The organism is Paracoccus sp. NIOT.M2S5SZ12 (genome assembly GCF_057748165.1).
This window is the reverse complement of the sequence record NZ_JBYLFR010000012.1, coordinates 1-96,532: the sequence shown is the minus strand read 5'-3', so window position 1 is coordinate 96,532 and position 96,532 is coordinate 1. Positions and strand designations below refer to the sequence as shown.

General features: G+C 69.7%; 85 protein-coding genes and 2 pseudogenes. 42 read left to right on the top strand and 45 right to left on the bottom strand.

Annotated elements, in window-relative coordinates:
* Positions 1-180 (top strand): annotated as a pseudogene (locus AC2SGK_RS12525) (IS3 family transposase); the annotation flags it as partial.
* Between the two features lie 156 nt (positions 181-336).
* On the opposite strand, the gene AC2SGK_RS12520 reads toward AC2SGK_RS12525, so the two are convergent.
* The 7 genes from AC2SGK_RS12520 to AC2SGK_RS12490 all read right to left on the bottom strand — a co-directional run bounded on the left by AC2SGK_RS12520 (position 337) and on the right by AC2SGK_RS12490 (position 11,221).
* The gene (locus tag AC2SGK_RS12520; protein WP_488323864.1) at positions 337-1,299 is read right to left on the bottom strand and encodes a Bug family tripartite tricarboxylate transporter substrate binding protein; all 963 of its coding nucleotides are present in this window, start codon (positions 1,297-1,299) and stop codon (positions 337-339) included.
* A 22-nt stretch (positions 1,300-1,321) separates the two neighbouring features.
* Positions 1,322-2,830: a tripartite tricarboxylate transporter permease gene (locus AC2SGK_RS12515; RefSeq protein ID WP_488323863.1), complete on the bottom strand. Its 1,509-nt coding sequence runs from the start codon at positions 2,828-2,830 to the stop codon at positions 1,322-1,324.
* Positions 2,831-2,842: 12 nt separating this feature from the next.
* Entirely contained in the window at positions 2,843-3,304 is a 462-nt protein-coding gene (locus tag AC2SGK_RS12510; protein ID WP_488323862.1) for a tripartite tricarboxylate transporter TctB family protein, read from the bottom strand.
* A 62-nt stretch (positions 3,305-3,366) separates the two neighbouring features.
* Entirely contained in the window at positions 3,367-4,341 is a 975-nt protein-coding gene (locus AC2SGK_RS12505; RefSeq protein ID WP_488323861.1) for a tripartite tricarboxylate transporter substrate-binding protein, read from the bottom strand.
* Positions 4,342-4,550: 209 nt separating this feature from the next.
* Entirely contained in the window at positions 4,551-5,912 is a 1,362-nt protein-coding gene (locus AC2SGK_RS12500) for a sigma-54-dependent transcriptional regulator (protein WP_488323860.1), read from the bottom strand.
* Positions 5,909-7,726 carry a sensor histidine kinase gene (locus AC2SGK_RS12495; RefSeq protein WP_488323859.1) on the bottom strand — a complete coding sequence of 606 codons (1,818 nt, stop codon included), beginning with the start codon at positions 7,724-7,726 and terminating at the stop codon, positions 5,909-5,911. The genes AC2SGK_RS12500 and AC2SGK_RS12495 overlap by 4 nt, the downstream gene beginning before the upstream one ends.
* 102 nt (positions 7,727-7,828) lie before the next feature.
* Positions 7,829-11,221 carry an indolepyruvate ferredoxin oxidoreductase family protein gene (locus AC2SGK_RS12490; protein ID WP_488323858.1) on the bottom strand — a complete coding sequence of 1,131 codons (3,393 nt, stop codon included), beginning with the start codon at positions 11,219-11,221 and terminating at the stop codon, positions 7,829-7,831.
* 131 nt (positions 11,222-11,352) lie between these two features.
* On the opposite strand from AC2SGK_RS12490, the gene AC2SGK_RS12485 reads away from it, so the two are divergent.
* A complete protein-coding gene (locus AC2SGK_RS12485; RefSeq protein WP_488323857.1) occupies positions 11,353-11,823 on the top strand; it encodes an Lrp/AsnC family transcriptional regulator in 471 nt (156 codons plus the stop codon).
* 21 nt (positions 11,824-11,844) lie between these two features.
* On the opposite strand, the gene AC2SGK_RS12480 is transcribed toward AC2SGK_RS12485, so the two are convergent.
* A complete protein-coding gene (locus tag AC2SGK_RS12480) occupies positions 11,845-12,768 on the bottom strand; it encodes a bile acid:sodium symporter family protein (protein ID WP_488323856.1) in 924 nt (307 codons plus the stop codon).
* Between the two features lie 153 nt (positions 12,769-12,921).
* Here AC2SGK_RS12480 and hmgA point away from each other — a divergent pair, with 153 nt between their 5' ends.
* The 3 genes from hmgA to xylB are packed head-to-tail and all read left to right on the top strand — an operon-like array spanning position 12,922 to position 17,000.
* A complete protein-coding gene (gene hmgA, locus AC2SGK_RS12475) occupies positions 12,922-14,283 on the top strand; it encodes a homogentisate 1,2-dioxygenase (RefSeq protein WP_488323855.1) in 1,362 nt (453 codons plus the stop codon).
* On the top strand, positions 14,283-15,491 hold the full coding sequence (gene fahA / locus AC2SGK_RS12470) for a fumarylacetoacetase (RefSeq protein WP_488323854.1): 1,209 nt from the start codon (positions 14,283-14,285) through the stop codon (positions 15,489-15,491). The genes hmgA and fahA overlap by 1 nt, the downstream gene beginning before the upstream one ends.
* 60 nt (positions 15,492-15,551) lie before the next feature.
* Positions 15,552-17,000 carry a xylulokinase gene (gene xylB / locus AC2SGK_RS12465; protein ID WP_488323853.1) on the top strand — a complete coding sequence of 483 codons (1,449 nt, stop codon included), beginning with the start codon at positions 15,552-15,554 and terminating at the stop codon, positions 16,998-17,000.
* Positions 17,001-17,003: 3 nt separating this feature from the next.
* Here the strand turns inward: xylB and AC2SGK_RS12460 are convergent, their stop codons facing one another.
* A complete protein-coding gene (locus AC2SGK_RS12460; RefSeq protein ID WP_488323852.1) occupies positions 17,004-17,621 on the bottom strand; it encodes a helix-turn-helix transcriptional regulator in 618 nt (205 codons plus the stop codon).
* Positions 17,622-17,767: 146 nt separating this feature from the next.
* Here AC2SGK_RS12460 and AC2SGK_RS12455 point away from each other — a divergent pair, with 146 nt between their 5' ends.
* Positions 17,768-17,965: a hypothetical protein gene (locus AC2SGK_RS12455; protein ID WP_488323851.1), complete on the top strand. Its 198-nt coding sequence runs from the start codon at positions 17,768-17,770 to the stop codon at positions 17,963-17,965.
* A gap of 11 nt (positions 17,966-17,976) precedes the next feature.
* On the top strand, positions 17,977-18,585 hold the full coding sequence (locus AC2SGK_RS12450) for an acyl-homoserine-lactone synthase (protein WP_488323850.1): 609 nt from the start codon (positions 17,977-17,979) through the stop codon (positions 18,583-18,585).
* Here the strand turns inward: AC2SGK_RS12450 and AC2SGK_RS12445 are convergent.
* From AC2SGK_RS12445 to AC2SGK_RS12435, 3 genes are read right to left on the bottom strand one after another with little or no spacing between them, the layout of a single operon-like run.
* Positions 18,582-20,093, bottom strand: coding sequence for a PhnE/PtxC family ABC transporter permease (locus tag AC2SGK_RS12445; RefSeq protein WP_488323849.1), 1,512 nt, complete (start codon positions 20,091-20,093; stop codon positions 18,582-18,584). The genes AC2SGK_RS12450 and AC2SGK_RS12445 overlap by 4 nt on opposite strands.
* The gene (locus AC2SGK_RS12440) at positions 20,086-20,742 is read right to left on the bottom strand and encodes an ATP-binding cassette domain-containing protein (RefSeq protein WP_488323848.1); all 657 of its coding nucleotides are present in this window, start codon (positions 20,740-20,742) and stop codon (positions 20,086-20,088) included. The genes AC2SGK_RS12445 and AC2SGK_RS12440 overlap by 8 nt, the downstream gene beginning before the upstream one ends.
* A 3-nt stretch (positions 20,743-20,745) precedes the next feature.
* Positions 20,746-21,600, bottom strand: coding sequence for a putative selenate ABC transporter substrate-binding protein (locus AC2SGK_RS12435; protein ID WP_488323847.1), 855 nt, complete (start codon positions 21,598-21,600; stop codon positions 20,746-20,748).
* A 258-nt stretch (positions 21,601-21,858) separates the two neighbouring features.
* Between AC2SGK_RS12435 and AC2SGK_RS12430 the strand changes: the two genes are divergently transcribed.
* From AC2SGK_RS12430 to selB, 7 genes are read left to right on the top strand one after another with little or no spacing between them, the layout of a single operon-like run.
* Entirely contained in the window at positions 21,859-22,458 is a 600-nt protein-coding gene (locus tag AC2SGK_RS12430; protein ID WP_488323846.1) for a molybdopterin-dependent oxidoreductase, read from the top strand.
* 12 nt (positions 22,459-22,470) lie between these two features.
* Positions 22,471-24,939 (top strand): formate dehydrogenase-N subunit alpha, encoded by a 2,469-nt coding sequence (fdnG, locus tag AC2SGK_RS12425; protein ID WP_488323845.1) that lies wholly within the window; start codon positions 22,471-22,473, stop codon positions 24,937-24,939.
* The gene (fdxH, locus tag AC2SGK_RS12420) at positions 24,936-25,919 is read left to right on the top strand and encodes a formate dehydrogenase subunit beta (protein ID WP_488323844.1); all 984 of its coding nucleotides are present in this window, start codon (positions 24,936-24,938) and stop codon (positions 25,917-25,919) included. The genes fdnG and fdxH overlap by 4 nt, the downstream gene beginning before the upstream one ends.
* Positions 25,919-26,608: a formate dehydrogenase subunit gamma gene (locus AC2SGK_RS12415; protein WP_488323843.1), complete on the top strand. Its 690-nt coding sequence runs from the start codon at positions 25,919-25,921 to the stop codon at positions 26,606-26,608. The genes fdxH and AC2SGK_RS12415 overlap by 1 nt, the downstream gene beginning before the upstream one ends.
* Before the next feature lie 55 nt (positions 26,609-26,663).
* A complete protein-coding gene (gene fdhE / locus AC2SGK_RS12410; RefSeq protein WP_488323842.1) occupies positions 26,664-27,578 on the top strand; it encodes a formate dehydrogenase accessory protein FdhE in 915 nt (304 codons plus the stop codon).
* Positions 27,578-28,936 carry an L-seryl-tRNA(Sec) selenium transferase gene (gene selA, locus AC2SGK_RS12405; protein WP_488323841.1) on the top strand — a complete coding sequence of 453 codons (1,359 nt, stop codon included), beginning with the start codon at positions 27,578-27,580 and terminating at the stop codon, positions 28,934-28,936. Before fdhE ends, selA begins: the two co-directional genes overlap by 1 nt.
* The gene (selB, locus tag AC2SGK_RS12400) at positions 28,933-30,825 is read left to right on the top strand and encodes a selenocysteine-specific translation elongation factor (RefSeq protein ID WP_488323840.1); all 1,893 of its coding nucleotides are present in this window, start codon (positions 28,933-28,935) and stop codon (positions 30,823-30,825) included. Before selA ends, selB begins: the two co-directional genes overlap by 4 nt.
* Here the strand turns inward: selB and AC2SGK_RS12395 are convergent.
* A complete protein-coding gene (locus tag AC2SGK_RS12395; protein ID WP_488323839.1) occupies positions 30,822-31,286 on the bottom strand; it encodes an Lrp/AsnC family transcriptional regulator in 465 nt (154 codons plus the stop codon). The genes selB and AC2SGK_RS12395 overlap by 4 nt on opposite strands.
* A gap of 106 nt (positions 31,287-31,392) precedes the next feature.
* Between AC2SGK_RS12395 and putA the strand changes: the two genes are divergently transcribed.
* Complete coding sequence (gene putA, locus AC2SGK_RS12390; protein ID WP_488323838.1) at positions 31,393-34,791, top strand: bifunctional proline dehydrogenase/L-glutamate gamma-semialdehyde dehydrogenase PutA; 3,399 nt, start codon at positions 31,393-31,395, stop codon at positions 34,789-34,791.
* 3 nt (positions 34,792-34,794) lie between these two features.
* On the opposite strand, the gene modC is transcribed toward putA, so the two are convergent.
* Genes modC through modA form a run of 3 tightly spaced genes read right to left on the bottom strand, consistent with a single transcriptional unit; the run spans position 34,795 to position 37,345 of the window.
* The gene (gene modC, locus AC2SGK_RS12385) at positions 34,795-35,886 is read right to left on the bottom strand and encodes a molybdenum ABC transporter ATP-binding protein (protein ID WP_488323837.1); all 1,092 of its coding nucleotides are present in this window, start codon (positions 35,884-35,886) and stop codon (positions 34,795-34,797) included.
* Positions 35,883-36,590, bottom strand: a complete 708-nt coding sequence (modB, locus tag AC2SGK_RS12380) for a molybdate ABC transporter permease subunit (protein WP_488323836.1) — start codon at positions 36,588-36,590, stop codon at positions 35,883-35,885. Before modB ends, modC begins: the two co-directional genes overlap by 4 nt.
* On the bottom strand, positions 36,587-37,345 hold the full coding sequence (gene modA, locus AC2SGK_RS12375; protein ID WP_488323835.1) for a molybdate ABC transporter substrate-binding protein: 759 nt from the start codon (positions 37,343-37,345) through the stop codon (positions 36,587-36,589). Before modA ends, modB begins: the two co-directional genes overlap by 4 nt.
* Positions 37,346-37,492: 147 nt before the next feature.
* Between modA and AC2SGK_RS12370 the strand changes: the two genes are divergently transcribed.
* Genes AC2SGK_RS12370 through AC2SGK_RS12355 form a run of 4 tightly spaced genes read left to right on the top strand, consistent with a single transcriptional unit; the run spans position 37,493 to position 40,108 of the window.
* On the top strand, positions 37,493-38,020 hold the full coding sequence (locus AC2SGK_RS12370) for a sigma-70 family RNA polymerase sigma factor (protein WP_488323834.1): 528 nt from the start codon (positions 37,493-37,495) through the stop codon (positions 38,018-38,020).
* Positions 38,007-38,777, top strand: a complete 771-nt coding sequence (locus AC2SGK_RS12365; protein ID WP_488323833.1) for an anti-sigma factor family protein — start codon at positions 38,007-38,009, stop codon at positions 38,775-38,777. Before AC2SGK_RS12370 ends, AC2SGK_RS12365 begins: the two co-directional genes overlap by 14 nt.
* Before the next feature lie 21 nt (positions 38,778-38,798).
* Positions 38,799-39,515 carry a Bax inhibitor-1/YccA family protein gene (locus AC2SGK_RS12360; RefSeq protein ID WP_488323832.1) on the top strand — a complete coding sequence of 239 codons (717 nt, stop codon included), beginning with the start codon at positions 38,799-38,801 and terminating at the stop codon, positions 39,513-39,515.
* 20 nt (positions 39,516-39,535) lie between these two features.
* Positions 39,536-40,108, top strand: coding sequence for a DUF2076 domain-containing protein (locus tag AC2SGK_RS12355; RefSeq protein ID WP_488323831.1), 573 nt, complete (start codon positions 39,536-39,538; stop codon positions 40,106-40,108).
* Positions 40,109-40,382: 274 nt separating this feature from the next.
* Here AC2SGK_RS12355 and AC2SGK_RS12350 read toward each other — a convergent pair.
* From AC2SGK_RS12350 to AC2SGK_RS12335, 4 genes and pseudogenes are all read right to left on the bottom strand, one after another.
* Positions 40,383-40,688 (bottom strand): annotated as a pseudogene (locus tag AC2SGK_RS12350) (Hint domain-containing protein); the annotation flags it as partial.
* 69 nt (positions 40,689-40,757) lie between these two features.
* Positions 40,758-40,907 (bottom strand): hypothetical protein, encoded by a 150-nt coding sequence (locus tag AC2SGK_RS12345; RefSeq protein WP_488323830.1) that lies wholly within the window; start codon positions 40,905-40,907, stop codon positions 40,758-40,760.
* Between the two features lie 565 nt (positions 40,908-41,472).
* Positions 41,473-42,918, bottom strand: a complete 1,446-nt coding sequence (locus AC2SGK_RS12340) for a fused MFS/spermidine synthase (protein WP_488323829.1) — start codon at positions 42,916-42,918, stop codon at positions 41,473-41,475.
* Positions 42,919-43,050: 132 nt separating this feature from the next.
* On the bottom strand, positions 43,051-43,830 hold the full coding sequence (locus tag AC2SGK_RS12335) for a DUF4394 domain-containing protein (RefSeq protein ID WP_488323828.1): 780 nt from the start codon (positions 43,828-43,830) through the stop codon (positions 43,051-43,053).
* A 208-nt stretch (positions 43,831-44,038) separates the two neighbouring features.
* Between AC2SGK_RS12335 and AC2SGK_RS12330 the strand changes: the two genes are divergently transcribed.
* The 5 genes from AC2SGK_RS12330 to AC2SGK_RS12310 all read left to right on the top strand — a co-directional run bounded on the left by AC2SGK_RS12330 (position 44,039) and on the right by AC2SGK_RS12310 (position 48,658).
* Complete coding sequence (locus AC2SGK_RS12330) at positions 44,039-44,602, top strand: sigma-70 family RNA polymerase sigma factor (RefSeq protein ID WP_488323827.1); 564 nt, start codon at positions 44,039-44,041, stop codon at positions 44,600-44,602.
* On the top strand, positions 44,599-45,303 hold the full coding sequence (locus AC2SGK_RS12325) for an anti-sigma factor (RefSeq protein WP_488323826.1): 705 nt from the start codon (positions 44,599-44,601) through the stop codon (positions 45,301-45,303). Before AC2SGK_RS12330 ends, AC2SGK_RS12325 begins: the two co-directional genes overlap by 4 nt.
* 67 nt (positions 45,304-45,370) lie before the next feature.
* The gene (locus tag AC2SGK_RS12320) at positions 45,371-46,825 is read left to right on the top strand and encodes a dihydrolipoyl dehydrogenase (protein ID WP_488323825.1); all 1,455 of its coding nucleotides are present in this window, start codon (positions 45,371-45,373) and stop codon (positions 46,823-46,825) included.
* A gap of 17 nt (positions 46,826-46,842) precedes the next feature.
* Positions 46,843-47,616, top strand: a complete 774-nt coding sequence (locus AC2SGK_RS12315) for a hypothetical protein (protein ID WP_488323824.1) — start codon at positions 46,843-46,845, stop codon at positions 47,614-47,616.
* A gap of 61 nt (positions 47,617-47,677) precedes the next feature.
* On the top strand, positions 47,678-48,658 hold the full coding sequence (locus AC2SGK_RS12310; RefSeq protein ID WP_488323823.1) for an aldose epimerase family protein: 981 nt from the start codon (positions 47,678-47,680) through the stop codon (positions 48,656-48,658).
* Here the strand turns inward: AC2SGK_RS12310 and AC2SGK_RS12305 are convergent.
* From AC2SGK_RS12305 to AC2SGK_RS12285, 5 genes are read right to left on the bottom strand one after another with little or no spacing between them, the layout of a single operon-like run.
* On the bottom strand, positions 48,655-50,850 hold the full coding sequence (locus tag AC2SGK_RS12305; protein ID WP_488323822.1) for a glycoside hydrolase family 2 TIM barrel-domain containing protein: 2,196 nt from the start codon (positions 50,848-50,850) through the stop codon (positions 48,655-48,657). The two genes, AC2SGK_RS12310 and AC2SGK_RS12305, sit on opposite strands and share 4 nt — an antisense overlap.
* A gap of 2 nt (positions 50,851-50,852) precedes the next feature.
* Positions 50,853-52,001: a galactonate dehydratase gene (gene dgoD / locus AC2SGK_RS12300; protein WP_349548145.1), complete on the bottom strand. Its 1,149-nt coding sequence runs from the start codon at positions 51,999-52,001 to the stop codon at positions 50,853-50,855.
* Position 52,002: 1 nt separating this feature from the next.
* Positions 52,003-52,905, bottom strand: coding sequence for a Gfo/Idh/MocA family protein (locus AC2SGK_RS12295; protein ID WP_488323821.1), 903 nt, complete (start codon positions 52,903-52,905; stop codon positions 52,003-52,005).
* A complete protein-coding gene (locus tag AC2SGK_RS12290) occupies positions 52,902-53,957 on the bottom strand; it encodes an ABC transporter ATP-binding protein (protein WP_488323820.1) in 1,056 nt (351 codons plus the stop codon). Before AC2SGK_RS12290 ends, AC2SGK_RS12295 begins: the two co-directional genes overlap by 4 nt.
* Positions 53,958-53,965: 8 nt before the next feature.
* Positions 53,966-54,760, bottom strand: a complete 795-nt coding sequence (locus tag AC2SGK_RS12285) for an IclR family transcriptional regulator (protein WP_488323819.1) — start codon at positions 54,758-54,760, stop codon at positions 53,966-53,968.
* Between the two features lie 100 nt (positions 54,761-54,860).
* Here AC2SGK_RS12285 and AC2SGK_RS12280 point away from each other — a divergent pair, with 100 nt between their 5' ends.
* From AC2SGK_RS12280 to AC2SGK_RS12230, 11 genes are all read left to right on the top strand, one after another.
* Positions 54,861-56,096: an ABC transporter substrate-binding protein gene (locus AC2SGK_RS12280; RefSeq protein ID WP_488323818.1), complete on the top strand. Its 1,236-nt coding sequence runs from the start codon at positions 54,861-54,863 to the stop codon at positions 56,094-56,096.
* A gap of 69 nt (positions 56,097-56,165) precedes the next feature.
* Positions 56,166-57,086 carry a carbohydrate ABC transporter permease gene (locus AC2SGK_RS12275; protein WP_488323817.1) on the top strand — a complete coding sequence of 307 codons (921 nt, stop codon included), beginning with the start codon at positions 56,166-56,168 and terminating at the stop codon, positions 57,084-57,086.
* Between the two features lie 3 nt (positions 57,087-57,089).
* Positions 57,090-57,935, top strand: a complete 846-nt coding sequence (locus AC2SGK_RS12270; protein WP_488323816.1) for a carbohydrate ABC transporter permease — start codon at positions 57,090-57,092, stop codon at positions 57,933-57,935.
* Positions 57,932-59,974: an alpha-galactosidase gene (locus AC2SGK_RS12265; RefSeq protein WP_488323815.1), complete on the top strand. Its 2,043-nt coding sequence runs from the start codon at positions 57,932-57,934 to the stop codon at positions 59,972-59,974. The genes AC2SGK_RS12270 and AC2SGK_RS12265 overlap by 4 nt, the downstream gene beginning before the upstream one ends.
* A complete protein-coding gene (locus tag AC2SGK_RS12260) occupies positions 59,971-60,852 on the top strand; it encodes a 2-dehydro-3-deoxygalactonokinase (RefSeq protein ID WP_488323814.1) in 882 nt (293 codons plus the stop codon). Before AC2SGK_RS12265 ends, AC2SGK_RS12260 begins: the two co-directional genes overlap by 4 nt.
* Before the next feature lie 3 nt (positions 60,853-60,855).
* Positions 60,856-61,458, top strand: coding sequence for a 2-dehydro-3-deoxy-6-phosphogalactonate aldolase (locus AC2SGK_RS12255; protein WP_488323813.1), 603 nt, complete (start codon positions 60,856-60,858; stop codon positions 61,456-61,458).
* Complete coding sequence (locus AC2SGK_RS12250) at positions 61,440-62,300, top strand: SMP-30/gluconolactonase/LRE family protein (protein ID WP_488323812.1); 861 nt, start codon at positions 61,440-61,442, stop codon at positions 62,298-62,300. Before AC2SGK_RS12255 ends, AC2SGK_RS12250 begins: the two co-directional genes overlap by 19 nt.
* A 205-nt stretch (positions 62,301-62,505) precedes the next feature.
* Positions 62,506-63,627: a GDP-mannose 4,6-dehydratase gene (gene gmd, locus AC2SGK_RS12245; RefSeq protein ID WP_488323811.1), complete on the top strand. Its 1,122-nt coding sequence runs from the start codon at positions 62,506-62,508 to the stop codon at positions 63,625-63,627.
* 7 nt (positions 63,628-63,634) lie between these two features.
* A complete protein-coding gene (gene fcl, locus AC2SGK_RS12240) occupies positions 63,635-64,585 on the top strand; it encodes a GDP-L-fucose synthase (RefSeq protein WP_488323810.1) in 951 nt (316 codons plus the stop codon).
* Positions 64,586-64,589: 4 nt separating this feature from the next.
* Positions 64,590-66,842, top strand: a complete 2,253-nt coding sequence (locus AC2SGK_RS12235) for a tetratricopeptide repeat protein (protein ID WP_488323809.1) — start codon at positions 64,590-64,592, stop codon at positions 66,840-66,842.
* Positions 66,839-68,308, top strand: coding sequence for a hypothetical protein (locus tag AC2SGK_RS12230; RefSeq protein WP_488323808.1), 1,470 nt, complete (start codon positions 66,839-66,841; stop codon positions 68,306-68,308). Before AC2SGK_RS12235 ends, AC2SGK_RS12230 begins: the two co-directional genes overlap by 4 nt.
* A 12-nt stretch (positions 68,309-68,320) precedes the next feature.
* On the opposite strand, the gene AC2SGK_RS12225 is transcribed toward AC2SGK_RS12230, so the two are convergent.
* From AC2SGK_RS12225 to AC2SGK_RS12215, 3 genes are all read right to left on the bottom strand, one after another.
* Entirely contained in the window at positions 68,321-69,412 is a 1,092-nt protein-coding gene (locus AC2SGK_RS12225; protein ID WP_488323807.1) for an FAD-binding oxidoreductase, read from the bottom strand.
* Complete coding sequence (locus tag AC2SGK_RS12220) at positions 69,412-70,650, bottom strand: aromatic ring-hydroxylating oxygenase subunit alpha (RefSeq protein ID WP_488323806.1); 1,239 nt, start codon at positions 70,648-70,650, stop codon at positions 69,412-69,414. The genes AC2SGK_RS12225 and AC2SGK_RS12220 overlap by 1 nt, the downstream gene beginning before the upstream one ends.
* A 111-nt stretch (positions 70,651-70,761) precedes the next feature.
* Positions 70,762-71,499, bottom strand: coding sequence for a glycosyltransferase family protein (locus AC2SGK_RS12215; protein ID WP_488323805.1), 738 nt, complete (start codon positions 71,497-71,499; stop codon positions 70,762-70,764).
* Between the two features lie 207 nt (positions 71,500-71,706).
* Between AC2SGK_RS12215 and AC2SGK_RS12210 the strand changes: the two genes are divergently transcribed.
* A complete protein-coding gene (locus AC2SGK_RS12210; protein WP_488323804.1) occupies positions 71,707-73,857 on the top strand; it encodes a malate synthase G in 2,151 nt (716 codons plus the stop codon).
* 73 nt (positions 73,858-73,930) lie between these two features.
* The gene (locus AC2SGK_RS12205; protein WP_488323803.1) at positions 73,931-75,106 is read left to right on the top strand and encodes a nucleotide sugar dehydrogenase; all 1,176 of its coding nucleotides are present in this window, start codon (positions 73,931-73,933) and stop codon (positions 75,104-75,106) included.
* Positions 75,107-75,113: 7 nt separating this feature from the next.
* Here AC2SGK_RS12205 and AC2SGK_RS12200 read toward each other — a convergent pair whose 3' ends face one another.
* Complete coding sequence (locus AC2SGK_RS12200) at positions 75,114-75,800, bottom strand: anti-sigma factor family protein (protein WP_488323802.1); 687 nt, start codon at positions 75,798-75,800, stop codon at positions 75,114-75,116.
* A 26-nt stretch (positions 75,801-75,826) separates the two neighbouring features.
* Positions 75,827-76,342, bottom strand: a complete 516-nt coding sequence (locus tag AC2SGK_RS12195; RefSeq protein ID WP_488323801.1) for a sigma-70 family RNA polymerase sigma factor — start codon at positions 76,340-76,342, stop codon at positions 75,827-75,829.
* A 210-nt stretch (positions 76,343-76,552) separates the two neighbouring features.
* Between AC2SGK_RS12195 and AC2SGK_RS12190 the strand changes: the two genes are divergently transcribed.
* From AC2SGK_RS12190 to AC2SGK_RS12175, 4 genes are all read left to right on the top strand, one after another.
* On the top strand, positions 76,553-77,797 hold the full coding sequence (locus AC2SGK_RS12190) for a S8 family serine peptidase (protein WP_488323800.1): 1,245 nt from the start codon (positions 76,553-76,555) through the stop codon (positions 77,795-77,797).
* A gap of 72 nt (positions 77,798-77,869) precedes the next feature.
* Entirely contained in the window at positions 77,870-78,316 is a 447-nt protein-coding gene (locus AC2SGK_RS12185) for a hypothetical protein (protein ID WP_488323799.1), read from the top strand.
* A 6-nt stretch (positions 78,317-78,322) separates the two neighbouring features.
* Complete coding sequence (locus AC2SGK_RS12180; RefSeq protein ID WP_488323798.1) at positions 78,323-79,573, top strand: PqqD family protein; 1,251 nt, start codon at positions 78,323-78,325, stop codon at positions 79,571-79,573.
* 54 nt (positions 79,574-79,627) lie between these two features.
* Complete coding sequence (locus AC2SGK_RS12175) at positions 79,628-79,894, top strand: hypothetical protein (protein WP_488323797.1); 267 nt, start codon at positions 79,628-79,630, stop codon at positions 79,892-79,894.
* Here the strand turns inward: AC2SGK_RS12175 and AC2SGK_RS12170 are convergent.
* From AC2SGK_RS12170 to glpD, 13 genes are all read right to left on the bottom strand, one after another.
* Positions 79,891-81,246 (bottom strand): ABC1 kinase family protein, encoded by a 1,356-nt coding sequence (locus tag AC2SGK_RS12170; protein ID WP_488323796.1) that lies wholly within the window; start codon positions 81,244-81,246, stop codon positions 79,891-79,893. The two genes, AC2SGK_RS12175 and AC2SGK_RS12170, sit on opposite strands and share 4 nt — an antisense overlap.
* Positions 81,243-82,175, bottom strand: coding sequence for an NAD(P)/FAD-dependent oxidoreductase (locus AC2SGK_RS12165; protein WP_488323795.1), 933 nt, complete (start codon positions 82,173-82,175; stop codon positions 81,243-81,245). The genes AC2SGK_RS12170 and AC2SGK_RS12165 overlap by 4 nt, the downstream gene beginning before the upstream one ends.
* 58 nt (positions 82,176-82,233) lie before the next feature.
* A complete protein-coding gene (locus AC2SGK_RS12160) occupies positions 82,234-83,124 on the bottom strand; it encodes a LysR family transcriptional regulator (protein ID WP_488323794.1) in 891 nt (296 codons plus the stop codon).
* Positions 83,125-83,221: 97 nt separating this feature from the next.
* Positions 83,222-83,470 (bottom strand): hypothetical protein, encoded by a 249-nt coding sequence (locus tag AC2SGK_RS12155; RefSeq protein ID WP_488323793.1) that lies wholly within the window; start codon positions 83,468-83,470, stop codon positions 83,222-83,224.
* A 174-nt stretch (positions 83,471-83,644) separates the two neighbouring features.
* Entirely contained in the window at positions 83,645-84,592 is a 948-nt protein-coding gene (locus AC2SGK_RS12150; RefSeq protein WP_488323792.1) for a nucleoside hydrolase, read from the bottom strand.
* Positions 84,593-84,653: 61 nt separating this feature from the next.
* Entirely contained in the window at positions 84,654-86,132 is a 1,479-nt protein-coding gene (gene glpK / locus AC2SGK_RS12145) for a glycerol kinase GlpK (RefSeq protein ID WP_488323791.1), read from the bottom strand.
* Between the two features lie 68 nt (positions 86,133-86,200).
* On the bottom strand, positions 86,201-87,904 hold the full coding sequence (locus tag AC2SGK_RS12140; RefSeq protein ID WP_488323790.1) for an ABC transporter substrate-binding protein: 1,704 nt from the start codon (positions 87,902-87,904) through the stop codon (positions 86,201-86,203).
* Between the two features lie 69 nt (positions 87,905-87,973).
* Entirely contained in the window at positions 87,974-88,249 is a 276-nt protein-coding gene (locus AC2SGK_RS12135) for a DUF2160 domain-containing protein (protein WP_488323789.1), read from the bottom strand.
* Positions 88,250-88,262: 13 nt separating this feature from the next.
* Positions 88,263-89,072, bottom strand: a complete 810-nt coding sequence (locus AC2SGK_RS12130; RefSeq protein ID WP_488323788.1) for a carbohydrate ABC transporter permease — start codon at positions 89,070-89,072, stop codon at positions 88,263-88,265.
* 3 nt (positions 89,073-89,075) lie between these two features.
* On the bottom strand, positions 89,076-89,942 hold the full coding sequence (locus tag AC2SGK_RS12125; RefSeq protein ID WP_488323787.1) for a carbohydrate ABC transporter permease: 867 nt from the start codon (positions 89,940-89,942) through the stop codon (positions 89,076-89,078).
* 9 nt (positions 89,943-89,951) lie between these two features.
* The gene (locus AC2SGK_RS12120) at positions 89,952-91,022 is read right to left on the bottom strand and encodes an ABC transporter ATP-binding protein (RefSeq protein ID WP_488323786.1); all 1,071 of its coding nucleotides are present in this window, start codon (positions 91,020-91,022) and stop codon (positions 89,952-89,954) included.
* 9 nt (positions 91,023-91,031) lie between these two features.
* Positions 91,032-92,093 carry an ABC transporter ATP-binding protein gene (locus tag AC2SGK_RS12115; RefSeq protein ID WP_488323785.1) on the bottom strand — a complete coding sequence of 354 codons (1,062 nt, stop codon included), beginning with the start codon at positions 92,091-92,093 and terminating at the stop codon, positions 91,032-91,034.
* Positions 92,094-92,123: 30 nt separating this feature from the next.
* A complete protein-coding gene (gene glpD / locus AC2SGK_RS12110; RefSeq protein WP_488323784.1) occupies positions 92,124-93,713 on the bottom strand; it encodes a glycerol-3-phosphate dehydrogenase in 1,590 nt (529 codons plus the stop codon).
* A 281-nt stretch (positions 93,714-93,994) separates the two neighbouring features.
* Between glpD and AC2SGK_RS12105 the strand changes: the two genes are divergently transcribed.
* On the top strand, positions 93,995-94,753 hold the full coding sequence (locus tag AC2SGK_RS12105; RefSeq protein WP_488323783.1) for a DeoR/GlpR family DNA-binding transcription regulator: 759 nt from the start codon (positions 93,995-93,997) through the stop codon (positions 94,751-94,753).
* Between the two features lies 1 nt (position 94,754).
* On the opposite strand, the gene AC2SGK_RS12100 is transcribed toward AC2SGK_RS12105, so the two are convergent.
* The gene (locus AC2SGK_RS12100; protein WP_488323782.1) at positions 94,755-95,360 is read right to left on the bottom strand and encodes an inorganic diphosphatase; all 606 of its coding nucleotides are present in this window, start codon (positions 95,358-95,360) and stop codon (positions 94,755-94,757) included.
* 73 nt (positions 95,361-95,433) lie between these two features.
* Complete coding sequence (locus AC2SGK_RS12095) at positions 95,434-96,423, bottom strand: methyl-accepting chemotaxis protein (RefSeq protein WP_488323781.1); 990 nt, start codon at positions 96,421-96,423, stop codon at positions 95,434-95,436.
* Positions 96,424-96,532: the final 109 nt, after the last annotated feature.

Here is a 96,532-nt window from a genome sequence, read left to right as displayed (position 1 = left end):
TACAACACCGCGCGGCCCCACTCGGCCCTCGGCTACCAGACCCCCGCAGGCTTTGCTCTGCACCTGACCACCGCAATCGCCCGTCCCGCTGCACGCGATCAGGGTTCCGCGCGCCGGGCGATTGCTCAACCCACGCCGAAAGGCGTAAATCAGCTACCGGCTCCGGTCGCGGCTGGATGAAAGTTCAGTGGCAGGTCAAGTTCGCGACAATTCTACTTTGCTTCTACATCCAGGCAAAGAATAACCAGAGTTATGGAACGCCAGCACCAAGGCCCGGGCGTCCGCAGGATCGGGCCCGCCCCTCGAAGGGCGGACCCGCGTCGTTCGGGCGTGGTCTCAGTCCATGCGGACTTGGGCGTCGGTCACGACGGGCGCCCATTTCTCCATCTCGGCCTGGACATGCGCGGCCAGGTCCTCGGGCGTCGAGGCGACGATGGTGGCCGAGAACTCGGTCATGCGGGCCTGGACGTCGGGATCGGCCATCGCAGTGGTCGCGGCCTCGTTCAGCGCCGCGACCACCTCGGGGGGCGTGCCAGCCGGGGCAAAGAGCGCGTTCCAGGTATAGGTCTCGTAGCCGGGCAGCGTCTCGGCGATGGTCGGCACGTCGGGGAAGCTGGCGGCACGTTCCGTCGTCGTCACCCCGAGCGCCTTGAGCGAGCCTGCCGCGATGTGGCTGGAGGCCGAGGGCAGGTTGTCGAAGATGATCGGCACCTGATTGCCCAGCACATCGGTCAGCGCGGGGCCGGACCCCTGGTAGGGGATGTGGGTCAGGTCGATCCCGGCCATCGACTTGAACAGCTCTCCGGACAGGTGCAGCGGCGTGCCGTTGCCCGAGGACGCATAGGCCAGCGGCTCGGACTTGGCCAGATCGATCAGTTCCTGCACGGTGTCGACGCCCAGTTCGGGGTTCACCGCCAGCACGTTCGGCACCAGCACCAGCAGCGACACGGGCGCGAAATCCGCGACCGGGTCATAGGGCTTCTGCGTCAGGATCAAGGGGTTTAGCGCATGTGTGGCGACGGTGCCCATCAGGATGGTGTAGCCGTCCGGTTCGGCCCGCGCGACCTGCCCCGCGCCCAAGCTGCCGCCTGCGCCGCCGACGTTCTGGACGACGACCTGCTGGCCCAGCTGAGCGCTCATCTTCTCGGCGACGATGCGCCCCACCACGTCGGTGGAGCCGCCGGCGGCGAAGGGGATGACCAGGGTCACGGCGCGTTCGGGAAAGTCCTGCGCCGCGGCCGCGCCCGTCATCAGGACGGCCAGCGCCGCCCCTTGCATCAGTCTGGTGATCGGTGTCATTCTTGGATGTCCTTTCATGATGTCAGCCGTCGGCTTCGGTGAAGACCTCGTCGCGGCGCGACCGGATCTGGGGCAGGAAGACCAGCACCAGCACCGCCAGCGCCGCCAAGAGCAGGCCCGCGCTGATCGGGCGGGTCAGGAAGGTGGTCGGATCGCCCCGCGACAGGATCATGGCGCGGCGCAGGTTCTCCTCCAGGAGCGGGCCCAGAACGAAGCCCAGGAGCAGAGGCGCCGGTTCGCAGCGCAGCTTGGACATGACATAGCCCAAGAGCCCGAAGAACGCGACGGCGTAGAGGTCGAAGGTGTTGTTGTCGACCGAATAGACCCCAATCGCGCACATCGCCATGATGATCGGGAACAGCACGTAATAGGGCACCGTCAGCAGCTTGACCCACAGCCCGATGAGCGGGAGGTTCAGCACGACCAGCATCAGGTTGCCGATCCACATGCTGGCGATGATGCCCCAGAACAGCATCGGCTGTTCGCTGACCACGTTCGGGCCGGGCACGATGCCCTGGATGATCATCGCGCCGATCATCAGCGCCATGACCGGGTTCGCCGGGATGCCGAGCGTCAGCAGCGGGATGAAGCTGGTCTGCGCGCCCGCGTTGTTGGCACTTTCGGGGCCCGCGACGCCGGCGATGGCGCCGTGGCCGAACTCCTCGGGGTGCTTGGAGAGCTTCTTCTCCATCGTGTAGCTGGCGAAGCTGGCCAGGATCGCGCCGCCGCCGGGCAGGATGCCCAGAACCGAGCCGATGCCGGTGCCGCGCAGGACCGGGCCCGCCATCTCGCGGAACTCCTGGCGGTTGGGCATCAGGCGCTGGATGTTGCGGGTCATCACCTCGCGGGTGTGCTCGACCTCCAGGTTGCGCAGGATCTCGGCGATGCCGAAGAGGCCCACGGCCAGGGCCACGAAGTTCAGCCCGTCCGCATAGGCGGTGATGCCCAGGGTGAAGCGCGGCGCCCCGGTATAGATGTCTGTGCCGACCATGCCCAGCAGCAGGCCCAGCACCATCATCGCCAGCGCCTTGATGACCGACCCGTGGGCCAGCGCCACGGCCATGATCAGGCCCAGCACCATCAGGCTGAAATACTCGGCCGCGCCGAACTTCAGCGCGATGACCGTCAGCGGCGGCGCGAAGATCGCGACCAGGAAGGTGGCCACCGTGCCCGCGAAGAACGACCCCAGGGCCGCGGTCGCCAGCGCGATGCCCGCCCTGCCCCGCCGCGCCATCTGATAGCCGTCGATCGCCGTCACCGCCGAAGAGCTTTCCCCCGGCATGTTGATCAGGATCGCGGTGGTCGAGCCGCCGTATTGCGCCCCGTAATAGATGCCCGCCAGCATGATGAGCGAGCTGACCGGCTCCAGCTGGAAGGTGATCGGCAGCAGCATGGCGATGGTCGCCGTGGCGCCGATGCCCGGCAGCACCCCGATCAGCGTGCCCAGGAGCACGCCGATCAGGCAGAAGACCAGGTTGGCCGGGGTCGAGGCGACGGAGAAGCCCATCGCCAGGTTCGACAGAAGATCCATGATGGCGTTTCCCTAAAACTGGACCCAGGGTCCGAACAGGCGGAACGGCAGGCCCAGCCCGTAGCTGAAGATCAGCGTGGACAGGATCGTCACGACCACCGACAGGATCAGCGCCGCCGCGGGCCGCATCCGCACCGAGGCCTGCGAGGCGATCAGCGTCGCCAGGAACAGCGCCGGGACGAAGCCCAGGCCCCGCACCGTCAGGCCGAAGACGATGGGTGCGGGCAGGATCAGCAGCATGCCCCGCCAGGCGATGGGTCCGAAGGGCTCTCCGGGACGGCCGAAGGACTTCAGGAAGATCGCCGCGCCCAGAAGGAACAGCAGCCCCGACAGGATCATCGGGAAATAGCCCGGCCCCATGCGGAACAGGGTGCCGATCTCCAGCCCGGCCGTCTGCCAGCCGAAGAAGCCCGCGGCCCCCATCAGCAGCAGGCCCGCGGCCTGATCGGTCTTGTCGTTGGTGTTGGTGGACATGCGCCCCTCCCTACCCGTGGCGTGATGCCCCCCGCGACGCCCGGCCGCGGGGGGCCGCGCGATCAGTCGGCGTAGACGCCCGCGGCCTCGATCACCGGCTGCCAGCGGGCGATCTCGGCCTCCAGCTTGGCCTGCAGCGCCGCCGGGGTGGCGTCCTCGGCCGAGGACGGGGCGGTGCCCAGACCGGCCATCGCCTCGGCGACGCCGGGATCGGCCAGCGCGGCCTGCAGCGCGGTGGACAGGCGCTCGTTCACCTCGGCGGGCGTGCCCTTGGGGGTGTAGATGCCGTGCCAGATGGCCACCTCGAACCCGTCCAGCCCGGATTCGGCGCCGGTGGGCAGGTCGGGGAACAGCTCCAGCCGCTCGGGCGTGGTGACGGCATAGGCCTTGACCGTGCCGCCCTGAATCTGCTGGGTGGTGTTGGTCGTCTGGTCGCACATCACGTCGACCTGACCGCCCAGAAGGTCGGTCATCGCCGGGCCGGTCCCCTGATAGGGCACGGTGATCATCGGCGCCTCGAGCGCCTGCATCAGCAGCATGCCGCACAGGTGACTGGCCGAACCGATGCCCGCATTGGCCAGGGTCAGGTTGTCGGCATTGCCCTTGACGAACTCCAGGAAGGCCGGAAAGTCGGCCGGCTCGAAGTCCTGGCGCGCGACGACGACCATCGGCACCTCGGTGACCAGACCCACATAGTCGAAGGCCTCCAGCGTCTCATAGGCTAGGTTGCGATAGAGCGTCTCGGCGGTCGCCATGCCGATATGGTGCAGCAGCACCGTGTAGCCGTCGGCCTCGGCGCCCGCGACCCGGCCCGCGCCCAGGGTGCCGCCCGCGCCGCCCATGTTCTCGATCACGATCTGCTGGCCCAGATCGGCCGACATGCGCTCGGCCACCAGGCGGGCGACGGTGTCGGTCGGCCCCCCGGCCGAGAAGGGCACGATCATCGTGATCTGGCGCGCGGGATAATCCTGCGCCAGCGCAGGCCCGGCCAGCACGGTCGCCGCCAGAAGCGACGCCGAAATCGTCTTGAAAGCCATGATTCCTCCCGGTTTTGGCTGATGGGCCGCGCGCTCCTCAACGATGCGGCCCCGTGCATGGGATGCTGCGCCATCACCGGGCGGAGCGCCAAACGCTAATCACGCGGCCGCGACGATTTTCGGGCGTCGCGAGCGGGAAATGGGTAGGAAAGGTGACATGCGGGGTCGGGGATGTGTGGAACGCTACCCATTTTCCGGCGCATGGGTCGTCAGCCGTCGGGGCGGGCCGGGTCCTCGTCGTCGGGGTCCAGCATCAGGCGGCGGTCCAGCCCGTGGCGCTGCATCTTGTCGTAGAGCGTCTTGCGCGAGATCCCCAGGGCCTCGTAGACCGGTCGCAGCCGGCCGCCATGCGCGGCGATGGCCCCCGCGATCACGCTGCGCTCGAAATCGGCCATCCGGTCGGCCAGCCGGGCCAGCGGCAGGTCCGCCTCGGCCGCCCCCTCCAGCCCCAGGACGAAGCGTTCGGCCAGGTTGCGCAGCTCGCGCATGTTGCCAGGCCAGTCGCGTGCCGACAGGTCCGACAGCAGCGCCGGGCCGGCCTCGCGCTCGGGGCACTTGTTGCGGGCGGCGGCCTCGCGGATCAGCTGCAGAAACAGCAGCGGGATGTCCTCGCGCCGCGCGGCCAGCGGCGGGACATGCAGCACCGCGACGTTCAGCCGCCAGTACAGATCCTCGCGCAGCAGCCCCCGTGCCACCAGCGTGGCGGGATCGATCTTGCTGATCGCCACGAAGCGCACGTCCAGCGCGATCGGGTCGTGCGAGCCGAGGCGGGTGATGCTTCGCTCCTGCAGCACGCGCAGCAGGCGCGCCTGCACGTCCAGCGGCATGGCGCCGATCTCGTCCAGCAGGACGGTGCCGCCGCGCGCATGCTCGAACTTGCCGAAGCGCGGGCGCAGGGCGCCGGGAAAGGCCCCGGCCTCGTGGCCGAACAGGTCGGATTCGATCAGCGCCTCGGGCAGGGCCGCGCAGTTGATCGCCACGAAGGGCCGCGCCGCGCGGGCCGAGATGTCGTGCAGCGTGCGCGCCACGACCTCCTTGCCCGATCCGGTCGGCCCCACGATCAGCGTGTCGGCATCCGCCGCCCCGATTGCGCGGACGCGGTGGCGCAGGTCCACCATCACCGGGGTGCGGCCGGGCAGGCGCGCCTCGACATCGTCGCGCTTGCCCGCCACCGCGCGCAGGCGGCGGTTGTCCAGCACCAGCGCGCGATGGGCACAGGCGCGGCGGATGACCGTCACCAGGTCCTGGACCACGAAGGGCTTTTCCAGAAAGTCGTAGGCCCCCGCGCGGATCGCGCTGACGGCCAGCTGCACGTCGGCATGGCCGGTGATCAGGATCACCGGCAGGTCCGGGTCCAGGTCGCGCAGATGACCCATCAGGGTCATGCCGTCCATCTGCGGCATGCGGATGTCGCTGACCACGATCCCGTCGAAGCCTGGCCCGGCCAGGGCCAGCGCCTCGGGGCCGGACCCGACGGTGTGCACCGTCACGCCCGCCAGCTCCAGCGCCTGCGCGGTCGAGCTGCGCATCTGGTGGTCGTCATCGACCAGGATCACCTGCGGCGCGCTCATGCGGCGGCCCGTTCGGGATGGGCCACCGGCAGGGTGACGCGGAACAGCGCCCCCGGCCCCGCATCGTGGCACGAGATGCGCCCGCCCAGATCGCGCAGGATGTTGGCGCTGATCGACAGGCCAAGGCCCATGCCCGCCCCCGGCCCCTTGGTGGTGAAGAACGGATCGAAGATGCGCAGGGCCAGCGCGTCGGGCACGCCCGGTCCCCGGTCGCGCACGGTGATGGCGATGGCCCCGTCCACCGCGCGGGCCGACAGGGTGATGCGCCGGTCGGCCTGCCCCTCGACCGCGTCGGCGGCATTGCCCAGAAGGTTCACCAGCACCTGCTGCAGCCGCGTGGGGCCGGCCAGGACCGGGGGCAGGTCGGCGGGGATGTCCTCCTCCAGCACGGCGCCGATGGCGGCCAGCCGGCCCTCCATGATCATTCGCGTCTCGACCAGCAGGGGCGCAAGGTGGACGGGGCCAAGGCGGTCGCCCGGCTTGCGCGCCGCGTTGCGCAGATGCCGCCCGATGGCCGAGATGCGGTCCAGGAGCGTCAGGATCTGGCCCACATTGTCGCGGGCGCGCCCGACCTCGCCGCGGTCGATCAGGATCGCGGCGCTGTCGGCATAGTTGCGCGCCGCGGCCAGCGGCTGGTTGATCTCGTGCGACAGCGCCGCCGACATCTGGCCCAGGGCGGCCAGCTTGCCCACCTGCACCAGGCTGTCCTGGGCGGCGCGCAGCTCGGTCTCGGTGGCGCGGCGTTCGGTGATCTCGGCCTCAAGGCGGTGGTTCATCCGCGCCAGGTCCGCGGTGCGTTCGGTCACGCGGCGCTCCAGCTCGGCGGTGGCGTGGATCTGCATGGCCAGCCGTTCGGCGATGCGGGCGCGGCGCTGGCGCAGGATCAGCGCCCCCGCCCCCGCCACGCATCCCGCAAGGATCAGCAGCATCACAACCATCTGCGCCTGCCCGCGCAGTTCGGCCGTGTCCAGAAGGACATGGACCGTCCAGCCCGCCTCGGGCATGGTGCGCGACACCGCCAGATAGTCGCGCCGCGCCGCGCCGTCCGCGATGCGCATCAGCCGCGCGTCGCCCCGGCTGCGGTCCTCATGGACCAGCGGGCGGATGGCCATGTCGTCGTATCGCTGCGTCGGATCGATCCGCGCCCGCCAGTCGGCGGAGACCGGCACGATCGCCCGGTACCGCCAGTCGGGTTCCGAGGCCATGAACATCACCCCGTCCGGATCGGTGACGAAGATGCGCAGGTCGCTGCCCCGCCACGAGGCCTCGACCGCGTCCAGCGCGATCTTGACCGCGATGACCGCCGCGACCTGCCCCCGGTCGTCGCGGACCGGCGCCGAGAAATAGTATCCGCGCACGCCGGACGTGGTGCCCACGCCGAAGAACCGCCCCGCCTGCCCCGCCGCGGCCTGGGTGAAATAGGGGCGGTAGTGGAAGTTCTGGCCCACGAAACTGTGCGGCTGGTCGTGGTTCGAGGCCGCGACGGTCAGCCCGTCGGCGCGCATCAGATAGATGTCGGACGATCCCAGCAGCGCGTTGCGTGCGGCGAACAGGCGGTTGATCTCGGCCCGGCGGGCCGGATCTTCGGGGCGCATGGCCAGCGCGCGCACGGCGTCCAGATCGGCCAGCAGCAGCGGCACCGACTGATAGCGCGCGAGATAGCCCGCCAGCGCGTTCTCGGTCAGGCGCAGGGCGGTCTCGGCGCGGTCCTGCCCGCGCTGCAGGGCATGGGCCTGAGCCAGGCGGTCTGCCTGCCAGACGACCAGCGCCGCGACCGCGATGATCGCCGCCCAGACCAGATGCCGCCGCCTCATCCCCATCCGCTCCCTGCATCCGCGCGCACAGCGCGGCCCCCGGACCCGCTCTAGCAAATCCGCGGGCAGCCGTCAGCGAAACTTTGCGTCCCGCGGGGGCGCTCAGGTCAGGATCGCCGCCACCTGCGCGCGCACGCGGTCGGCGGCGGCATGGCGCACCGGGCCATAGCCGCGGATCTCCTGCGCGGCCTCCAGCACCGTCACCGCATCCGCGCCCAGGGCCGCATGGTCGCGCGCGACCCGCGCGATCACGCCCTCGAACCAGTCCAGCAGGTCGTGGTCCAGCCGCCGGTCGGCGCTGCGGGCGAAGGGGTCCGCCCAGCTGCCCCGCAGGCCGCGCAGCCGCGCGAGGCCGCGCAGGACCGGTCGCATCCACGGGCCGAAGGCGGTCTTGCGCGGCCGCCCGCGCCCGTCCGTGCCGCGCGGCAGCAGCGGCGGGGCCAGATGGTGGCGGATGGTGTAGCCGCCCTCGAATTCGGCGGCGATGCGGGCGGCAAAGGCCGGATCGGCATGCAGGCGCGCGACCTCGTATTCGTCCTTGTAGGCCATCAGCCGATGGAGAGAGACGGCCGCCGCGCGCCGGATCTCCTCGACCGGGGGCAGCGTGGCCAGCGTGTCGGCATAGCGGCGCGCATAGGCCGCGTCCTGATATCCGGTCAGCCGCGCCATGCGATCCGCGATGATCGCGTCGGCCGTCTGCGGCATGGCCGGGGCGGTCGGCTCTTCCTCCAGCGCGGCCGGATCGGCGGCCAGCACGCGGCCCAGGTCGAAGGCCAAGCCGTTCTTCTCGACCGTAACGCCATTCAGCAGGATCGCCTGCTTCAGCGCCATCTCGCTGACCGGGACCATCCCCTGCTGCCAAGCGGCGCCAAGCGCCATGATGTTGGCATAGACCGCGTCCCCCATCAGCCGCTCGGCCGCGCGGTTGAAATCGACCGCCAGCAGGTTCGCGGCCCCCACCGTGCGCGCGATCAGGTCCTCGCGTTCGGGGATGCGCAGGTCGGCGTCGCGGTTGAGGACCAGATCGCCCGTGGGCATGGGCGCGCGGTTCAGCACGACCCGCGTGCCGGGACGGTAATGCAGGCTGGCCTTGGGCGAGGAACAGACGACCGCGTCGCAGCCGATCACCGCATCGGCATGGCCGCGTTCGATGCGCACCTGATGGATGTCGTCGGGGCGCGCGGCCAGGCGGACATGGCCCAGGACCGTGCCGAACTTCTGCGCGAAGCCGGTGAAGTCCAGCACGCTGGCCCCGCGCCCCTCCAGATGGGCGGCCATGGTGATCAGCGCGCCGACCGTCACGACGCCCGTCCCGCCCACGCCCGCCACCAGCAGGTCGTAGGGACGGTCCAGCGCGGGCAGGACGGGCGGGGTCAGCCGCGCGCGCAGGGCCGCGATGTCCAGATCGGCGGGCTTGGGCTTGCGGCGGCGGCTGCCTTCGATGGTGACGAAGCTGGGGCAGAACCCGTCGAGGCAGCTGAAGTCCTTGTTGCACGAGGACAGGTTGATGCGCCGCTTGCGGCCCAAGGGTGTCTCGACCGGTTCGACCGACAGGCAGTTCGAGGCGACCGAACAATCGCCGCAGCCCTCGCAGACGGCCTCGTTGATGACCGCGAAGCGGGCCGGATCTTCGGCTTTGCCGCGCTTGCGGCGGCGGCGCTTCTCGGTGGCGCAGGTCTGCTCGTAGATCAGCACGGTGACGCCCCGGATCTCGCGCAGTTCGCGCTGGATGGCGTCCAGCCGGTCGCGATGGTCCAGCGTGGTGCCCTGCGGAAAGTCGCGCAGATCGAAGGCAGCGGGATTGTCGCTGACCAGCGCGATGCGCGTCACCCCCTCGGCGCGGCAGCTCTGGGCGATGGCCTGCACGCTGACCGGCCCGTCCACCGGCTGCCCGCCGGTCATCGCCACCGCGTCGTTGTAGAGGATCTTGTAGGTGATGTTGGCGCCCGCCGCGACCGCCTGCCGGATCGCCAGCGATCCCGAATGATACCACGTCCCCTCGCCCAGGTTCTGGAACATGTGCCGCCCGCCGTTCCAGCGCTGCGCGACGGCGATGGGGACCCCCTCGCCGCCCATCTGCGCATAGCCCAGGGTCTGGCGGTCCATCCATCCCGCCATGACGTGACAACCGATCCCGCTGGCCGCCTTGCTGCCCTCGGGCAGCTTGGTGGAGGTGTTGTGCGGGCAGCCCGAGCAGAAATAGGGCGTGCGCGTCGCGCCCGGCACCGACAGGACCGGGGCGGGCGTCGCGGCCAGGGCGCGGGCGCGGTCCTCCAGCCCTTCGTCCGGGAAGAACCGCGCCAGCCGTTCGGCCAGCACCGGGACCAGCATCAGCGGGCTCAGCTCCCCGGTCCAGGGCAGCAGCGGGTCGCCCGCGGTGCGGTGCTTGCCCACCATCCTGCGCGGCTTGGCGCCGGGCCAGTCGTAGAAATACTCCTTGAACTGGCTCTCGATGATGCCGCGCTTCTCCTCGATCACCAGCACCTCGTCCTTGCCGGTGACGAAGGCCAGCGCATCGCGGCGCGCCAGGGGCCAGACCATGCCGACCTTGTAGATGTCGATGCCGAGGCGGCGGCAGGCGGCCTCGTCCAGACCCAGAAGGCGCAGCGCCTCCAGCGTGTCCAGATGGCCCTTGCCGGTGGTGACGATGCCGAAACGCGCCTCCGCGATGTCATAGATGCGGCGGTCGATGGGGTTCGCCTCCGCGAAGGCCTCGACGGCGCGCAGCTTGTGGCCGATGCGCGTCTCGATCTCGGGGCTGGGCAGGTCCGAGAGGCGCACATGGATGCCGCCCGGCGGTCCGGTGAAGTCCGGCTGCGCAAAGACGCGGTCCTCGGGCAGCACGACCGACTGGCCCGATTCGACCGTCTCGGAGATCGCCTTGAACCCGACCCATGTCCCCGAGAACCGCGACAGCGCGATGCCGTATTCGCCGAAGGACAGGTATTCCCCCACCGAGTCTGGGTTCAGGACCGGCATGAACCAGGCCATGAAGGCCACGTCCGACTGATGCGGCATCGATGAGGACACGCAGCCGTGGTCGTCGCCCGCCACGACCAGCACGCCGCCCTTGGGCGAGGAACCATAGGCGTTGCCGTGCTTCAGCGCATCGCCCGAGCGGTCCACCCCCGGCCCCTTGCCGTACCACATCGAGACCACGCCATCGACCTGGCAGGCGGGGTCCAGCACCGCCTGCTGCGCGCCCAGGATGGCGGTGGCGCCCAGATCCTCGTTCACGGCGGGCAGGAACTCGATCCCGGCCTCGGCCAGGCGGGGCTTCTGGCGCCACATCTCCTGATCGACGCCGCCCAGGGGCGAGCCGCGATAGCCCGAGACCAGACCCGCCGTGGTCCAGCCCCGCGCCCGGTCGCGCCGCGCCTGATCCAGCATGATCCGCACCAGCGCCTGCGTCCCGGTCAGAAAGACCCGGCCCTGCTGGCGGGCATAGCGGTCGTCCAGCTGATAGGTGGCGAAACCCTTCGGTTGTTCGGTCATGACGGCTGATCCTCCCCGGCGCGCAGTCGCATCATCATGCGCCCTACGCGGCGAAGATTCTTTCCAGAATGCTGGCGGAACGGCGCCGTCGCGGATAATCTGTCCGCCAAACCGGAGACAAGTGAAACGCCATGCCGGATGACGCTCTTCTGGACGATCCCGTGACCATGCGCATCCTGACGGAGCTGCGCCGCGACAGCCGCATCCCCAACGCGACCCTGGCCGAGCGCGTGGGGCTCTCGACCTCCAGCTGCTGGCGGCGGGTGCGGGCGCTGGAGGAATCGGGGGCGATCCGCCGCTATACCGTGGCGCTGGATGACGCGGTGCTGGGCGACGGGTTCAAGGCCATCGTGCATGTGAACCTGGTGCGTCACGACGCGGCGATGGTGCAGGACTTCATCCGCATGACGCGCATCACGCCGGCGGTGCGGGCGGCCTATGCGACGACGGGGGCGGCGGATTACCACCTGCACGTCACCTGCCGCGACCTTGCGGCCTACAACCGCTTTCTGGACGACCATCTGCTGTCGCTGCCCGCGGTCAAGGGCGCGCAGACCTTCCTGGTCCTGAAGACCATCAAGGAGGAGGACGGCCCCGGCTGAGGGCCGCCCCCCGTCATCGGCTCAGGTCCGGCGGGCCAGCCAGCTGGCGAAGACCGCGCCCGAGATGTTGTGCCAGACGCTGAAGATCGCCGCCGGCACCGCCGTGACCGGCGAGAAATAGGCCGTGGCCAGCGCCGCGGCCAGGCCCGAGTTCTGCATGCCGACCTCGATCGCGACGGCCTTGCGCCCGGCCAGGTTCACCCCGGCCAGCCGCGCCGCCAGATAGCCGATCAGATAGCCCAGCACGTTGTGCAGCGCCACGACCGCAAAGATCATCGCCCCCGACTGGACGATCGCGCCCTTGGAGGCCCCGACCACCGCCGCCACGATCAGCACGATCCCGGTCACGCTGACCAAAGGCAGCATCGGCACCGCCGCGCGCACCAGCGCGGGCAGCAGCCGCTGCGCCGCAAAGCCCAGGGCCAGCGGCAGCAGCACGACCTTGAGGATCGACTGGAACATGGCCCAGGCATCGACGGGCAGGTATTCGCTGGCCAGCATCAGCACCAGGAAGGGCGTCACGACAGGCGCCATCAGGGTGGTCACGCTGGTGCAGGCGACCGACAGGGCGGTGTCGCCCTTGGCCATGAAGGTCATCACGTTGGAGGAGGTTCCGCCGGGACAGCAGCCGACCAGGATGACCCCGGCCGCCACCTCGGGCGACATCGGGATCAGCGTGGTCAGCACCACGGCCAGCAGCGGCATGATGATGAACTGCGCCGCCACGCCCACGCCCACCTGATAGGGACGGCGCAGCACCTCGGCAAAGTCGCGCCCCGAGATGGTCAGGCCCATGCCGAACATGATGATGCCCAGCAGCGTCACGATCCAGGGCGTCAGCTGCCGGAACGTGTCGGGAAACAGAAAGCCCAGGGCCGCGAAGGCCAGGACCCACAGCGCAAAGCTGTTGCCGACGAAGCGGGAAAAACGTGCCAATGTGGTCAAGACTGCCTCCTTTTGCGCAATTCCGCTGCGCCGTGATCTGTCTGCGGGGGCTTAGCGGCGGAGGGCGGCGGCCGCAACCCGCCGCCCCGGCTTGACGCGCGGCGGGGCGCGCGCATAAGATCGTTGCGCGTGCAACGAATGGCGGACCCCGCGATGAGCGACAGCGACACCCCCTCGGGCCTGACCCGCGCCCCCGCGCAGCCCGGCCCCCATCCGGGCTACATGCCCGGCTTCGGCAACGATTTCGAGACCGAGGCCCTGCCCGGCGCCCTGCCCCAGGGCCAGAACAGCCCGCAGAAATGCGCCTATGGCCTCTATGCCGAACAGCTGTCGGGCACGGCCTTCACCGCGCCGCGCGGGCAGAACGAACGGACCTGGTGCTATCGCATCCGGCCTTCGGTCCATCACACGGGCCGGTTCGCGCGCATCGACCTGCCGCAGTGGAAGACCGCGCCGAACGTGCTGCCCGACGTCACCAGCCTGGGCCAGTACCGGTGGGACCCGATCCCGCTGCCCGACCGGCCGCTGACCTGGCTGACCGGCATGCGGACGATGACCACGGCAGGCGACGTCAACATCCAGACGGGCATGGCCGCGCATGTCTATCTGGTCACCGCGTCGATGCAGGACGAATACTTCTTCTCCGCCGACAGCGAGCTGCTGGTCGTGCCGCAGCAGGGGCGGCTGCGCTTCTGCACGGAACTGGGCGTGATCGACCTGGAGCCCAAGGAGATCGCGATCCTGCCCCGCGGCCTGGTCTATCGGGTGGAGCTGCCGGACGGTCCCGCGCGCGGCTTCGTCTGCGAGAACTATGGCCAGAAGTTCGACCTGCCCCATCGCGGCCCCATCGGCGCCAACTGCCTGGCCAATCCGCGCGACTTCAAGTCGCCGGTCGCGGCCTTCGAGGACCGCGAGGTCCGCTCCCGCGTGGTCATCAAGTGGTGCGGCCAGTTCCACGAGAGCTGGATCGACCACAGCCCGCTGGACGTGGTCGCGTGGCACGGCAACTATTGCGCCTACAAGTATGATCTGCGGACCTATTCCCCGGTCGGCGCGATCCTGTTCGACCATCCCGACCCGTCGATCTTCACCGTGCTGACCGCGCCTTCGGGGCAGGAGGGCACGGCCAACATAGACTTCGTGCTGTTCCGCGAGCGCTGGCTGGTGGCCGAGCACAGCTTCCGCCCGCCCTGGTACCACAAGAACGTCATGTCCGAGCTGATGGGCAACATCTACGGCCAGTACGACGCCAAGCCGCAGGGCTTTGCGCCGGGGGGCATCAGCCTGCACAACTGCATGCTGCCCCACGGCCCCGACCGCGACGCCTTCGAGGCCGCCAGCAACGCGGAGCTGAAGCCCCACAAGCTGGACGAGACCATGTCCTTCATGTTCGAGACGCGCTTTCCCCAGCACCTGACCGAATGGGCCGCGCGCGAGGCACCGATGCAGCCCGATTACGTCGATGTCTGGAACCGGTTGGAGAAGAAGTTCGACGGCACGCCCGGGGTCAAGTGATGGCGGCCCCCACCCTGCTGCCCTCCTGGATCGACAGCGCGAACCGGCCCGACGGGTCGTTTCCGCTGAACAACCTGCCCTGCGGCGTGTTCTCGGACGGGGATGCGCCGCGCTGCGGGGTGGCCATCGGCGACCTGATCCTGGACTTGGCCGCCTGCGAGGTGCGGGGCCTGGTCGCCGCGGACGGCACGCTGGCCCGACCCGCCTGGAACGACTTCATCGCCCTGGGGCCTCGGGCCTGGGCGGCGCTTCGGGCGCGGCTGATGGTGCTGCTGGGGCCGGACGGGCCGCGCGACCTGCCGCTGATCCCGATGGCGCGGGCGGCGCTGCACCTGCCGATCCGGGTCAGCGAGTTCACCGATTTCTATGCCTCGCGCCATCATGCGCAGACCGTGGGCGCGCTGTTCCGCGACCCGCAGAACGCCCTGCCGCCGCAATGGACGCATATGCCCATCGGCTATAACGGGCGGGCCTCCTCGGTGGTGGTGTCCGGCACGCCGATCCGCCGCCCCATGGGCCAGCTGCGGGGCGACGCGGGCCCGGTCTGGGCGGCCAGCGCGAAGCTGGACCTGGAGCTGGAGTTGGGCGCCGTGGTGGGCCTGCCCACCGAACAGGGCTGCCGGATCAGCGTCGATCAGGCCGAGGAGATGATCTTTGGCCATGTCCTCCTGAACGACTGGTCGGCCCGCGACATCCAGGCTTGGGAATATCAGCCCCTGGGGCCGTTCCAGGGCAAGGCCATGGCCACGACGATCGGGGCCTGGATCGTGACCCGCGCCGCGCTGGAGCCGTTCCGCTGCGCCGGCGCCCCGCGCGATCACGCGCCCCTGCCCTATCTGGCCGAAACGCGGCCCGGCTTTCACGACATCCAGATGGGCTGGTCGCTGAACGGCCAGGTGATGGCGCGCGTGGACTATGCGGTCATGTACTGGTCGCAGGCCCAGGCCCTGGCGCATCACGCAAGCTCCGGCTGTCCGATGCGGGTGGGCGACCTTCTGGGCTCGGGCACCGTCTCGGGTCCGGGGCGCGACCAGATGGGCGCGCTGCTGGAGATGACGCTGAGCGGCCGCGACCCCGTCCGCGTGAACGGCACGCCTCGCACCTTCCTGGAGGATGGGGACGAGGTCGCGCTGTTCGCCCATGCGCAGGGTCATGGGTTCCGCGTGGGGTTCGGCCCCTGCACCGGGCGCATCCTGCCCGCGGGGTAAGCGCGCTGGACATTTCCGCCCCGGCTGCCGATGGTCGCGCCAAACGGGGGAGGAGCGGCGATGAGCTTTCTGGGGATCGATCTGGGCACGTCCGGCCTTCGAGCGTTGCTGGTGGACGGGGCGGGCCGGCCTGTCGGTTCGGCCGAACGCCATTACGGCGTCTCTCATCCCCATCCCGGCTGGTCCGAACAGGACCCGGCCGACTGGATCGAGGCCTTCCGGGGCGCGGTCGCGGATCTGCGCGCCGCCCATCCCGAATTCGCGGCCCTGCGCGGCATCGGCGTGGCGGGCCACATGCACGGCGCCTGCGTCCTGGACCGCGCGGGGGAGGTGCTGCGCCCCTGCATCCTGTGGAACGACACGCGCAGCCATGTCCAGGCCGCGGCGATGAACGCCGATCCGCGGTTCCGCGCGCGGACCGGCAACATTGTCTTTCCGGGCTTCACCGCGCCCAAACTGGCTTGGATGGCCGCCGAAGAGCCGGAGCTGTTCGCCCGCGCCGCGCGCATCCTGCTGCCCGCCGCCTATCTGAACCTGTGGCTGACCGGAGAGGCGGTCGGCGATCTGTCCGACGCCTCGGGCACGGCCTGGCTGGACACGGGCGCGCGCGACTGGTCGGACGCGCTGCTGGAGGCGACGGGCCTGACCCGCGCGCAGATGCCCCGCCTGGTCGAGGGCGCGGCCGAGGCCGGGCGGCTGCGCGCCGATCTGGCCGCGGAATGGGGCCTCTCCGGGCCGGTCAGCGTGGCGGGCGGGGCGGGCGACAATGCCGCCGCCGCCTGCGGGATCGGGGCGATGGCCGAAGGGGCGGGCTTCGTGTCGCTTGGCACCTCGGGGGTGCTGCTGGCGGCGCGCGACGGCTATGCCCCCGCGCCCCAGACCGCGCTGCACAGCTTCTGCCACGCCGTGCCGGGGCGCTGGTACCAGATGGGCGTGATGCTGGCCGCGACCGACAGCCTGAACTGGCTGTCGCGGATCACCGGGACCGCGCCTGCGGCCCTGACCGCCGATCTGGGACCGTTGCGCCCCCCCGGTTCGGTGCGGTTCCTGCCCTATCTGTCCGGAGAGCGCACGCCCCATAACGACCCCGCCATCCGCGCCAGCCTGACCGGGCTGGCGGCGGCGACGGATCGGGGCGACCTGACCCGCGCCGTGCTGGAGGGGGTGGCCTTCGGGCTGGCCGACAGCCTCTCGGCGCTGCATCGGACCGGCGCGCGGCCCGACACGCTGATGGCGATCGGCGGGGGGGCGCAGTCGCGCTATTGGCTGGAGGCGATCGCCACGGCGCTGGACGTGACGCTGACCCTGCCCGAGGCGGGCGAGTTCGGCGCGGCCCTGGGGGCTGCGCGCCTCGGTATGGTGGCGGCGGGCGCGGACAGCGTGGCCGAGGTCATGACCCCGCCCGCGATCACCGCGCGCATCGAACCGGACCAGGCCCTGCGCCCCGCCTTCGCCGAGGCGCTGGCGGCGTTCCGGGCCAGCTATCCGGCGATCCGGGCGATCCAGTAGCCCCTACAGATAGTTGCGCGCCACCGCGATGGCGACGGCCTGGGTGCGGCTTTTCGCGCCCAGCTTGCCGCAGGCCTTCACGGCGCGCTGCTTGACGGTCGATTCCGCGATGCCCAGCTGGGTCGCGGTCTCGATCTGGCCCAGACCGTCGCGGAAGCAGCGCAGCACGTCCAGCTCGGCCGGGGTCAGGGCGGCGCGGTTCAGCACCAGGTCGGTCCACAGGTTGAACTTGGCCCGGCAGCGCGCGATCTCGTCATCGGTGAATTCGCGGTCCGGGTGGGACAGGGTCAGGAAGGACCGCTTGCCCGCCACCTTGCGCGAGATGGCCACCCCGTAGTTCAGCCGGAACTTGCGCGCCGCCTGCATGACGCCGCGCAGGTCGGGGATGCGCACCTCGGACCAGCGCGCGGCCCCGTCATGGGTCATCGTCCACATCGCGATGGGGTCGCCGAAGAAGTAGTTGCGGTCCTCGTAGATCGCCCGCCAGGCGTCGGGATAGGCGTTGAACAGGTGTTCCGGCCCCCGATAGGTCAGGTTGAACCCCATGATCCAGCCGGTGGGCGCGAGGGCATGCATCTCGGCGATCTCGGCGTCGAAATGGGGGATCAGGTCATGCAGCATGCGGGCCTCCGGCGCTTCGACCCGCAGGATATGTCCTTTCGGACATACTGAAAAGGCAGGTGCGGTCGTTTTCGCACGACAAGATGCCTCGCGACGCGCAATCCGGGCTCACCTTTCACCAAAGGAGCACGGAGATGGTCAAGGAAATGAGGGAGCCCAAGCTCGCGACGGCGGAGTTCAGTCGCGACATGGTCGAGACGATGCTGACCTATTTCGACGCCTATGCCGACGAGGGCGTGCTGAAGGTCGAGGTGACCAGCTGGGGGCTGTGGCTGCCCAACAAGGTGACCGGCGGACGCCAGTTCCTGGGGCTGGCCAAGCTGCCCGACGGCTATCGGCAATAAGGACGGACGACATGACACAGACGATGAGCGACGTGCGGATCAGCACGATCCGCCTGCCCCATGACATGGCGCAGTTCGACCTGGTGACCAGCTTCTTCAAGCTGCGCAAGCAGATCTTCGTGGACCGCATGGCCTGGCCGCTGCACCATGCCGAAGGCATCGAGTTCGAGCAGTACGACACCTTCGACACGGTCTACGTGATCGCGCATCGCGACGGCCAGGCCATCGGCGGGGCGCGGCTGAAGCGGACCGACTGCGCCTTCGGCGGGGGCAAGGTGGTCTATTCCTACATGATCCGCGACGCGCATCTGGGGCTGCTCCCCGGCATGCCCACCAACCTGTGCCATGACGAACCCCCCGTCGATCCGCAGTCCTGGGAGCTGACGCGTTTTGCCGCGCTGCCGGTGCCGGGCCTGGCCGAGGCGATCCTGGAGGCGTCGAACGACCACCTGCACCGGGTGGGCGCGACGGACTGCCTGTTCCTGGGACCGCCCGCCTTCCTGCGCATGGCGCAGCGGCTTGGCTGGACACCACGTCCGATGGGCGATCTGGTCTCCAACGACGACGGCAAGTTTCTGGCCTTCGCCTGCGCGGTGCGCCAGCCGCAGATGGCCGCCTAGCAGTTGCTCGCCTGGCCGGGGACCATCCCCGGCCGCGCGTCCCCGACCCGCAGATCGCCCGCCCCGAGCCGGGCGCGGATGGCGCGCGACAGCGCGTCGATGCCGACCGTGACCAGCCCGGTCGCGACCAGGATGACGACGGCGCGGTCGATGCGCAGCTCTCCGATGGCATCGTCCAGAAAGAACCCCAGGGTGGCGATGCCCAGGACGCCCATGATCGCGGATTCCCGGATGATGATCTCCCACCGGTAGAGGCACAGCGCCACGAACGGACCGAACAGGCGCGGCACGATCTCCCAGCCCCAGAGCGTCAGGCCGCGCGGCGCGTCCGCGCGCAGCGTCAGCCCGGTCGCCTGACGGCCCAGAAGATGCCCGATGATCGCCCCGTTGTGCAGCCCGAGCGCCAGGATCGCGGGCAGCATGGACGGCCCCCAGACCTGCAGGAACAGATAGGCCAGCATGTATTCCGGGAACGACCGCAGGATCACCAGCACCAGATGCCCCAGGCCCGCGCCGATGCGCCCGGTGACGCGCGGCACGGTGGCGGCCTGCGCGACGAAGGCCACCGCCCCCGCCAGCACCAGCGCCAGCTGCGCGACGATCAGCGTCGCGGCAAGGCCCGGCAGGATCGCGGTGCTCGTCAGCTCCCACAGCCAGGGCAGCATGGCGGCCGGGTCACCCTGGCGCAGGGGGGCGGGGACGATGTCCTGGCCGAGGAACCGCCACAGCGCGCCCTGCCCCATCGGCGGCGTGCGCACGGTGGAGAGCATCACCGCCGCGAAGACCAGCCAGCCCAGCAGCAGCCGGGGCCGCATCCACAGCCGGACCGTCGCGATCAGCGTGATGTAGATCGCCATGACCGCCCCCGCCGCGCCGTATTCCCCCTGCCGGAAGAACGTGTCCAGCTGGAAGCCGAGCGTCGGCAGCCCGATGAAGCCCAGCACTGCCGAGGACCGCAGCCCGCATTCCAGCCGGTAGAGCGCATAGGTCGCCATCTGCGGCCAGGCCAGCGGCGCGCGCGCCCAGAGGAACCGCGTCAGCGGATCGACCGACGGGCCCAGCCAGCGGTCGGGGCGGCGGTCGGATTCGTCCAGGATCTCGGACAGGACCTTGGCGAAGATCCCGGCATAGGGCAGCGCGATAGCCAGCACCCCCGACCAGACGCTGATCCCGAAGACCTGCAGCAAGAGCAGCGCCCAGAACAGCTCGTGGACCGAGCGCAGGGCGATGGCCAGGCCCCGCACCGCGCGCAGCCGGTAGAAGGGCGCCAGGATCAGCCCCGCCACGCCCCCCAGGGTCACGCCCGCGCCCGCGAAGGCCACGGTCAGTGCGACGGCGCGGGCGATCTGTTCGATGGCGCCGAAATCGGGCGCAAGGAAGCCGCGGCCCATCCGGGCCAGCGCGGCCCAGGGGTCGTGGCCCGCCACCGTCAGGTCGGCCAGCGGCAGGCACAGGGCGGCCACGGCCAGGAACCCCGCCACCACGCCGAGGCGCGACAGGCTAGCCATAGAGGGCCTCGATCCGCGAGGCGTCCAGCTGGTCCACCGGCAGGTCGAACAGGAACTCGCCCTGCGTCAGGCCGATGACCCGCGTGGCAAAGGCCCGCGCGACAGCCACGTCATGCAGCGCCAGGATCGCGGTCGGGAAGGCCGCGCGCAGCAGCGCCGCCAGCTCCTGCGCCTGACGCGGATCGACGGCCGAGAGCGGCTCGTCCCCCAGGATCAGGTCGCCGCCGCGATGCAGGGCGCGGGCCAGGGCCACGCGCTGCTTCTGCCCGCCGGACAGGGATTCCACGCGGGCATCGGCCTGTGGCGTCAGGCCCACGCGGTCCAGGTCGGCCAGGGCTGCGGCGCGGTCGGGCGCGGCGGGGCGGATCAGCGTGCGCAGGTTGCGCCAGGCGCCGTGATCGTCCAGCCGCCCCATCAGCACGTTGCGCAGCGCCGAGAGCTGCGGGACCAGCGCCGCGTCCTGCGGGACCAGCGCGATTCGCAGCCCCCGCCCCGCCGCCGCCGTGTGGAGCGCGGAGAGCAGCGTCGACTTGCCCGAACCGCTGCGGCCCAGCAGGGCGACCCGCTCTCCGGGCGCGACATGCAGTCGCACGCCCGACAGGACGGGCGCGCCGCCATAGCCCAGATCGACCCCGTCCAGAAGCTGCAAGGACTACTCCAGCAGGTCCAGATCGCGGGCGACCTGTTCGATGGGGGCATAGTCCTCATTCGCCGCGGGGATGAAGGCGTTGCGCGGGAAGGCCGCCAGCAGCTCCGGATCGTCCATGCCGACCAGCGCGGCCTGCACCTTGTTGGCGAAACCCTCGCCCCACCGGGCATCCACGTCGCCACGGATGGTCCAGTTGTAGTCGGGATAGGGCGGCGTCTTCCAGATGATCTTGGCGGTCTCGACCTCGGGCGCGCCATCGGCAACCGCCTGATCGTAGACGGTATAATTCAGCGCGCCGACCTGCCAGGCACCCGACGCGACCAGCCGCAGCGTCTGGCTGTGATCACCCGAGAAGCCCACGCGGTCGAAGAACTCCTCCGGCGCCTCAGCGGTGTTCTCGCGGATCGCATATTCCGGCATCAGGCGCCCCGAGGTCGAGGTCTTGGCGCCGAAGGTGAAGGACATGCCGCGCGCGGCCTCGGGGAAGTCCTCGGACTCGGTCAGGCCGGTGTCGGTATGGGCGATGAAGTAGCTGACGAAGCTGGTATCCTCGTCGCCCTGCGCGATGGCGCGGGCGCCGTCCACCAGCAGGCGGGCCTGCACGCCCGACAGGCCCCCGAACCAGGCCAGCTGGACCTGGTCGTTGCGGAAGGCGGTGACGGCGGCGGGATAGGATTTGACCGGCACGAACTCGACCGGCACGCCCAGTTCCTCCGACAGGTAGTCGGCCACGGCCGAGAAGCGCTCGACCAGCCTGGTCTCGTCCTCGTCGGGGATGGCCGAGAAATACAGCGTTTCCTGGGCCGCGGCGGAGAGCGGCAGGGCGGTGGCCAGCAGGGTGGCGAACAGACGCGACATCATGGGCATGGACTGGGCTCCGGTCAGGGTGAGGGGCTGGGATCGGCGGACCCCGTCGATGGCGGGGTCTCGCGCCGATGTGCCAAGCCCCCGTCTCCGGCGGAACCACACGGCCCGAACGCCCCCGGCGCATCGGCTTGCCCGCCCGTTCTAGACCGGTCGTCCGGTCGCATGCAAGGCGTCACGGGTTGACTTGGCCGGGGCGGCGGCAGACAATTGGCGGGTACCTATCCATCACAGACAGGCAGAGGGGGTCCCATGAATATCGACCTTTCGCGCCGCGGCTTTCTGAGGCTTGCGGGGGCGGGGGTTGCGGCAACGTCGCTTGGAGCCATGGGCTTCGGCGGGGCCGAGGCGGCGGAGGCGGCGCATGTGCGCGCCTTCAAGCTGGCCACGACCACGGAAACACGCAACACCTGCCCCTATTGCTCGGTCGCCTGCGGCATCATCATGTATTCGCGCGGCGACGTGAAGGCCGGCGAGACCGCCGAGCTGCTGCATATCGAGGGCGATGCCGACCATCCGACGAACCGCGGAACGCTGTGCCCCAAGGGCGCGGCGCTGAAGGACTTCGTCCACGCGCCCACGCGCCTGACGCAGCCCCGCGTTCGCCGTCCGGGTTCGGACCGCTTCGAGGAGATCACCTGGGAGGAGGCGCTGGACAAGATCGCCCGCGCCCTCAAGGATGATCGCGACGCGAACTTCATCGCCACCAACGATGACGGCACCCCCGTCAACCGTTGGACGACGGCGGGTTTCCTGGCGGCTTCGGCCACGACCAACGAGACCGCATGGCTGACCTACAAGACGGTCCGGTCCATGGGTGTTGTGGGATTCGACAACCAGGCACGCGTCTGACACGGCCCTACGGTGTCCAGTTTGGGCCCGACATTCGGCCGTGGAGCGATGACCAATCCATGGACTGACATCAAGAACACCGACCTGGCGATCGTCATGGGCGGCAATGCCGCCGAGGCGCATCCCTGCGGCTTCAAGTGGGTGACCGAGGCCAAGGCGCATCGCGGCGCCAAGCTGATCGTGGTCGACCCGCGCTATACCCGCACCGCATCGGTGGCGGACTACTATGCGCCGATCCGTCCGGGCACCGACATCGCCTTCCTGATGGGGGTGATCCGCTGGTGCATCGAGAACGACAAGGTGCAGTGGGACTATGTCCGCAACTACACCAACGCCTCCTTCTTGGTGCGCGAGGACTTCGGCTGGTCCGACGGCCTGTTCACCGGCTATGACGAGGAGAAGCGCGACTTCAATAAGGAGAGCTGGGACTATCAGAAGGGCGAGGACGGCTTTGCGCTGACCGATCCCACGCTGCAGGACCCGCGCTGCGTCTGGAACCTGCTCAAGGCGCATGTCGACGTCTACACGCCGGAATTCGTCGAGAACATCACCGGCACGCCGCGGGACAAGTTCCTGGATATCTGCGCGATGATCGGCGAATGCTCGGCCGTGGACCGGACGATGACGTCCATGTACGCGCTTGGCTGGACCCAGCATTCCAAGGGTGCCCAGAACATCCGCGGCATGGCGATGCTGCAGCTGATCCTGGGCAATATCGGCGTCCGCGGTGGCGGGATGAACGCGCTGCGCGGTCACTCCAACATCCAGGGCCTGACCGATATCGGCCTGATGTCGAACCTGATCCCGGGATACCTGAACATCCCGACGGAGAAGGAGGTCGACTGGCAGACCTATCTGTCCACGCGTCAGTTCACGCCGCTGCAGCCGGGTCAGACCAGCTACTGGCAGAACTATCCCAAGTTCATGGTCAGTTTCCTCAAGGCCATGTGGGGCGATGCCGCGACGGCCGAGAATGACTGGGCCTTCGACTATCTGCCCAAGCTGGACGTGCCGGCCTATGACATCCTGCGCATGTTCGAGCTGATGAACCATGGCAAGGTGAACCTGTACTTCTGCCAAGGCTTCAACCCGATGCTGTCCATTCCGGACCGCGGCAAGGTGACGGCGGGCCTGTCCAAGCTGAAGATGCTGGTCGTGATGGACCCCCTGTCCACCGAGACCTCGCATTTCTGGGAGAACCACGGCGCGCATAACGACGTGGACACCGCCTCGATCCAGACCGAGGTGCTGGAGCTGCCCACGACCTGCTTTGCCGAGGACGAGGGCGCGCTGGTCAATTCGGGCCGCTGGCTGCAATGGCACTGGCCGGGCGCGACACCGCCGGGCGAGGCCAAGCACGACACCTGGATCATGGCGCAGATCTGGACGCGGGTGCGCGACCTGTATCGGGCCGAAGGCGGCGCCTTCCCCGATCCGATCGTGAACCTGGCCTGGGACTATGCCGATCCGGGAGAGCCCACGCCGGAGGAGTTGGCGAAGGAGATGAACGGCCGCGCGCTGGCTCCGGTGACGGACCCGGCCACGGGCGCGCAGATCCTGCAGGCGGGTCAGCAGGTGTCCGGTTTCGGACAGCTGCGCGACGACGGCACCACCATGGCGGGCTGCTGGATCTATGCCGGCAGCTGGACCGAGGACGGCAACATGATGGCGCGGCGGGACAATTCCGATCCCGACGACACCGGCATGTTCCTGAACTGGGCCTTTGCGTGGCCGGCCAACCGGCGGGTGCTGTACAACCGCGCCTCGGCCGACATGGCGGGCCAGCCTTGGGACGCCACGCGCCCGCTGATCCAGTGGGACGGGGCGAAATGGGGCGGCTACGACGTCCCCGACATCGCGCCGACCGCCGATCCGGCGACGGTGCGGCCCTTCATCATGAACCAGGAGGGCGTCTCGCGCCTGTTCACCCGGGGCATGATGCGCGACGGGCCCTTTCCGACGCATATGGAGCCGTTTGAGAGCCCCATGGCCAACGTGTTCAACGCGCGGATGCGCGGGAACCCGGTGGCGCGGGTCTTCGAAAGCGACGTAGCCCAGCTGGGAACCAGCGACGAGTTTCCATTTGTCGCGACCTCCTATCGCCTGACCGAGCATTTCCACTACTGGACCAAGCACAACCGGGTGAACGCCGCGTTGCAACCCGAGTTCTTCGTGGAGATCAGCGTCCAGCTGGCCGAGGAGCGCGGCATCGCCAACGGCAGCCGCGTGCGTGTCTTCGGCAAGCGCGGTCAGGTCTGGGCCAAGGCGGTGGTCACCCGTCGCCTGCAGCCGCTGGTCTGTGACGGCAAGCCCGTCCATGTGGTGGGCATTCCGCTGCACTGGGGCTTCATGGGGGCCGCCAAGAAGGGCTGGGGGCCGAACAGCCTGACGCCGTTCATCGGGGATGCGAACACGGACACGCCCGAATTCAAGGCGTTCCTGGTCAACATCGAACCCGCAACCGAGGAGCCGGTGGCATGAAGGACATCGCGAACAGCCCGACCACGGCGGCGTCCAACCCGCCCGTGCAGCCGACCGAGGCCTATTTCGATGCGCGCGACGTCGTGCGCATCTCGGCCACCCGGAACGTGCCAGCCCCCGACCGCCAGCTGGAGAAGCTGGCCAAGCTGATCGATGTGTCCAAATGCATCGGCTGCAAGGCCTGCCAGTCCGCCTGCGTGGAATGGAACGACACGACCCCGGCGGTGGGAGAGAATGTGGGGGTCTACGAGAACCCCCACGACCTGACCCCCGACATGTTCACCCTGATGCGTTTCGCCGAATGGGAGAACCCGGCCACCAACGAGCTGGAATGGCTGATCCGCAAGGACGGCTGCATGCATTGCGAGGATCCGGGCTGCCTCAAGGCCTGCCCGGCGCCCGGCGCCATCGTGCAGTATTCCAACGGCATCGTGGACTTCATCCACGACAACTGCATCGGCTGCGGCTATTGCATCACCGGCTGTCCCTTCGACATTCCGCGCATCAGCCAGACCGACCACAAGAGCTACAAGTGTACCCTGTGTTCGGATCGCGTGGCCGTCGGTCAGGGTCCCGCCTGCGCCAAGGCCTGCCCCACGCAGGCCATCGTCTTCGGCACCAAAACCGACATGCAGGCCCATGCCGAGACCCGCATCGCCGACCTCAAGTCGCGCGGCTACGAGAATGCGGGCCTCTACGACCCGGCCGGTGTCGGGGGGACCCATGTGATGTACGTCCTGCATCACGCGGACAAGCCCGGCATCTACAACGACCTGCCCGAGGAGCCCCGGATCTCTCCGGTGGTCGAGGGCTGGAAGGGCGTGACCAAGACCGCGGGCCTGGCGGCCATCGGTGTGGCCGCGGTCGGCGCCACGCTGCACGGCCTCTTCGCGCGCGCGAACGAGGTTGAGGAGCATGACGTCAAGGCCGCCGACGCCCTGGTCAAGGGCCGGAACCCCGACGAAGGAGACCACGTCTGATGGCCCCGCGCCCCTATTACTCCGAACGCGGCGACCGGCTGGAGAGCATCCAGCCGGTCGAGGTCAGCCGCTATCGCGGCATCACCCGCCTGAACCACTGGGTGACGGCCTTCAGCCTGATCGCGCTGGCGCTGTCGGGACTGGCGCTGTTCGATCCGTCGCTGTTCTTCCTGACCGGCCTCTTCGGCGGCGGTCAGACGACCCGCTGGATCCACCCGATCATCGGCGTGGTCCTGTTCGTCAGCTTCGCGCTGATGTTCATCCAGCTGTGGCGGCTGAACATGCCCCGCCCCGAGGATGCCACCTGGGTCGCCAATATCGGCGACGTGGTGAAGGGCAACGAGGAGAACCTGCCCGAGCTTGGCAAGTACAATGCCGGGCAGAAGTTCGTCTTCTGGGCGATGTCCGGGCTGATCGTGGTGCTGATCGCCACCGGCGTGATGATCTGGGAGCAGTACTTCCCCGGTCTGGTCAGCATCCCCGTGCGCCGCATCGCGGTGCTGGTCCATGCGCTGTCGGCGGTGGCGATCATCCTGGTCTTCATCATGCATGTCTATGCCGCGATTTGGACGCGCGGCACGCTGCGCGCGATGACCCGGGGCACGGTCACAGGCGGATGGGCCTGGCGCCATCACCGCAAATGGCTGCGAGAGATCGCCAGCCGCGACAACAAGGGCCCGGCAGAGTAATCTGCCGGCCACCATCACCGGCATCCCCTGTGGCCGGTTCGGCCCGGAGAGAGACATGACCACCACCATCCAACCCGACCCCTCGGCCATCGGCGGCGTCCCTTCGGCGCCGCTGGTGATGCTGCCGAAACCCATGCGCCTGTTCGCGACCCGCGCGAAACGCCTGGCCTTCCTGGCGCAGCACAGCGACAACCTGGGACCGTGGCTGGCCTTCCTGGGCCAGCTGGTCGACCTTCAGGCGCGTCTGGCCGAGGAACTCCCCCGCCCTGCCCCCGTTCCGGCCGACCGCATCGCGCTCGCGCGCGAGACCCGCATGCCGCCCATTGACCGCCGGGCGCTGTCGACCGATCCCGACCTGCATGCCGCGCTGGACGCGGTGCTGACCCATGCGGCGGCGCTGGACATGCCCGAACCCGCGCGGCTGGCCCTGTCGGCAGTGACCGCGGCCTCCCTGGCCGACCGTCACTGGCTGCTAGAGAACATCCTGGCCGACACGATCCCCGAGGACAGCGTGGCGCCGCACCTGTTCGCGGCGCTGGCGGTGCAGCTGCACCTGTCGCGTCTGGCCGCGGGCCTGCCCGCCGATCGGCTGGTCAAGATCCGCACCGGCGTCTGCCCGGCCTGCGGCGGCCGCCCGGCCAGCAGCAGCGTCGTCGGCATGGCCGAGCTGGACGGCGTGCGCTATGCCGCCTGCGCCTGCTGCCAGACGCAGTGGAACGAGGTCCGGCTGACCTGCCTGTGCTGCGGCGAGACCGGCAAGATCAGCTATCGCAGCGTCGAGACCGATCAGGCCACCGTCCGCGCCGAGGTCTGCGGCGATTGCGATTCCTGGGTCAAGATCCTCTATCAGAACAAGAACCCCAGCCTGGAGCCCGTCGCCGACGATGTCGGCAGCCTGGGGCTGGACCTGCTGATGAAGGACACCGGCATCCGGCGCGGCGGCTTCAACCCGTTCCTCGCGGGCTACTGATGTCAGGCTTTCGGGCGCTGCCTTCGGTCGACCAGCTGCTGTCGGGCCATCCCGACCTGATCGACCGGCATGGCCGGGCGATGGTCACGCGCCACGCCCGGCTGCGCCTGGACGCGGCCCGCGCGGCCATCCGCGACGGTGCCGACGGCGCGGTCGAGGCCGCGCGCCTGCCGCATCTCCTGGCCGCCGATCTGGCGGCGATGGCCGCGACGCGGCTCCGGCCGATGCTGAATCTGACCGGCACGGTGCTGCACACCAATCTGGGCCGCGCCATCCTGGCCGAGGAGGCCATCGCCGCCGCCAGCGCCGCCATGGCCGCGCCGCTGGCGCTGGAATACGACCTGGAGACCGGCGGCCGGGGCCAGCGCGACGACCATCTGCGCGGCCTTCTGTGCGAGCTGACCGGGGCCGAGGACGCCACCATCGTCAACAACAACGCCGCCGCCGTGCTGATCGCGCTGAACACGTTCGGCCAAGGGCGCGACAGCATCGTCTCGCGCGGCGAGCTGATCGAGATCGGCGGCGCCTTCCGCATGCCCGACATCATGGCCCGCGCGGGAACGCGTCTGGTCGAGGTCGGCACCACCAACCGCACCCATCCCCGCGATTATCAGGAGGCCATCACCGACCGGACGGGCCTGATCCTGAAGGTCCACACCTCGAACTATCGCATCGAGGGCTTCACAACCGCGGTCGAGGGCCCGGCGCTGGCCGCCATCGCCAAGGCGGCGGGCGTGGTGATGCTGAACGATCTGGGCGCCGGATCGCTGGTCGATCTGTCGCATTGGGGCCTGCGCCGCGAACCCACCGTGGCCGAGGCCGTGGCCGAGGGCGCCGATCTGGTCACCTTCTCGGGCGACAAGCTGCTGGGCGGGCCGCAGGCGGGCTTCGTCGTCGGACGGCGCGACCTGATCGCGCGGATCAACAGGAACCCGATGAAGCGCGCCCTGCGCCTGGACAAGATCCGGATCGCCGCGCTGGAGGCGACGCTGCGCCTCTATCGCGACCCCGACCGGCTGCCGGACCGCCTGCCCGTCCTGCGCCTGCTGTCCCGCCCGCACGCCGATATCGCGGCGCAGGCCGCGCGGCTGGCCCCGTTGGTGGGTGCGCGCCTGCCCGAATACGCGGTCACGACCACCGATTGCGCCAGCCAGATCGGCTCGGGCTCGCTGCCGACCGACACGATCCCCTCGGCCGGGCTGCGCATCACCGGGGCGGGGGGAGACGCGCCCGACCGGCTGGCCGCCTGGCTGCGGGGGCGCGACCGCCCGGTGATCGGGCGCATCCATGACGGCGCGCTGATCCTGGACCTGCGCTGCTTGGAGCGCGACGCCGACCTTCTGGAGGCGCTGGCGTGATCGTCGGCACGGCGGGCCATATCGACCACGGCAAGACCGCCCTGGTCCGCGCCCTGACCGGCACCGATGCCGACCGCTTGGCGGAGGAGAAGGCCCGCGGCATCACCATCGACCTGGGCTTTGCCTATGCCGATCTAGGCGGCGGTGCGGTGACGGGCTTTGTCGACGTGCCGGGCCATGAACGGCTGATCCACACCATGCTGGCAGGCGCGGGCGGGATCGACCTGGCGTTGTTGGTGGTGGCTGCCGATGACGGCGTCATGCCGCAGACGCGCGAGCATCTGGCCATCCTGGACCTGCTTGGCCTCACGCGCGGCCTGATCGCCCTTACCAAGGCCGATCTGGCCGAGGCCCCCCGCCGCGCCGCAGTCACCGCCCAGATCCGCGAGGCGCTGGCGGAGAGCGGGCTGGCGGATGCGCCCATCATCCCGGTCTCCTCGCTGACCAGCGAAGGCATCCCCGATCTGCGCGACGCGCTGATCCGGGCCGAGGCGCAGACGACCGCCCGCGGCAGCGACGCGCTGTTCCGCCTGGCGGTCGATCGCAGCTTCACCCTGCAGGGCGCAGGCACGGTGGTGACCGGCACGGTCCTGTCGGGCCGCGTGGCCATCGGCGATCTGGTGACGGTCAGCCCCGCCGGGATCGCGGCGCGGGTGCGGGGCATCCATGCCCAGAACCGCGCGGCGACCGAAGGGCTGGCCGGTCAGCGCTGCGCCCTGAACCTGGCCGGAGAGGCCGTCGCCAAGGACGCGATCCATCGCGGCGACATCGTGCTGGCCCCCGCGCTGCACGCGCCCACCGACCGCATCGACGCGATGCTGAGCGTGCTGCCCTCCGAGCCCAGGCCCATCGGCACCTGGTTTCCCGCCCGCCTGCACAGCCATGCCGCCGAACGCGGCGCGCGCATCGTCCCCTTGGGCAATCCGATCCCGCCGGGTGGGCGCGGGCCGGTGCAGATCGTCCTGGACGCGCCCCTGGCCGCGACGGTGGGCGACCGCTTCATCCTGCGCGACGTGTCGGCCAGCCGGACCATCGGCGGCGGGCATCTGCTGGACCTGCGCCCGCCCGCGCGCAAGCGGCGCACGCCGGAACGGCTGGCCCTGATCGCCGCCGCCCATGCGCCCGACCCGCTGGCCGCGATGCTGGCGGTGGCGCCGGTCGATCTGACGGTCTTTGCCCGCGACCGCGCCATGCCCCCGGAGGCGGCCCAGGCCGCGCTGTCCCTGGCGGGCGGGCAGGCGGTGGGGGCTCTGGCGCTGTCAGGCGATCATCTGCGCGACCTGCGCGACGGCATCGCGGCGGAACTGGCCGCGTTCCACGCCGAGAACCCCGACCTGCCCGGCCTGGGCCGCGAGCGGCTGCGCTTGGTCGTCACGCCGCGCCTGCCCAAGGAGCCGTGGCTGGCGCTCCTGCGGCAGGAGGCCGAGGCGGGGCGCATCGTGCCGGACGGCGCCTTCCTGCGCCTGCCCGGCCACGAGGTCCGCCTGTCGCCCGAGGACGAGGCCATCTGGGAACGCATCCTGCCCGCGCTGACCGGAGAGATGCAGTTCCGCCCGCCCCGCGTGCGCGATTTCGCGACCGAGTTCGGCATCGACGAAAAGGAGATCCGCCGCATCCTGCGCCTGACCCAGAGGCTTGGCCGGACCGACCAGATCGCGCATGACCATTTCTTCGCCCGCCCCGTGACCGCGCGGATGGTGGCGATCCTGCGCGAGGTGGCGGCGGCGACCGAGGATGGCTGGTTCACCGCGCCGCTGTTCCGCGACCGGGTCCAGAACGGCCGCAAGGTCGCCATCGAGATCCTGGATTTCTTCGACCGGCACGGGGTGACGCTGCGCCGGGGCGATCTGCGCCGCCTGAACCCGCACCGGCTGGATCAGTTCGACTAGAGGCGCGGGCCGTTCTGTTCGATCACCGCCTCCATCGCCACATGGCTGGAGGTGGCGTTCACATGCGGCAGGCACGAGATGCGGTCGGCCATGATCTGGCGGTAATGCGCCATGTCGCGGGACCGCACCTTCAGCAGATAGTCGAAACCGCCCGCGATCATGTAGCATTCCTCGACCTCGGGGATGGCGCGGACGGCGGCGTTGAAGGCCTCCAGCGCCTTCTGGCGGGTGTCGGTCATGCGCACCTCGACATAGGTGACATGGGTCAGGCCGAGGCGCACCGGAGACAGGATTGCGCGGTATCCGGTGATCAGCCCGGCCTCCTCCAGCTGGCGGATGCGCAGGGCGACGGGGGTCTTGGACAGGCCGACCTTGCGCGCCAGTTCCGTCACCGACAGGCGTGCATTGGTGGACAGTTCGGCCAGGATGCGGCGGTTGATCGGGTCAAGCAAGTCGGTCACGGAAACGGCCCCGATTTTGGGTGAACGGGCTGCATCATGGATCATCATTGGTCACATCGTCCACAGGCGACGCGATAACATGCGGCCATCATCCCCGGGGGCCGCCATGACCGATCTTAATTCCACCGCCAAGTTCCAGCCCGAGGCCGATCTGCTGGCGCGCCTGTCGCGGGAGGCGGACCTGTCGCCCGACATCCGCGCCCGGATCAGCACCCGCGCCGCGGGTCTGATTCGCCGCATCCGCGCCGAGTCGAAGCCCACGATGATGGAGCTGATGCTGGCCGAATACGGCCTGTCCACGCGCGAAGGCGTCGCCCTGATGTGCCTGGCCGAAGCGATGCTGCGTGTTCCCGACCGCTCCACCATCGACGCGCTGATCGAGGACAAGATCGCGCCGTCGGATTGGGGGCGGCACCTGGGCGAAAGCTCCTCCAGCCTGGTCAATGCCTCGACCTGGGCGCTGATGCTGACGGGGCGTGTGCTGGACGACGATCAGCCGGGCCTGGCGGGCACCCTGCGCGGCGCGATCCGCCGCCTTGGAGAGCCGGTGATCCGCACCGCCGTGACCCGCGCCATGCGCGAGATGGGGCGGCAGTTCGTGCTGGGCCAGACCATCGACGCGGCGCTGGAACGCGCCAAGGGACAGGAGTCCAAGGGATACACCTACAGCTATGACATGCTGGGCGAGGCGGCGATGACCGCCCGCGACGCCGACCGCTATGCGGAGGAATACCGCAAGGCCATCGCCGCCATCGCGGGCGCCTGCACGCAGGGGTCGGTCGCGAAAAACCCCGGCATCTCGATCAAGTTGTCGGCGCTGCACCCCCGATACGAGGTCGCGCAGGAGGCGCGGGTCATGGCCGAGCTGGTCCCCGTCGTCCGCGATCTGGCCCGCCGGGCGCGCGCCGCCAACATGGGCCTGAACATCGACGCCGAGGAGCAGGACCGCTTGGCCCTGTCGCTGAAGGTGATCGAGGCGGTGCTGCCCGACCCCGAACTGGCCGGTTGGGACGGGTTTGGCGTGGTCGTGCAGGCTTATGGCAAGCGGGCGGGGCCGATGATCGACGCGCTGCATGCGCTGGCCGTCCGCCACGACCGCCGCATCATGCTGCGCCTGGTCAAGGGCGCCTATTGGGACAGCGAGATGAAGCGCGCGCAGGTCGAGGGGCATCCGGACTTTCCGCTGTTCACCTCCAAGACCGCCACCGATGTCAGCTATCTGGCGCTGGCCAAGCGGCTTCTGGGCCTGACCGACCGCATCTATCCGCAATTCGCGACCCATAACGCCCATTCCGTCGCCGCCATCCTGGAGCTGGCGGGCGACGCGCCCTTCGAGTTCCAGCGCCTGCACGGCATGGGCGAACGGCTGCACGACATCGTGCTGAAGGATCAGGGAACCGCCTGCCGCATCTATGCCCCGGTGGGCGCGCATCAGGACCTGCTGGCCTATCTGGTCCGCCGCCTGCTGGAGAACGGCGCGAACAGCAGCTTCGTCAACCAGATCGTCGATGGGGCCGTGACCCCCGAGGAGATCGCCCGCGACCCGTTCGACGCGCTGGCCGAGGCCCGCCCGCCTGCGGGTCTGGTCGCGCCGGAGGCGATCTACGGCGCGGGCCGGGTGAACGCGCGGGGCTTCGATCTGTCATCCGCCGACGTGCTGGAGCGCATCTTCGCCGCACGCGATGTCGCAGCCGAGGATGCGGTCCCCATCGTCGCGGGTCCGGTCAACGGCCTGCGCGCGCGCCCCGTGACGAACCCCGCGACGCTGGCGGTGGTGGGCCGGGTCCGCGACGCGGATGCGGCGACCGTCGCGGCGGCCATCGGCGCGGCGCGCCCGTGGTCCGCGACGCCCGACGAACGCGCCGCCGTGCTGCGCCGCGCCGCCGACCTGATGGAGGCCGATTTGGGCCCGATCTTCGGCATCCTGGCACGCGAGGCGGGCAAGACGCTGAACGACGCCGTGGCCGAACTGCGCGAGGCGGTCGATTTCCTGCGCTATTACGCCCAGCAGGGTGAGGCGCGGGCCGACGCGCCGCGCGGCATCATCGCGGCGATCAGCCCGTGGAACTTTCCGCTGGCGATCTTCACCGGCCAGGTCGCGGCGGCGCTGATGACCGGGAACGCGGTCCTGGCCAAGCCCGCCGAACAGACCCCGCTGATCGCCGCGCACGCCGTGCGGCTGATGCACCGCGCGGGCGTGCCCCGAGCGGCGCTGCAGCTGCTGCCGGGGGACGGCGGCACGGTGGGCGCGGCGCTGACGCGGGACGCACGCGTCGGTGGCGTGGTCTTCACCGGCGGCACGGACACGGCGCGGCTGATCGCGGGCACGATGGCCGATCACATGGCGCCCGGCACGCCGCTGATCGCGGAGACAGGCGGGCTGAACGCGATGATCGTTGACAGCACCGCCCTGCCCGAACAGGCGGTGCGCGACATCGTGGCCTCCAGCTTCCGCAGCGCTGGCCAGCGCTGTTCGGCGCTGCGCTGTCTCTATGTGCAGGAGGACGTGGCCGAGCATGTCATCGCCATGATCCGCGGCGCGATGGACGAATTGCGCGTGGGCGACCCCTGGGACCTGTCCACCGATGTGGGCCCGGTGATCGACGCCGAGGCGCAGGCCGCAATCCTGGCCTATCTGGACCAGCAGCGCGACCGCATCCTGCATCAGGTCGCGGCCCCCGCGACCGGGCATTTCGTGCCGCCGACGCTGATCCGCGTCCCGGGCATCGCCGCGCTGGAGCGCGAGATCTTCGGCCCGGTCCTGCATGTCGCGACCTTCCGCGCCCGCGACCTGGACCGCGTGGTGGCCGAGATCAACGCGACCGGATACGGGCTGACCTTCGGGCTGCACAGCCGCATCGACGCGCGGGTGCAGCAGGTGTCGCAGGCGGTCCATGCGGGCAACATCTATGTCAACCGCAACCAGGTCGGCGCCACGGTCGGCAGCCAGCCCTTCGGCGGCGAGGGCCTGTCGGGCACCGGACCCAAGGCGGGCGGGCCTCTGTACCTGCCGCGCCTGGCCGCGCCCTCGCGACCGGAGGAGGCCGGGCAGGACTGGGACCGCGCCGAGGACATCGCCCGCCTGAGCCGCGCGCTGCGCGCGGATCACGGCCCGGCGGCCGAGACGCAGACCCTGATGCCCGGCCCGACCGGAGAGCTGAACCGCCTCTCGACCCTGCCGCGCGGTCCGGTCCTGTGCCTGGGTCCGGGCCCCGAGGCCGCCCGCGCGCAGGCCCGTGCGGTCGATGCGCTTGGCGGTCACGCGGTCACGGCCGAGGGCCGCGTCGATCCCGCGTCCCTGACCGATCTGCCCGATCTGGCGGGGGTGCTGTGGTGGGGCGACGCGCATCAGGGTCGCGCGATGGCGCAGGCGCTGGCGCGCCGCGACGGGCCGCTGATCCCGCTGATCGCGGCGATGCCCGACCTGGCACATCTGCGCCACGAACGCCATCTGTGCGTGGACACGACCGCGGCCGGGGGCAATGCCGCGCTGCTGGCGGGCTGAGGCCTAAAGGCCGGGCTGCGCCCCGCGGCCCAGATCGCCGGGGGCCACCGCCACCGACTTGACGATCGCGTGGCAGGGCTGCCCCGGCGCCAGGCCCAGCTGCGCCAGCGACCGGCGGGTGATGCGAGCGGTCAGCCGGTCGTCGCCCATGGCCAGGACCACCTGGACGGTCGGGCCGTCATCAGGGGTGATGGCGGCGATGCTGCCCGACAGGATGGTCAGGGCCGACAGGCCCTCGGGCCGGGCGCGCGACAGGATCACGTCCCGCGCCGCAACCCGCAGGCGCAGCGCGGCGCCGGGCGGCGCGTCGATGCCCGCGACCAGGACCGCGCCGCCCGCCGTCCGCAACCGCGTCAGCCCGTCGCCCTCATCCGCCTCGACCCGCGCGGCCAGGACCGAGGCCGTGTCGCCCCCCGCCACCGCCGCGTCGCCCAGGACCGCCGCGGGCGGCCCGACGGCCGCGACCCGGCCCGCGCGCAGCGCGACGACCGTGGTGGCCAGGCGCGCCACCTCCGGCACCGCATGGCTGACATAGAGGATCGGCACCGCCGCGTGATCGCGAAGGCGTTCGAAATAGGGCAGAATCTCCGCCTTGCGGGCGGCGTCCAGCGCGGCCAGCGGCTCATCGGCCAGGATCAGGCGCGGCGCGGCCAGAAGGGCGCGGCCGATGGCCACGCGGCTGCGCTCTCCGCCCGACAGGGCGCCGGGGCGGCGCGCCAGCAGCGGCCCGATGTCCAGCATCTCGACCACCCGGTCCAGATCCGGCCCCGCCGCGCCCCGCGGCGCGAACCAGCGCCCGAACAGCAGGTTGCGCCGCACCGACAGATGCGGAAAGAGCCGCCCCTCCTGAAAGACATAGCCCACGCGGCGGCGATGCGGCGGCAGGTGCAGCCCCGACGCGCTGTCGTCCAGCAGCCGCCCGTCCACCGCGATCCGCGCGCGGTCCGCCCGCAGAAGGCCCGCGACGGCGTTCACGACCGTGGTCTTGCCCGAACCCGACGGGCCGAACAGCACCGTGAGGCCCGCCGGCGCATCGAAGGCCACGTTCAGCGCGAAGCCGCCGAAGCGGTGGGACAGGCCGACCTGCAGGCTCATGCGCCCCCCACCCGGAGCGCGGCGCGGCGCGCGATCAGCTCCGACAGCAGCAGCGCCGCCATGGCGAGCACGACCGCGATGACGACCAGCCGCCCCGCCGCGACCTCTCCGCCCGGCACCTGAAGCGCGGCATAGATGGCCGAGGGCATGGTCTGGGTCTCACCGGGGATGTTCGAGACGAAGGTGATGGTCGCGCCGAATTCGCCGATCGCCTTGGCGAAGGCCAGGATCGTGCCCGCGATGATGCCCGGCAGCATCAAGGGCAGGGTCACGGTCAGGAACACCCAGGGCGGGCTTGCCCCCAGGGTCGCGGCGGCGGCCTCCAGCCGCGGATCGACCGCCTCGATCGACAGGCGGATGGCACGGACCATCAGCGGAAAGGCCATGACCGCCGCCGCCAGCGCCGCCCCCGTCCAGCGGAACGACAGCACGATCCCCAGGCTCTCCAGCAGCGGGCCCAGGCTGCCGCGCCGCCCGAAGGCGATCAGCAGCAGATAGCCCGTGACCACCGGCGGCAGGATCAGCGGCAGATGCACGATGCCGTTCAGCAGCTGCCGCCCCGGAAATCGCCAGCGCGCCAGAGCATAGGCGGTCAGGATGCCCAAGGGCAGGCTGGCCAGGGTCGCCACCAGCCCCACGCGCAGCGACAGCCGCACCGCCTGCCATTCCGCCGGTCCCAGCCAGCCCGCGACCGCGTCGATCACGGCGCCGTCGTGAAGCCGTATTCGGTCCAGACCGCCTGCGCGGCGGGCGAGGACAGATAGTTCAGGAAGGCCTGCGCCTCGGGTGCAGCGGCCTCGGTCGTCAGGGCGGCCGGATAGGTGATCGGGTCATGGCTGTCGGCCGGGAAGGTGCCGATCACGGTGACGTCGTCCTGCGCAACCGCGTCGGTGGCATAGACGATGCCCAAGGGCGCCTCGTTCCGGGCGACGAAAGCCAGGGCGGTGCGGACGTTCTCGGACTGCGCGACCAGGGGGGCGACGGCGTCCCACAGGCCCAGATGGGTCAGCGCCGCCTTGCCGTAGATCCCGGCCGGCACGGAATCGACCATGGCCATGGACAGCCGCCCGCCCTCCAGCATCGCGGGCAGGTCCAGCCCGGCGTCGATGGTCACCGGCTCGGCCGCGCCATGCGCGATCAGCACCAGGCTGTTGCCCAAGATGTCGCGCCGCGTGTCGGGCCGGATGTCGCCCGATGCCTGCACCGTGTCCATCCATTCGGCGCTGGCCGAGATGAAGATGTCCGCCGGCGCGCCCTCTTGGATCTGGCGGGCCAGGGCGGAGGACCCGGCATAGGACATGACCGCGCGGTTGCCGGTCTCCTGCGACCACAGTGCGGCCACGCGGTCCAGCGCGTCGGTCAGGCTGGCGGCGGCAAAGACCGTCACCGGCGGGGCGTCCTGCGCCACGGCAGGGAGCGGGGCGCCCAGAAGCAGGGCAAGCGTGGCGGCAAGGCGCATGACGGTCTCCGGTCGTTCTTTCCGCCTGAACATAACGCGCCGCGGGGACGGAAAGGCAAGCGTTATTTTCGGACGGCTACAGCGCGGCGCATTATTTTTTCGGACCGGGGGAAGCGATCGCGGCGCGGCGTCGTCTATGGTTTCAAGATGAGCAAGACACGCGATCCCATCCTGGACCTTCTGGCACCGCTGCGGCGCTATGCCTTCGCGCTGACGCGCGACCGTGCCGAGGCCGACGACCTGGTGCAGGACACGCTGCTGCGCGGCCACGAACAGCGCCGTCAGCTGGCCCCCGGCAAGGCGCCCGGGCCGTGGCTGCGCGCGATCCTGCGCAACCGCTTTCTGGACAGGCGCCGCAGCGACCGGGCGCAGGCCCGGCGCGAGGCGGATTTCGCGCAGCTGACCCCGCAGGCGCAGGAGGGCGCGCAGGACGACGCGCTGCGCCTGGCGCAGCTGCGCGGGGCATTCCTGGACCTGCCCGAGGAGCAGCGCGAGGCCTTGGCACTGATCGCGCTGGACGGGCTGTCCTATGCCGAGGCGGGGCAGCTGCTGGGCGTGCCGCCGGGGACCGTGATGTCGCGCGTCTCGCGCGCCCGCGCCCGGCTGCGCGCCTTCGAGGATGGTGCCGACCGCCCGGCCCTGAGGATCATCGGAGGACGCGATGCCGATTGCTGACCCCCTGCCCGAACCCGCCGATCTGGACGCTTATGTCGACGACCAGCTGACCGAAGGCCAGCGCGCCCAGGTCGAGGCGCATCTGGCCCGCAACCCCGAGGCCGCGGCCCGCGTGATGCGCGACCTGGCGCTGCGGCGCGACCTGCGCCGGGCGCTGGCGGCCCCGCCCGCGCCGCGGCCCCTGCTGGGTGCCGCGCGACGTCTGGCCATCGCGCGGCGCCGCGACGCCCGCCTGCGTCAGGTGCTGCGCATCGTGCCGGCGGCGCTGCTGATCGGGCTGGGCTGGCTGGCCCATGCCGGGCTGGGGCCGCTTTCGGTCGGCGAAAGCGTCGCGGCCGCGCCCGCCCCCCCGGCAGTGGCGGCGGCGCTGTCGGCGCATCAGGTCAGCCTGCTGCGCGCCGACATTGCCTCGCAGCCCGAGACGCGCGGACTGGATGCCGCCGAGATGCGCGCCGCGACCGGAATCGCGCTGCCGGGCTTTCCGGGCGGCTGGACGGTGCGCGACGCCCAGGTCTTCCCCTCGCCCCAGGGGCCGGGGATCGAGGTCCTGTTCGACACCGACGACCTTGGCCTGGTCAGCCATTTCGCGGTGCGCGCGGGCGGGTTCGCCGTCAGCCTGCCGCATCTGCACACCACCCCCGACCATGCTGCCGCCTGGTTCCAGATCGGCGAGACGGCCCATGTCCTCGTCGCCGACCGGGACCGGGCCGAGGCGCTTCTGGCGACCTCGGTCGCGCTGTCGGACACGCTTTACTGACCCCCATCCACGGAGAGAGCCATGCAACCCATCCGCCAGGCCGGCCGCAGCGCCGGTTTCGCCCCCGCCGCCGTCTATGACGACGGGCTTCGCGCGCATATGCTGCGCATCTACAACTACATGGGCCTGGGCCTGCTGGTGACCGGACTGGTCGCCGTACTGGTGGCCTCGGTCCCGGCCATCTACGTCCCGATCTTCTCGACGCCGCTGAAATGGGTGGTGATGCTGGCGCCGCTGGCCTTCGTGATGTTCCTGTCCTTCCGGATCGAGACCGTCTCGGCGGCCACGGCGCAGACGCTGTTCTGGGCCTTCTGCGCGGTGATGGGCCTTTCGCTGGCCTCGATCTTCCTGGTCTTCACGGGGACGTCCATCGCGCGCGCCTTCTTCGGCGCCGCCGCCATGTTCGCGGGCATGAACCTTTACGGCTACACCACCAAGCGCGACCTGTCGAAATTCGGCAGCTTCCTGATCATGGGCCTGATCGGCGTGATCATCGCCAGCATCATCAACATCTTCCTCGGCTCGTCGGCGCTGCAGTTCGCGATCTCGATCATCGGCATCCTGGTCTTCGTCGGCCTGACGGCCTGGGACACGCAGTCGATCAAGCTGGCCTACAGCGAGCATCACGATGCCGAGACGCACCAGAAACTGGCGGTGATGGGCGCGTTGTCGCTCTACCTGAACTTCATCAACCTGTTCCAGCTGCTGCTGAGCCTGACCGGCCAGCGCGAGGAATGACCGAAAGAGGACCCGAACCCATGGACCAGAACGACCGCCACGCCATCGAGGCGCTGTTCGGCAAGCTGGGCCAGGCCGCCCAGGCCCAGCCCCATCGCGACCCCGAGGCCGAGGCGCTGATCGCCGACCTGATCGCCCGCAATCCGGGTGCGGCCTATTACATGGCCCAGACCGTGATCATGCAGGAACAGGCGCTGAACGCCGCCGAACAGCAGATGCAGCAGATGCAGGCGCAGCCCGCACCGGCCGCGGGCGGTCTCTTCGGCCGGCTGTTCGGCGGCAGCCAGCCGCAGCCGCGCCCAATGACGCAGCGTCCCGCGCCCCAGCCCTACGGCAAGCCTGCCTATGGCCAGTCGCCCTACGGCCAACCGCAGGGGTCCGGCCCGTGGAACAGCGGTCGCCCGTCGGGCGGCGGCTTCATGGCGGGCGCGGCACAGACGGCGATGGGCGTTGCGGGCGGCGTTCTGCTGGGGAACGCCATCGGCGACATGTTCGCAGGCCCCGCCGATGCCGCGGGCCTCGAGGAACCGCCGATGGATGACGAGGCCGCCTTCGACGATGCGGGCTTCGACGACGGCGGCTTCGAGGAATAAGCCGCGCGGCCCCGCGACGGGACTCCGCCGCGGGGCCGTCTCTATGCCTCAGGCGTCGACCAGCGCCTTGCCGTTCCGGGCATGCCGGACGGCCAGCTTGCAGCCCATCCGGCACGAGGCCAGGATGTGGGGCGTGGTCAAGGTCGCGCAGCTGCGGGAACAGGGTCAGGATCTCCTCCAGCGCGGCGGCGTCGATGCCGCGCAGCGCCTCGGGGCCGGTATACAGCGCCTCGGTCTGGGCGCCGTTCGACGGGAAGACCTCGTGCCGGTCAAACAGGACGTGGGCGTCGTCGACCCCATTCGCATCCTCGGCGATGTCGATCCCGTCCAGCACGCAGAGCTGCCGGGCGGCCACAAGGCCCTCGTCCATGCAGAACGACCGCCGCGCGACGCGCGACCGGACGAGGGCCCGGTGCTGGGGCGAGACCATCAGGTCCGCCTCGGGCGTGGTGGCGCCAAGCGCCCCCGCCCGGATCCGGATCGGGCGCATCGCCGGCATCCGCGCCAGATCCGCCGCCGACAGGGCCCGCCGCCCAATCCAGCGGATGGGCTGCAACCCGTGCTCGGCGGTCAGGATCAGATCGCCCTCGGGCAGATCCTCGACCGCGACGTCGCCGCGATCCGTCCGGATCAGCGTGCCGCCCGCGGATCATGGCTGAATGCCGCCGCCCGGCCCGATCTGGCCGTTCGGATAGGAGATGATGTTGGTGTTGACCGCCAAGGTGATCAGCGTCACCAGGTCGGGCGTCTCGCCCGGATAGATCAGGTGCGGCGACCCGCCGCTGGAGACCAGGATCACTCCACAGCAGATCGCCCCAGCAGCCCGACGCCCGAGACGGTCCCGGTGCTGAGGTTGCCGATGGCGTCGAGCGGGATCAGGGTCCACGGTATCATGGCGCTGAACGACGCCGTCCTTCGTTTGATCATCCCCCGTCATCGCACCGGTCCCGATCGTTCGTATCGGTCCCCAGTTCACAGGCTGAATGATGATGCTAGAGCCATCAATAGGCATGATGCAATCTTCACACGTCTTCAGACATCGCATTGTCCAAATCGACGGCGAACGGTGGAGAAACTTGTCAGGTCATCGGGCTGCGAAAGGTATTGTTCGAGCAGACAAGCAGTCGGGAACGCGCTTTGTCAGACCTGTGATATCATGCTGCTATGCGTCCTGACTCAGATCGACATCTAACGTTTGGAAACAACGGTGAAAACTGCATAAAACGCCGTGCCTTTTGCAGGGATGTCTGTCGCGCTCTCAGCCACCTTCGGACGTTCGACTGATAACGTCGGGGTCGACCTGGGCAGCAGGACAACACGCCGATCCGAGCGCCGTCCGGCCGCAGGACAAGGGTCCTGACGCCTCAGCGATGACCGATCCAGCCGCGATCGTCGGTGAAGGCCCGCCCCTGCGCGACCCGGTACGGAACGTAGCCCTCGAGCAGGGCGACGCCGCCGGCCAAGGGGGCCGGGGACCCGACCATGAGGATGTTCGTCCGTCCCCGCGTGCTGAGCGGGCCGCGCACCGCCTCGACATGTGGATAGACCGCCCGCAGGATCGCGTGGATGCCGCGGGCCAGGGAGCCGTCGGGCCGGTCGATCAGGTTGACGTAGACAGGCCCCTCCGCGACCGCGCGGACCCGGCGATAGGCCTCCAGCGTGGCCAGATGCGCGGGCACCGTGTCGGACGAGAACGCGTCCATCACCACCGCATCGAAGCGTCGCGTGGTGTCGTTCAGGAAGACCCGCCCGTCGGCATGCACGACGGTCAGCCGGCCGGGCGCGTCGGGAAAGCCCTCGGCCCCGCGCGCGGACAGGACGGACCCGGCCCAGGGCATCTCGGCGCGCACGACGCGGGTGATCAGCGGGTCGATCTCGACCGCGACGGCGCGGGCGTCGGGGCGGGCGGTCAGCAGCTGCGCGGGCAGGCCGTAGCCGCCGCCGCCGATGAACAGGACCGAGGGCGCGGGCCCCAGATCGCGCTGCATCCGCGCCCAGATCCAGTCGGTATAGGGCAGTGCCAGATGGCTTCCGTCCTGCGCGCGCAGCCGTTCGGCCGCCTGCGGGACCCGGTCCGAGAACAGCGTGACCCGGTCGCCATGGGTCAGCACGTCGATGCAGGACATGCCGGATTCGAACCGGCAGAGCGGCCCGCCCGCCACGACCGCCGCCGCCGCCACCGCGCCCCCCGCCATCAGCATGGCCCGCCCCGGCCCGATCGCGGTCGGAGGCGCGCCCGCCCCCCGCATCAGCAGCGCCGAGACCAGCGCCGCCAGCCCGCAGCCCGCGAAGGTCGCGACCGACCCGATCAGCGGCAGCGCGACGAAGCCCGCCAGCACCGCCCCCAGGATCGCCCCGAGCGAGCCCGCCGCCAGCACCATCCCCAGGGACGAGCCCTCGCGCCCCGGCCGCGCCTCGACCGCCAGCGAGGCCAGCAGCGGCGAGGGCAGGCTGATCAGCACCGATGCCGGGAAGAAGGCGACCGTCACCGACAGCAGCATCCCCCCGGTGCCGCGCGCGCCCGCGGCATAGATCAGGCTCAGGACCGCGGGCGACAGCGCCATCAGAACCGCCGTCAGCACCAGCGCCGCGCGGATCATGCGCATCGCCTGGCGGCGCGGACGCTCGGCGATCAGCCCGCCAAGGGCGTTGCCCAGGGAGAACCCCGTCAGGATCACCGCGATGACCGAGGTCCAGGTGACCAGCGACGTGCCGAAGAACGGCGCCAGCACGCGTCCCGCCGCGATCTCGTAGGTCAGCCCCGCGGCCGACAGGATCAGGATCAGGGCGATGGTGGTCCAGAAGCGCATCGTGGCCTCCCGCGGCGGGTCATGGAGAGAGGCCCTGATGGCACGGTTCGGGCCGGGGTGCCATGCGCGAAAGGCCCGCAGGGATCGCTCCCCGCGGGCCTTGGGCCGGACGCGATGTCGCGGCGGTCGCGATCACATCGCGGGCAGGACGGTCAGGTCGCGGATCTGGCCCTCGGCCTCGATCGTGCCGGCGGCGGTGGCGGCGCCGGTCTCCAGATCGACCGAATGGATGGTGTTGTTCGTCACCAGCCAGGCCGAGTTCGTGCCCTCGGCATCGGTCTGGATGTCGAAGGCCATCGCCTCGCCGGGGTTCTCGACGTTCAGCATGCCGATAGTGGCCAGCGTGCCGTCATTGGGCGAGGTCTGCTGCAGCAGCGCGCCCAGGCCCGCGTCGATGTCGTACATCGCGGTGGCTTCCGGCTTGCCATAGCTGTTGATGTAGGCCGCGGCGGCGATCATCGGGCTGGCCTCGCTGTTGTCGTCCTCGGGCGCCCAGTTCAGGCTGCCGTCCACGGTGACCTCGCCGGTGTCGACGTTCACGCGGTGGTTGGTGGTGCCGGTCATCAGGCGCAGGCGGTCGGCCATCGGGTTGAAGTCGACGATGACGGCCATGTCGGCCACCTCCAGCGGCGTGTCCATGGTCGACAGGTCGGTCGCGGCGCCGGTGGCGGTGTCGATGGTCACGATGCGCATGTCGTCGGTGACGCCGACCAGCGTGTTGTTCGACGGGCGCAGGTCGATGCCCAGCAGGCGGTCGACGCCCTCGACATCCATGGTGCCGGTGACTTCCAGCGTCTCGGTGTCGAACATCACCAAGGTGCGGTCGTCGGTCAGGCCGACGCCGGTCGCCGCGGCGGCCGCGGTCAGGGACAGCGCAAGGGCAGTGGTCGAGAGAGCAGCAATGCGAAACATGGCAATGTTCCTTTCGGTTCGGCTTCTGTCACAGGCGGCGTTCCTCGCCGTCCTTGACCCGATGACGCGGGGGACGGGGAATCGGATGCAGGAAATCGTGACCCGGGACGATTTTTTTGTCCCGACCGCCCCGATCGGGGTTCGTTGGGCGGTTGCAACCGGGACGCGCTTCGCGGCAGGATGTGGCACGGCAAAGGGGAGGCTGGCGGTGAGCGACGATGCAAGACAGCGGGGCAGACGGCTGGACGCGGCCCTGGCGGCCTGCGCCGCGGGCAATCCCAACGGCATCGACGCCATCCTGGAGATGGAGGGGTCGCAGCTCTTGGGCGTCGCCCGGCGCATCCTGATCCGTCACGATCTGGCAGAGGAGGCGCTGCAGGACGCGATGGTCCAGATCTGGCGCAAGGCCGCGCAGCAGCGCCAGGCCGACGGATCGGCCCGCGGCTGGATCTATGCGGTGCTGCGCAACCGCTGCCTGACCATCCTGCGCGACGGCCGCCGCCTGGCCAGCCTGTCCCCGGACGAGCTGACCGAGCTGCAGGACGCGCGCCAGGACCTGGCCGCGGATGACGACTGGAAGCTGTTGGCGGGAACGGGGCGGCTTGGCGACTGCCTGGACGCGCTGGACGACCCGGCGCGGCGGGCGATCCTGCTGGCGCATGTGGCGGGCTACAGCCACGGAGAGATCTCGGCCCGGCAGGGCGTGCCGCTCGGGACCGCGAAATCATGGATCAGGCGGGGCCTCGCCTCGCTGCGGGAGTGTCTGTCATGACGGTGTTCCGCGACGACCTGGCAGGCTTTGCCGACGACTATGTCATGGGGCTGATGTCGCCCGCCGAGGCCGACCTGTTCGAGGCGCTGATGCAGGCCGACCCGGCCCTGGCCGCGCAGGTGGCGCGCCTGCGCGACCAGCTGCTGCCGCTGGACCTGTCCGCGCAGGCCCTGCCCCTGTCGCCCGACTTCGCGGCCCGGCTGCGCGCGATCATCGCGACCACCCCGCAGGAGGCGCCGGACCGCGCGCGTCCCGCGAACCTGCCGCAGGCGCCGCGCCGCTGGCTGGCCGGGCTGGCCGCGTCGCTGGTCCTGGGTATGGCCCTGGGTCTGGGCGGGGCGTCGCTGCGGCCCCTGCCCGCGCCGCAGGTGGTGGCGGTGCTGCTGGACGATCAGGGCCAGCCCCGCGCCGTCATCGAGGATTTCGGCGACGACACCGCCGAGATCCGCTTCGTGGCGGATGTGGACGTGCCCGACGGCTTCTCGATCCAGGCCTGGACCCTGCCCTCGGTCGAAATGGGGCCGCGTTCTCTGGGCGTGCTGGACGGGCCGCGCGCGGCGCGGCTTGCGGGGCCTAGCCTGCCGCGCCCCGCCGATGCGCAGCTCTACGAGATCACGCTGGAGCCCGCGGGCGGATCGCCGACCGGGCGTCCGACCGGGCCGATCATCGCCAAGGGCCTTGCCGCCGCGCAGGACATCTGAGGGGCGGCAGGGAACGTCCGGCGGGCTGGCCGGTTGAGAGGGGCAACCCGCAACCGACAGGACGCCCATGCCCTCTCCGACCGACGACCGCCGGCCCGCCGACAGCGGGCCTGATGATGGGCCGCTGACCTGCGACGTGGCGGTGATCGGCGCGGGCACCGCCGGGATCGCGGCGGAACGGGCCGCCCGCAAGGCCGGGGCGCGCACGCTGCTGATCGACCCGGAGTTTCGCGGCACGCTTTGCGCCAGCACCGGCTGCATGCCGTCCAAGCTGCTGATCGCCGCGGCCCATGCGGCCCATGACGTGCGCCGCGCGGACAGTTTCGGGGTTCGCGCCGACCCCCCCGTCATCGACGGCCCGGCGGTCATGGCCCGCGTCCAGCGCGAGCGCGACCGCTTTGCCGCCCTGACGCGCGAGAGCATCGAGACGCTGCCCGAGGGCATCGCGATCCGCGGTCGCGCGCGCTTCGTCGCGCCGACGCGGCTGATGCTGGAGGACGGCCGCCCCATCGAGGCGCGCACCGTGGTCATCGCCACAGGATCGGTCGCCCTGATCCCCGAACCGTTCCGCGACCTTGGCCCGCGCATCGTGACCAACGAAACCCTGTTCGAGCTGCCCGACCTGCCCCGTCGCCTGGCCGTGATCGGCGGCGGCGCGATCGGGCTGGAGATCGCGCAGGCCATGGGTCGCCTTGGCGTGGCGGTGACGCTGTTCGATTCGGGCACGACCCTGGGCAAGGCGCGCTGTGCGAAGGTGCATGACGCGCTGCGCACCGCCGTGGCGCGCGACATCACCCTGTGCCTGGGCGTCGAGGTGACGCCCGAGGCCGCGTCCGACGGCATCCGCCTGCGCTGGACCGGCGATGCCGAGGGCGAGGCGGAGTTCGACCACGTCCTGCTGGCGGTCGGGCGTCCGCCGAACCTGTCGGGGCTGGACCTGGAGCGCGCAGGGATCGCGCTGGACGACCACGGCACGCCCCGCTTCGACCCGGCGACCATGCAATGCGGCGACGCGCCGATCTTCATCACGGGCGATGCGGATGCGGACGTGCCGCTGCTGCACGAGGCCTCGACCGAAGGCGCCATCGCGGGGGCCAATGCGGCGGCTTTTCCGCACGTCCGCCCGGCGGAGCGCAGCCCGGATTTCGCGCTGACCTTCACCGATCCGCCGCTGGCGCAGATCGGCGCGGGACCGGGCGAGGGGATCATCTGCGGCCGCAGCGACTATGGCGATCAGGGCCGCGCCCGCGTCGAGGCGCGCGCCGAGGGAATCGTCAGCCTCTATGCCGACGCGTCGGGGCGGCTGATCGGCGCGGATCTGTGCTGTCCGGGGACAGAGCATCTGGCCCATCTTCTGGCCTGGTCGATCCAGTCCGGGGCCACCGCCAGCGGGCTTCTGTCGATGCCCTTCTATCACCCCACGCTGGAGGAGGGGCTGAAGACCGCGCTGCGCGAGATCTGCCGCGACACCCGCCAACCCCTGCCCGAGGGCCGCGACCGCGGCATGCCGCCGGGCGCCTGAGCCGTGAAGGACAAGAGATGACCGAGACGATTCAAGATCTGGGCCACGGCTTCTGGACCATCCGGGGCGACTTTCGCATCGGCGGCGTGCTGAATGTCGGCACGCAGGCGGCGCTGGTGAGGCTGTCGGACGGAGGCTTCGTGATGCTGGACAGCTATCCGCTGACGGGGGCGCTGCGCGAGCGGGTGATGGCCCTGACCGATCAGGGCCGCGCGGTGCGGGCGGTGCTGAACCTGCACCCGTTCCACACGCTGCATTGCGCCGCGGTCGCGCGCGACTTTCCGCATGCCAAGCTCTATGGCGCGCATCGGCACCGGCTGCGCCATCCGGGTCTGGACTGGCAGGATGATCCGGTGGAATCGCCCGCGGTGCAGGCGCTGTTCCGCGACGATCTGGTCCTGTCGCTGCCGCGCGGCATCGACTATGTCAGCCGCAACGAGCGTGTCCATGCCGGGTCGCTGCTGGCTTGGCACCCGGCCAGCCGCACGCTGCATGTGGATGACACGATCAACGTGATGCCGCTGCCGGGGCTGCTGCGCCGCTTCGTGACACGGCCGCGCATCTTCCTGCATCCGACCCTGCCGCAGGCGCTGGAGGCGCGGGCCGGGGCGGTGCGCGACTTTCGCGACTGGCTGCACGGGCTGGCGGCGATGGCGCGCGACCTGCGCTGGCTCTGCGCCGCCCATTCCGGCATGCGCGAATTTCCACGGGGCGGGTTCTCAGACGAGCTCCTGGCCGCCTTCCGCCGGGTCGAGGACAAGCTGGCCCGGACCGAGGCGCGACGCGGCTGATCTTGCCTTCCGCCCCGCGCCGCTGTCAGATCGCGGCAAAACGGGGATGACGATGATCGACATGGGACAATTGCCCGACGGGCGGCGGGTGCAGGCGGTGGATCTCAGGGCGGGGCGGCTCGGGGCGCGGGTGCTGACCCTGGGTGCCATCGTGCAGGACCTGCGGCTGGATGGGGTGGACCATCCGCTGGTGCTGGGCCACCCGGACCCCGCCGCCTATCTGGACGCCTTTGCACATGTGGGCGCGGTGGTCGGGCGCTATGCGAACCGCATCGCGGGGGCGCGCATCCGCCTGTCGGGGGGCGATCACGCACTGGACGCGAATGAGGGCACCACCTGCCTGCATGGCGGGACGGTCGGCGCGTCGGCGCGGATCTGGCGCGTGACGCGGGCCGCGCCCGAGGCGGTGACGCTGGCGCTGGATTTCGCGGACGGTGAGATGGGCTTTCCCGGCGCCCTGCAGGCCGTGGCGCATCTGTCGCTGTCGGACGTCGACGGCGTGGCGGGGCTGACCGTCGCGCTGCAGGCCACCGCCACGCGCCACACGCCCTGCAACCTGACCCATCACGGCTACTGGACCCTGTCGCAGGACGGGTCCTCCGATCACCAGCTGCAGATCGCGGCCGAGCGCTATCTGCCGGTGGATGACGTGCTGATCCCGCTGGCCGATGCGCCCGCCCCGGTCGCGGGCACGCGCTTTGATTTCCGCGAGGCCCGTGCTTTGGGCCGAGAGGGGCTGGACCATTGCTGGTGCTTGTCGGACACGCATGAACCGCTTCGCGAGGTCGCCAGCCTGACCGCACCCGACCTGCGGCTGCGGGTGCTGACCACCGCGCCGGGGCTGCAGGTCTATGATGGCGGGCATTTCCCCGATGCAGGCCTGCCCAGCCATCCGGGGCAGGTGGCCCGCCCCCAGGGCGCCGTGGCCTTCGAGGCGCAGGAATGGCCCGATGCCCCGAACCGCCCCGATTTTCCGCCCGCGATCCTGCGTCCCGGCTCCGTCTGGCGGACCGAGACGCGCTATCTGCTGGACCGGCCCTAGCCGACCGTGACCACGGCCTGACCGTCGGGGAATTGCGGGTGCCGCGCGGTGATGCGGATGGTGCCCGCCTCGCCCGTCAGGCGCAGCCACAGCCCCGTGGTGCCCCCCTGCAGCATCCGCAGATCGGGGCCGATCAGCCGCGCGGGGCCCTCGACCGTGACCGCGATCCCGGCATCCAGGAAGGGCAGCCGGTTGCCCGCCTGGTCCATCGCGCGCAGCATCACCCGCAGGTCGATATCCGCATCCGCCGGCACAGCCTCGCGGTCGGGCGCGACCTGCAGCGTGGTGGGCAGCGGGTCGGCCACGTAATCGCGCACCGCGACCGGCTTGCCGTCCAGCCAGCCGGTGATGCGGCCCGGATGCCAGCTCATCCCCCAGAGGCCCAGCTCCGCCGCGCCGATATGGCGGTGGTCGATGATGACCGGCGGATGGGGCAGATGCGGAAAGCGCTCGCGGTCGGGGCCGACGCGGCGGGTGACGCCTGCGCATTCGAACTCGACCTCATCGCAATTGGTCAGGATGATCAGGGGCAGGACGCCGCCGATATTGCGCTCTCCGCGCGCCCAGAAGGTCACCGGCTGCATCACGATGCCCTCGGAGGGGGGCTTCTGGCTGGCGTAAGCATAAGCCGCGAATTTCGGCTCGCGCCAGATGTCCATGACGCCGTGATGGCAGATGCGGTCGCCCGCGCCGAAATCCTTATGCGTGTTGTAGTCGAACATGCACCAGCCGATCGACCCCGCGATGCCCGCATCGCCATGGGCGGCGTTCAGCACCTCCAGATGGCGGATCACATGCTCCATCTGGCGCAGTTCGGGGTCCTGCGCCTTGGTCGGGAACATGTGGCCATTATATTCGGTGACCAGATAGGGGACGGGCTTCTTGATCCCCGTCACCTCGGCGGGCGCGCGCAGCGCGGTGCGCGGGCGATTGATCAGCGGCAGCTCGGATTCGTCCAGGATGAAGTCGTTCATCGTATAGACATCCTCCAGCATCTCGCTGTCGGTGATGAAGCGCACGCCGCCGGTCGACCGCGTCGGGTCCAGCTCGCGCGCCAGCGCATTGGTGCGGGTGTAGAAGTCGTGATTGTCCTGGCTTTCGTTGATGCGCACGCCCCAGATCACGATGCTGGGATGGTTCCAGTCGCGGGTGATCATGGCGCGGACGTTGTCCACGCTGCGATCCTGCCAGGCGGCGTCGCCGATATGCTGCCAGCCGGGAATCTCCTCGAAGACCAAGAGCCCGATCTCGTCGCAGCGGTCCAGGAACCATTTGCTCTGCGGGTAATGCGAGGTGCGCACGATGTTGCAGCCCAGATCGTGGCGCACGATCTCGGCATCGCGCTCCTGTGCGTGACGGCCCGCGGCATAGCCCTGGTGCGGCCAGCTCTGATGCCGGTTCAACCCGCGCAGCTTCATGGGCTGGCCGTTCAGCAGGAAGCCCTGCGGCGTCCATTCCGCGGTGCGGAAGCCGAAGCGATGCGTGGTCACGTCGCCGCTGTCGGGCAGGGTCAGCTCGACCGTGTAAAGCTGCGGGTTCTCGGTGGACCACAGCGACAGGCCGGTCAGGCCCGACAGGGTCAGCTCCCCCTCGCCCTCCACGACGGCAATCTCACGGTCGCCGTCCAGCAGGCGGGCGCGGACCGGGCCGGGGGCGGTGACCTCGGGGCGGATCACGACCGTTTTCGCCTCCGCCAGCGCGTCGGGCGTCAGGATGCGCGCATTGGTCAGATGCCGTTCGGGCAGCACCATCAGCCAGACATCGCGATAGATGCCCGCATAGGTCAGATAGTCGATCTGCGCGCCGAAAGGCGGGATGGCGGGGTTCTCCGACCCGTCGATCCGCACCGTCACAAGGTTGTCGCCGGGGCGCAGGTGGTCGGTCAGATCGGCCACAAAGGGGGTATAGCCGTCGGGATGGGCCACGACCTGCACGCCGTTCACCCAGACCACATTGTCGGCCATGGCCCCGTCAAAGCGCAGCTGCACCCGGCGGCCCGCCCATGCCTCGTCCCACGCGATCACGCGCTGATAGGTGAAGGCGCGCTGATAGCAGGTCTCGTCGAAATAGCTCAGCGGCAGGTCGACCGCGTTATGCGGCAGGGTGACCGACGCGCCTGCCAGCGGTGCGGCAGGGTCGGCCGCGCCTTCGGCGAAGATCCAGCCGTGGTTCAGTCTTTCGATGGTCCGCATGATCACCACTCCGCAAAGCTGCCGTCGGCATGGCGCCAGACGGGGTTGCGCCAGCGGTGCCCTTCGGCGGCCATCTGGCGGACCTTGTCCTCGTTCACCTCGATGCCCAGACCCGGTCCCTGCGGGATCGCGACGAAGCCGTCGTCATAGGCAAAGACCGACGGGTCGGTCAGATAGTCCAGCAGGTCGCTGCCCTGGTTGTAATGGATGCCGAGCGACTGTTCCTGGATGAAGGCATTGTAGCAGACCGCGTCCAGCTGCAGGTTCGCGGCCAGCGCGATGGGGCCAAGCGGGCAGTGCAGCGCCAGGGCCACGTCATGCGCCTCGGCCATGGCGGCGATGCGATAGGTCTCGGTGATGCCGCCCGCATGGCTGGGATCGGGCTGGATGATGTCGACGAAACCGCCCTGCAGGATCGCCTTGAAGTCCCACCGCGTGTAGAGGCGTTCGCCCAGAGCGATGGGGGTCGAGCAGTGGTTGGCGATCTCGCGCAGCGCCTCGGCATGTTCGGACAGGACCGGCTCCTCGATGAACATCAGGCGGAAGGGCTCCAGTTCCTTGGCCAGCACCTTGGCCATCGGACGATGCACCCGGCCGTGGAAGTCGATGCCGATGCCGAAATCGGGACCCATCTCCTCGCGGATGGCCTGCACGCGCTCCAGCACCTGATCGACCTTGGCGTGGCTGTCGACGAACTGCATCTCCTCGGTGCCGTTCATCTTGACGGCGGTGAAGCCCCGGTCGCCGCAATCGCGCGCCATCCGCGCGGTGTCGCCCGGACGGTCGCCGCCGATCCAGCTATAGACGCGGATGCGGTCGCGCTGCTGGCCGCCCAGCAGGGCATGGACCGGCACGCCCAGATCCTTGCCCTTGATGTCCCACAGCGCTTGGTCGATGCCGGCGATGGCCGACATGTGGATGCCGCCGCCGCGATAGAAGCCCGCGCGATACATCACCGTCCAGTGGTCCTGGATCAGGCGCGGATCGCGGCCGATCAGATAGTCCGACAGCTCCTCGACGCAGGCGGCGACCGAGGCGGCGCGGCCCTCCAGCACGGGTTCGCCCCAACCGCTGATGCCCTCATCCGTGCTGATCTTGACGAAGCACCAGCGGGGCGGAACGATGAAGGTCTCGATGGCGGTGATTTTCATATCAGTCCTCAAAGGCGGGGGCCGCGTGCTGGCGGCCCGTCAGGAAGGCATCGGCGACCAGGCGCAGCGGCGCGAGGTCCAGGTCGCTGTCGCCCGCCGCGACCAGATCGCGGAAGCGGGCGTAGAGGCGGGCATATTCGCGGTTCTCACCCACGGTCTCCAAGCCCGGCGCGGCGAAGCGCGCGCCGCCCTCGGAGAGCGTCGCGGGGCCGGCATCGGTGTCGAAGGCGATCTGCCAGGTCTCGTCCCCCGTCACGCGCCAGTCGAAATGCGCGGCGATGGGATGGCCCGCGTCCAGGCTCAGATCGGCGGCGATGGGGGTCTGGCGGTTCGCGGGGATGTGCAGGTCGGCGCCCACCAGCCGCACGCCGGGGATCAGCGCGGTCAGGATCGACAGCGCGTTGATGCCCGGGTCGAAGACGCCCAGACCGCCGGGCTGCCAGATCCACTCCTGCCCCGGATGCCATTTGCGCACATCCTCGCACCAGTCGATGCGGACGGCGCGGATGCGCGTCGTGGCCAGCCAGTCGCGGGCCGCGTCCACCGCCGCGGCCTCGCGCGAATGCCAGGTGGCGTGGATGGTGACGCCTTGGCGCGCGGCCTCGGCCTCCAGGACGGCCATCTCGGACAGGGTCGCGCCGGGGGGTTTCTCCAGCATCAGGTGGCGGCCCGCGCGCAGCACCGCCATCGCCTGATCGAACCGCCCCTGCGGCGGGGTGCACAGCGACACCGCATCCACATCGGCCAGCATCTGCGTGACGTCGCGATGGTTGGCGACGCCCTCCAGCGTGGCATTGCGGCTGGCGATGGCGGTCAGGGTCAGGCCGTCGGTCGCGGCAATGGCGGGCAGGTGCTGGGCACGCGCGATGGTGCCCAGGCCCACGATTCCGATGCGCAGGCTCATCTCAGGCGCTGCCCGGTCTCGGCATCGAAGAAGAAGGCGTCGGACGGATCGAAGGTCAGGCCCACGCTGCCGCCGCCCGCCGGGTCGAGGCGCTGGCCGGTCTGCACGATCAGCTTCTCGCCCGAGGGGGCGCGCAAATGCGCGAAGGTGGTGCCGCCCAGGTTCTCGGCCAGCTCGACCTCGAAAGGCCCGTCGCCCGACAGGCGCAGCGCGTCGGGGCGCAGGCCGATCTCGACCGTGCGGCCGTCCGACAGGGCCGGGCGGTCGGCGGGCAGAAGCGTGTCGAAGGCCGGGGTGACCACCTGGCCGGCCTGGACGCGGGCCTTGACGAAGTTCATCGCAGGGCTGCCGATGAAGCCCGCGACGAAGCGGTTGTCGGGATCGTCATAGAGGTCCATGGGCCGGCCCACCTGCTCGATCCGGCCAGCGCGCAGGACGACGATCTTGTCGGCCATGGTCATCGCCTCGACCTGGTCATGGGTGACATAAATCATCGTCGCGCCCAGTTCGCGGTGCAGGCGCGCGATCTCGGCCCGCATCTCGACGCGCAGTTCGGCATCCAGGTTGGACAGCGGCTCGTCGAAGAGGAACACCTTGGGGCCGCGCACGATGGCCCGCCCGATGGCCACGCGCTGACGCTGGCCGCCCGACAGGTTGGCCGGCTTGCGCTCCAGCAGCGGGTCCAGCTTCAGGATGCGCGCCGCCTCGGCCACCTTGGCGGCGATCTCGGCCTTGGGATGGCCGTTCATCTTCAGCCCGAAGCCCATGTTCTGCGCGACCGTCATGTGCGGATAGAGCGCATAGGTCTGGAACACCATTGCCACGCCCCGATCGGCGGGTTCGGCATCGGTGACGTCGTCGCCGTCGATGCGGATCTCTCCGGCGCTGGTCTCCTCCAGCCCCGCGATCATGCGCAGGAGCGTGGACTTGCCGCAGCCCGAGGGGCCGACGAAGACGCAGAACTCGCCCTGATCGACCTGCAGATCGACGCCGTGAATGACCCTGACGGGCCCGAAATCCTTGGTGACGCGGGTCAGCTGGACGCCGGCCATGGGAAACCTCATGACTTGTGTTCGGGGAACCGCCAGTTGTCGGCGGTGGCGGCGATCTGGGCCGCGGCGTCGCGCACCGGCCCGGCCAGCGCCAGAAGCTGCGCGCGCGACACGGTGGCGGTCGTGGTGGTGACCGAGATGGCGCCCAGCACCCGGCCCGCGCCCGACAGGATCGGGGCCGCGATGCAGGCGATGCCCGTCTCGTGCTCCTCGTCGTCCAGCGCGTATCCGCGCTCGCGGATGCGGGCCAGCTCGGCGCGCAGGGCCTCGGGCGTGGTCAGGGTGTTGGGCGTATGGGCATGAAATGACTGGCGCGCGATGGCGGCGGCCAGCCGGTCCTCGGGCAGATGGGCCAGCATGGCCTTGCCCACGCCGGTGCAATAGGCGGGGCCGACCTTGCCCGATTGGGCGAACATCTCGACCGGCAGCCGGGCGTTGCGCTTGTCCACATAGAGGACCGCGCCATTGTCCAGCTGCGCAAGATGGACGGTCTGGCCCAGATCCTCGGCCAGGCGGTTCATCACCTCCTGCGCCAGGGGGGCGAGGCTGGACTGCGCCCAGGCCGAATGGGCCAGCCGCACCAGCCGCATGCCGGGCGCATAGGTCTGCCGGTCCTCGTCATAGGCCAGCATGTCCTGATGCGTCAGCGCCTGAAGGAACCGATAGAGCGTCGCCTTGGGCAGGCCCGCCTCGGGCAGGATCTCGGCAAAGCGGACCGGGCGGCCGAAGGCGGCGACAAGGTCCAGCACGGCCAGCGTGCGGCCCACCGTCCCGTCCGTCGTCTCGCGTCCCTGAGCCGTCACGTCATCCTCCCCCTCGATGTTGACAGGCTATGCGATTCGCACCATAGTTTCAATATTCAAAACCAAGTTTCACTATTTGGAACCAAATGGGAGGGAGACCATGGTCCAACTGAAGCACGGGCTGGTGATGGCGCTGCTGCTGTCCACCGCAGCCCCCGCCTTCGCGCAGAGCCGCGTCCTGGTGTTCAACACCGACGCGTCCGACCCCGCGCCCAAGGCCGCCTTCGACCAGCTAATCGCGGATTTCGAGGCCGAGTATCCGGAGATCGACGTCCAGGTGAACACCTTCGACCACGAAGGCTACAAGACCGCGATCCGCAACTTCATGACCGCCGACGCGCCCGATCTGGCGAACTGGTATGCGGGCAACCGCATGCGCCCCTTCGTGGAGGCGGGGCAGTTCCTGGACGTGTCGGATGTCTGGGCCGAGAACGACCTGACCGAGACCCTGGGCTCGGCGCTGTCGTCGATGACCATCGACGACAAGCAGTGGGGCATTCCCTACACCTACTATCAGTGGGGCATCTACACCAACAAAGACGTCTATGCGCAGGTCGGCGTCGAGCCCGCCGCGACCTGGGACGAGTTCATCGCCAATTGCGAGAAGTTCAAGGCCGCCGGCATCGACTGCCTGACCACCGGGTCCAAGGCGCTGTGGCCGGTCGCGGGGCTGTTCGACTATCTGTCGCTGCGCACCAACGGCTATGACTGGCACATGCAGCTGACCAACGGCGAGATCCCCTGGACCGACGACAGCGTGCGCGCGGTCTTTGCCGAATTCGCCAAGGTGCTGCCCTATGTCTCGGCCAACCACGCCGCGATTGACTGGCAGGACGCGGTGTCGAACCTGGTGCAGGGCAAGGCCGCGAACTATGTCATGGGCAACTTCGCCGTAGCGGCCTTCAAGGATGGCGGCATGACGGACGAGAGCCTGGGCTTCATGCCCTTCCCGACCATCAACCCCGACATCCCGCGCGCCGAGGAGGCGCCGACCGACACCGTCCACATCCCCGCGGCGGCCAAGAACCCCGAGGATGCCAAGCTGTTCCTGGCCTACATGGCGCGTCCCGAGGTGCAGACCAAGATGAACGCCACCCTTGGCCAGCTGCCCATCAACAACGAGAGCACCGTGGGCGACGACCCGTTCCTGCAGGCGGGCTTCGAGCTGCTGTCCACCGCCGAGGGCGGCATCGCGCAGTTCTTCGACCGCGACGCCTCGCCCGAGATGGCCAAGGCCGGCATGGAAGGCTTCCAGGAGTTCATGGTCCGCCCCGAGCGCCTGGACGCCATCCTGGAGCGGCTGGAGCGTCAGCGCCAGCGTCTCTATCCGCAGTGATCCCGGCCGGCGCGGGCGGATTGCTCCGCCCGCGCCCCCTTGCCCGCAACCCGACCAGGAAGGTGGCCCATGACCGCCCTGCCCGACACCCCCCTGCCCGCCCCGGCACCGCGCCGCCGCCGGTCGCGCCGTCAGCTGACGCCCTGGCTGTTCCTGGCGCCGGGCCTGCTGATGTTCTCGGTCTATGTGCTGATCCCGATCGTTCAGTCGGTCTGGGTCTCGTTCCACGATTGGGACGGGCTGGGGCCGATGACCTGGATCGGTCTGGCCAATTACGATGAGCTGTGGTGGGACGAGGCCTTCTATACCAGCCTGAAGAACAACGTGATCTGGCTGGCGCTCTATCTGCTGGCGGTTCCCCTGGGGCTGCTGATCGCGCTGTTCCTCAATCAGACCGTGCGCGGCATCCGCATCTACAAGTCGCTGTTCTTCTTTCCCTTCGTCATCAGCCAGGTGGTCGTGGGGCTGATCTTCTCGTGGTTCTATGCGCCGGGCTTCGGGCTGCTCTATGCGCTGATCGAATGGGTCACGGGCACGGGCGTCGCGATCCTGGCCGACGAACGCTATGTGACCTACGGCATCATCGCGGCGGGGCTGTGGCCGCAGATCGCCTATTGCATGATCCTGTACCTGACCGGCCTGAACGCCGTCGCCCCCGACCAGATCGAGGCCGCGCGCCTGGACGGTGCCAAGGGCTGGCGGATGCTGTGGCATGTCGTGCTGCCGCAGCTGCGCCCCGCGACCTTCATCGCGGTCGTGGTGACCGTCATCGGTGCGCTGCGCAGCTTCGATCTGGTCAGCATCATGACCTCGGGCGGGCCCTTCGGGTCCAGCCGCGTGCTGTCCTACTACATGTACGAACAGGCGCTGTCGGAATACGGCTATCGCATGGGTTACGGCGCGGCCATCGCGGTGGTCCTGTTCGGCATCATGATGATCTTCATCTCGGGCTTCATCTGGAAGATGTGGCGCGACGAGAAAGGGGCCTGAGCCATGTTCCCCCGTCCCATCCAGACGATGTCCCCCGCGGCGCAGCGCACCTACAAGATCGTGCTGCCGATCATGCTGGTCCTGTGGCTGCTGCCGCTCCTGGGGGTCGCGATGACCTCGGTGCGCCCCTCGGGCGACCTGGCCGCGGGCAACTATTTCGGCATCCCGTCGCGCTTCGCGTGGGAGAACTACGCCGACGTGTTCCGCAACTCGCCACTGGCGCAGTATCTGTGGAACAGCTTCCGCATCACCATTCCGGTGATGATCGGCGCGGTGGGCCTGTCATGCCTGACCGGCTTCGCGCTGGCGGTCTACAAGTTCCGCCTGTCGCTGGTGGTGTTCTTCATGTTCGTCGCGGGCAATTTCGTGCCCTTCCAGATCTTGATGGTGCCGGTGCGCGACCTGACGGTGAACATGGGCCTCTACAACACCATCACGGGGCTGGCGCTGTTCCACATCGCCTTCCAGACCGGGTTCTGCACGCTGTTCATGCGCAACTTCATCAAGGCCCTGCCGCGCGAGCTGATCGAGGCGGCGCGCGTCGAGGGCGTGACCGAATGGCAGATCTTCTGGCATATCGTGCTGCCGCTGGTCCGGCCCGCCATCGCGGCCCTGTCGGTGCTGGTCTTCACCTTCATCTGGAACGACTATTTCTGGGCCATGGTGCTGACCACGGGCGCCGAGACGCAACCCGTCACCGCCGGCCTGAACAGCCTGAACGGCCAGTGGATCGCCGCCTGGCATCTGGTCAGCGCGGGCTCGATCCTGGCGGCCCTGCCGCCGGTGCTGATGTTCTTCCTGATGCAGCGCCACTTCATCGCGGGCCTGACCCTGGGTGCGGTGAAATGAGGCTCTGGCGCATCGACACCCCCGCGCAGACCCTGGTCCTGGGCAGCGATGGCGGCATGGCCTGCTGCCATTACTGGGGCGCGCTCCTGCCCGCCGACACCGACCTCGACGCGCTGGTCGCGGCGGGGACGGGCGGCATCACCGGCGGCATGCTGGACGCGCTGCCGCCTTTGTCGCTGATCCCCGAGGCGCTGCGCAGCTTTCCAGGCCAGCCGGGGCTGGTCGCCTTTCAGGACGGCCTGCCGCTGGAGCCGGACTGGCGCCTCGACGCCGTGGATGAGGCGGACGGCCTGACCCTGCGCCACGTCGCGCAGGGGCTGCGCCTGGACATCACCATCCGCGCCAAGGATCACGGGCTGATCGCGCTGTCGGCGCGGCTGACGTCGGACGCGCCCCTGACGCTGCACCATCTGGCGCTGGCCCTGCCGGTGCCTGCGCATCTGTCGGAGCTGACCGAGCTGACCGGCCGCTGGACGCGCGAGTTCCTGCCGGTGACGACCACGCTGGACCATGGCGCGCGGCTGCGCGATGCCCGCACCGGCCGGTCGGGGCATGAACATCCGCCGCATCTGTGGCTGACCACGCCCGGCACCACCAACACGACCGGAGAGGCCGTGGCCCTGCATTACGGCTGGTCCGGCGGCCACCGCATGCTGGTCGAGGCGCTGCCCGAAGGCCGCCGCCAGATCCAGCTGGGGCATTGCTCGGGCTCGGAACGCGCGCCCGGCACGGTGTTCGAGACCGCCGAGATCTGGCTCGCCCGCGGCGATGCGGGCCTGAACAGCGTGGCGATCCCGTTCCAGCGCGCCATCCGCGACGCCCTGCCCCCCGCGCGCCAGCCGCGCCCGGTGCATTACAACGGGTGGGAGGCGATCTATTTCCGCCATGACGCGGCCGAATTGGCCGAGATCGCCGAACGCGCCGCGGCCCTGGGGGCCGAGCGGTTCGTGCTGGACGATGGCTGGTTCGGGCGGCGTGATGACGACACCTCGTCCCTGGGCGATTGGGCCATCGACCCGCGCAAGCACCCGCAGGGGTTCGCGCCGCTGATCGACCGGCTGGCCGCGCTGAACATGCGCTTTGGCCTGTGGTTCGAACCCGAGATGATCAACGAGAACAGCGATCTTTACCGCGCCCATCCCGATTGGGTGCTGGGCCCGGCGGACCAGATCCGGGGCCGCAACCAGCTGCATCTGGACATGGCCCGCGACGATGTGCAGGCCTATCTGTTCGACCGCCTCGGCGGCATCCTGGCCGCATGGGAGATCGACTATGTCAAATGGGACCACAACCGGCTGACGCCCCATCCCGATGCGGCGCAGACCCGCGGCGTCTATGCGCTGCTGGACCGGCTGCGCGCCGCCCATCCGCAGGTGGAGTTCGAGAGCTGCGCCTCGGGCGGGGGGCGGATCGACGCAGGCATCCTGACCCGCTGCGGCCGCGTCTGGCTGTCGGACAGCAATGACGCGCTGGAGCGGCTGCGCATCCAGCATCACGCCGCGATGCTGCTGCCCGCCTGCGTGACGGGCAGCCATGTCGGGCCGCGCGACTGCCACACCTCGCACCGCGTCCTGCCCATGACCCTGCGCGCCTGGACCGCGGCGCAGCGGCACATGGGCTTCGAGATGGACCCGCGCGAGCTGACCGAGGAGGAGGCCCGGACCCTGACCCGCGTCACCGCCTGGTGGAAGGCCAATCGCGGCTGGATGATGGCGGGCGACATCTGGCGGCTGGACCGCCCGGCGGGCAGCGTGGCCGAGATGCAGATCGCCGCCGACGGCCACCGCTTCGTGGCCTTCGCGGCGCAGATCGACAGCTCTCCCACCGTGCAGACCCCGGCCCTGCGCCTGACCGGGCTGGACCCCGCGGCGCAATACCGGCTGGAGATGATCGAAACCCCCGCGGGGCATCACACATCGGCCACCGCCCTGTCGCGCGGGCCGGTGGTCCTGCCGGGTGCGGCGCTGATGGCGCAGGGGGTTGCCCTGCCGCCGGCCTTCCCGCAAACCATCGCCGTGATCGAAGGGACGCGCCTGTGACGATAGACTGGATCGCCGCCGATTGGGGCACCACCAACCTGCGCCTCTGGGCCATGGCGGGCCGCAGCCCCGTGGAGGCCCGCCACAGCGACCAGGGCATGGCCAGCCTGACGCCCGACGGCTTCGCGGGCGCGCTGGCGCAGGCGACGACGGGCTGGCCCGCCGTCCCGGTCATCGCCTGCGGCATGGTCGGCTCGCGCCAGGGCTGGGTCGAGGCGCCCTATGCCCCCGTCCCCTGCCCCGCCACCCCGCGCATGGTCGCGGTGCCGGGCGATCCGGGCGGGCGGCCCGTGCGCATCATCTGCGGCATCCGCCAGGACGCCCCCGCCGACGTGATGCGCGGAGAGGAGACCCAGATCGCGGGCCTTCTGGCGCTGGACCCGGATTTCGACGGCATCGCCTGCCTGCCCGGCACGCATACGAAATGGGTCCGCATCTCGGCCGGAGAGATCTGCAATTTCAAGAGCTTCATGACCGGAGAGATCTTCGGCCTGCTGACCAGGCATTCGGTCCTGCGCCATTCCGTGGGCGCGGGCGAGAGTGACCCGGCGCTGTTCCGCGATGCCGTGTCGGACGCCATGAGCCGCCCGGAGCGCGGCTATGCGGGCCTCTTTCAGCTGCGCGCGGAATCGCTGCTGTCGGGGCTGGACCCCGCCGCCGCCCGCGCGCGCCTGTCCGGCACCCTGATCGGGTGGGAGCTGGCCGGCGCGCGGCCCTGGTGGCTGGGCGCGCAGGTCACGATCATCGGCGCCCCGGCCCTGTCGGCCCTTTATGCCGAGGCGCTGGCCGCACAGGGCGTCCCCGCCGCGCGCATGTCGGTCGAGGATGCCACCTTGGCCGGATTGTCGGCCGCCCATCGCCAGTTTCTGCAAGGATAAGCCATGTCCCGCCCCCTGATCGCCATCCTGCGCGGCCTGACGCCTCAGGACGCCTCCGCCATCGGCCGCGCGTTGGTCGCGGCGGGCATCACCCGGCTGGAGGTGCCGCTGAACTCTCCCGACCCGCTGGAGAGCATCACCCTGCTGGCGCGCGATCTGGAGGGTCAGGCGACGGTCGGCGCGGGCACCGTGCTGAGCGTCGATCAGGTGCGCGCCGTGCGCGCGGCGGGAGGCCAGATGGTCCTGTCGCCCAACTGCAACGCGGAGGTGATCCGCGCCACCGTGGCCCAGGGCATGGCCAGCTATCCCGGCGTCATGACCCCGACCGAGGCCTTCGCGGCGCTGGAGGCCGGGGCCACGGGGCTCAAGCTGTTCCCCGGCGAACTGATCGGCCCCACCGGCCTGCGCGCGATGCGGGCGGTGCTGCCCCAAGGCACGGACTGCTGGGCGGTCGGCGGCGTGTCGGTTGCTAACATGGCCGAATGGCGCGGCGCGGGGGCTGCGGGCTTCGGGATCGGGTCGTCCCTCTACAAGCCCGGCGACAGTGCCGAAACCGTCGCAAACAAGGCCGCAGCCATCGTCGCCGCATGGGAGCAGAGCGCATGATCTTCGACGACACCCCCTGCACCCTGGGCGAGGGCCCTCTGTGGCATCCCGACCGGCAGTCGCTGTTCTGGTTCGACATCGTGAACCGCCGCCTGTTCGAGCGTCCGCTGGACGGAGTGCGCCGCGACTGGTCGTTTGCCGACATGGTCTCGGCCGCGGGCATCGTGGACCGCGACCGGCTGATCCTGGCCTCCAGCCGCAGCCTGTCGCTCTTGGATCTGCGCGACGGCACGGCCGAGATCCTGGTGCCGCTGGAGGCCGACAACCCGGTGACGCGCAGCAATGACGGCCGCGCCGACCCGCAGGGCGGCTTCTGGATCGGCACGATGGGGCTGAACGCGGAACCCGGCGCCGGGTCGATCTGGCGCTACTACAAGGGCGAGCTGCGCCGCCTGTTTCCGGCCATCACCATCACCAACGCGATCTGCTTTTCCCCCGAGGGCGACCTGGCGCATTTCGCCGATACCGACCGCGCGACCATCTGGCAGGTGCGGCTGGACCGCGACGGCTGGCCCCTGGGCGAGCCCCGGGTCTTCATCGACCTGGCGGCCGAGGGGCTGAACCCCGACGGCGCGGTGATCGACGCCGAGGGCGGGCTGTGGTCGGCGCAATGGGGCGCCTCGCGCGTCGCGCGCTATGACCGGCAGGGGCGGTTCGACCGGGCGATCGACCTGCCCGCGCGGCACGTCTCCTGCCCGGCCTTCGGGGGACCCGCGCTGGACCGGCTGTTCGCGACCAGCGCGCGGCAGGGCTTGGACGATCCGCGGCCCGCCGACGGCTGCACCTTCGTGGCGGATGCGGGCCTGCGCGGTCAGGCCGAGCATCGCGTTCTGATCGGCTGACGTCCCCATCCTGCCTGCCCGGCGGGCTTCGGCGCCCATGCGGACGTCACCGCCCTGCATCCGTTGCTGCGGCCCGGCAACAGGCGGCGCCATAGAGAAAATCCGCGATAGTTGCATATGGCAATGCCGCCGGGCCTGCCGTAAACCGAATTGCATGGCGCCCCGGCGCCCTGGATCGAGTTGACGTGTGACAAGAGGTACCGCGATGACCAAGAAGGCGCTGATCACCGGAATCACCGGGCAGGACGGCAGCTATCTGGCCGAATTGCTGATTCAGAAGGGCTATGAGGTCCACGGCATCAAGCGGCGGTCCTCCTCTCTGAACACGCAGCGCATCGACCACATCTATCAGGACCCGCATGCGGACGACGCGCGCATCTTCCTGCATTACGGCGATCTGGGCGACACCTCCTCGGTCATGCGCATCATGGCCGACGTTAAGCCCGATGAGGTCTACAACCTCGGTGCGCAGTCGCATGTCGCGGTCAGTTTCGCCACGCCCGAATACACCGCCAATGTCGACGCCATCGGCACGCTGCGCATCCTGGAGGCGATCCGCTTTCTGGGGCTGGAGGGCAAGACGCGCTTCTATCAGGCCTCGACCTCGGAGCTCTACGGCCAGGTCCAGGAGATCCCGCAGCGCGAGACGACACCCTTCTATCCGCGCTCGCCCTATGCGGTGGCCAAGATGTACGCCTACTGGATCGCGGTGAACTATCGCGAGGCCTACGGGATCTATGCCTGCAACGGCATCCTGTTCAACCACGAATCCCCCCGCCGCGGAGAGACCTTCGTGACGCGCAAGATCACCCGCGGCCTGGCCAACATCGCCCAAGGGCTGGAGGATTGCCTGTATATGGGCAATATCGACGCGCTGCGGGACTGGGGCCATGCCAAGGACTATGTCCGCATGCAGTGGATGATGCTGCAGCAGGAGCGGCCCGAGGATTTCGTGATCGCCACCGGGGTCCAGTATTCCGTGCGCCAGTTCATCGAATGGTCGGCGGCGCATCTGGGCATCACCCTGCGCTTTGACGGCACGGCCGAGCAGGAGGTCGGCATCGTCGAGACGGTGTCGGGCGAGGACGCGCCGGGCGTCAAGCCGGGCGACGTGATCGTGCGCATCGATCCGCGCTACTATCGCCCGACCGAGGTCGAGACGCTGCTGGGCGATCCGACCAAGGCCCGCGAGAAGCTGGGCTGGGTCCCCGAGATCACCACCCAGCAGATGTGCGAGGAGATGGTCGCCGAGGACCTGAAATCGGCCCGCCGCCACGCGCTGCTGCGTACGCATGGCTACGACCTGCCCGTCTATCACGAAAGCTGAGGCCGCCATGACGCGCATCTTCGTGGCGGGACATCGCGGCATGGTCGGCAGCGCGATCCTGCGCCAGCTGCGGGACCGCGCGGAGGTCACGCCCATCACCCGCACCAGCGCCGAGCTGGACCTGACCGAACAGGCCGCCGTGCGCGCCTTCATGGCCGCCGAACGGCCCGACGCAGTGATCCTGGCCGCGGCCAAGGTCGGCGGCATCCATGCCAACAACACCTATCCGGCGGAGTTCATCCACCGGAACCTGATGATCGAATGCAACGTGATCCACGAGGCGTGGGCGCATGGCGTCACGCGGCTGCTGCAGCTGGGCTCCAGCTGCATCTATCCCCGCGAGGCGCCCCAGCCCATCCGCGAGGACGCGCTGCTGACCGGCATCCTGGAGCCCACGAACGAACCCTACGCGATCGCCAAGATCGCGGGAATCAAGCTGTGCGAAAGCTACAACCGGCAGTACGGCACCGACTTCCGGTCGGTCATGCCGTCGAACCTCTATGGCCCCGGCGACAATTTCGACCCCGAGAACAGCCATGTCCTGCCCGCCCTGATCCGCCGCTTCCACGAGGCACGCGAGCGTGACCTGCCCGAGGTCGTCATGTGGGGCACCGGCACGCCGCGCCGCGAGTTCCTGCATGTGGACGACATGGCGCGCGCGTCGCTGTTCGTCTTCGACATGGACCGCGCGACCTACGAGGCCCATACCGAACCGATGCTGTCGCACCTGAACGTCGGCTCGGGCACGGACATCGCCATCGGCGATCTGGCGCGGATGGTGGCCGATGTGGTGGGCTATACGGGCCGCATCACCAACGACCTGACCCGCCCCGACGGGACGATGCGCAAGCTGATGTCCTCGGACCGGCTGATGGCGATGGGCTGGGCGCCGCGGATCGCGCTGCGCGACGGGATCGCCCAGACCTATCGCTGGTTCCTCGACCATCGGGCGGGCTGAGGCGATGGCGGCGGACCGGGGAAAGCTGATCGCCTTTCGCGCCGACCGGATGGGCGGCAGGCTGATCGCGCTGCTGAACACGCTGCGCTTCGCGCGCAGCCACGACCTGCCCTTCGTGGTGCATTGGCGCGACAGCGACGGCCTGGGCGACGGGACCGAGCTGTTCCACCCCGACTTCGTGCGCGACCACTTCATCGACAAGCCGACCTATCAGGCGATGAAGGCCAAGGCGACCGCCATCGGCACCGTCATCCACAGCCCGGACCGCGCACGATTCCTGTCGCATCTGGAGGGGGGAATGCACGTGCTGCTGGACCCGCCCTTCGACGTGCTGCGTCTGCCCTTCGAGGACGAGGCCGAGGTCGCGCGCACCTTCCGCGCGGTGGTCGAGGACCTGCCCCTGAACACGGTCCTGGCGCGCCACCTGGCCGCATTGCGCGAGCGGCTGCGCGACGGGCGGCGCACGGTCGCCTATCACATCCGACGGGGCGACCTGACCAGCGACATGCGCGCCATGAACCGCGCCTGGCCCAACAAGTTCGTCCCCGACGAGTTCTTCGAGACCCATATCCGCGCGAACCTTGAGGGTGACGGCACCCGCACCGTGCTGTTCAGCGACAATGCCAGCGTGCTGGAACGCTATACCGGCATGTTCCCCGACCTGCTGACCTTCGCGCGCATCGCCGACACGTCGGAGCTGACCGAGGTTCAGCGCGACGCGCTGGAGCTGTTTGCGATGTCGCTGTCGGACCTGATCGTGGCGCCGCCCTCCTCGGCCTTCAGCTCGACCGCCAAGACCATCGGCGGGGGCGATTTCCGCGACGTCGAATCCGAGATCACCCCCGAGGCGCGGCACGCGGCGCTGGACCTGCTGGCCGACCGGCTGCGCGACGAGCCGCACCTTTTCGCCAACGAGGGCGAGATCGGGCAGTATCTGGTCTATGCCTGCGAGCATCTGGTCAAGACCGGCCGGCGCGGCCAGTTCGTCGAGACCGCGCGCCGCCATATCGAGGGCGGGCTGAACATCGCCTTCGTCCACGCGATGACCCTGCGCGAGATGTTCTTCGATGGCCAGTATCAGCAGATCTGCGACCTGCGCCCGGCGATCGACCGGGGCTTTGTCGCGTTCCAGCGCAGCTTCGCGCAGGTGGCGCTCTATCATGGGCTGGCGCTGCTGATGCTGGGCCGGCGCGAGGCGGGGCTGGAGCAGATCATCTCGGCCTTCTGGCACGAGCCGGTCGAGGGAGAGATCAACGCGCTGGCGGGGCTGCTGCGCGCGCAGGGCGATTTCGACGAGGGCAATTTCTGGATCACCGATCCCGAGATCGAGCGGCTGTTCCCCAACCGCTTCATCGTCGATCACGTGCGCGACTTCTATGGCGCGGCGGTCGAGGCGGGAGTGCTGAGGTTCGACAAGATGGTGCCGACCAACCGGGTGATGGTCTGGGAATGGCCGGATTTCACCCGCTCGGACCTGCGCAGCCACTACAAGTTCCGCGGCCATTTCCGCACCATCCTGAAGATCCTGGAACGCCGCGACTGGACGCCCGCCTACCGGCCGCATTCCGACAGCTTCACCGGCATGATCGCGCTGCGCGAGGGCGATCTGGACCGCGCCCGGCAGATGCTGGGCGCGGCCGTCGCGGCCAAGCCCGACGTGGCGATCTTCCACAAGCGCCTGGCCGAGCTGCACCACGAGACCGGCGATCATGCCGCCGCCCTGGCCGCGATGGACGCCGCCATCACGCTGGCGCCCGGCGCCTCGATCCTGCGGGCGATGCGCGGCCTGTTCCAGTGGCGCGCCGGGGATCCCGCGGCCGCGGCCGAGACGCTGGTCGCGCTGGTGGACGAGGGGCGGCTGCGCTTTCCGTCGGTCCTGTTCCTCGCGGCGGATGCGGCGCGGGACGCCGGCCGGCCCAAGGACGCCGTCCGCATCCTGGAGCAGGCCCTGCGCCTGGCGCCGCTGAACTGGCGGAAGCAATGCGACCTGGCGCAGATGAAGGCCGATCTCGGCGACCGAGAAGGCGCGCGCCGGGTGCTGGACTGGACGCTGCAATGGGCGGACGACCATCCGCCGCTGGTGATGCTGAACACCGACCTGATGGTCGAGGCGGGCCAGATCGATCAGGCGGTCACCCGGCTGGAAAGGCTGATGGTGCGCCATCCCGACAAGGCGCAATATGCGCGACGCCACAAGAAGCTGATCCGGATGGCGCCCAAGGCGCAGGGTCGCAAAAAGGCAGGGGAACGGACATGAGACGAGGTCACAGCCGCATCGGTCAGGCGCATTTTCTGGTCTATTCGAACGGGGTCGATCCCTTCGCCCGCAACGCCGACGACTATTGCGCGTCGGCTCTACAGGTCGGCTTCGACAGCGCGACCCATGTCACCGAGGCGATGCTGCGCCAGACCCCCTTCTGGGAGGAGAACCGCTTCATCCTGGAGCAGCCGCGCGGTGCCGGATACTGGCTGTGGAAGCCTTGGATCATCCTGCAGAAGCTGCGCGAATGCGGCCCGGACGACATCGTGATCTACAACGATGCCGGGCGGTATGAACCCGGATCGTTCCGGCAGTTCCCCTCCTTCCCGCATGCCGCCGTCGAACTCTGCGCGCTGACGCCCAAGCGGTTCATCCACGGCTTCATCTCGACCTGGCAGATCCAGGGCCATTACACCAAGCGCGACGCCTTCATCCTGATGGATGCCGACACGGACGAGCATCGCTTGGCCTGTCAGGTCTGCGCCGGGCCGCTGCTGTTCATGCCGTCCGAGGCCAGCTTCGCCTTTCTGGAACGCTGGCTGGAGCATTGCCGCGATCCGCGCATCCTGACCGACCAGCCCGATGAGCTGGGCCAGCCCCACCCCGCCTTCATCGACCATCGCCACGACCAGTCGGTGGGCTCCATTCTGGCGCATCAGACGGGCGCGCATTATTTCGACTTTACCGCGGGCGGCGCCCTGGCCGCCTCCGAGGACGTGCGTCAGCGCAACCGGCACGTGCCGCGCCTGCAGACCCATATCGGCTACGTGAACCTGATCGCCGCCCGCGCCATGCCGGACGACTTCCTGGCCCGCGCCGAACCCGACATCACCGACCTGCGCGCCCTGCTGCGCAACCTGGTGCCCGGAGAGCCGGTGCCGGGCCATCCCGAAAAGCTTCCCGACGCCGTGCTGCACGAGCAGCTGGCCGAACTGCTGGCCCTGCCCGAACCGACGCTGACGCGCGATCACCTGATGCTGGCCATCGCCGGAAACCGGGTCACCGCGTCGCGCATGCATGTCCTCAAGAAGCACCCCGAGGAGGCCCCCGCCTTCTGGGAGCACGCCATCGCGTCCTTCCGCGACCGCGCGGCGTCGGCCCATCGCAACGGCACGCCCGCGACGCTGGACGACCTGCCGCGCCTGGCGGTGCAGGCGCTGCGCGATGCCGAGGCCGCGATGCCCGCGCTGCGGGCCAAGCTGATGGCCGGTTATGTCTGGACCCTGCTCAGCGACGATGCACGAGCGATCTTCAAGTCGGCCCACAAGAACGTCAAGTCCACCAAGGGCGCGGCAGCCATGGCGCAGTTCGTGACGCTGCTGGACGCGCTCGGCTTCATGCCGCTGGAGGCGGAGCTGGAGGGCAAGGACAAGCCCCTGTCGGAGGAGGTGTCGCGGCGGCTGATGGACTGGATGCTGGTGGACCGGCCCGCGCCCGTGCCCGCGGCGGACGAGCCGCGCTGAGGCGCGGGTCCCTCAGACCTCGACGGTGACGCGGCCCATCGGGTTGGAACAGCAGGCCAGAATCCAGCCCTCGGCGATGTCCTCGTCGCTGATCCCGCCGTTATGGACCATGTGCACCTCTCCGGCCGTCTTGCGGATGCGGCAGGTGCCGCAGAGGCCGAAGGTGCAGCCCGACGGGATGTTCAGCCCCGCCCGCTTGGCGACGGCCAGCACCGTGTCCGTCTCCGCGCAGGCGGCGGTGACGCCGCTGGCCGCGAAGGTGACCTGGGCGCGGGCCTCGTCGTCGGGGGCCACATCGTCCAGCACCGGGGCCTCGGCCTCGGTGGCGACGGGGGCGCCGAAGCTCTCCTGGTGATAGCGCTCCATGTCGAAGCCGAGCGCGATCAGCATGTCGCGCACCGCCTGCATGAAGGGCTCGGGACCACAGCAGAACACCTCGCGCTCCAGATAGTCCGGGGCCATCAGCCCCAGCATCAGGCTGTTCATGCGCCCCTGATAGCCGGTCCAGGTGCGGAACGGCTCGGGCTCCTCCACGGTGAAGCGCAGCTGCAGGCCGGGCACGCGGGCCGCGAACTGCTCCAGCCGGTCGCGGAAGATGATCTCGGACGGGCGGCGGGCGGCATGGACGAAGACGATGTCGGTGTCCTGCGCCTGGTCCCAGGCCCAGGTGGTCATCGACATCAGCGGTGTGACGCCCGACCCGGCCGAGATGAACAGGTATTTCCGCGCCGGATGCCGGTGGAAGCTGAAGATGCCCGCCGGCCCGAAGGCCTTGATCCGCATGCCGGGCCGCAGGTGGTCCAGCATCCAGCGCGTGCCGATGGACGCGGCCTGCGCCTTGACCGTGACCGAGATCGACAGCGGCCGCGAGGGCGAGGAGCTGATCGTGTAGGTCCGCTGCACGTTGCCGGCCGGACCTCTTGAAGGGTCCACCGGCAGGTCCAGCGTCACGAACTGCCCCGGCTCATAGTCGAACCAGGCCCTGGAGGGCGCGCGGAAGATGAAGGTGGACGTGTCGCGCGTCTCGGGCACGACCATCACGCATTCCAGCGGCTCGTCGTCGGACCAGGGTTCGGCCGTCCAGTTCAGGCGCCTGCGGACCATTATTCCGCCGCCTGCTGCAGCCCGAGGCGCGAGGCCATCAGCCCGCAATACCAGTCGATCAGGTGGATCACCCCGGCCTCCTGGCTGGGCGAATAGGGGCCGGGCTCGTAGGCGGGCGACAGGATGCCGGCCTGGTTCTCCTCGACCACCTGGCGGTCCTCGTCATTGGTGTTCAGCCAGACGCGGGTCAGGGTCTCCAGGTCGTAATCGACCCCCTCGACCGCGTCCTTGTGGACCAGCCAGTTGGTCGTCACCTGCGTCTCGGTGGGGCTGATCGGCAGGATGCGGAAGACGATGGCGTGATCGGCCAGGAAATGGTTCCAGGACGACGGGAAGTGATAGAACATCAGGCTGCCCGCGTCGTTCCAGGGCATGGTCCCCATGCGCCGCGCGACGGCGGCCTTGCCCGACATGGTGAAGCTTTCCTGATGGTCCATCAGCGGCACCCGCGCCATGCGCCACTGCATGTCGGGCGCGTTCACGAAGCGCGCGGGCAGCCCCTCCGCGTCGCAGCGGTCCCAATGGGCCAGGATCTCGGGGCTGGCCGAGTTCGGCCCCTCCATCACCGTCATCAGCGGATCGTCGGAATAGGTCCGGCACAGCGACGGGTGCGAACCGCTACAGTGATAGCATTCGCGGTTGTTCTCCATCACCAGCTTCCAGTTGCCCTTCTCCACGATGGTGGAGGAGAAGGCGACCTTGGCATCCTCCAGTCCCGAGGGCGCGACATAGCGCATCAGGTTGGCGGCCAGTTCGTTGATGGCGGGCGGCACGGCGGCCAGGCAGATGAAGATCATCCCCTTGAGGTCCACGCAATGCACCGGCTTCAGGCTGTATTTCGACGGGTCGAAATCGCGGCCCATGTCGCGCGCGAACAGCAGCTTGCCGGTCAGGTCGTAGGTCCACTGGTGATAGGGGCAGACCAGTTTCGGATTTGTGCCGTTCGATTTCGCGCAGAGCCGCTGGCCGCGATGGCGGCAGACATTGTGGAAGGCCCGGATGCGGCCATCCGCGCCGCGCGTGACGATCACCGGATAGTCGCCGACCTGCATCGTGACATAGCTGCCGGTCTTGGGCAGCTCGCAGCTGGGTCCGGCGAACAGCCATTCGCGGTACCAGATCTGCTCCAGGTCGTCACGGAACGCCTGTTCGGAACAGTAGAGGTCGCGCGGCAGGGCGTGGTTCGGGCAACGCTCTGCGATCAGCTGGGCGGTGGTCTTGGTCTGGCTGTGGGTCATGGCGCGGCTCGGCAATCCGGGGGGTGATGGTGCCAACCTAATCGTCGCGATGCGCGGAGGCGGACGATTTGCGACATTCGACCGGCGGAAACAGACATGGGCGCGTTCCCGTCACAGCAGCCCCCGGTTGCGCAGCTGCGCCAGCAGCAGCCCGGAATGGGGACCGCGTTCCGCCAGCAGCCGGTGCATCTCCTGCGTCATCGCGGCGTCCCGCGCCAGCGCGACGGTGGTGAACAGCGCCGTGGGCTTCAGCTCCTCGGTCATCAGGCTCTGCATCCAGTCCTCCGCCCGCGGCAGCGACCACATCCGCCGCCCCGACTGCGTGTGCAGCCGCGCATGGCGCAGGTCGACGAAGCCCGCCGCATCCGCGATCTCGTCCAGTCGGGGCAGGTGCCGGCCGCGCATGCAGGCGGTGCCGGTGCCCAGCACGTCGACCTTGACCACATGGGGCGCGCGCTTGTGGTACATGAAGGTCTTCCACCCCTCCAGCCCCTCCCGGCCCTTGGCCATCCACGCATTGCCCAGATAGCCCAGGACGTGGTCTGCGCCCGGCAGCAGGTCGAAGGCCGCCATGGTGCGCGCGACATAATCCGGCGGATAGAGGATGTCGTCGTCGATTGTGAAGACGATGTCGTCATCGTCGGGCACGAAGGCGAACTTGCCCGCATCCTTGAGGTTGCGGTCCGGGATGATCGCGGTGATGCGGTCGTCGGCGGCGATGGCCGCGGGCACCGCCTCATGCTGGTTCAGGCACAGGAACAGCCGGTCCACCTGCGGCAGGATTGAGGCCAGCGTCCGCTCCAGGACCGCCGCACGGGGCGGGAAGGTGGCAAGATGGGCGCGGATCATCGCTCTCTCCGGGTCGCGGCGGGTCTGGGGTCAGGATGGCGGCTTGGCGGCGGCGCGGCAAGCAGGTCGAGCACGGCGCGAAGCGCGGGCGGCTTTCTGCGCATAATGGAAAATCCTTCCAAATGACTTGGCAAAAGGCGTCTCACGGCTTATGCAGGATCGGCAGGCGCCCGTCGCCGATTCCGCCCGACATCCGAGGAGAGCCAGATGACCCAGACCGCCACCCCCCGCCACGGGCTTGAGGTCCATGCCGATTTCGCCGCCTTCATCGAGGAGCGGGTGCTGCCGGGCACCGACGTGACGGCCAACGCGTTCTGGTCGGGCTATGCCGCGCTGCTGGACGGGTTTGCCGGCCGCAACCGCGAGCTGCTGGCGATCCGCGCCGATATGCAGGATCGCATCGACGCTTGGCACAAGGCCCGCGGCAACCAGCCCTGGGACGCCGCCGCCTATCGCGCCTTCCTAACCGAGATCGGCTATCTGGTCCCCGAACCCGCCCCCTTCACCGTCGAGAACGGCGCGATCGACCCCGAGATCGCCACCTTGGCCGGGCCGCAGCTGGTCGTGCCGGTCAGCAACGCCCGTTTCGCGCTGAACGCCGCCAATGCGCGGTGGGGCTCGCTCTATGACGCGATGTACGGGTCGGACGTGATGGGGCCGGTGCCTTCGGGCGGCTTCGATCCGGCGCGCCGCGATGCGGTCGTGGCCAAGGCAGCCGCCTTCCTGGACGAGGCTCTGCCGCTGGAGGGGGGCAGCCATGCCGATGTCACCGCCTATGACGCCGATGCGCAGGGGCTGGTCGCGACGGTTGCGGGGCAGCCCCTGCGGCTGGCCGATCCGGCAGCCTTCGTCGGCACCCGCCGCGACGGGGCCGACACCGGATATGTGCTGCGCCATAACGGGCTTCATGTCGAACTGGTGATCAACCGCGACCACCCGATCGGCGCGGCCTCGGCCAGCGGGCTGCGCGATGTCGTGCTGGAGGCGGCGCTCTCCGCGATCCAGGATTGCGAGGACAGCGTCGCCGCCGTCGATGCCGAGGACAAGATCGGCGTCTATGGCAACTGGCTGGGCCTGATGAAGGGCGATCTGACCGAGAGCTTCGAGAAGGGCGGCAAGGTCATGACCCGCCGCCTGGAGGGCGACCGCACCGTCACCCGCCCTGACGGTAGCACCGTGACTCTGCAGGGCCGCGCCCTGCTGTTGGTGCGTAATGTCGGCCATCTGATGACCACCGACGTGATCCGCAAGGACGGCCAGTCCACGCCCGAGGGGCTGATGGATGCGATGGTAACCGTCGCCTGCGCCGTCCACGACCTGAAGAAGACAGAAGGCCCGCGCAACAGCCGCGCAGGTGCCATCTATGTCGTCAAGCCGAAGATGCACGGCCCCGATGAGGCGGCCTTTGCCGATGCGGTCTTTGCCCATGTCGAGCAGGCCCTGGGCTTGGCCCCCAACACCGTCAAGCTGGGCCTGATGGACGAGGAGCGCCGCACCAGCGCCAACCTGGCCGCCTGCATCCATGCGATCCGCAACCGGATCTTCTTCATCAACACTGGCTTCCTGGACCGCACGGGCGACGAGATCCACACCTCGATGCAGGCGGGCGCCTTCGTGGGCCGCGACGGGATGAAGGCCGCCACTTGGCTGAAGGCCTATGAGGATCGCAACGTGCTGATCGGCCTGGCCGCGGGCATGCGGGGCCGCGCCCAGATCGGCAAGGGCATGTGGGCCAAGCCCGACGCCCTGGCCGAGATGCTGGAGGTCAAGATCGGCCACCCGAAATCGGGCGCCAGCACGGCCTGGGTCCCCTCGCCCACCGCGGCGACGCTGCACGCGCTGCATTACCACCAGATCGACGTGGCCGCCCGTCAGGACGAGCTGCAGGACCGGCCGGTCCCCGATCTGGACCTGCTGCTGACGCCCGCGCTGGCCGACGGCCCGATCCCGCAGGATCAGGTCCTGCGCGAGCTGGACAACAGCGCGCAGGGCATCCTCGGCTATGTCGTACGGTGGGTCGATCAGGGCATCGGCTGCTCCAAGGTGCCCGACATCGACGACGTGCAGCTGATGGAAGACCGCGCCACCTGCCGCATCAGCGCGCAGTACCTGGCCAACTGGCTGGAGCACGGGCTGGTCACGGTGGATCAGGTCGAGGACGCGCTGCGCCGCATGGCCGCCAAGGTCGATGCCCAGAACGCGGGCGATCCGGCCTATGTCCCGATGGCCCCCGGCTTCGACGGTCCGGCCTTTCAGGCCGCGCGCGATCTGGTGCTGACCGGGACGACGCAGCCCTCGGGCTATACCGAGCCCGCGCTGCACGCCCGCCGGGCCGAGGCCAAGGCCCGCGCGGCCTGACACGGCGCGTGCGGCGGCGGTTGCCACGGCGCCGCCGCACGCTATGCTGCGCCCCGGTCTTGCGGAGCGGGTGATGGCGGGAAAGACGATTGCGGTGGCCGGGATCGGCTATGTGGGACTGTCCAACGCGGTCCTGCTGGCCGAACGCAATAGCGTCCGGGCGCTGGACGTCGATGCGGACCGTGTGGCGATGCTGAACGACCGCCGCTGCCCCATCGTCGACGCGGACATCGCGCGTCATCTGGTGGAACGCCCGTTGGACCTGACTGCGACCACCGATCCAGCCCAGGCCTTCGCGGATGCGGATTTCGTGATCGTGGCCACGCCCACGAACTATGACCCGGTCACGAACTATTTCGACACGTCCAGCGTCGAGGCGGTGATCCGTCAGGTGATGCAGCACGCCCCGCAGGCGGTGATCGTGGTGAAGTCGACCGTGCCGGTGGGCTTCACCAAGGACGTCTCCGAACGGCTCGGCACGGATCAGGTGATCTTCAGCCCGGAATTCCTGCGCGAAGGGCGCGCGCTGCATGACAACCTGCAGCCGTCGCGCATCGTGGTGGGCGAGGACAGCCCCCGCGGCCGCGCCTTCGCCGACCTGCTGGCCGAGGCCGCTCTGGACGACGACGTGCCCGTCCTGCTGACCGGACCGACCGAGGCAGAGGCGATCAAGCTGTTCGCCAACACCTATCTTGCGCTGCGGGTCGCCTATTTCAACGAACTGGACAGCTATGCGCTGTCCTTCGGACTGGACAGCCGCCAGATCATCGAGGGGGTCGGGCTGGATCCGCGGATCGGCACGCATTACAACAACCCGTCTTTCGGCTACGGCGGCTACTGCCTGCCCAAGGACAGCAAGCAGCTGCTGGCCAATTACAGCAGCGTGCCGCAGAACCTGATCGCCGCCGTGGTCGAGGCGAACCGCACCCGCAAGGACGTGATCGCCGACGCGATCCTGGCGCGCAGGCCGCGCGTCGTGGGCATCCACCGCCTGGTGATGAAGGCCGGGTCCGACAATTTCCGCCAATCCGCCGTGCAGGGCATCATGAAGCGGATCAAGGCCAAGGGCATCGAGGTCGTCGTCTATGAACCCGCCCTGGCCGAGGACCGGTTCTTCGGCTCCGAGGTCATCCGCGACCTGCAGGCGTTCAAGGCGCGGGCCGACCTGATCGTGGCCAACCGTCTGACCCCGGACCTGGCCGACGTCGCCGAGCGCGTGTTCACCCGCGACCTGTTCGGCGCCGACTGAGCCGGGATCAGCGGTCCAGCAGCGCGGCCTCGGCCGCGGGGTCCAGCGCGGCGCCCGCGCCGATCTGGTCCAGCGCTGCGTCGATCAGCCCGGTGCCCAGCTCGGATGCGGGCCGATAGTCGTCCTGCGCCCCCGGCACCGCCAGCGCGACCGACCACCCGTCGGCGTCGCGGCAGGTCAGGCCGCGTTCGTCCGTCGTCTCGATCAGGCGGCACAGGCCCAGATCGGTCTCGAAGCTGGCCAGCGCGCGGGCGGGGGTGCCGTCGGGCAGCAGCGCCTCGCCGCCGGTGGGCACCGCCGACAGGGCGGCCGCGGCGGTGGCCAGACCGCCGCCGGGCACCTGCGGCAGACCGCGTCCGATCAGGAACCCGCCCAGCCCCACGGCCAGCACCACCGATGCCGCCATCGCCCACCGCGCGGGTGACGCGACCGCCCGCGGGCGGAAGGGCAGCACCGTGGCGGCGGGCGTCTCGGCGGCCATGATCGCGGAGATCAGATGGTCGGGCACGGGTTCCGCCGGATAGGCCGCCCGCAGCGCCGCACGGCTGTCGGCGAAGCGCGCGAAACGGTCGGCCAGGGCCGGGTCCTCGGCGATGCGCGTCCAGAGGCTCTCGGCCGTGGTCGGGTCCAGTTCGCCATCGGCCAGCGCCATCAGCATCTCGTCACTCTCGTCTGCGGGGGTGGGTCGGGTCATCGGGTCATGCCTCTGCGGATCATGTGTCAGGCCGAATGGGACGAAAGGGTTGCGGGGTCGTCCTGCAGCATCTGCGATAGCGCAGCGCGGGCGCGGGCCAGGCGGCTCATGACCGTGCCCTGCGGCAGGTCCAGGGCCAGCGCCGCCTCGCGATAGCGCATGCCCTCGACGCAGATCAACATCAGCACCACGCGCTGCTCCTCGGGCAGGCGGGCCATGGCGCGGCGGACATCGGCCAGATGCAGGCGCGTCTCGGTGATCTCGCGGCCATCCTGGCCGATCAGCGGCGCGGCATCCTCGGCGTCCAGGCTGTCGGTCTCGCGCCGGGCGCGGACATGGTCGATGAAGCTGTTGCGCAGGATGCGGAACAGCCAGCTGTCCATCCGCGTGCCGGGATCGAAGCGGTCCAGGTTGCGCAGCGCCTTCTCGACCGTGATCTGCACCAGATCGTCGGCCAGCGCGTGCTGCCCGCACAGGCCGCGGGCAAAGGACCGCAGTCGCGGCAGATACGCGATCATCTGGGCGCGCATGTCCTGGGTCACAACGTCTCTCCCTTGGCGGTCGCGGTTCTGGGGCTGAACGGGGCCGGGGCGCAGTCTATTCCATCCCTGCGGAAAAAAAACCGCGCGCCTTGTCGCCGCAGCCCCCGCGGCGGGCTGGACCGGGGCGGGGGCTGCGGGAATAATCGGCGCCGTCCGCCCGTTTCCGACAGGCCGCGCCCGCCTGGCGCCGATCACCGCAAGGAGCCGCCCATGACCCGCAATGCCCCCACCTCGCGCCGCGCGTTGCTGACCCGGTTGGGGCTGGCCGCGGGGCTGGCCTATGCGGCGCCCGTCCTGAGCGGCGTCGGGGTCGCGCGCGCCTCGGGGGCCAGCGCCGCATCCGTGTCCCGTCCGACGGTGCGCCGGCGCGCGCGACCCGAGATGGTCGTCCTGCTGGCCCCGGGCCAGAGCGCCGAGCCGCTGCGTCAGGCGGGCTACGGGGTCCTCGCGCAGCGTTCGAACGCGACGCTGGCGCGCGAAGCGCTGCGCCTGCGCCTGCCGCCCGGCCGCAACCCCGCCCAGGCCCGGGCCGAGATCGCGCGCCTGCTGCCCGGCGCGCTGGCCGAACCGAACGCCCTCTATCGCCCCGACGCGCTGACCTGCGAGGGGGACGACTGCGCGGCGCAGCGCCTGATCGGCTGGCAGCCCGCCGACCGGACCGCGCGGCCCCGCATCGGCATGATCGACACCGGCGTGAACCCCGACCACCCGGCGCTGCGCGGTCAGGACCTTGAGGTGAACCAGATCGACCTGGACGGGCGCGACGCGGCGGGGCGCATGCACGGCACCGCCGTCGCCGCGCTGCTGATCGGGCGGCCCGAGGGGCGCGCGCCCGGCCTGCTGCCCTCCGCCCGCCTGATCGCCGTCGAGGCGTTCCACAGCCGCGCCGACGGGGCGGCGGCGGACGCCTTCTCGCTTCTGGGGGCGCTGGACATCCTGATCCAGGCGCGGGTGCAGGTCATCAACATGTCCTTCTCGGGGCCGCGCAACCCGGTGCTGCGCCAGATCGTGCAGAGCGCGCGCGATGTCGGCATCGGGCTGGTTGCGTCAGCCGGAAATGGCGGGCCGGGGGCCGCCCCCGCCTTTCCCGCCGCCTGGCCCGAGGTCATCGCCGTCACCGCCGTCGATGCCGAACGCAGGCCCTATCGCCAGGCCGCGCGCGGCGAGCATGTGGCGCTGGCCGCGCCGGGCGTGAACCTGTGGACCGCCGCCTCGGTCGAGGGGGGGCGGCTGCGGTCGGGGACCTCCTATGCGGCGCCCTTTGTGTCGGCGGCCATGGCGCTTGGCATGGCGCGCGACGGGCTCAGCGCCGCCGAGGCCCGCCAGCGGCTGTTCGCCTGCGCCGCCGATCTGGGCGATGCGGGCCGCGATCCGGTCTTCGGTCACGGGCTGGTGGTCTCACCCTCGGCCTGCGCCGGGGGGCAGGACAGGATTTTTTCGGTCGGCACGGAATAAGCGCCCCCCGCCCTCCGTTGCAGGGATGGGCCGGGCGAGACCGGCCCGGCAACATCAGGAAAGGGAACGATCATGTCCGACACATCCGACATCCGCCTGTCGCGCCGGGGCCTGCTGGCCAAGCTGGGCCTTGCGGCGGGCGCCGCCGGGGCGATCTATGTGGCGCCGGCGCTGGCAGGCTTCGGCACCGCCCATGCCAGCGGCGCCAGCGGCCGCGGCGGCGGTCGCGGCGGCAATTCCGGGCGCGGTGGGTCCGGGCGCGGTGGGTCCGGGCGGGGCAATTCCGGGCGCGGTTCGGGTCGGGGTGGGTCCGGCCGTGGCGGCGCGGGCCGCGCAGGCTCGGGCCGGGGTCGGGCTGGATCGGGACGGGGCGCATCGGGTCGCGGACGGGCCAGCCGCGCCTCGCGTCCCGCCGGCAACCGCGCCCGCGCCTCGCGCCCGGCCCGCGGATATCGCCGCAGCAGCCGCGCCTCGCGCCCGACCGCCCGGCGCGACTGGTCGAAACCCTCGCGCGGCTGAGCCGGCATGGCCCGCCCATCCCGCAAACGCCCGCTCCGGTCCGCGCCCCTGCCGCGCGGCCCGGTCCGGCACCTGCACTTTCCCGGCACCGGCCTGTCGATCCGCCTGACCGGCGCGGACGCGGTGCGGGACGCGCTGATAGGCGCGATCAACGGCTGGCAGCCTCAGGTCCTGGCCGCCCCGCGGCCCGGCGACCGGCGCGCCAGCCTGACAGCCGGGCGCGACGGCTTCGTCGCCCGCTCGCCCTTCTATGAGGGCGATCTATCGGGGCTGGACCGGGCGGGGGCGGCCTGCGCGCTGATAGCCGATCTGGCGGACGGGTTTCTCGACGGGCGGCCCGGCTGTCTGGCCCTGCATTGCGGCGCGTTCCGCTTTGCGGGCGACCTGATCATGGTCGCAGGCCCCATGCGCGCGGGCAAGAGCACCCTGATCGCGCGCCTGACGGCCGAACCGGACGTCACCGTCTTCTGCGACGATGTTCTGCCGCTGACCCCGGACGGCCAAGCCATCGCCCTTGGCATCGCGCCCCGCCTGCGCCTGCCGCTGCCGCGCACGGCCAGCGCGGCCTTTCGCGCCCATGTCGCGGCGACGCCGGGGCCGCGCGACGCCAGCTATGCCTACCTAGCCGCGCCCACCATTGCGCCGCACGGCACGCAGGTCAGGCCCGGCACGCTAATCGTGCTGGACCGCCGCGACAAAGGCCCCGCGACGCTGCACCGCATGATGCCCGATCAGGCCGTCCATCACCTTCTGGCGCAGAACATGGGCGATCTGGGCCATGCGCAGCAGGCCTTTGCGCTGGCCCGAAATCTGGCCGCGCGGCTGACCTGCCTGCGGCTGGTCTATGCCGATCTGGAACAGGCCGTGGCGCTGCTACGCCAAGCCTTCGCCCCCGACGCTGGCCCCGAGACCAACGTGCCCCTGGCCCCCGCCCTGCCCGATCCGCTGCACGCGCCGGACCGGACCGACGCGCCCGTGGCGCAGGGACGCCGGCTGGCGCAGCGGGCGGACGTGGTGGTGCGGCGCATGGGGGCGGGGGCGTTCCTGTGGACCCCGCGCGCGACGACCATCTGGCACCTGAACCCCGTCGCCCATGCCGTCTGGACCCTGCTGGAGCTGCCCGGCAGCGCCGCCGATCTGGCCGAGACGCTGGCCGAGGTCTTTCCCGATGTGGGCCGCGACCGGCTGACCCGGGATGTCGCCGCGCTTCTGGGCGATCTTCTGGCCGAGGGCTTCGTCGCCGACGCGCCACGCTGAACCCGTGGCGGGCCGGGCGCGTTGATCGCGATACCCATACCCGCAGGATGCACCATGACCGACGACGCCCTCGCCACGCTGGAAGCCCGCCTTGTCGCGCAACGTCGCCTGCTGGCGCGGCTGGTCGCGGCGCTGGACCCGGAGGCCCGCCAGCCCGTCATCGATTGGCTGAGCGCACGCGAGACGCTGCGCGACGGGCAGGAGGACCCCGGCGCGGTCCCCGCCGAAGGCATGGGACAGGCGCTGGCCGTGTCGGACGAGTTCCGCATGATCCTGCGCCTGACCCGCGACCGGCTGCACGAGATCGACCAGCAGCCCTAGCGCCGCGCCTCCAGCATCGCCTCCAGCGCGTCGGGGCGGATCAGCGAGTCCAGATCGACCCGCGCCCGCAGCCGCGCCAGCAGCAGATAGAGCCCGCCGATCTTGCGGTGCAGGAACAGGATCTCGGGAGGCGGCATCTCGGCACGCGCGCGGGCCTGCGCCGCCTGCATCGCCAGATCGGCCACCTGACGCGGGATGTCGGTCGCCGCCAGATCCAACACGCCGCCCTGACGCAGGGGGCGAAAGGCCAGCTCCATCATCGCCATCAGCAGGTCGCGATGCTCGGCTTCGGTATCGGCGGGGAAATAGCCGATGGCGATGGCCGCATCGGCGATCGCCGCGCGGTCCCCCACTAGCGCCGCCCGCAGCAGCGCCAGATAGCGCGACGCGACCTCGGGCGAGAACCCCCGCGTCGCCCCGAAATCCAGCAGCACGACGCGCCCGCCATCGGGGTGCCCCGGATCGGGCTGCCAGCGGTAATTGGCAAAGTTCGGATCGGTCTGCATCAGGTTGAAGCGGAACAGCTCCTCGATCACCAGCTGCGAGAGATTGCGCGCGGCTGCGTCGCGCACAGGCTGGGGCGCCTCGGCCAGCGTCTCGATGGGGCGGCTGTCGATGAAGTCCATGGCCAGCACGTCGGGCGTGGTGAACTGGTCGTCGGGACGCGGCAGCAGGAACGCATCGCGTCCGGCCAGGTTGGCGCCATAGGCCCGCATTTGCTCGGCCTCGCGCGCGTAATCGGCCTCGGCATGCAGCTGGGCACGGGCCTCGGCCATCAGCGCCGGCAGATCGACGCCCTCGGGCAGCAGGCCGGGAATGCGCATCATCAGCCCGATATTGTCGATGTCGCTGTCGATGCTGGCGCGCACGCCGGGATACTGCACCTTGATCGCCAGATCGCGCCCGTCGCGGGTCCGCGCGCGATGCACCTGCCCGATGGAGGCCGCGGCGATCGGACGGACCTGGAAACGCGCGAAATGGCGCAGCCAGCCCGGCCCCCAGGCCCGATCCAGAACCGCCTGCAGCTGCTTGGGGGGCATCGGGTCGGCATCGGCGCGCAGCCGCGACAGGATCGCGGTCAGCTCGGGGGGCAGGAAATCGCCCGCCTCCATCGAGATCAGCTGGCCCATCTTCATCGCCGCGCCGCGCATCTGCGCCAGCTGCGCCGCCAGCCGCGCGGCGTTGGCGGGGGTCAGGAACAGCTCCTGCGCGGTGGGCCGCCGCCCCGTCGCCAGCTGCCGCGCGCCCCCCGCCAGCGCCCGCGTGCCGATGCCCCCGGCCAGCCCGCCAAGGCGCAGCATCCGCGTCAGGCGGCCCTGCGGCACCGGGCGGGGGGTGCGCTCCTCGGTCACGATGCACGGGCCAGAAGATGCCGGGCCATCGCCCGTCCGCTGGCCCAGCCATCTTCGGCCAAGGGCCCAAGCGCCCAATCCCCGCCGACGATTAGCCCGCGCGCGTCGTCCTGCAGGAAGGCCCGCCCCAAAGGCCGCTCCGCCTGCGCATAAAGCCAGCGATGCGCCGCGGCATGGCGCAGCTGTCCGGGCCGCGCGCCCAGCTCCGCCAGCAGCAGCGGCGCGATCATCGCGGCCAGGTCGTCGAAGGGCAGGTCGATATGCGCCATGCTCCAGTCCGGGTCAGCCTGAACGACCCAGGTCGCCAGGGGCTGCCCCGCGCGGCCGGGTTTCGCGCCGTCCTGCGCGATCCAGGCCAGCGGGCCCTGCCCTCTGCGCGTGACGAAGGGGCGCGGCGCACCCGGGTCCAGCGCCGCCATGACCGTGACGCTGGCGTGAAAGCGGACCCGCGCCAGATCGGCCGACAGCGGATCGTCGCCGCCCAGCAGGTCGCGCGCCTGCGGTGCCGGAATGGCCAGCACGACGCGGGGCGCGCGATGGTCGATCCCCTCGCCCCCCAGATGCCACAATCCGTCGCGGCGGATCAGCCGGTTCACCGCCGCGCCCTGTTGCAGGTCCAGCCCCTGCGCCATGGCGCGGGGAATGGCGGCCATGGCCGGGCATCCAACCCATCCGTCCTGACCGGGCCAAGGGGCCGCCTGGCCGCCATCCGCCAGCCAGGCGGCAAAGTCGGGGTCGCGCGCGGGCAGCAGCTGCGCGCCGTGATCGAACTGCAGCCCGCCCTCCGTGCGCCGGGTCGACATTCGCCCGCCCGGCCCGCGCCCCTTGTCGAAGACCGCGACCCGCAGCCCGGCATCCGCCAGCGCCCGTGCGCAGGTCAGCCCGGTGATGCCCGCGCCGATGATGGCCACGTCGCCCTGCCCGCCCATACCCGATCCTTTCGTCGTTCGAGCCAGCAGGCCATGCCGCCCCGCCGGGTGCAAGGCGTCATTCTGTCCGGCCCAGCTCCAGCCGTCCCATGAAATCCAGGAACGCCGCCAGCGCTGCGGTGACCAGCTTGCGGCTGGAATAGACCACATGGATCGGCACGCCGGGCAGGGCGTGATCGGGCAGGACCTGCACCAGCAGCCCGCGCGCCAGATCGTCGGCCACCTGAAATTCGGGGGCCAGCGCGATGCCCCTGCCCGCCACGGCCAGGGCGCGCAGCAGCTCTCCGTTGTTGCTGGAGAAGGCCGGGGTGATCTTCTGATAGACGACCTCGGTCCCGTGGCGCAGCGGCCAGGTGCCGGGACCGCGCAGGTTGGTGTAGTGCAGGCACAGATGATCGCGCAGGTCAGACGGCTGCGCCGGGCTGCCGTGGCGCGCGACATAGTCGGGCGAGGCGACCAGCAGGATGTTCGCGTCATGCAGGCGGCGGGCATGCAGGCTACTGTCCTCCAGCGTGCCGATTCGGATCACCGCGTCGAAGCCGTCGCGGGTCATGTCCGACCGGCTGTCGTCCAGCACCATGTCCAGCTGGATGTCCGGAAAATCCTCCATGAAGCGCATCAGGTGCGGTTTCAGGACCTTCAGCGTGTACTGGACCGGCGCACCCACCTTCAGCGGACCCGAGGGCCGGCTGGAGGCGGCGCGCACGGCCTCGAAGGCGGCGTCCAGCTGGGTCAGGATATGGGCCACGCGGTCGTGGAAGGCCTGGCCCGCCGCGGTGGGCGTCACCGCGCGGGTGGTGCGGGTCAGCAGGCGGGTGCCCAGATCGGCCTCCAGATCGGCGATCATCTTGGAGCACATGCTCTTGGAGACGCCCACGCGGCGGGCGGCGGCGGCAAAGCTGCCCTCCTCGATGATGGCGACGAAGCTGCGCAGCACCTTGATGTCCATGTCCCGATTCCCGCCTGTCACCGGATATGGAAAAGGGCCGCCACCCCGATGGGGATGGCGGCCCGTCAGCCCCATCAGGGGCCGTCCGGTCGCATGATCAGTAGAAGCCGCGGCTGGAATTATCAATGCTGGCGGTTTCTTCGGTCGTGTTGATGCGGGTGATGGTCACCAGGTCGTCAGCCTTCAGGCCGGCCTGCGACAGCTCGCGCGCGGTCATCACGTCGCCGGCGGGAACCTCGACGGTCTGGGCGGGCGCCGTGGGGGTGGTGAAATCGCTGGAGGACGCGGCCATCGCGCCACCGGCAGTCAGGGACAGGGCGACCAGGGCATAAGCAAAGTTTTTCATCGTCATTTTCCTTGTTATTTCAACACTTTGGAAGCGGTGGCGCGCCGGATGCCCGCCCATTCCGTTCCGATGACTGTCAGATAGGCGTTACAAAAACGAAAGATTAGGCGCGAAAACGCGCGCTCTGTGTTCGACGGGATGGGACAATCGCACAGGATCGTCCCATCCCGCAGATCAGGCCGTGCAGACCTGCGCGATGCGCGCCAAGATCGCGTCGGGCTGCCCGTCCAGCGTGGCCGATTGCCGCGGGCGGCCCTCCCATGCGCCCAGGGGGCCCTGGCGGTCGGCGGGATTCATCAGCGTCAGGCCCAGGGCGATGCCCTCGGACAGGACGCGGACCTCGCCCCGGGTCGTGGCGAACAGCTCCGGATCGGTCAGATAGACGGCGGCGGTGCAGTCATGGACCAGCATCCCGTCATAGCCCGCCGCCTGGTAGAAGCCGACATAGCCCTGCGACAGATCGGCCACCAGTTGCATCCCCGCGCCCCCCCGCGCGCCCAGATCGGCCAGGGTGGCGCTGTCCATGAAGGTGCGCGTAGTCAGGTCCAGCGGCACCGCGACCACCGGCCAGTCCGCGCCGAAGACCACGTCGGCGGCCAGCGGGTCGCCCCAGATGTTCGCCTCGGCCGCGGGGGTGATGTTGCCGGGCACGCGGAAGGCGCCGCCCATGATCACCACGTCGCGCACCAGGCCTGCGATGTCGGGCGCCATCTGCACCGCGCGGGCCAGGTTCGTCATGCGCCCCACGGCCAGCACGCGCACCTCGCCCGGATGGGCGCGGATCGTGTCGATCAGGAACTGCGCGGCGGTGTCGGGGCCGTCGACCGGGGCCTCCGGGGTGGGGTGGTTGCCCAGGCCATTGTCGCCGTGAATGTGGGTAGGCCAGAATTCGGGTGGCATGTCGGGGGTCATCGGCCCCTCGGCCCCGCGATGGACGGGTGCGTCATGCCCCCAGGCCTGCAGAAGGAAGCGCGCATTGCGGGTGGTCATCGCCACCGGCGCATTGCCGAAGACCGTGGTCACGCCCAGCAGGTCGATCTGCGGGTGGCGCACCAGATAGTAAAGGGCCAGCGCGTCGTCCACGCCGGGGTCGGTGTCAAAGATCACCTTGTGCTGGGTCATCGTCCTGTCCTGTCTGTGATCGGCCCGATGTAACGTCGCACCGGGCCGCGTCAACAGCCGGTCACAGCGACATGGTGGCCTTGACCGCCCGGCGCCAGGCGTCATAGCGCGCGGCGCGGTCCTCCTCCTCCATCGCGGGGGCAAAGCTGCGGTCCAGCGCCCAGTCCTTGGCGAAACCCGCCATGTCGGGATAGATCCCCGGCCCCTGCCCCGCCAGCCAGGCGGCACCCAGGGCCGTCGTCTCCAGCACCCTGGGCCGGTCGACGGGGGCGCCCAGGATGTCGGACAGGAACTGCATTGCGTAATCGGAGGCGCTCATCCCGCCATCGACGCGCAGCGCGGTCTCTCCCTTGGGCTCCCAATCGGCCTTCATCGCCTCCAAGAGGTCGCGGGTCTGGAAGCCCACGGATTCCAGCGCAGCGCGGGCCAGCTCGGCGGGACCGGAATTGCGGGTCAGGCCATAGATCGCGCCGCGGCTGTCGGGCGACCAATAGGGCGCGCCCAGACCGGTGAAGGCCGGAACCAGGATCACCTGCTGGCCGGGATCGGCGCGTTCGGCCAGGGGCTGGGTCTCCTTCGCGTCGCGGATGATCTTCAGCCCGTCGCGCAGCCATTGCACCACCGCGCCCGCGATGAAGATGGACCCCTCCAGCGCATAGGTCGGCTTGCCGTCCAGCTGATAGGCGATGGTGGTCAGCAGGCGCTGCGTGGACGCCACCGGCTTGTCCCCGGTGTTCAGCAGCGCGAAGCAGCCGGTGCCATAGGTCGATTTCATCATGCCCGGCTCGAAGCAGGCCTGGCCCACCGTGGCCGCCTGCTGATCGCCCGCGACCCCGGTGATGGGGATGGGGCGTCCGAACAGGTCGGGCCGCGTGGTGCCGAAATCGGCGGCGCAGTCCTTGACCTCGGGCAGCATCGCCATGGGTATGTCGAACAGGCCGCAGATGGTCTGCGACCAGCGGCCCTTGTGGATGTCATAGAGCATCGTGCGCGCGGCATTGGTCGCGTCGGTCGCATGGACCGCGCCGCCGGTCAGGTTCCAGATCAGCCAGCTGTCCACCGTGCCGAATGCCAGATCGCCCGCCTGCGCACGGTCGCGGGCGCCGTCCACATGGTCCAGGATCCATTTCAGTTTCGTCGCCGAGAAGTAGGGATCGACCAGCAGCCCGGTGCGGGCGGTGATCATGTCGGCATGGCCCGCGGCCTCCAGTTCGCGGCAGAAATCGGCGGTGCGGCGGTCCTGCCAGACGATGGCGTTGTGGACGGGCTTGCCCGTCTTGCGGTCCCAGACCACGACGGTCTCGCGCTGGTTGGTGATGCCGATGGCCTCGATGCGGGGGTTGCCGCATTTCTCGATCGCGGCGCGGCAGATGGCCGCCGTGCTGGCCCAGAGATCCGCAGGATCATGTTCGACCCAGCCCGATTGCGGGAAATGCTGCGAGAACTCCTCCTGCGCGCTGCCGCAGGGCTTCATGGCGCCGTCAAAGACGATGGCGCGGGACGAGGTCGTGCCCTGGTCGATGGCAAGGATATGGGTCATGGGCGGTCCTTTCGTCACGAACGGGGGGCGCGGTTCGACCGCGCCCCCCCCAGGTTATCGGGCAGGCATCACTCCTGCCAGCGCTTGATCAGCTCCTCATAGGCGATGGTGACCGGCGCGGGCTTCTCGTTCTCCAGCTTGGCGACGGGGGCGCCGGGCTGGTCGATCCAGTACTGGGGATCCTGCTCCTCGTTCAGGACCGGACCCAGATCACCCTGCACGCCGGACCGCTCCAGGCGCGACAGCACGTCCTCCTGCTGTTCGCACAGCGCGTCCAGCGCCTCCTGCGCGGTCTTGGCACCCGAGGAGGCATCGCCGATGTTCTGCCACCACAGCTGCGCCAGGCGCGGATAGTCGGGGATGTTCGCCCCGGTATCCGACCAGCGGACACGGTCGGGCGAGCGGTAGAACTCGACCAGGCCGCCCAGTTTCGGCGCACGCTCGGTGAAGCTTTCGTGGCGCACGGTGCTGTCGCGCACGAAGGTCAGGCCGACATGGCTCTTCTTGGTGTCGACGGTCTTGGACACGATGAACTGCGCATACAGCCAGGCGGCCTGCGCACGATCCACGGGCGTCGACTGCATCAGCGTCGCGGCACCCACGTCCTGATAGCCGACCTTCATGCCCTCCTCCCAGTAGGCGCCATAGGGCGAGGGGGCCATGCGCCATTTCGGCGTGCCGTCCTCGTTCATGACGGGCAGGCCCTCCTTGACCATGTCGGCGGTGAAGGCGGTGTACCAGAACATCTGCTGGGCGATGTTGCCCTGCGCGGGAACGGGTCCGGCCTCGCTGAAGGTCATGCCGGCCGCGGCCGGGGGCGTGTAGTTCTGCAGCCAGTCGATGTATTTCTCGATCGCATAGACGGCGGCCGGGCTGTTCGTCGCCCCGCCCCGCGCCATGCACGACCCCACCGGCTGGAAGTTGTCGTTCACGCGGATGCCCCATTCGTCGACCGGGAAGCCGTTGGGCTCGCCCTTGTCGCTGGCGCCTGCCATGGACAGCCACGCATCGGTGAAGCGCCAGCCGAGCGACGGATCCTTCTTGCCGTAATCCATGTTGCCATAGACCTGCTGGCCGTCGATCTCGCGCCCGGTGAAGAACTTGGCGATGTCCTCATAGGCGGACCAGTTCACCGGCACGCCCAGGTCGTATCCGTATTCGGCGCGGAACTCGGCCATGATCTCGGGGTCGGTGAACCAGTCGTGGCGGAACCAGTAGAGGTTCGCGAACTGCTGGACGGGCAGCTGGTACAGCTTGTCGTCGGGCGCGGTCGCCTGCGCCAGGCCGATGAAGTCGTCCAGGTCCAGGCCGGGGTTCGTGAACGCGGCCCCCTCTCCGGCCATCCAGTCGGTGATGTTGCGCACCTGCTGATAGCGCCAGTGGGTGCCGTCCAGGTCGGCATCGTTGATGTAGAGGTCGTAGACGTTCTCGCCGGTCTGCATCTGGGTCTGCAGCTTCTCGACCACGTCGCCCTCGCCGATCAGGTCATGGGTGACCTGGATGCCGGTGATGGCGGTGAAGGCCGGCGCCAGGACGCGGCTTTCGTATTCATGGGTGGTGATCGTCTCGGACACCACGTTGATCGACATGCCGGCCAAAGGCTGGGCGGCGTCGATGAACCATTGCATCTCGGCCTCCTGCTCCTCGCGGGTCAGGACGGACTGGTCGCCGATCTCGGCGTCCAGGAAGGCGCGCGCGGCCTCCATGTCGGCAAAGGCGGGGCCGGACAGGGCCAGCATGACCGCCGTGGTCGTCATCAGTCTCAGGTTCATCGGATTCCCTCCCTGGGATTGCGGTCTTGGTTTGAGCCCGGCTCCTCCGGCCGGGCGGGCTGTCGGGCCTTACACCCACCGGAAGACGGCGGCGGCATAGGCCAGGCAGATCAGCATCGCCCAGGGTTGCATGTCCGCGCCCATCGTCCCCAGCCAGGCCAGGTTGATGAAGGCGGACCCCAGAAGCGTGATGAACAGGCGGTCGCCGCGCGTGGTCTCGATTCCCAGGACACCGCGGCGCGGCGTCTCGGGGAAGTGGACCGCCAGCACCGTGAAGGTGACCAGCAGAAGCGCGATGACAAGAAAGAAGATCGCGGTCGGCAGCGTCCAGGCCATCCATGACATGACGTGTCTCCCCTCAGACGCGGCCCAGGGCAAAGCCCTTGGCGATGTAATTGCGCACGAACCAGATGACCAAGGCCCCCGGCACGATGGTCAGGACGCCCGCCGCGGCCAGCACCCCCCAATCGACCCCCGACGCGCCCTGCGTCCGGGTCATGGTCGCGGCGATCGGCTTGGCCGCCACGGATGTCAGGGTGCGCGACAGGAGCAGCTCGACCCAAGAGAACATGAAGCAGAAGAAGGCCGCGACCCCGATCCCCGAGGAGATCAGCGGCATGAAGATCCGCGTGAAGAACCGCCCGAAGCTGTAGCCGTCGATATAGGCGGTCTCGTCGATCTCCTTCGGGACGCCGCGCATGAAGCCCTCCAGGATCCACACGGCCAGCGGCACGTTGAACAGGCAATGCGCCAAGGCCACCGCGATATGCGTGTCGAAGAGGCCCACCGAGGAATAGAGCTGGAAGAACGGCAGCGCAAAGACCGCCGGCGGCGCCATGCGGTTGGTCAGCAGCCAGAAGAACAGGTGCTTGTCGCCCATGAAGCTGTAGCGGCTGAAGGCATAGGCCGCAGGCAGCGCCACCGCGACCGAGATGACCGTGTTCATCACCACGTAGATCAGGCTGTTCACATAGCCCATGTACCAGGCCGGATCGGTCAGGATGGTGGCATAGTTGGCGAAGGTCAGGTTCCGGGGCCACAGGCCGAAGGTGCCGGTGATCTCGGTATTGGTCTTCAGGCTCATGTTGATCAGCCAGTAGATCGGCAGCATCAGGAACAGAAGATAGAGGATCATGACGACGGCGCTGCCGTTGATGCGCTTGCCCATGGCTCAGCCCCTTTTGTCCAGGTTGGTCATGACGGTGTAGAAGACCCAGGAGATCAGCAGGATCACCAAGAAGTACATCAGCGAGAAGGCCGCCGCCGGACCCAGGTCGAACTGCCCGAGCGCCATCTTGACCAGGTCGATCGACAGGAAGGTCGTCGCGTTGCCCGGCCCGCCCCCGGTGACCACGAAGGGTTCGGTATAGATCATGAAGCTGTCCATGAAGCGCAGCAGGATGGCGATCATCAGCACGCCCGCCATCTTGGGCAGCTCGATATACCGGAACACCTTCCAGCGGCTGGCCTGGTCGATCCGCGCCGCCTGGTAATAGGCGTCGGGGATCGACTGCAGCCCCGCATAGGCCAGAAGCGCGACCAGCGAGGTCCAGTGCCAGACATCCATCACGATGACGGTCGCCCAAGCATGGATCGGGTTCTGGGTATAGTTGTAGCTGATGCCCATGGCGTCCAGCGTATAGCCCAGCAGACCGATGTCGACGCGCCCGAAGATCTGCCAGATGGTGCCGACCACGTTCCACGGGATCAGGAGCGGCAGCGACATCAGCACCAGCACCACGCTGGCCCAGACCCCGCGCTTGGGCATGTTCAGCGCGACGAAGATGCCGAGCGGGATCTCGATCGCGATGATGATGGCCGAGAAGATCAGCTGACGCCCAAGCGCGTTCCACATCCGGTCCGAGGAGAGCAGGTCCTCGAACCAGCCCAGCCCGTTCCAGAAGAACTCGTTGTTGCCGAACGTGTCCTGGAACGCGTAGTTGACCACGGTCATCAGCGGGATCACCGCCGAGAACGCGACCAGCACCAGCACCGGCAGAACCAGGAACCAGGCCTTGTGATTGACGGTCTTTTCCATGGTCCCCCCTTACGCCGCCGCCACGCGCCAGTCGTCGGCATAGATGTTCACGCGGCCCGGATCGAAGACCGCGCGGGTCATGTCCGCGCCGATGGCCTGATCCTCTGGCGCGATGATGTTCAGGTCGTGCCCCTCCAGGTCGGCCCGGATGATCCGGTGGCGGCCCACATCCTCGATCCGGCGGATCGTGACGGGCAGGCCCTGATCGGCCGACAGGCGGACGTGCTCGGGGCGGATGCCCAGCTGCACTTTGCCCCTCAGCGCGCCGTATGACCCGGCCAGCGCGGTCGTGCCGCCCGGCACCTGCGCCTCGCGTCCCGCCACGGTGGCGGGCAGCAGGTTCATGCCGGGCGATCCGATGAAATAGCCCACGAAGGTATGTTCGGGCCGGTCGAACAGCTCCTCCGGCGTGCCGATCTGGACCACGCGGCCGTCGTACATGACCACGACCCGGTCGGCGAAGGTCAGCGCCTCGGTCTGATCGTGGGTGACATAGATCATCGTGTGGCCGAAATCATGGTGAAGCTTCTTCAGCTGGGTGCGCAGCTCCCATTTCATGTGGGGGTCGATCACGGTCAGCGGCTCGTCGAACAGCAGCGCGTTCACGTCCTTGCGGACCATGCCGCGGCCCAGGCTGATCTTCTGCTTGGCATCCGCCGTCAGGCCGCGGGCCTTGCGGTCCAGCATGTGCTCCATCCCGATCATGCGGGCGATCTGGTCCACGCGCTCGGCCACATAGGCCTCGGGGCGGCCGCGGTTCCTCAGGGGAAAGGCCAGGTTGTCGCGCACGGTCATGGTGTCGTAGACGACCGGGAACTGGAACACCTGGGCGATGTTGCGCTCGGCCGTCGGCGCGCGGGTCACGTCCACCCCGTCAAACAGGATGCGGCCCTGCGAAGGGATCAACAGCCCCGAGATGATGTTCAACAGCGTCGATTTCCCGCAGCCCGAGGAGCCCAGCAGCGCATAGGCCGCCCCGTCCTGCCAGTCGTGGTTCAGCTCCTTGAGCGCGTAATCCTCCGGCCCCTTGGGCGTGGGGGAGTAGGAATGGGCGAGGTTCTCAAGCGTGATCTTGGCCATGACCCCTCCTCAGGCGGCGCTTGCATAGGCGGCGGGGGTGACCATGCGGCCATCCTCGGCAAAGACATAGACATGGCGCGGGTCCAGCCAGACCGGCAGCACCTGCCCCAGGGGCAGGTCGTGGATGCCATGGATCAGCCCGACCCACCGCTGGCCGCCATGCTCCAGATGGACGAAGGTCTCGGACCCGGTCAGCTCGGTCACGACCAGCTGCGCGTCAAAGCGCATGGCGTCGGGGGCGTGGCGCGACAGGTGCAGGTGGTTGGGCCGGAACCCCGCCAGATAGCGCCCGTCGGGCAGCACGGGCATGCCCGCGACCGACGCGCGCCCGCCCGCCACGTCGAAGGGCAGGAAGTTCATCGGCGGATCGCTGAACACCCGCGCGGTGGTCGCATCCACGGGGCGGCGATAAACCTGCGGCGTCGGCCCGAACTGCGTCACGCGGCCCTCCCACAGGGTCGCGGTGTTGCCGCCCAGCAGCAGCGCCTCCTCGGGTTCGGTGGTGGCATAGACGAAGATCGCGCCCGATTCCGCGAAGATGCGTGGGATCTCGACCCGCAGCTCCTCGCGCAGCTTGTAGTCCAGGTTCGCCAGCGGCTCGTCCAACAGTACCAGACCGGCTTTCTTGACCAGCGCGCGCGCCAGGGCGCAGCGCTGCTGCTGGCCGCCCGACAGGTCCAGCGGCTTGCGCTCCAGCATGGGGGTCAGGCGCATCATCGCGGCGGTCTCGCGCACGCGGCGGTCGATCTCGGCGCGGTCAACGCCCATCAGTCGCAGGGGGGATGCGATGTTCTCATAGACCGTCATCGCCGGATAGTTGACGAACTGCTGATAGACCATCGCGACCTTGCGGTCCTGCACCCGCATGCCGGTGACGTCGCGGCCCTCCCACAGGATGCGCCCCCTGGTCGGACGGTCCAGCCCCGCCATCAGCCGCATCAGCGAGGTCTTGCCCGACAGCGTCGGCCCCAGCAGCACGTTCATCGTGCCGCGCTCCAGAACCAGATCGGTGGGATAGACATGCACCTGCCCCTCGACCACCTTCGTCACGCCCTGCAATTCTAACGTCATGTTCCCTCCCAAGGCCCTCCCGACGGTCTGCTATTCTGCGGCCGCCCGCCGCGCCAGACGGGCCTGCATCCATTCATCCAGGACCTGCACCTGATCGGCGCTCAGCCGCAGGCCCAGCTTGGTCCGCCGCCAGACGACATCCTCCGCGCGGCGGGCATATTCGTGATCCATCAGCCAGACGACCTCGGCTTCGGTCAGGGTCGCCCCGAAATCGACCCCCAGATCGGCGGGCTGGCGCGACCCCGCGACGATCGCCGCGGCCTCGGTCCCGTAGGCACGGACCAGCCGCCGCGCCCAGGGCTCGGTCAGGAAGCCGTGCTCGCGGCGCAGATTGGCGACCAGCGTCGCGACTCCGTCCACCGGGAAGTTCCCGCCCGGCAGCGGCACGCCGCGCGTCCAGGGTCCCGGCAGGTCGGCAAAGACCGTGCCGATCTTCTCCAGCGCGGATTCGGCCAGCCGGCGATAGGTGGTGATCTTGCCGCCAAAGACGTTCAGCACCGGCGCGCCGCCGTTGCGGTCGACCTTCAGCGTATAGTCCCGCGTCGCCGCCGTCGCGCTCTGCGCACCGTCGTCATAGAGCGGCCGAACCCCGGAATAGGACCAGACCACGTCGTCGCCCGTCAGCTGGCGGCGAAAATACTGGTTGGCGAAGCGCAGCAGGTAGTCGCGCTCCTCGGGCGTGCATTCGGGCTTGACCGAGGGGTCCTGATGGTCGGCATCGGTCGTGCCGATCAGGGTGAAGTCGCCCTCATAGGGGATCGCGAAGATGATCCGCCCGTCGGTTCCCTGGAAGAAATAGCATTTGTCGTGGTCGTAGAGACGGCGCGTCACGATGTGGCTGCCGCGCACCAGGCGCACGCCCTCGGTCGAGTTCAGCCGGATCGTGCCCTGGATGAGGTCGCCGACCCAGGGACCGCCCGCATTGACCAGCATCCGGGCGCGGTGCTCTGCGGTCTCTTCGGTCTGCGCGTCGCGCGTGGTCACCACCCAGTGGTCGACATGGCGTTCGGCGGACATGACCCGCGTGCCGACCAAGATGCGCGCGCCCCGCGCTTCGGCGTCGCGCGCGTTCAGCACGACCAGACGCGAATCCTCGACCCAGCAGTCGGAATACTCATAGGCGCGGTGGAACCGCTCCTGCAGGGGCGCCCCTTCGGGCGTACCGTCCAGCGACAGGGTCCGGGTGCCGGGCAGGATCTGCCGCCCCCCCAGGGTGTCGTACATAAACAGCCCCAAGCGGATCAGCCAGGCGGGGCGCCGTCCGCGCATCCACGGCATCACCCGACCCAGCAGCTTGGAGGTCGGCGTGTCGGATTCGAACCGCATGTCGGGGTGATAGGGCAGCACGAAGCGCATCGGCCAGCTGATATGGGGCATGGCGCGCAGCAGCACCTCGCGCTCGATCAGCGCCTCGCGCACCAGGCGGAACTCGAAATACTCCAGATAGCGCAGCCCGCCATGGAACAGCTTGGTCGAGGCGCTGGAGGTGGCCTGCGCCAGATCGCCCATCTCGGCCAAGGTGACGGACAGGCCGCGGCCGGCCGCGTCCCGGGCGATGCCACATCCGTTGATGCCGCCACCGATCACGAACAGATCGACCACGTTCCCCGAAGCTGTCACCCGTCGCCGTCCTTTCGCATCATCCCACGGCATTTCTGGCCCGCTTCGCCGCAAAAAGAAAGCAATTTTTTTTCGTTTTCTTTCACTTCAGGTTATTCAAATCAATTCAGACAGATGCGCCAGTTACGTCATGAATCCTGCCTCATTCCCGACTCGATTCGTGGGGCCCTCGGTCCCCATCGTCATGACGATCCTGCATGATCTGCACAAAACGCGCGAAAGCGAACATCTTGCCTGATCCGTCATGCCGTGCATGATCGCCGCATAACCGGAGACCATTCATGTCGCAGACCTTCCGCCAGCCCGAGATCCTCGAGATCGCCCGCCGCGACGGCAAGGTCACGGTCGAGGGGCTGGCCAGCCATTTCGGCGTCACCCTGCAGACGATCCGCCGCGACCTGACCGATCTGGCCGAAGCGGGCCGGCTGGAGCGCGTGCATGGCGGGGCGATCCTGCCCTCGGGCGTGGCCAATATCGGCTATGAGGAACGCCGCGCCCTGCATCACGACGCCAAGACCGCCATCGCGCGCGCCTGCGCCGCCGAGGTCCCCGAGAAGATCAGCCTGTTCCTGAACATCGGCACCAGCACCGAGGCCGTCGCCCGCGAACTGCTGGGCCATCGCAACATGCTGGTGGTGACGAACAACATGAACGTCGCCAACATCCTGGCCGCCAATGCCGATTGCGAGGTGATCGTCACCGGCGGCAACCTGCGCCGCGCGGACGGGGGGTTGGTCGGCACGCTGGCGGCCGAGACCATCCGGCAGTTCAAGTTCGATTTGGCGGTGATCGGCTGCTCGGCGCTGGACCGCGACGGCGACCTTCTGGACTTCGACATTCAGGAGGTCGGGGTCAGCCAGACCATCCTGCGCCAGTCGCGCCGGACCTTCCTGGTGGCCGACCACTCCAAGCTGTCGCGCAGCGCGCCCGTGCGCATCGGCTCGCTGTCGCAGCTGGACGCGGTCTTCACCGACCGCGCCCTGCCCGGCGATCTGTCGCGCGCCTGCGAGGCGTGGCAGACCCGCGTGGTGGTGGCGTGATCTACTGCGCCGCGGCCTGGTCGCGGTTGCGATAGGCGGCGATGGCATTGGCCACCATGCCCTGCGCCACGTCGGCCCCGTCGAAGCCGTTCAGTTCGACCAGTTTGCGGCCCTCGGGCAGCTGCTTGTAGACGCGGAAGAAGGCCTCGATCCGCTGACGCTCGATCCCGGGCAGGTCGGCGATGTCGCGGATCGCGTCATAGGTCGGGTCGATGTCGCTGGCGGGCACGGCGATGATCTTGCTGTCCTCCTCGCCGCCGTCGATCATGTTCAGGACGCCGATGGCGCGCGTCTTGATGACCGCGCCCGGCACGATCGGCTCGCGCGTCAGGATCAGCCCGTCCAGCGGGTCGCCGTCCCCGGCCAGCGTCGCGGGCAGCGATCCGTAGTTCGCCGGATAGACGACCGGCATCGACTGATAGCGGTCGACGAAGACATAGCCGTGATCGGGATCGATCTCGTATTTGGTGAAGCTGCCGGCCGGGATCTCGATCACGGTCAGGAAATCCGTGCCCTCCTCGGGCTGCGGATAGGTGAAGGGGTGCTGCATCTGGGCATGGGCGGCACCCGCGGTCAGCAGGAAGAGCGCGATGGCCGGCAGGGTCATGGATCAGGCTCCGTTTGGGGTCGGAGCCTGATAGCCGCGCAGTGTGACGCGGCGATGACGTCCGTGCGACGGTTCAGACCGCCATCCTGGCCTGTCCGAAGCCGGACGGTCGCGCGCCCGACGCGGGCGAGGTGCGGAACTGCGCCGCGCGGGCGGCCAGCTGTTCGGTCTGCTCCTCGAGGCCGCGGGCGGCGGCGGTGGTCTCCTCGACCATGGCGGCGTTCTGCTGGGTCACGCGGTCCATCTGGTCCGCACCTTCGGAGAGCGCGCGCAGGCTGTGGGACTGCTCTCGCGTGCCGGTGGCGATCCGGGTGATCGTCTCGCGCATCCGCGACACCTGCTCGACGATCTCGATCAGCGACAGGCCCGAGGCCCGGACCAGCTCCGCCCCCTCGCGCACCGAGGCGTTCGACCGGCCGATCAGCGTCTTGATCTCATGCGCGGCCTCGGCGGTCTTGTGGGCTAGGGCGCGCACCTCATGGGCCACCACGGCAAAGCCGCGACCGGCCTCGCCCGCCCGCGCCGCCTCGATGCCCGCGTTCAGGGCCAGGAGGTTCGTCTGGAATGCGATCTCGTCGATGACGGTGATGATCGTGCCGATGCGCTGCGTGGATTCCTCGATCTCGCCCACGGCGGCGACCGCATTGCGCACGATCTCCCCGCCGCCCTCGGCGCTGTGCTGGGCGGTCTCGGCGCCGCGCTGCGCCTCGCTCGCGCCCTCGGCGGCCTGCCCCACCCCGCGCGACACCTCGCCCAGGGCTGCGAACGTCTCCTCCAGGTTGGCGGCCTGCATCTCGGTGCGCTGCGCCAGATCCTGGGCCGCGACGCTGATCTCGGCCAGGCCTGCGCGCATGACTGCCACGCCCTCGACCACGCCGCAGAAGGCGCCGTCCAGCTGCTCCAGCGCGTCGTTGAACTGACGGCGGATCGGATCGAACTCGGGCGCGACGGTCTCGGTGATGCGCACGGTGAGGTCCCCGGCACTCAGCCGACCGAAGCCCCGGCTGATCGCGCCGACGAAATCCTGCAGCTGCGCCGCGCGCTCCTCCGACTGCTGAACCATCGCGGCCTGGCGTGCGTTCGGCGTTGTTGCAGAACTCTCCCCGTGAAGGATTCACTTGGTGAATCCATGCGGTTAGATGGGCAGCATGAGCAAGCCCAAGCCCGCCCGC

What these genes read in the sequence shown, in the direction of transcription:
- AC2SGK_RS12520 (WP_488323864.1), bottom strand. Translation starts at nt 1,299, where the DNA reads ATGACACCGATCACCAGACTGATGCAAGGGGCGGCGCTGGCCGTCCTG.
- AC2SGK_RS12515 (WP_488323863.1), bottom strand. Translation starts at nt 2,830, where the DNA reads ATGGATCTTCTGTCGAACCTGGCGATGGGCTTCTCCGTCGCCTCGACC.
- AC2SGK_RS12510 (WP_488323862.1), bottom strand. Translation starts at nt 3,304, where the DNA reads ATGTCCACCAACACCAACGACAAGACCGATCAGGCCGCGGGCCTGCTG.
- AC2SGK_RS12505 (WP_488323861.1), bottom strand. Translation starts at nt 4,341, where the DNA reads ATGGCTTTCAAGACGATTTCGGCGTCGCTTCTGGCGGCGACCGTGCTG.
- AC2SGK_RS12500 (WP_488323860.1), bottom strand. Translation starts at nt 5,912, where the DNA reads ATGAGCGCGCCGCAGGTGATCCTGGTCGATGACGACCACCAGATGCGC.
- AC2SGK_RS12495 (WP_488323859.1), bottom strand. Translation starts at nt 7,726, where the DNA reads ATGAGGCGGCGGCATCTGGTCTGGGCGGCGATCATCGCGGTCGCGGCG.
- AC2SGK_RS12490 (WP_488323858.1), bottom strand. Translation starts at nt 11,221, where the DNA reads ATGACCGAACAACCGAAGGGTTTCGCCACCTATCAGCTGGACGACCGC.
- AC2SGK_RS12485 (WP_488323857.1), top strand. Translation starts at nt 11,353, where the DNA reads ATGCCGGATGACGCTCTTCTGGACGATCCCGTGACCATGCGCATCCTG.
- hmgA (WP_488323855.1), top strand. Translation starts at nt 12,922, where the DNA reads ATGAGCGACAGCGACACCCCCTCGGGCCTGACCCGCGCCCCCGCGCAG.
- fahA (WP_488323854.1), top strand. Translation starts at nt 14,283, where the DNA reads ATGGCGGCCCCCACCCTGCTGCCCTCCTGGATCGACAGCGCGAACCGG.
- xylB (WP_488323853.1), top strand. Translation starts at nt 15,552, where the DNA reads ATGAGCTTTCTGGGGATCGATCTGGGCACGTCCGGCCTTCGAGCGTTG.
- AC2SGK_RS12460 (WP_488323852.1), bottom strand. Translation starts at nt 17,621, where the DNA reads ATGCTGCATGACCTGATCCCCCATTTCGACGCCGAGATCGCCGAGATG.
- AC2SGK_RS12455 (WP_488323851.1), top strand. Translation starts at nt 17,768, where the DNA reads ATGAGGGAGCCCAAGCTCGCGACGGCGGAGTTCAGTCGCGACATGGTC.
- AC2SGK_RS12450 (WP_488323850.1), top strand. Translation starts at nt 17,977, where the DNA reads ATGACACAGACGATGAGCGACGTGCGGATCAGCACGATCCGCCTGCCC.
- AC2SGK_RS12445 (WP_488323849.1), bottom strand. Translation starts at nt 20,093, where the DNA reads ATGGCTAGCCTGTCGCGCCTCGGCGTGGTGGCGGGGTTCCTGGCCGTG.
- AC2SGK_RS12435 (WP_488323847.1), bottom strand. Translation starts at nt 21,600, where the DNA reads ATGTCGCGTCTGTTCGCCACCCTGCTGGCCACCGCCCTGCCGCTCTCC.
- AC2SGK_RS12430 (WP_488323846.1), top strand. Translation starts at nt 21,859, where the DNA reads ATGAATATCGACCTTTCGCGCCGCGGCTTTCTGAGGCTTGCGGGGGCG.
- fdxH (WP_488323844.1), top strand. Translation starts at nt 24,936, where the DNA reads ATGAAGGACATCGCGAACAGCCCGACCACGGCGGCGTCCAACCCGCCC.
- AC2SGK_RS12415 (WP_488323843.1), top strand. Translation starts at nt 25,919, where the DNA reads ATGGCCCCGCGCCCCTATTACTCCGAACGCGGCGACCGGCTGGAGAGC.
- fdhE (WP_488323842.1), top strand. Translation starts at nt 26,664, where the DNA reads ATGACCACCACCATCCAACCCGACCCCTCGGCCATCGGCGGCGTCCCT.
- selA (WP_488323841.1), top strand. Translation starts at nt 27,578, where the DNA reads ATGTCAGGCTTTCGGGCGCTGCCTTCGGTCGACCAGCTGCTGTCGGGC.
- putA (WP_488323838.1), top strand. Translation starts at nt 31,393, where the DNA reads ATGACCGATCTTAATTCCACCGCCAAGTTCCAGCCCGAGGCCGATCTG.
- modC (WP_488323837.1), bottom strand. Translation starts at nt 35,886, where the DNA reads ATGAGCCTGCAGGTCGGCCTGTCCCACCGCTTCGGCGGCTTCGCGCTG.
- modA (WP_488323835.1), bottom strand. Translation starts at nt 37,345, where the DNA reads ATGCGCCTTGCCGCCACGCTTGCCCTGCTTCTGGGCGCCCCGCTCCCT.
- AC2SGK_RS12370 (WP_488323834.1), top strand. Translation starts at nt 37,493, where the DNA reads ATGAGCAAGACACGCGATCCCATCCTGGACCTTCTGGCACCGCTGCGG.
- AC2SGK_RS12365 (WP_488323833.1), top strand. Translation starts at nt 38,007, where the DNA reads ATGCCGATTGCTGACCCCCTGCCCGAACCCGCCGATCTGGACGCTTAT.
- AC2SGK_RS12360 (WP_488323832.1), top strand. Translation starts at nt 38,799, where the DNA reads ATGCAACCCATCCGCCAGGCCGGCCGCAGCGCCGGTTTCGCCCCCGCC.
- AC2SGK_RS12355 (WP_488323831.1), top strand. Translation starts at nt 39,536, where the DNA reads ATGGACCAGAACGACCGCCACGCCATCGAGGCGCTGTTCGGCAAGCTG.
- AC2SGK_RS12340 (WP_488323829.1), bottom strand. Translation starts at nt 42,918, where the DNA reads ATGCGCTTCTGGACCACCATCGCCCTGATCCTGATCCTGTCGGCCGCG.
- AC2SGK_RS12335 (WP_488323828.1), bottom strand. Translation starts at nt 43,830, where the DNA reads ATGTTTCGCATTGCTGCTCTCTCGACCACTGCCCTTGCGCTGTCCCTG.
- AC2SGK_RS12325 (WP_488323826.1), top strand. Translation starts at nt 44,599, where the DNA reads ATGACGGTGTTCCGCGACGACCTGGCAGGCTTTGCCGACGACTATGTC.
- AC2SGK_RS12320 (WP_488323825.1), top strand. Translation starts at nt 45,371, where the DNA reads ATGCCCTCTCCGACCGACGACCGCCGGCCCGCCGACAGCGGGCCTGAT.
- AC2SGK_RS12315 (WP_488323824.1), top strand. Translation starts at nt 46,843, where the DNA reads ATGACCGAGACGATTCAAGATCTGGGCCACGGCTTCTGGACCATCCGG.
- AC2SGK_RS12310 (WP_488323823.1), top strand. Translation starts at nt 47,678, where the DNA reads ATGGGACAATTGCCCGACGGGCGGCGGGTGCAGGCGGTGGATCTCAGG.
- AC2SGK_RS12305 (WP_488323822.1), bottom strand. Translation starts at nt 50,850, where the DNA reads ATGCGGACCATCGAAAGACTGAACCACGGCTGGATCTTCGCCGAAGGC.
- dgoD (WP_349548145.1), bottom strand. Translation starts at nt 52,001, where the DNA reads ATGAAAATCACCGCCATCGAGACCTTCATCGTTCCGCCCCGCTGGTGC.
- AC2SGK_RS12295 (WP_488323821.1), bottom strand. Translation starts at nt 52,905, where the DNA reads ATGAGCCTGCGCATCGGAATCGTGGGCCTGGGCACCATCGCGCGTGCC.
- AC2SGK_RS12290 (WP_488323820.1), bottom strand. Translation starts at nt 53,957, where the DNA reads ATGGCCGGCGTCCAGCTGACCCGCGTCACCAAGGATTTCGGGCCCGTC.
- AC2SGK_RS12280 (WP_488323818.1), top strand. Translation starts at nt 54,861, where the DNA reads ATGGTCCAACTGAAGCACGGGCTGGTGATGGCGCTGCTGCTGTCCACC.
- AC2SGK_RS12275 (WP_488323817.1), top strand. Translation starts at nt 56,166, where the DNA reads ATGACCGCCCTGCCCGACACCCCCCTGCCCGCCCCGGCACCGCGCCGC.
- AC2SGK_RS12270 (WP_488323816.1), top strand. Translation starts at nt 57,090, where the DNA reads ATGTTCCCCCGTCCCATCCAGACGATGTCCCCCGCGGCGCAGCGCACC.
- AC2SGK_RS12265 (WP_488323815.1), top strand. Translation starts at nt 57,932, where the DNA reads ATGAGGCTCTGGCGCATCGACACCCCCGCGCAGACCCTGGTCCTGGGC.
- AC2SGK_RS12255 (WP_488323813.1), top strand. Translation starts at nt 60,856, where the DNA reads ATGTCCCGCCCCCTGATCGCCATCCTGCGCGGCCTGACGCCTCAGGAC.
- AC2SGK_RS12250 (WP_488323812.1), top strand. Translation starts at nt 61,440, where the DNA reads ATGGGAGCAGAGCGCATGATCTTCGACGACACCCCCTGCACCCTGGGC.
- gmd (WP_488323811.1), top strand. Translation starts at nt 62,506, where the DNA reads ATGACCAAGAAGGCGCTGATCACCGGAATCACCGGGCAGGACGGCAGC.
- fcl (WP_488323810.1), top strand. Translation starts at nt 63,635, where the DNA reads ATGACGCGCATCTTCGTGGCGGGACATCGCGGCATGGTCGGCAGCGCG.
- AC2SGK_RS12235 (WP_488323809.1), top strand. Translation starts at nt 64,590, where the DNA reads ATGGCGGCGGACCGGGGAAAGCTGATCGCCTTTCGCGCCGACCGGATG.
- AC2SGK_RS12230 (WP_488323808.1), top strand. Translation starts at nt 66,839, where the DNA reads ATGAGACGAGGTCACAGCCGCATCGGTCAGGCGCATTTTCTGGTCTAT.
- AC2SGK_RS12225 (WP_488323807.1), bottom strand. Translation starts at nt 69,412, where the DNA reads ATGGTCCGCAGGCGCCTGAACTGGACGGCCGAACCCTGGTCCGACGAC.
- AC2SGK_RS12220 (WP_488323806.1), bottom strand. Translation starts at nt 70,650, where the DNA reads ATGACCCACAGCCAGACCAAGACCACCGCCCAGCTGATCGCAGAGCGT.
- AC2SGK_RS12215 (WP_488323805.1), bottom strand. Translation starts at nt 71,499, where the DNA reads ATGATCCGCGCCCATCTTGCCACCTTCCCGCCCCGTGCGGCGGTCCTG.
- AC2SGK_RS12210 (WP_488323804.1), top strand. Translation starts at nt 71,707, where the DNA reads ATGACCCAGACCGCCACCCCCCGCCACGGGCTTGAGGTCCATGCCGAT.
- AC2SGK_RS12205 (WP_488323803.1), top strand. Translation starts at nt 73,931, where the DNA reads ATGGCGGGAAAGACGATTGCGGTGGCCGGGATCGGCTATGTGGGACTG.
- AC2SGK_RS12200 (WP_488323802.1), bottom strand. Translation starts at nt 75,800, where the DNA reads ATGACCCGACCCACCCCCGCAGACGAGAGTGACGAGATGCTGATGGCG.
- AC2SGK_RS12190 (WP_488323800.1), top strand. Translation starts at nt 76,553, where the DNA reads ATGACCCGCAATGCCCCCACCTCGCGCCGCGCGTTGCTGACCCGGTTG.
- AC2SGK_RS12185 (WP_488323799.1), top strand. Translation starts at nt 77,870, where the DNA reads ATGTCCGACACATCCGACATCCGCCTGTCGCGCCGGGGCCTGCTGGCC.
- AC2SGK_RS12180 (WP_488323798.1), top strand. Translation starts at nt 78,323, where the DNA reads ATGGCCCGCCCATCCCGCAAACGCCCGCTCCGGTCCGCGCCCCTGCCG.
- AC2SGK_RS12175 (WP_488323797.1), top strand. Translation starts at nt 79,628, where the DNA reads ATGACCGACGACGCCCTCGCCACGCTGGAAGCCCGCCTTGTCGCGCAA.
- AC2SGK_RS12165 (WP_488323795.1), bottom strand. Translation starts at nt 82,175, where the DNA reads ATGGGCGGGCAGGGCGACGTGGCCATCATCGGCGCGGGCATCACCGGG.
- AC2SGK_RS12160 (WP_488323794.1), bottom strand. Translation starts at nt 83,124, where the DNA reads ATGGACATCAAGGTGCTGCGCAGCTTCGTCGCCATCATCGAGGAGGGC.
- AC2SGK_RS12155 (WP_488323793.1), bottom strand. Translation starts at nt 83,470, where the DNA reads ATGAAAAACTTTGCTTATGCCCTGGTCGCCCTGTCCCTGACTGCCGGT.
- AC2SGK_RS12150 (WP_488323792.1), bottom strand. Translation starts at nt 84,592, where the DNA reads ATGACCCAGCACAAGGTGATCTTTGACACCGACCCCGGCGTGGACGAC.
- glpK (WP_488323791.1), bottom strand. Translation starts at nt 86,132, where the DNA reads ATGACCCATATCCTTGCCATCGACCAGGGCACGACCTCGTCCCGCGCC.
- AC2SGK_RS12140 (WP_488323790.1), bottom strand. Translation starts at nt 87,904, where the DNA reads ATGAACCTGAGACTGATGACGACCACGGCGGTCATGCTGGCCCTGTCC.
- AC2SGK_RS12135 (WP_488323789.1), bottom strand. Translation starts at nt 88,249, where the DNA reads ATGTCATGGATGGCCTGGACGCTGCCGACCGCGATCTTCTTTCTTGTC.
- AC2SGK_RS12130 (WP_488323788.1), bottom strand. Translation starts at nt 89,072, where the DNA reads ATGGGCAAGCGCATCAACGGCAGCGCCGTCGTCATGATCCTCTATCTT.
- AC2SGK_RS12125 (WP_488323787.1), bottom strand. Translation starts at nt 89,942, where the DNA reads ATGGAAAAGACCGTCAATCACAAGGCCTGGTTCCTGGTTCTGCCGGTG.
- AC2SGK_RS12120 (WP_488323786.1), bottom strand. Translation starts at nt 91,022, where the DNA reads ATGGCCAAGATCACGCTTGAGAACCTCGCCCATTCCTACTCCCCCACG.
- AC2SGK_RS12115 (WP_488323785.1), bottom strand. Translation starts at nt 92,093, where the DNA reads ATGACGTTAGAATTGCAGGGCGTGACGAAGGTGGTCGAGGGGCAGGTG.
- AC2SGK_RS12105 (WP_488323783.1), top strand. Translation starts at nt 93,995, where the DNA reads ATGTCGCAGACCTTCCGCCAGCCCGAGATCCTCGAGATCGCCCGCCGC.
- AC2SGK_RS12100 (WP_488323782.1), bottom strand. Translation starts at nt 95,360, where the DNA reads ATGACCCTGCCGGCCATCGCGCTCTTCCTGCTGACCGCGGGTGCCGCC.
- AC2SGK_RS12095 (WP_488323781.1), bottom strand. Translation starts at nt 96,423, where the DNA reads ATGGTTCAGCAGTCGGAGGAGCGCGCGGCGCAGCTGCAGGATTTCGTC.